99 protein-coding genes (2 of these 99 cut by a window edge) are annotated in these 115343 nt (G+C 63.6%); 48 read left to right on the forward strand and 51 right to left on the reverse strand.

All coding sequences use genetic code 11. The annotated features are described in order from the left end of the window. The 3 genes in view from NYR54_RS05575 to NYR54_RS05585 are tightly spaced (at most 9 nt apart) and all read left to right on the forward strand, a layout consistent with a single transcriptional unit that may run on beyond the window. Nucleotides 1-497: the 3' end of a PrkA family serine protein kinase gene (locus NYR54_RS05575; RefSeq protein WP_261514614.1), read on the forward strand. 1453 nt of this gene lie to the left of the window's left edge; only the last 497 of its 1950 coding nucleotides appear in the window; the start codon falls outside the window, past its left edge; the stop codon is at nt 495-497. 9 nt (nt 498-506) lie between these two features. Then, nucleotides 507-1820 carry a YeaH/YhbH family protein gene (locus NYR54_RS05580; protein WP_261514615.1) on the forward strand — a complete coding sequence of 438 codons (1314 nt, stop codon included), beginning with the start codon at nt 507-509 and terminating at the stop codon, nt 1818-1820. A gap of 4 nt (nt 1821-1824) precedes the next feature. Beyond that, nucleotides 1825-3351, forward strand: a complete 1527-nt coding sequence (locus tag NYR54_RS05585) for a SpoVR family protein (RefSeq protein ID WP_261514616.1) — start codon at nt 1825-1827, stop codon at nt 3349-3351. Nucleotides 3352-3387: 36 nt separating this feature from the next. Here NYR54_RS05585 and NYR54_RS05590 read toward each other — a convergent pair whose 3' ends face one another. Then, complete coding sequence (locus NYR54_RS05590; RefSeq protein ID WP_261514617.1) at nt 3388-4362, reverse strand: aldo/keto reductase; 975 nt, start codon at nt 4360-4362, stop codon at nt 3388-3390. Nucleotides 4363-4613: 251 nt separating this feature from the next. On the opposite strand from NYR54_RS05590, the gene rhaM reads away from it, so the two are divergent. Next, nucleotides 4614-4931, forward strand: a complete 318-nt coding sequence (gene rhaM, locus NYR54_RS05595) for an L-rhamnose mutarotase (protein WP_261514618.1) — start codon at nt 4614-4616, stop codon at nt 4929-4931. A 36-nt stretch (nt 4932-4967) separates the two neighbouring features. Next, nucleotides 4968-5714, forward strand: coding sequence for an SDR family NAD(P)-dependent oxidoreductase (locus NYR54_RS05600; RefSeq protein WP_261514619.1), 747 nt, complete (start codon nt 4968-4970; stop codon nt 5712-5714). A 21-nt stretch (nt 5715-5735) separates the two neighbouring features. Here NYR54_RS05600 and NYR54_RS05605 read toward each other — a convergent pair whose 3' ends face one another. The 3 genes from NYR54_RS05605 to NYR54_RS05615 form a co-directional block, all read right to left on the reverse strand. Next, entirely contained in the window at nt 5736-6533 is a 798-nt protein-coding gene (locus NYR54_RS05605; protein WP_261514620.1) for an ABC transporter ATP-binding protein, read from the reverse strand. Next, entirely contained in the window at nt 6530-7414 is an 885-nt protein-coding gene (locus tag NYR54_RS05610; RefSeq protein WP_261514621.1) for an ABC transporter permease, read from the reverse strand. Before NYR54_RS05610 ends, NYR54_RS05605 begins: the two co-directional genes overlap by 4 nt. 241 nt (nt 7415-7655) lie before the next feature. Beyond that, nucleotides 7656-8609, reverse strand: a complete 954-nt coding sequence (locus NYR54_RS05615) for an ABC transporter substrate-binding protein (protein WP_261514622.1) — start codon at nt 8607-8609, stop codon at nt 7656-7658. 269 nt (nt 8610-8878) lie between these two features. Between NYR54_RS05615 and NYR54_RS05620 the strand changes: the two genes are divergently transcribed. Beyond that, a complete protein-coding gene (locus tag NYR54_RS05620) occupies nt 8879-9520 on the forward strand; it encodes a LysE family translocator (RefSeq protein WP_261514623.1) in 642 nt (213 codons plus the stop codon). A gap of 14 nt (nt 9521-9534) precedes the next feature. Here NYR54_RS05620 and NYR54_RS05625 read toward each other — a convergent pair whose 3' ends face one another. From NYR54_RS05625 to NYR54_RS05635, 3 genes are all read right to left on the reverse strand, one after another. Further along, a complete protein-coding gene (locus tag NYR54_RS05625; RefSeq protein ID WP_261514624.1) occupies nt 9535-10509 on the reverse strand; it encodes a WD40 repeat domain-containing protein in 975 nt (324 codons plus the stop codon). 3 nt (nt 10510-10512) lie between these two features. Then, nucleotides 10513-11580, reverse strand: a complete 1068-nt coding sequence (locus NYR54_RS05630) for a CobW family GTP-binding protein (protein WP_261514625.1) — start codon at nt 11578-11580, stop codon at nt 10513-10515. A gap of 85 nt (nt 11581-11665) precedes the next feature. Next, nucleotides 11666-12406 (reverse strand): creatininase family protein, encoded by a 741-nt coding sequence (locus NYR54_RS05635; protein ID WP_261514626.1) that lies wholly within the window; start codon nt 12404-12406, stop codon nt 11666-11668. Between the two features lie 206 nt (nt 12407-12612). Here NYR54_RS05635 and NYR54_RS05640 point away from each other — a divergent pair, with 206 nt between their 5' ends. After that, entirely contained in the window at nt 12613-13086 is a 474-nt protein-coding gene (locus NYR54_RS05640; RefSeq protein WP_261514719.1) for a MarR family winged helix-turn-helix transcriptional regulator, read from the forward strand. A 119-nt stretch (nt 13087-13205) separates the two neighbouring features. Continuing rightward, nucleotides 13206-14225, forward strand: coding sequence for a LacI family DNA-binding transcriptional regulator (locus tag NYR54_RS05645; protein WP_261514720.1), 1020 nt, complete (start codon nt 13206-13208; stop codon nt 14223-14225). A 31-nt stretch (nt 14226-14256) separates the two neighbouring features. On the opposite strand, the gene NYR54_RS05650 is transcribed toward NYR54_RS05645, so the two are convergent. After that, the gene (locus NYR54_RS05650) at nt 14257-15165 is read right to left on the reverse strand and encodes a LysR family transcriptional regulator (RefSeq protein WP_261514627.1); all 909 of its coding nucleotides are present in this window, start codon (nt 15163-15165) and stop codon (nt 14257-14259) included. Nucleotides 15166-15805: 640 nt separating this feature from the next. Next, nucleotides 15806-16234, reverse strand: a complete 429-nt coding sequence (locus tag NYR54_RS05655) for a MerR family transcriptional regulator (protein WP_261514628.1) — start codon at nt 16232-16234, stop codon at nt 15806-15808. Between the two features lie 70 nt (nt 16235-16304). Here NYR54_RS05655 and NYR54_RS05660 point away from each other — a divergent pair, with 70 nt between their 5' ends. Next, nucleotides 16305-18551: a heavy metal translocating P-type ATPase gene (locus tag NYR54_RS05660; RefSeq protein ID WP_261514629.1), complete on the forward strand. Its 2247-nt coding sequence runs from the start codon at nt 16305-16307 to the stop codon at nt 18549-18551. Here NYR54_RS05660 and NYR54_RS05665 read toward each other — a convergent pair. The 5 genes from NYR54_RS05665 to rlmN all read right to left on the reverse strand — a co-directional run bounded on the left by NYR54_RS05665 (nt 18522) and on the right by rlmN (nt 24166). After that, complete coding sequence (locus NYR54_RS05665; RefSeq protein WP_261514630.1) at nt 18522-19448, reverse strand: metal ABC transporter permease; 927 nt, start codon at nt 19446-19448, stop codon at nt 18522-18524. The two genes, NYR54_RS05660 and NYR54_RS05665, sit on opposite strands and share 30 nt — an antisense overlap. 9 nt (nt 19449-19457) lie before the next feature. Beyond that, the gene (locus NYR54_RS05670; protein WP_261514631.1) at nt 19458-20669 is read right to left on the reverse strand and encodes a metal ABC transporter permease; all 1212 of its coding nucleotides are present in this window, start codon (nt 20667-20669) and stop codon (nt 19458-19460) included. Between the two features lie 116 nt (nt 20670-20785). Next, a complete protein-coding gene (locus tag NYR54_RS05675; protein ID WP_261514632.1) occupies nt 20786-21592 on the reverse strand; it encodes a metal ABC transporter ATP-binding protein in 807 nt (268 codons plus the stop codon). Between the two features lie 12 nt (nt 21593-21604). Next, entirely contained in the window at nt 21605-22582 is a 978-nt protein-coding gene (locus NYR54_RS05680; RefSeq protein ID WP_261514633.1) for a metal ABC transporter solute-binding protein, Zn/Mn family, read from the reverse strand. Between the two features lie 357 nt (nt 22583-22939). Next, the gene (rlmN, locus tag NYR54_RS05685) at nt 22940-24166 is read right to left on the reverse strand and encodes a dual-specificity RNA methyltransferase RlmN (protein WP_261514721.1); all 1227 of its coding nucleotides are present in this window, start codon (nt 24164-24166) and stop codon (nt 22940-22942) included. Nucleotides 24167-24487: 321 nt separating this feature from the next. Between rlmN and araD the strand changes: the two genes are divergently transcribed. Further along, nucleotides 24488-26221: an L-arabinonate dehydratase gene (gene araD / locus NYR54_RS05690; RefSeq protein WP_261514634.1), complete on the forward strand. Its 1734-nt coding sequence runs from the start codon at nt 24488-24490 to the stop codon at nt 26219-26221. Nucleotides 26222-26364: 143 nt separating this feature from the next. On the opposite strand, the gene NYR54_RS05695 is transcribed toward araD, so the two are convergent. From NYR54_RS05695 to NYR54_RS05710, 4 genes are all read right to left on the reverse strand, one after another. Continuing rightward, nucleotides 26365-27453: an ABC transporter ATP-binding protein gene (locus tag NYR54_RS05695; RefSeq protein ID WP_261514635.1), complete on the reverse strand. Its 1089-nt coding sequence runs from the start codon at nt 27451-27453 to the stop codon at nt 26365-26367. Between the two features lie 101 nt (nt 27454-27554). Further along, a complete protein-coding gene (locus NYR54_RS05700) occupies nt 27555-28691 on the reverse strand; it encodes a carbohydrate ABC transporter permease (protein WP_261514636.1) in 1137 nt (378 codons plus the stop codon). Further along, nucleotides 28688-29695, reverse strand: coding sequence for a carbohydrate ABC transporter permease (locus NYR54_RS05705; RefSeq protein WP_261514722.1), 1008 nt, complete (start codon nt 29693-29695; stop codon nt 28688-28690). The genes NYR54_RS05700 and NYR54_RS05705 overlap by 4 nt, the downstream gene beginning before the upstream one ends. A gap of 270 nt (nt 29696-29965) precedes the next feature. Next, nucleotides 29966-31345, reverse strand: coding sequence for an ABC transporter substrate-binding protein (locus NYR54_RS05710; RefSeq protein WP_261514637.1), 1380 nt, complete (start codon nt 31343-31345; stop codon nt 29966-29968). Nucleotides 31346-32370: 1025 nt separating this feature from the next. Between NYR54_RS05710 and NYR54_RS05715 the strand changes: the two genes are divergently transcribed. Continuing rightward, entirely contained in the window at nt 32371-32985 is a 615-nt protein-coding gene (locus NYR54_RS05715; RefSeq protein ID WP_261514638.1) for a UdgX family uracil-DNA binding protein, read from the forward strand. Between the two features lie 216 nt (nt 32986-33201). Further along, nucleotides 33202-34008, forward strand: coding sequence for a hypothetical protein (locus tag NYR54_RS05720; RefSeq protein WP_261514639.1), 807 nt, complete (start codon nt 33202-33204; stop codon nt 34006-34008). A gap of 138 nt (nt 34009-34146) precedes the next feature. Here NYR54_RS05720 and NYR54_RS05725 read toward each other — a convergent pair whose 3' ends face one another. From NYR54_RS05725 to NYR54_RS05735, 3 genes are read right to left on the reverse strand one after another with little or no spacing between them, the layout of a single operon-like run. Next, nucleotides 34147-35415: a glycerate kinase type-2 family protein gene (locus tag NYR54_RS05725; protein WP_261514640.1), complete on the reverse strand. Its 1269-nt coding sequence runs from the start codon at nt 35413-35415 to the stop codon at nt 34147-34149. Nucleotides 35416-35451: 36 nt separating this feature from the next. Then, the gene (gene guaD, locus NYR54_RS05730) at nt 35452-36768 is read right to left on the reverse strand and encodes a guanine deaminase (protein ID WP_261514641.1); all 1317 of its coding nucleotides are present in this window, start codon (nt 36766-36768) and stop codon (nt 35452-35454) included. Between the two features lie 21 nt (nt 36769-36789). Beyond that, nucleotides 36790-38004, reverse strand: a complete 1215-nt coding sequence (locus tag NYR54_RS05735; RefSeq protein ID WP_261514642.1) for a urate hydroxylase PuuD — start codon at nt 38002-38004, stop codon at nt 36790-36792. 182 nt (nt 38005-38186) lie between these two features. On the opposite strand from NYR54_RS05735, the gene NYR54_RS05740 reads away from it, so the two are divergent. Beyond that, on the forward strand, nt 38187-39113 hold the full coding sequence (locus NYR54_RS05740; RefSeq protein ID WP_261514643.1) for a LysR family transcriptional regulator: 927 nt from the start codon (nt 38187-38189) through the stop codon (nt 39111-39113). Further along, on the forward strand, nt 39110-39292 hold the full coding sequence (locus tag NYR54_RS05745; protein WP_261514644.1) for a BrnA antitoxin family protein: 183 nt from the start codon (nt 39110-39112) through the stop codon (nt 39290-39292). Before NYR54_RS05740 ends, NYR54_RS05745 begins: the two co-directional genes overlap by 4 nt. 132 nt (nt 39293-39424) lie before the next feature. Here NYR54_RS05745 and xdhC read toward each other — a convergent pair whose 3' ends face one another. Genes xdhC through uraH form a run of 4 tightly spaced genes read right to left on the reverse strand, consistent with a single transcriptional unit; the run spans nt 39425 to nt 44443 of the window. Continuing rightward, entirely contained in the window at nt 39425-40252 is an 828-nt protein-coding gene (gene xdhC, locus NYR54_RS05750; RefSeq protein ID WP_423738571.1) for a xanthine dehydrogenase accessory protein XdhC, read from the reverse strand. Nucleotides 40253-40257: 5 nt separating this feature from the next. Further along, on the reverse strand, nt 40258-42603 hold the full coding sequence (gene xdhB, locus NYR54_RS05755; protein ID WP_261514724.1) for a xanthine dehydrogenase molybdopterin binding subunit: 2346 nt from the start codon (nt 42601-42603) through the stop codon (nt 40258-40260). Continuing rightward, the gene (gene xdhA, locus NYR54_RS05760) at nt 42603-44078 is read right to left on the reverse strand and encodes a xanthine dehydrogenase small subunit (RefSeq protein ID WP_261514645.1); all 1476 of its coding nucleotides are present in this window, start codon (nt 44076-44078) and stop codon (nt 42603-42605) included. The genes xdhB and xdhA overlap by 1 nt, the downstream gene beginning before the upstream one ends. Next, nucleotides 44078-44443, reverse strand: coding sequence for a hydroxyisourate hydrolase (gene uraH, locus NYR54_RS05765; RefSeq protein ID WP_261514646.1), 366 nt, complete (start codon nt 44441-44443; stop codon nt 44078-44080). Before uraH ends, xdhA begins: the two co-directional genes overlap by 1 nt. A 151-nt stretch (nt 44444-44594) precedes the next feature. Here uraH and puuE point away from each other — a divergent pair, with 151 nt between their 5' ends. The 4 genes from puuE to NYR54_RS05785 are packed head-to-tail and all read left to right on the forward strand — an operon-like array spanning nt 44595 to nt 47984. Continuing rightward, entirely contained in the window at nt 44595-46058 is a 1464-nt protein-coding gene (gene puuE, locus NYR54_RS05770; protein ID WP_423738572.1) for an allantoinase PuuE, read from the forward strand. Further along, on the forward strand, nt 46055-46897 hold the full coding sequence (locus NYR54_RS05775; RefSeq protein WP_261514648.1) for a bifunctional allantoicase/(S)-ureidoglycine aminohydrolase: 843 nt from the start codon (nt 46055-46057) through the stop codon (nt 46895-46897). Before puuE ends, NYR54_RS05775 begins: the two co-directional genes overlap by 4 nt. Continuing rightward, nucleotides 46894-47385, forward strand: coding sequence for an ureidoglycolate lyase (locus NYR54_RS05780; RefSeq protein WP_261514649.1), 492 nt, complete (start codon nt 46894-46896; stop codon nt 47383-47385). The genes NYR54_RS05775 and NYR54_RS05780 overlap by 4 nt, the downstream gene beginning before the upstream one ends. A 2-nt stretch (nt 47386-47387) precedes the next feature. Beyond that, nucleotides 47388-47984, forward strand: coding sequence for a nucleoside deaminase (locus tag NYR54_RS05785; RefSeq protein ID WP_261514650.1), 597 nt, complete (start codon nt 47388-47390; stop codon nt 47982-47984). Between the two features lie 3 nt (nt 47985-47987). On the opposite strand, the gene NYR54_RS19410 is transcribed toward NYR54_RS05785, so the two are convergent. The 5 genes from NYR54_RS19410 to NYR54_RS05810 all read right to left on the reverse strand — a co-directional run bounded on the left by NYR54_RS19410 (nt 47988) and on the right by NYR54_RS05810 (nt 51430). Further along, a complete protein-coding gene (locus NYR54_RS19410; protein ID WP_479877960.1) occupies nt 47988-48158 on the reverse strand; it encodes a type II toxin-antitoxin system YafQ family toxin in 171 nt (56 codons plus the stop codon). Between the two features lie 102 nt (nt 48159-48260). After that, nucleotides 48261-48518 carry a type II toxin-antitoxin system RelB/DinJ family antitoxin gene (locus NYR54_RS05795; protein WP_261514651.1) on the reverse strand — a complete coding sequence of 86 codons (258 nt, stop codon included), beginning with the start codon at nt 48516-48518 and terminating at the stop codon, nt 48261-48263. A 62-nt stretch (nt 48519-48580) separates the two neighbouring features. Then, the gene (pcaF, locus tag NYR54_RS05800) at nt 48581-49786 is read right to left on the reverse strand and encodes a 3-oxoadipyl-CoA thiolase (RefSeq protein ID WP_261514652.1); all 1206 of its coding nucleotides are present in this window, start codon (nt 49784-49786) and stop codon (nt 48581-48583) included. A 19-nt stretch (nt 49787-49805) separates the two neighbouring features. Beyond that, complete coding sequence (locus NYR54_RS05805; protein WP_261514653.1) at nt 49806-50576, reverse strand: CoA-transferase subunit beta; 771 nt, start codon at nt 50574-50576, stop codon at nt 49806-49808. Further along, on the reverse strand, nt 50573-51430 hold the full coding sequence (locus tag NYR54_RS05810; RefSeq protein ID WP_261514654.1) for a CoA transferase subunit A: 858 nt from the start codon (nt 51428-51430) through the stop codon (nt 50573-50575). The genes NYR54_RS05805 and NYR54_RS05810 overlap by 4 nt, the downstream gene beginning before the upstream one ends. Before the next feature lie 78 nt (nt 51431-51508). Between NYR54_RS05810 and NYR54_RS05815 the strand changes: the two genes are divergently transcribed. Next, on the forward strand, nt 51509-52285 hold the full coding sequence (locus NYR54_RS05815; RefSeq protein ID WP_261514655.1) for an IclR family transcriptional regulator domain-containing protein: 777 nt from the start codon (nt 51509-51511) through the stop codon (nt 52283-52285). A gap of 14 nt (nt 52286-52299) precedes the next feature. On the opposite strand, the gene NYR54_RS05820 is transcribed toward NYR54_RS05815, so the two are convergent. The 3 genes from NYR54_RS05820 to xylB all read right to left on the reverse strand — a co-directional run bounded on the left by NYR54_RS05820 (nt 52300) and on the right by xylB (nt 55478). After that, on the reverse strand, nt 52300-52536 hold the full coding sequence (locus NYR54_RS05820) for a hypothetical protein (RefSeq protein ID WP_261514656.1): 237 nt from the start codon (nt 52534-52536) through the stop codon (nt 52300-52302). 180 nt (nt 52537-52716) lie between these two features. Continuing rightward, entirely contained in the window at nt 52717-54027 is a 1311-nt protein-coding gene (gene xylA / locus NYR54_RS05825) for a xylose isomerase (RefSeq protein WP_261514657.1), read from the reverse strand. Next, a complete protein-coding gene (xylB, locus tag NYR54_RS05830; RefSeq protein ID WP_261514658.1) occupies nt 54024-55478 on the reverse strand; it encodes a xylulokinase in 1455 nt (484 codons plus the stop codon). The genes xylA and xylB overlap by 4 nt, the downstream gene beginning before the upstream one ends. Before the next feature lie 208 nt (nt 55479-55686). On the opposite strand from xylB, the gene NYR54_RS05835 reads away from it, so the two are divergent. Together NYR54_RS05835 and NYR54_RS05840 are read left to right on the forward strand one after the other, a co-directional pair. After that, nucleotides 55687-56670 (forward strand): 2-hydroxyacid dehydrogenase, encoded by a 984-nt coding sequence (locus NYR54_RS05835; RefSeq protein WP_261514659.1) that lies wholly within the window; start codon nt 55687-55689, stop codon nt 56668-56670. Nucleotides 56671-56824: 154 nt separating this feature from the next. Beyond that, nucleotides 56825-57166, forward strand: coding sequence for a hypothetical protein (locus tag NYR54_RS05840; protein ID WP_261514660.1), 342 nt, complete (start codon nt 56825-56827; stop codon nt 57164-57166). Between the two features lie 17 nt (nt 57167-57183). On the opposite strand, the gene NYR54_RS05845 is transcribed toward NYR54_RS05840, so the two are convergent. Continuing rightward, entirely contained in the window at nt 57184-57951 is a 768-nt protein-coding gene (locus NYR54_RS05845; protein WP_261514661.1) for a gamma-glutamyl-gamma-aminobutyrate hydrolase family protein, read from the reverse strand. Between the two features lie 225 nt (nt 57952-58176). Between NYR54_RS05845 and NYR54_RS05850 the strand changes: the two genes are divergently transcribed. Beyond that, complete coding sequence (locus NYR54_RS05850; RefSeq protein ID WP_261514662.1) at nt 58177-59271, forward strand: TRAP transporter substrate-binding protein; 1095 nt, start codon at nt 58177-58179, stop codon at nt 59269-59271. 78 nt (nt 59272-59349) lie between these two features. On the opposite strand, the gene NYR54_RS05855 is transcribed toward NYR54_RS05850, so the two are convergent. Continuing rightward, complete coding sequence (locus NYR54_RS05855; protein WP_261514725.1) at nt 59350-60741, reverse strand: TRAP transporter large permease; 1392 nt, start codon at nt 60739-60741, stop codon at nt 59350-59352. After that, nucleotides 60741-61313 carry a TRAP transporter small permease subunit gene (locus NYR54_RS05860; protein WP_261514663.1) on the reverse strand — a complete coding sequence of 191 codons (573 nt, stop codon included), beginning with the start codon at nt 61311-61313 and terminating at the stop codon, nt 60741-60743. The genes NYR54_RS05855 and NYR54_RS05860 overlap by 1 nt, the downstream gene beginning before the upstream one ends. Nucleotides 61314-61752: 439 nt before the next feature. Between NYR54_RS05860 and NYR54_RS05865 the strand changes: the two genes are divergently transcribed. The 8 genes from NYR54_RS05865 to NYR54_RS05900 all read left to right on the forward strand — a co-directional run bounded on the left by NYR54_RS05865 (nt 61753) and on the right by NYR54_RS05900 (nt 72488). Continuing rightward, complete coding sequence (locus NYR54_RS05865; RefSeq protein WP_261514664.1) at nt 61753-65280, forward strand: indolepyruvate ferredoxin oxidoreductase family protein; 3528 nt, start codon at nt 61753-61755, stop codon at nt 65278-65280. Between the two features lie 89 nt (nt 65281-65369). Then, nucleotides 65370-67682 carry a putative bifunctional diguanylate cyclase/phosphodiesterase gene (locus tag NYR54_RS05870; RefSeq protein WP_261514665.1) on the forward strand — a complete coding sequence of 771 codons (2313 nt, stop codon included), beginning with the start codon at nt 65370-65372 and terminating at the stop codon, nt 67680-67682. Between the two features lie 208 nt (nt 67683-67890). Further along, nucleotides 67891-68607, forward strand: a complete 717-nt coding sequence (locus NYR54_RS05875) for an N-acyl amino acid synthase FeeM domain-containing protein (RefSeq protein ID WP_261514666.1) — start codon at nt 67891-67893, stop codon at nt 68605-68607. Nucleotides 68608-68681: 74 nt separating this feature from the next. Then, nucleotides 68682-68825 carry a DUF3096 domain-containing protein gene (locus NYR54_RS05880; RefSeq protein WP_279327414.1) on the forward strand — a complete coding sequence of 48 codons (144 nt, stop codon included), beginning with the start codon at nt 68682-68684 and terminating at the stop codon, nt 68823-68825. 220 nt (nt 68826-69045) lie between these two features. Next, nucleotides 69046-69273, forward strand: coding sequence for an aa3-type cytochrome c oxidase subunit IV (locus NYR54_RS05885; RefSeq protein WP_261514667.1), 228 nt, complete (start codon nt 69046-69048; stop codon nt 69271-69273). A gap of 62 nt (nt 69274-69335) precedes the next feature. Then, nucleotides 69336-70664, forward strand: a complete 1329-nt coding sequence (locus NYR54_RS05890; RefSeq protein WP_261514668.1) for a Re/Si-specific NAD(P)(+) transhydrogenase subunit alpha — start codon at nt 69336-69338, stop codon at nt 70662-70664. Next, nucleotides 70664-71089: a proton-translocating transhydrogenase family protein gene (locus NYR54_RS05895; protein ID WP_261514669.1), complete on the forward strand. Its 426-nt coding sequence runs from the start codon at nt 70664-70666 to the stop codon at nt 71087-71089. The genes NYR54_RS05890 and NYR54_RS05895 overlap by 1 nt, the downstream gene beginning before the upstream one ends. A gap of 1 nt (nt 71090) precedes the next feature. After that, entirely contained in the window at nt 71091-72488 is a 1398-nt protein-coding gene (locus NYR54_RS05900; RefSeq protein WP_261514670.1) for an NAD(P)(+) transhydrogenase (Re/Si-specific) subunit beta, read from the forward strand. Nucleotides 72489-72576: 88 nt separating this feature from the next. Here NYR54_RS05900 and NYR54_RS05905 read toward each other — a convergent pair whose 3' ends face one another. From NYR54_RS05905 to rpsU, 4 genes are all read right to left on the reverse strand, one after another. Continuing rightward, nucleotides 72577-73839, reverse strand: coding sequence for a hypothetical protein (locus NYR54_RS05905; protein WP_261514671.1), 1263 nt, complete (start codon nt 73837-73839; stop codon nt 72577-72579). 29 nt (nt 73840-73868) lie between these two features. Further along, nucleotides 73869-74777 (reverse strand): hypothetical protein, encoded by a 909-nt coding sequence (locus NYR54_RS05910; RefSeq protein WP_261514672.1) that lies wholly within the window; start codon nt 74775-74777, stop codon nt 73869-73871. 238 nt (nt 74778-75015) lie between these two features. Beyond that, nucleotides 75016-75888, reverse strand: coding sequence for a tetratricopeptide repeat protein (locus NYR54_RS05915; RefSeq protein WP_261514673.1), 873 nt, complete (start codon nt 75886-75888; stop codon nt 75016-75018). Between the two features lie 134 nt (nt 75889-76022). After that, nucleotides 76023-76253, reverse strand: a complete 231-nt coding sequence (rpsU, locus tag NYR54_RS05920) for a 30S ribosomal protein S21 (protein WP_261514674.1) — start codon at nt 76251-76253, stop codon at nt 76023-76025. Nucleotides 76254-76595: 342 nt separating this feature from the next. On the opposite strand from rpsU, the gene NYR54_RS05925 reads away from it, so the two are divergent. From NYR54_RS05925 to NYR54_RS05945, 5 genes are all read left to right on the forward strand, one after another. Next, the gene (locus NYR54_RS05925; RefSeq protein WP_261514675.1) at nt 76596-77849 is read left to right on the forward strand and encodes a sarcosine oxidase subunit beta; all 1254 of its coding nucleotides are present in this window, start codon (nt 76596-76598) and stop codon (nt 77847-77849) included. A gap of 9 nt (nt 77850-77858) precedes the next feature. Further along, entirely contained in the window at nt 77859-78191 is a 333-nt protein-coding gene (locus NYR54_RS05930; RefSeq protein WP_261514676.1) for a sarcosine oxidase subunit delta, read from the forward strand. Next, nucleotides 78188-81172 (forward strand): sarcosine oxidase subunit alpha, encoded by a 2985-nt coding sequence (locus NYR54_RS05935; protein WP_261514677.1) that lies wholly within the window; start codon nt 78188-78190, stop codon nt 81170-81172. The genes NYR54_RS05930 and NYR54_RS05935 overlap by 4 nt, the downstream gene beginning before the upstream one ends. Then, a complete protein-coding gene (locus NYR54_RS05940; protein ID WP_261514678.1) occupies nt 81165-81707 on the forward strand; it encodes a sarcosine oxidase subunit gamma in 543 nt (180 codons plus the stop codon). The genes NYR54_RS05935 and NYR54_RS05940 overlap by 8 nt, the downstream gene beginning before the upstream one ends. Nucleotides 81708-81770: 63 nt before the next feature. After that, on the forward strand, nt 81771-82088 hold the full coding sequence (locus NYR54_RS05945) for a hypothetical protein (RefSeq protein ID WP_261514679.1): 318 nt from the start codon (nt 81771-81773) through the stop codon (nt 82086-82088). A gap of 44 nt (nt 82089-82132) precedes the next feature. Here the strand turns inward: NYR54_RS05945 and NYR54_RS05950 are convergent, their stop codons facing one another. From NYR54_RS05950 to NYR54_RS05960, 3 genes are all read right to left on the reverse strand, one after another. After that, nucleotides 82133-82621, reverse strand: coding sequence for a MaoC family dehydratase (locus NYR54_RS05950; RefSeq protein ID WP_261514680.1), 489 nt, complete (start codon nt 82619-82621; stop codon nt 82133-82135). A 131-nt stretch (nt 82622-82752) separates the two neighbouring features. Next, the gene (locus tag NYR54_RS05955) at nt 82753-85878 is read right to left on the reverse strand and encodes an efflux RND transporter permease subunit (RefSeq protein WP_261514727.1); all 3126 of its coding nucleotides are present in this window, start codon (nt 85876-85878) and stop codon (nt 82753-82755) included. Nucleotide 85879: 1 nt separating this feature from the next. Next, nucleotides 85880-87028 (reverse strand): efflux RND transporter periplasmic adaptor subunit, encoded by a 1149-nt coding sequence (locus NYR54_RS05960; RefSeq protein WP_261514681.1) that lies wholly within the window; start codon nt 87026-87028, stop codon nt 85880-85882. A 305-nt stretch (nt 87029-87333) separates the two neighbouring features. On the opposite strand from NYR54_RS05960, the gene NYR54_RS05965 reads away from it, so the two are divergent. The 6 genes from NYR54_RS05965 (at nt 87334) to NYR54_RS05990 (ending at nt 93305) form a co-directional block, all read left to right on the forward strand. Next, nucleotides 87334-87921 (forward strand): cytochrome c oxidase assembly protein, encoded by a 588-nt coding sequence (locus NYR54_RS05965; protein WP_261514682.1) that lies wholly within the window; start codon nt 87334-87336, stop codon nt 87919-87921. 2 nt (nt 87922-87923) lie between these two features. Further along, nucleotides 87924-89057 carry a c-type cytochrome gene (locus tag NYR54_RS05970; RefSeq protein ID WP_261514728.1) on the forward strand — a complete coding sequence of 378 codons (1134 nt, stop codon included), beginning with the start codon at nt 87924-87926 and terminating at the stop codon, nt 89055-89057. 74 nt (nt 89058-89131) lie between these two features. Then, a complete protein-coding gene (locus tag NYR54_RS05975; protein WP_261514683.1) occupies nt 89132-90121 on the forward strand; it encodes a cytochrome c oxidase subunit II in 990 nt (329 codons plus the stop codon). A 3-nt stretch (nt 90122-90124) separates the two neighbouring features. After that, nucleotides 90125-92659 (forward strand): cytochrome c oxidase subunit I, encoded by a 2535-nt coding sequence (ctaD, locus tag NYR54_RS05980; RefSeq protein WP_261514684.1) that lies wholly within the window; start codon nt 90125-90127, stop codon nt 92657-92659. 12 nt (nt 92660-92671) lie between these two features. Further along, nucleotides 92672-93055 (forward strand): hypothetical protein, encoded by a 384-nt coding sequence (locus NYR54_RS05985; RefSeq protein ID WP_261514685.1) that lies wholly within the window; start codon nt 92672-92674, stop codon nt 93053-93055. A 70-nt stretch (nt 93056-93125) separates the two neighbouring features. After that, nucleotides 93126-93305: a hypothetical protein gene (locus NYR54_RS05990; protein WP_261514686.1), complete on the forward strand. Its 180-nt coding sequence runs from the start codon at nt 93126-93128 to the stop codon at nt 93303-93305. A gap of 12 nt (nt 93306-93317) precedes the next feature. Here NYR54_RS05990 and galU read toward each other — a convergent pair whose 3' ends face one another. Then, nucleotides 93318-94199, reverse strand: a complete 882-nt coding sequence (gene galU, locus NYR54_RS05995; protein WP_261514687.1) for a UTP--glucose-1-phosphate uridylyltransferase GalU — start codon at nt 94197-94199, stop codon at nt 93318-93320. Nucleotides 94200-94458: 259 nt separating this feature from the next. Between galU and NYR54_RS06000 the strand changes: the two genes are divergently transcribed. Beyond that, nucleotides 94459-95682, forward strand: a complete 1224-nt coding sequence (locus NYR54_RS06000) for a lytic murein transglycosylase (protein WP_261514688.1) — start codon at nt 94459-94461, stop codon at nt 95680-95682. 105 nt (nt 95683-95787) lie between these two features. Next, nucleotides 95788-96957 (forward strand): SGNH/GDSL hydrolase family protein, encoded by a 1170-nt coding sequence (locus NYR54_RS06005; RefSeq protein ID WP_261514689.1) that lies wholly within the window; start codon nt 95788-95790, stop codon nt 96955-96957. A gap of 130 nt (nt 96958-97087) precedes the next feature. On the opposite strand, the gene NYR54_RS06010 is transcribed toward NYR54_RS06005, so the two are convergent. From NYR54_RS06010 to gltB, 4 genes are read right to left on the reverse strand one after another with little or no spacing between them, the layout of a single operon-like run. After that, entirely contained in the window at nt 97088-98542 is a 1455-nt protein-coding gene (locus NYR54_RS06010; RefSeq protein ID WP_261514690.1) for a glutamate synthase subunit beta, read from the reverse strand. A gap of 24 nt (nt 98543-98566) precedes the next feature. Next, the gene (locus tag NYR54_RS06015) at nt 98567-98968 is read right to left on the reverse strand and encodes a PIN domain-containing protein (RefSeq protein WP_261514691.1); all 402 of its coding nucleotides are present in this window, start codon (nt 98966-98968) and stop codon (nt 98567-98569) included. Next, nucleotides 98965-99234 (reverse strand): antitoxin, encoded by a 270-nt coding sequence (locus NYR54_RS06020; RefSeq protein WP_261514692.1) that lies wholly within the window; start codon nt 99232-99234, stop codon nt 98965-98967. The genes NYR54_RS06015 and NYR54_RS06020 overlap by 4 nt, the downstream gene beginning before the upstream one ends. A 57-nt stretch (nt 99235-99291) precedes the next feature. Then, nucleotides 99292-104019, reverse strand: coding sequence for a glutamate synthase large subunit (gene gltB, locus NYR54_RS06025; RefSeq protein WP_261514693.1), 4728 nt, complete (start codon nt 104017-104019; stop codon nt 99292-99294). Between the two features lie 482 nt (nt 104020-104501). On the opposite strand from gltB, the gene NYR54_RS06030 reads away from it, so the two are divergent. Next, nucleotides 104502-105548: a threonine aldolase family protein gene (locus NYR54_RS06030; RefSeq protein ID WP_261514694.1), complete on the forward strand. Its 1047-nt coding sequence runs from the start codon at nt 104502-104504 to the stop codon at nt 105546-105548. A 241-nt stretch (nt 105549-105789) separates the two neighbouring features. Here NYR54_RS06030 and NYR54_RS06035 read toward each other — a convergent pair whose 3' ends face one another. Next, nucleotides 105790-106785 (reverse strand): KpsF/GutQ family sugar-phosphate isomerase, encoded by a 996-nt coding sequence (locus NYR54_RS06035; protein WP_261514695.1) that lies wholly within the window; start codon nt 106783-106785, stop codon nt 105790-105792. A gap of 144 nt (nt 106786-106929) precedes the next feature. Here NYR54_RS06035 and NYR54_RS06040 point away from each other — a divergent pair, with 144 nt between their 5' ends. Both NYR54_RS06040 and NYR54_RS06045 read left to right on the forward strand, forming a co-directional pair. Then, the gene (locus NYR54_RS06040) at nt 106930-108543 is read left to right on the forward strand and encodes an outer membrane beta-barrel protein (protein WP_261514696.1); all 1614 of its coding nucleotides are present in this window, start codon (nt 106930-106932) and stop codon (nt 108541-108543) included. Between the two features lie 244 nt (nt 108544-108787). Beyond that, the gene (locus tag NYR54_RS06045) at nt 108788-109081 is read left to right on the forward strand and encodes a hypothetical protein (RefSeq protein WP_261514697.1); all 294 of its coding nucleotides are present in this window, start codon (nt 108788-108790) and stop codon (nt 109079-109081) included. A 48-nt stretch (nt 109082-109129) separates the two neighbouring features. Here NYR54_RS06045 and mepK read toward each other — a convergent pair whose 3' ends face one another. Then, nucleotides 109130-110938 (reverse strand): peptidoglycan L,D-endopeptidase MepK, encoded by a 1809-nt coding sequence (gene mepK, locus NYR54_RS06050; protein ID WP_479877961.1) that lies wholly within the window; start codon nt 110936-110938, stop codon nt 109130-109132. A 286-nt stretch (nt 110939-111224) separates the two neighbouring features. Further along, nucleotides 111225-112736 carry a sigma-54-dependent transcriptional regulator gene (locus NYR54_RS06055; protein ID WP_261514699.1) on the reverse strand — a complete coding sequence of 504 codons (1512 nt, stop codon included), beginning with the start codon at nt 112734-112736 and terminating at the stop codon, nt 111225-111227. A 177-nt stretch (nt 112737-112913) separates the two neighbouring features. Here NYR54_RS06055 and NYR54_RS06060 point away from each other — a divergent pair, with 177 nt between their 5' ends. Both NYR54_RS06060 and NYR54_RS06065 read left to right on the forward strand, forming a co-directional pair. Further along, nucleotides 112914-114752, forward strand: coding sequence for a M3 family oligoendopeptidase (locus tag NYR54_RS06060; RefSeq protein ID WP_261514729.1), 1839 nt, complete (start codon nt 112914-112916; stop codon nt 114750-114752). 11 nt (nt 114753-114763) lie between these two features. Further along, nucleotides 114764-115343, forward strand: the beginning of a protein-coding gene (locus tag NYR54_RS06065; protein ID WP_261514700.1) for an aminodeoxychorismate synthase component I. The gene runs 647 nt beyond the window's last position; only the first 580 of its 1227 coding nucleotides appear in the window; the start codon lies at nt 114764-114766; its stop codon lies beyond the right edge, outside the window.

The following is a 115343-nucleotide window of genomic DNA, read 5'->3' on the forward strand; positions in this document are numbered from 1 at the left end:
CCGAGTTCATCGGCAACGAGATCCAAAAGGCTTATCTGGAGTCTTATAGCGAGTACGGGCAGAACCTGTTCGACCGTTACATCGCCTATGCCGACGCCTGGCTGGAGGATCAGGACTTCAAGGATCCCGACACGGGCCAGATCCTCAACCGGGAAATCCTCGACAGCGAGCTGTCGCAGATCGAGAAGCCGGCCGGCATCGCCAATCCGAAAGATTTCCGCAACGAGGTGGTGAAGTTCACGCTGCGCGCGCGGGCCAAGAATCACGGCCGGAACCCGTCCTGGACCAGCTACGAGAAAATGCGCGAGGTGATCGAGAAGCGCATGTTCGGCCAGATCGAGGATCTGCTGCCGGTCATCAGCTTCGGCACCAAGAAGGATACCCAGACGGAAAAGCAGCATCAGGAGTTCGTGAGCCGCATGGTCGAGCGCGGCTACACCGAGCGCCAGGTGCGGCGGCTGGTCGACTGGTATATGCGGGTGAACAAGGCGGGCTGACGACAGCGGATGCCATATTTCATAGATCGCCGCCTCAACCCGAAGGACAAGAGCCTCGGCAACCGGCGGCGTTTCCTCAAGCGGGCGCGCGAGGAGCTGAAGCGGGCCATCAAGGAGCAGATCAAGACCGGCAAGATCGCCGATGTCGACTCCACGCACAGTGTCCCCATGCCGGCCCGCGACACCAGCGAGCCGAACTTCCGCCCCGCACCCGAGACCGGCGAGCGCCACTACGTCCTTCCGGGCAACAAGGAGTTCACACCGGGCGACCGGCTGCCGAAGCCTGGAGGGGGAGGCGGTGGCGCTGGCGAGAAGGGTGCCGGCATCGGCGAGGCCGAGGACGATTTCCGCTTCGTGCTCTCGCGCGAGGAGGTGCTGGACCTCTTTTTCGAGGATCTCGAGCTTCCCGAGATGGTGAAGCTTTCGCTCAAGGAAGTGGTCGCCTACAAGCCGCGCCGGTCAGGCTTCGCCACCACCGGTGCACCCACCAACATCAATGTGGCGCGCACCATGCGCAACAGCTACGGCCGGCGCATTGCGCTGCGGCGGCCGAAGCAGAAGCAAATCGACGCGCTCGCCGCGGAGATTGCGCGTCTTGAGGCCCAGCCGAACAGGCCGGGGACGGCTGAGCGCCTGAAGGCGCTGCATGAGGAACTGGAGCGGCTGGAGCGCCGCCGCAGGCGCATTCCCTATGTCGATCCGGTCGACATCCGCTACAACCGCTTTGAGGCGCAGCCCCTGCCCAACGCCAACGCGGTGATGTTCTGCCTTATGGACGTGTCCAGCTCCATGGGCGAGCGGGAGAAGGATCTCGCCAAGCGCTTTTTCGTGCTCCTGCACCTTTTCCTGAAGCGCCGCTATGACCGGATCGAGATCGTTTTCATCCGGCACACGCACGAGGCGCGCGAGGTGGACGAGGAGACGTTCTTCTACTCCACGCAAAGCGGCGGAACCGTGGTCTCAACGGCGCTCGAGGAAATGCAGCGCATCATCCGCGAACGCTACCCCTCGCGCGAGTGGAACATCTATGCCGCGCAGGCCTCCGACGGCGACAACATTGCCGGGGATTCGGAGCGCTGCGCTGCGCTGCTCAACGGAGAACTGATGCAGCTTTGCCAGTATTACGCCTATGTCGAGATCATCGACGAGCGCGAGACGGAGATTTTCGGCACCACCGACAACGGCACCTCGCTGTGGCGCGCCTATCGCACCGTCGCCGACAAATGGCCGAACTTCCAGATGACCCGCATCGCCAGGCCATCGGAAATCTATCCGGTCTTCCGCAAGCTTTTCGCTCGGCAGCAGAATGTGCAGAGGCGCTGACGGGATGAGCACTACATCGACACTGCTTTTCTCGGGCTCGGACTGGAATTTCAAGACACTCGCGCGGGTCTATGACGCGATCGAGGAGATCGCGCTCGGAGAGCTCAAGCTCGACGTCTATCCCAACCAGCTTGAGATCATCTCGTCGGAGCAGATGCTCGACGCCTATTCCTCCGTCGGTATGCCGCTGATGTACCAGCACTGGTCCTTCGGCAAGCGGTTCGTCTATGAGGAGCATCTTTACCGAAAGGGCCGGCGCGGGCTTGCCTATGAGCTCGTCATCAACTCCAACCCCTGCATCACATATCTGATGGAAGAGAACACCATGGCCATGCAGGCCCTGGTGACGGCGCACGCGGCCTTCGGCCACAACCACTTTTTCAAGAACAACTATCTGTTCCGGCAGTGGACGGATGCGAGCGCCATTCTGAGCTATCTGGAGTTCGCCAAGAAGTACATTGCCCGCTGCGAGGAGCGCCACGGAATGGCCGCGGTGGAAGCCATCCTCGACTCGGCGCACGCATTGATGGACCAGGGCGTTTTCCGCTACCGGCGGCCGCCGCGGCTTTCATCGGAACGGGAGCGCGAGCGCATCCGCGAGCGGCTGGAATATGAGGAGCAGACCTATAACGACCTGTGGCGAACCCTTCCGGTCGCACCCGGCCGCGATGCCAAAAAGGCGGAGGAGGAGGTCTCCGAGCGCAAGCGGTCCCTAAAACTGCCTGAAGAGAATCTGCTCTATTTCCTGGAGAAGAACAGTCTGATCCTGGAGCCCTGGCAGAGGGAGCTGATCAGGATCGTGCGCGTGATCGCCCAGTATTTTTATCCGCAGCGCCAGACCAAGGTAATGAACGAGGGATGCGCCACCTTCGTCCATTACTTCATCATGAACCGGCTCTATGACCAGGACAGGATCACGGAAGGGGCGATGCTGGAAATCCTGCACAGCCATTCCAACGTGATCTTCCAGCCGGATTTCGACGACCCGCGTTTCCCCGGCATCAACCCTTACGCGCTGGGCCTTGCCATTATGCAGGACATTCAGCGCATCTCCACCGATCCTACGGCCGAGGATCGCGACTGGTTTCCGCAGATTGCCGGCAAGGGCGACTGGCTGGAGGTGCTGCTCGACTCCTGGGCCAACCATCGGGACGAGTCCTTCATCCTGCAGTATTTGAGCCCGGCCCTGATCCGCAAGATGCGGCTTTTCGTGCTCCGCGACAGGGCCGACGACCCCTATTGCGAAGTCGCCTCGATCCACAACGAGCGCGGCTATGAAGCCGTGCGTGCGGCGCTCGCCCGCAGTTATGACGTCGCCGCCAACCTGCCTGACATCCAGGTCGTGGACGTGGATCTGCTGGGCGACCGCCGACTCCGCCTCCAGCATCGCGTGAAGAACGGCATCCTCTTGGAGAAGGAGACGCGGGACGAAACGCTGCGTCACGTACGCCGTCTCTGGGGTTATGACGTAAGCCTCGTCGGCATCGATTCCGAGACCGGCGAGATGCTCTACGAGTGCTCGTCGGGGTAGGCACGAGGAGGCCGCTGCCGGTATCCGGGATGACAGTTATCCGTGTCCCAGCACCGGATGAGGCCGATAAGGTTCGGCCAGCCGTTTCAACTCGTTCTCGTCAAGAACGAGATCGACGGCCGCAGCCGCGGTTTCCAGATGCTCGATGCGGCTGGCGCCGATGATGGGCGCCGTCACGCCGGGCTGCGCCAGCAGCCATGCAAGCGCGACCTGTGCGTTTGGAACACCCCGCTCGCTGGCCACTTCCGTCACCCGGTCGATCACCGCGCCATCCTCCTCGCTGTAGAGCGCGTGGCCGATGGTGTCGGTTTGCGCCCGCAGCGTGGCATTGCGGTCCTGGCGCGGACGTGCAAGCTGCCCGCGTGCCAGCGGGCTCCAGGGGATGATCCCGATGCCTTCCTCCCGGCACAGCGGTATCATCTCGCGCTCCTCTTCGCGATAGAGCAGGTTGTAGTGGTTCTGCATGGTCACGAAGCGGCTCAGACCCAGGCGGTCCGAGGTCGCGAGCATCTTTGCGAACTGATAGGCGAACATGGAGGAAGCGCCGATATACAGCGCCTTTCCCGCCTTTACGACATCGTCCAGCGCTTCCAGCGTTTCCTCGATGGGCGTGTTCGGGTCGAAGCGGTGGATCTGGTAGAGGTCCACATAATCCACGCCGAGCCGCCTCAGCGAATCGTCGATGGCGTGCATGATGTGCTTGCGCGACAGACCCCGCTGATTGGGGCTGTCGCCCATCGCACCGTGCACTTTCGTGGCGATGACGATCTGGTCGCGCGAGGGGCCGTACTTCTTCAGAAGGCGGCCCGTGATCTCCTCGCTCACGCCGAGCGAATAGATGTCGGCGGTGTCGAAGAAGTTGATGCCGAGGTCCAGCGCGCGCTTGATGATCGGTCCGGCCTCTTCTTCCTCCAGCACCCATTCGCGCCACGATTTGGAGCCGTAGGTCATCATGCCGAGACAGAGGCGCGAGACCGTGGTGCCCGTGGAGCCAAGTCTGGTGAACTGCATAGGATGCTCCTTTGATTGATGTGAGGGAAATTGCCGTCGCTCGGGTGGCGACGACCGCAGCGTGACAGCGTCGGCTTCCTGTGGCAAGCCTTTCAAGGGTTGCAACACTGCGGAGCCTCGGCATTCCGTCACCCGCTTCTGGCTGTGCGGCAATGAAGGGTAAAACCGGGTGCTTGCCTGTCTTGTGCCGGTCAATTTATGGATCGTCTGAGGTGATCGATGCCGTCTGACGAACCGGAGGAGGAATGGGGATGCCCGAGAAAGTAGCCTTTCGCATGAAGCTCAAGCCTGGCCAGGCTGCGGAATACAAGCGGCGGCATGACGAGATCTGGCCCGAGCTTGCAGAGTTTCTGAAGGGCGCTGGCGTGTCCGACTATTCCATTTGGCTTGACGAGGAGACGAACCACCTCTTCGCCGTGCTTACGCGTGCGGACGACCACACGATGGACCGCCTGCCGCAAGAGCCGCTCATGCGACGATGGTGGGACTACATGGCCGACATCATGGAGACGGAGCCGGACAACAAGCCGGTGCAGCTTCCGCTCAGGAAGATGTTTTATCTGCAGTAGACGGCATCTGAACGCGCAAGGCGCAAAGGGGGAACAATGAACAGAATCGATCTTGAAGGGCAGATCGCCGTCGTCACCGGCGGGGCGCAAGGCATCGGCTTTGCCATAGCTAAACGCTTCATTGCCTCCGGCGCGCGCGTGAGTCTGTGGGACCGGGACGGCCCGCTTCTGGAAGAAGCGAAGCGGATGCTGGGCGAGGCCGCCACGAGCATCACGGTCGATATCACTGAGCCGGAAGCGGTGGTGAGAGCGGCTACAGAGACGGAGGAGGCGCTGGGCCCCATCTCGATCCTCGTCAATTCGGCCGGCATCGCCGGTCCCGCGGCACCGCTCGACACCTACGACATCGAGGCGTGGCGCCGTGTGATCGACATCAACGTCAACGGGACCTTCTACGTCAACCGCGCTGTGGTGCCGGGCATGAAGGCGCGCAACTACGGACGCATCGTCAATATCGCCTCCATTGCAGGCAAGGAGGGCAATCCGAACGCCGCAGCCTATTCGGCCTCCAAGGCGGCGGTCATCGGGCTGACCAAGTCGCTCGGCAAGGAACTTGCCTCCTACGACATCGCCGTCAACTGTATCACCCCGGCCACGGCCGAAACGCGCATCCTCGAACAGCTTACGGAAGAGTTCATCGAATATATGCGCTCGAAGATCCCGCGCGGCCGGTTCCTGGAAGTGGATGAATGCGCGGCCATGGTGGCGTGGCTTGTCTCGAAGGAGAACAGCTTCACCACAGCTGCCGTTTTCGACCTTTCAGGAGGCAGGGCGACCTATTGACGGATGGGGCAAGCGTCAGGTTCAGCCGATCCTGAGCGCGTCGTCGTCCAGTTCCTCGCCGCCGCGAACCCGCCGGAACATGTCGACCAGCCCGTCCACTGTCATGCTCCGCCTCTTCTCGCCGGAAATGTCGAGCACGATCCGCCCTTCATGCAGCATGATCGTCCGTGTGCCGAGATCCAGGGCCTGACGCATGGAATGGGTAACCATCAGCGTGGTCAGGCGGTGGGCCGTCACCAGACGCTGGGTGAGTTCGGCGACGAATTCCGCCATTCCCGGATCGAGCGCGGCGGTGTGCTCATCGAGCAGAAGCACCTCCGCGCCCGCAAGGGTCGCCATGACCAGGGCAAGCGCCTGACGCTGGCCGCCCGAAAGCAGGCCCATGCGGTCGCCCATCCGGCCCTCGAGGCCAAGTCCAAGCTCGGCTACGCGCTCGCGCAGGAGCTTGCGCCGCTCGGCGCGCAGCGCAAGCCCGAACCCGCGGCGGGAGCCGCGCATCGCGGCAAGCGCCAGATTCTCCTCGATCGACAGGTCGGCGCAGGAGCCGGCCAGCGGGTCCTGGAAGACGCGCGCGACGCGTGCCGCCCGCTTCGCTGGGGCTTCGCGGGTCACATCGCGCTCTCCGATGCGGATGTGTCCCTTCTGCGGAATGACATCGCCCGCGATCGCGGCAAGCAGGGTCGATTTGCCCGCACCGTTGGAGCCGATCACGGTGGCGAACTCACCTTCACCCAGCGTGAGGCCGACGCCTCTGACGGCCCGCCGCTCGAGCGGCGAGCCCGGATTGAAGGTAACGTGAAGATCCTCGACGATGATCATTGCGCCACCACCTTGCGGGAACGCAGTCTCGGCAGGATAAGCGCCAGCGCGACGAGGACGGCAGTGACGAGATTGAGGTCGGACGCCCGCAGGAACAGGAAGTCGGCTGACAGCGCAAGTTGCACCGCCACGCGGTAGATCACGGAGCCGATGACGCACGCCAGAAGCGCGATGAAAAGCGCGCGGGTGCGAAACAGCGTTTCGCCGACGATGACTGCGGCGAGCCCCACCACGATGGTGCCGACGCCGGATGTTACATCGGCAAAACCCGCGACCTGTGCGAACAGGGCGCCGCCGATGCCCGTCAGCGCGTTGGAAATCGCCATTCCGGCGTAGATCTGCCGGCCGACATCTACACCGTTGGCGCGCGCCATACGCTGGTTGGCGCCCGCCGCCCGCATGGCAAGCCCGAAGTCGCTGGCCAGAAACCGCGCGAGCACCAGAACCGTGACGAGGACGAGCACGCTCAGCACGAGCGGCCGTACGACGTGGTCGGGCAGGCCGAGATCGTAGAATGGCGTGATCACCGTCTCACGATTGAAGACGGCCATGTTGGGCCGGCCCATGACGCGCAGATTGACGGAGAACAGCGCAATCATCGTGAGAATGGAGGCCAGCAGATTGAGGATGCCGAACCGCACGTTCAGAAAGGCGGTGACGATCCCGCACGCCGCGCCGCCGAAGGCCGCTAGCAGACAGGCCAGCCACGGGTCCCACCCGGCGGTGATGGTGACGGCGGCAATGGCCGCCCCAAGGGGGAAGGAGCCGTCGACCGTTAGGTCGGGAAAATCGAGCACGCGGAAGGCAAGATAGACCCCTACCGCCACAAAGCCGTAGATGAGGCCCAATTCCACGGCGCCCCAGAATGCGATGGCAGACAAACGAACGACCTCACCAAGATACTGTTGGTAGCGTGTCCGGTGGCGTGAATTGGCAGTCCGTGCAAGCAAAAAATGCGAAAAAGGGCGGCGGCGGGTCCCCCTTCCGGGAGGATTGTGCCTTTACGGCCCTAGCCGGAGGATCAGGGAGCTCGGAGCCGCGCCTCTTTGCCGGATGAAGGGAAGCGGCGCAGGGGGTTAGGCCGCCCTGCGCCCTTTCATTGCCAAATCGGTATCCAGCAGGCTACTCGATCACCTTTGAGGCCCGCTCGATCATCGCCTGAGGCAGGGTGACGCCCATGGCCTCCGCCGCCTTCCTGTTGACCACGAGATCGGTGCCGGTGGCGAAGGTGACGGGAATCTCGCCCGGATTTTCGCCCTTCAGCACCCGCAGCACCACTTCGGCCGTCTGCTTGCCGACCTCGTAGTAGTTGAAGCCGACGGATGCTAGCGCGCCGCGCTCCACCGAATCCGTATCGCCGGAGATGAGCGGCAGATCATTCTCCTCTGCCACCGCCACGAGCGATTCCAGCGCCGAAACGATGGTATTGTCAGTCGGCACATAGATGGCCTGCGCCTTGCCCACCAGGCTGCGCGCCGCCGCCTGCACGTCGGCCGACTTGTTGGCGGCCGCTTCGACCACCGAAAGGCCCTCCTTCTCCGCCGCCTCGCGGAAGTATTCGAGCAGCACCACGGAGTTCGCCTCGCCGGGGTTGTAGATAAAGCCGACGGCCTCCGCCTCCGGCGCAACTTCCTTCACCAGCGCCACGTGCTCGGCGATCGGCGACAGGTCGGACACGCCGGTGACATTGCCGCCGGGCGCTTCGTTGGAGGCGACGAGGCCCGCCGCCACCGGGTCGGTGACGGCTGAGAACACGATCGGAATGTCGCGCGTCGCGGCGGCTGCGGCCTGCGCGGAAGGCGTGGAGATCGGCACGATCACGTCCGGACTGTTCCCCACGAACTCGCGCGCGATCTGCGCGGCGGTGGCGGGATTGCCCTGGGCCGATTCATAGGTGAATTCGAGATTGTCCCCGGCCTTGTAGCCCGCTTCCTCGAGCCCGTCGCGTACGCCGTCGCGTACCGCGTCGAGCGCGGGATGCTCGACGATGGCCGTAACCGAGACCTTGGCGGTCTGGGCGGTTGCTGCCGTCATCAGGGCAAGGCTCGCCGCCGCCGTAAGAAGAATCCTGCGCATATGCTGCTCCCTAGGTCGAAATGTTGCCTGATCCCATTGGCGCCGGATACCCCATCCGGCATCCTCCCGGAACCGGACCCGCCGGCCGTGCTGAGGACGTAAGCTCACTCCTTTAAGGGATCAGCCCATGGTTCGTCCAGATGCTGGACCTCGGACGGGGAAGTGGTGAGCAGTAAGATGCGGAAAAACGATTGGCCCAACGTCAAGATCCAATTCCAAAGCGGCAGGCATGGCGTTAGGTTGCGCTCCGCTCCAACAGGAAGCCATCCATGCACTTCGTCCCTGACTTTTCCACGATCCTTCAGTTTGCTATTGCGACCTTCATCATTGCAATCACGCCGGGGCCGGACATGACGCTGTTCGTCGGGCGCGCTCTCTCGCAGGGCAAGGCGGCGGGCTTTGCCTGCATGTCCGGAGCCATGACCGGCATCCTCATCCATACGACGCTTGTTTCGCTAGGGCTCTCCGCACTCCTCATCGCCTCGCCCATGGCTTTCCTGGCTCTGAAAATTTTCGGGGCGGGCTATCTCGTATGGCTTGCCTTCCAGGCGATCCGGCACGGATCCGCCTTCAATCCGGAAGCCCGGGCGGGCAGGAAGGCGTCGTTCGCAAAGAACTGGGCGACGGGCCTCGGCATCAATCTGCTCAACCCGAAGATCATTCTTTTCTTCATGACGTTCCTGCCGCAGTTTATTTCCGCAAGCGACCCTTACGCGCCGCAGAAGCTTTTCTTCCTGGGAGTGTTGTTCATCCCCCTGGCGCTGCCCGTGACCATTCCGATGGTGCTGGCGGCGGACAGTTTCTCCAAGCTTCTGAGGAAAAGCCCGAAAGTGACGCGGACGGTGGATTACCTGTTCGCCGGCGTGTTTTCGGCCTTCGCGATAAAGATACTAACCACACAGGCGCGGTAGCAGCGCTCGCGCGCCTACGCCGAGATATCGACTATACCGCAGTCGCCAGTCTCCGTTCCGAAGGCGAGGCGTCGGCCTTCCCGGTCCCAGGTCATGGCGCTGATGGCGCCTTTGCCGGCGCGGCGCAGAAGCACTTCCTTCTGGTCCGCGAAGCGGGCGGCGAGGATCATGCCGTCGGAATAGCCGATCGCGACAATGTCCTCGTTCGGATGACAGGCGACCTGCGTGACCATGGCATCACCGCGGGTGCCAAGCTCGAGCGGCGCCTTTCCCATAGGGCCATCCTTACCCTGGAAGGGCCACACGATGGCGGCCGGCGCGCCTGAGGTCGCCAGCCAGCGGCCTTTCGCGCTCCACGAAAGGCTCTTCACCTTGGCCGGATACCCTGCCATGCGCATGTGCCGGCCGTCCGAAAGCTTCCAGCCATGCAGCGCGTTCTCCTGCATGGTGGTGACGAGGAAATTGCCGTCAGGGGAAAAGGTGATGCCAGTGTGAGCGCCTGCCCATTCGAGCTCGGTGGGCTTGCTGTCGGTCGCGGGGAAGTGCAGCGTCGCGCCATTGTAGCGGGCAACCCCCAGGCGAACGCCCTTGGGCGCGAAGGCCAGGCCCTCCACGCTGCGCGGATGCTCCAGTTCGCGCATCCTTCCGTCGGAAAAGCGCACATAGGCCACTTTCCCGCTCGCAAAGGCCACGATGTCCTGCGGGCCCGTGGCCACGCTGGTTATCCATTTGCGCCCGACTTCCGCCAGAAGCTCGACGCTTCCCTCCGGCGAGAGCGACATCACCTTGCCGTCCTCGCCGCCGGTGATGAGACACTTGCCGTCCCGCGTCGGAGCGGCTGTCAGGAGGCCGTCATGCGCCTCTGTCCATGCGTGGCCGCCCGCAAGCCGGTGAACGACGCCGTCCGCGAGAGCAAAAACGGGAACGTCGCCGAGAAAACAGGCGGAGACGCAATGTCCGGTAAGGTCGAGTGGTGCGACTGTGGGCATGCGTCAGGCCTGGCACGCCTCGAATGTCTGCTTCAGCCGCTCCGCATCCAGCTCCCGCCCGATGAAGACCAGGCGGCTCTCGCGCCTTTCGCCTTCCTTCCACGGCCGCTGATGGTCGCCCTCGATGATCATGTGGACGCCCTGCACGACATAGCGCTCCGGATCATCCTTGAAGGCGATGATGCCCTTGAGCCGCAGGATGTTGGGCCCGTCGATCTGCGTCGTTTTCTGTATCCAGGGGAAGAACTTCTTCGGGTCCATTTCCCCTCCTCGCAGCGAAACCGAAGTCACGCCCACATCGTGGATCGCGGCGAGTCCTTCATGATGGTCGTGGTGATGGTGATCATGATCATGATCGTGATGGTGATGGTTATGGTCATGGTCGCAATCCGGGCCGCAGACATGGTCCGGATGGTCGTGGTCCAGGAAGTGCGGGTCGTTTTCGAGCGCGCGCTTCAGGTCGAAGGCGCCGCGGTCCAGCACCTCCGAAAGGGCCACGCCGGCGCGTTCGGTCTTGTGGATGCGGGCATAAGGATTGATGGCGCGCACGGCCGTCTCGACCTGTGCAAGCTCCTCAGGCGTGACGAGATCCGTCTTGTTGAGAACGATCACGTCCGCGAAGGCGATCTGATCCGCAGCCTCCTTCGAATCCTTGAGCCTGAGCGGCAGGTGCTTGGCATCCACCAGCGCCACAACCGCGTCGAGCCTGGTCTTGGCGCGTACGTCATCGTCCATGAAGAAGGTTTGCGCCACCGGCGCGGGGTCAGCTAGTCCCGTGGTTTCCACGATGATTGCGTCGAACCGTCCGGGCCGCCGCGTCAGGCCCTCGACCACGCGCACCAGATCGCCGCGCACCGTGCAGCACACGCAGCCATTGTTCATTTCATAGATTTCTTCATCGGACTCCACGATCAGATCGTTGTCGATCCCGATCTCGCCGAACTCGTTTACGATGACGGCATAGCGCTTTCCGTGGTCTTCCGAGAGGATGCGGTTGAGCAATGTGGTCTTGCCGGAGCCGAGATAGCCGGTCAGCACGGTCACCGGAATTTGCGCAGACTGTTCGGACATGAATTTCCCTCGCGGGCGATGAATTGGATTTTGCCGTCCATATAAGACCCCGCGGCGCCGTTTGCACGTGCCGCATTTGCAAAACCTATCTCAATAGCGCCAAGTCGAAACGGTGGACATCGTCAAGGAGCTCCATGAGGCCAGCCACCGCGTGATCGAGTATCTTTCGGCCGGCCTCTGCGCTTGCCGCGGCTGCATTGCCCACCGCGCCTTCCGGCGAAAGATCGCGCATCATCCAGCCGAAGGCGTGCGGGCCGTAGGCCTTTAGATGCTTGAAGTCGCGCCTGAAATCTGCCTGCCTCGAAGGAAAATGGCGGGCCGTCTCCATTTTCACCAGCTCCGGCCGCAGCGCCAGCATGACGGAAGTCTCGACAAAGCCGCCGTGAATTCCGAGCGCCAGCTCCTCGTCGGGAACGAGACCCTGCGGCACGCCGAAGCGGGTCCAGCTCGTTGCGACGGCAAGCATGTTACAGCGTGCTCTCAGTTCGGTGGCCACGATCGTCATCAGCGGGGAGTTGCCGCCGTGTGCGTTCAGCATGACGAGCTTACGGATGCCTTCGCTGCTCAGGCGTTCCCCAATTCCGATCCAGCGTCTGGCCGCCTCCTCGAAGTCGAGCGAGGCGGTGCGTGGGTCGTCGGAATGCTCGATCGAGTAGCCCGTTTTTTCCACCGGCAGCACCTCGAGAGGCATCCGGCCCGAAAGGCCGGCCGCTGCCCCGGCCGCAACCGCCTCGGCAATGATCCAGTCCGTTTCCGCCGGCAGATGCGGTCCGTGCTGCTCGGTTGCTCCGAGCGGCAAAAGGGCAATCCTTTCCCCGGAGATCACCGCGCCTCTCCTTCCGTCACACGACCGATAAGCTTCCCTGGCATGAGCGGCGAGGAAATCGCCGGTGCCGGAAAAGGCTAGCGCGCGGTATGCGGCGCGGCAAGCTGTCTGGCTCCGTTGTCAAGACTGTTTGCCGGACTATCTTTTTATGTACCGACATCGCTCGCCGGCTCCATGCCGGCCGCAGAGCGCAGAACGGAATGACAATGGCCAGGACCTCGAAAGGCACGATTATCGGCCGACTGCAGACGGCGGCGCGCCTTTCGCGTACCGCGCTTGCCGAGCGGCTTCTGGACCAGGGGCTTTATGCCGGGCAGGACAAGATCATGCTGGCCCTCGACAAGGAGAACGGCCTGACGCCGGGGCAGCTTGCCGAGCGGCTTGGCGTGCGCCCGCCGACGATCACCAAGACCATCAACCGGCTGGCCGCCCAGGGCTTTCTGGAAAAACGCGCTTCCCGAACCGATGCACGCCGCGCTCATGTCTATCTGACCGAGAGCGGTGCGGAAGTCATACGCGCCATAGAGCGCTCCGTTCGCAAGACCGAGAAGCAGGCGCTGAAAAGCCTGGACAAGGAGCAGCAGAAGACGCTGGCGAACCTGCTCGCCCATATCGAGGCGAACCTCTCGCGCAAGAACCCGCCTCCCTTGGGGGAGGAAGAGCAGGAGGAGGACGCTTAGGCTCCTCTAACAGGCGGGCTTGCGATACCTGAGCTAAAATGCTTTGACCTTGACCGTTCCGATGGCTTAAGCCTTCTTTAAACAGTTTAAACGGCAGGTTCCTGAGCGGGAGGAGCAAGCTGGCTCAGAAAATTAAGCTTTCGACGATCGCCGAAGCTTTGGGGGTCTCGACGGCGACTGTGTCGCTGGCCTTGCGCGACAGTCCGCTTGTGGCTGACGCGACACGCCAGCGCATCAAGGAGCACGCGCGCGCCATCGGCTATATCTACAACCGCCGCGCGGCGAGTCTCAGGACATCCCGTTCGGGTATCATCGGCGTCGTCGTGCATGACATCATGAATCCGTTCTTCGCGGAGATCCTGCGCGCCATCGAAAGCGAGCTGGACCGCTGGCGCCAGACATTTCTGCTGTCGAACCACTACGACCAGCTTGAGAAGCAGCGCACCTTCATTGACACGCTGCTGCAGCTGGGGGCCGACGGCGTCATCATGTCGCCGGCCATAGGCACGCCTCCCGAGGACATCCTCATGGCGGAGGAAAACGGCCTGCCCACCGTTCTCATTGCCCGTACGGTGGAGGGGCCGCCGGTGCCGGTCTTCCGCGGTGACGACGCCTACGGGATCGGACTTGCCACCAACCATCTGATCGCGCTCGGCCACACGCGCATCGCCATGATCGGCGGAACCGACCAGACGTCCACGGGTCGCGACCGCTATCAGGGCTATGTGGCCGCCATGCAGAAGGCCGGACTGGAAGTGAAGCCTGAATGGCGTTTCCCCGGGCCCCGCACCAAGCAGGCGGGCTTCGAGGTGGCGGGCGCTTTCCTGGCGCTCAAGGACAAGCCCACCGCCGCGGTGTGCTGGAACGATCTTGTGGCCATCGGGCTGATGAACGGCATAGCCCGGGCTGGGCTTACGCCAGGAGTGGACATTTCCGTGACGGGCTACGACGATCTGGAAGAGGCCGCCATCGCTACGCCCGCGCTCACCACGGTGTGGAACGGCCAGCGTGAAGTCGGCCGCCGGGCCGCCCGCGTTCTGCTTGACCGTCTCAATGGCGCGGAGGTTCATCCGACGCAGGAGCTGATCAGGCCCGAACTACATGTGAGGCAATCGACCGGCAAGCCAAGGGAGCGGTGAGGCCTGCCGGCCGGGAAGGACGGATCGGCGCCTATTGCTGTACCGCCATGCTTGGCCGGGCGGTCTCCCGCGAGAGAGGCGCGCGCGTCAGCTCGCTCTTCAGGAGCTCGAAAATATCGAGCGCAGCGCGCAGATTGAACCGCCGTTCGTCGAAGAACATGCCGTAACGCGCATCGATATGGCCGGGCAGGATTTGCGCGCAGCTCTCAAACTCTTCCGCCAGGCTGCGCTGGAGATAGATCGGCAGCGGCGTAAGCGCGAGGCCGCTGGACACGAGGCGGATGGCCGTCATGATGTCGTCCACCTCTCCGACCACATCGTATACCACCTCCTGCCGGCGCAGCCATTCGCGCGACACGGCGCCAAGGGGTGAGTGGGGCGAGGCGAGCACCACCGGAAGACCCGGACCTTCATTTTTCATGAAATCCAGAAGGTGCTTTTCTCCCACCCATTTCAGCGTGAATTCGGTGGTAAGGTCCGGCGCGATTTCGGAAGGATAGAGCGCTCTGAAGACCGCATCGAGCTCGCCCTGCTCGTACATCTCCTCAAGTCGGCGCCAATCGGCGATCCGCCAGGTGAAATTCTCCTTGTGCCTGCCGAGCGCGGCTGCGCGGTCCACGAGCAGCGGTGCGCAATAGGTGCACACGCCCACCTTCAGCTTGGTGAGGTTCTTTTCGTAGCGTACGGTCTTCAACTGCCGCTCAAGGTCCAGCATCTGGCGGATTAGCCGCGAAATCTCTTCCTTGACGATGATCTTGTTGCCGACCTTCTTGATGAGCGATGTACCGATCGCCCGTTCGAGCCGGCCCAGATGCATGCTGATGGCAGGCTGGCTGATGCCCAGTTTCAGGGCGGCGCCCGTCAGGCTCTTGGTCTCGATCACCGCCTCGGCGGCCCTCAGCGTCGCGAACGACAATCCTTCCTGCTTATGCACGTTCATTCCCCGCACCTCTCGCCCATTCTTCCGCTTTGCCCATCTGCTTGTTCACGCATTTCACGCTCATTCCTCCGAGCAGTTGCTGTTCGAAATGCAGCTTTCCGGGACGCGCGATCCTCGAAAGCCGCCGCCTGTCTCAACGTCTGACAATCCGCCCCGCCACGCGGGGCAGCTGCCCGCTTGGTCGTGCAACCCGTGCGCAAGGTTCCGGCGTCAGCCGGCCTGCCGCTGGCGATTGCAGGACCTGCGGGAAACACACTCGACTGGGCAGTGCCCCAACTCAGGATTGAAGATGTAAACGCACCTGCCCCTCCTTACTCCAACCATCTGGGGAAGGTATCTAACGCAATAGTTGTGTATCTACAATCACTGCGCGCAGGTGCTCTGAATCTTGCGGCCGGCAAAACCGCATAATTTGTATAACCGGCTGAAAAAATTCCGTTATTATCTGTGGAAATCTACAACCACAGCGCAAGCGCGGTCTTCGCTGGTTGTGGCCGGGTGGCGGATTCGATAAGCGGTCTGGTACAACTTCTGCGTTTATATCGACTCAGAAAGGCAGAGATGATTCGCCTGCGCCTTTTGGATCTCCTGGAGATTTCGGCGTTGCCGCACAAACAGGACTCAAGGAATGTACGCCCGCTCAATGCACGTCGCTTCTGCACTTGCTATGGTCAGCGAGTATCTGGATGACGCGGCATTCGCAGACTTTACCATGGCCGCACTCGTCCACCATGCGCTGAAGCTCCTCGCTCAAAGCCTGGAGCCGCGCGATCCGTTCCTTGATCTCGGCCACATGTCGCTGCGCGATGCTGTCGGCTTCATGGCAGGAGCTCTGTGGTTCTTCGCTCAGTTGCAGAAGCTCGCGTATATCCCCGATCTCAAAGCCCAGTTCGCGGGCATGCCGGATGAAGGCGAGACGGCTCAGATCCTTCTCATCGAATTGGCGGCGATTCCCCTCGCTGCGCGGCGGCGCTGGCAGCAGGCCAATTTGCTCGTAAAAGCGGATGGTCGGCACTTTCACGCCTGTTTGCCGGGCGGCTTCGCCGATGGATATGCCGCGGTGCGTCATTTTCGCGCTTGCTCCTCTAGTCGCTAGAGAAAGTAGGAGTGCCGGAAGAAGCGATCAAGGGACGACATTCATGAGACCCGTCAGCGAGAGCCGCTATCTGGTGGAGGGAATGGACTGCGCGAGCTGTGCGGAAAAGATCCGCACCGCCGTCGGCGGGATATCCGGGGTGGAAAATGTTTCCATCTCGCTCATCAGCGGCACTATGACCGTCGCGCATGGCGACGGGGAGGACATTCAGCCGGCTATCCAGCGGCAGGTTCAGCGGCTGGGCTATCGCGTGAGGCTGCTTGCGGGCCGCGAGGGCGAGAGCGAAACTGATCTCGGAAACGGCCTGGAAAAGCAAGGCCGATCTCCAGCGGATGGTAATGGGCACCATCATGACGATGCGCATCACCATGGCGGCGCGAAGGGCGAAACAGGATGGTGGCGCAGGCCGGGTGTAACCTTCACGCTCCTTTACGGGGCGGCGTTGCTGACGGCTTTCGCGGCGGGTCTTTTCCGCCCCGAGTTCGAGCGCTGGTCCTATCTCATAGCCATGTTCGTAGGCCTTGTGCCCATCGCGCGGCGCGCGTTTGCTGCCGCATTCGCAGGCACGCCCTTTTCCATTGAGATGCTTATGACCATCGCCGCCATCGGCGCGGCCATCATCGGTGCGGTGGAGGAGGCGGCGGTCGTCATCCTGCTCTTTCTGGTGGGTGAGCTGTTGGAGGGGCTTGCGGCCGAGCGCTCGCGCGCGAGCATCCGCGGGCTCTCGCGGCTTGTACCTTCAACCGCGCTCATTGAGCGCGAGGGTGGTGAGGCAGAGGAAATCCCCGCCGCGCGGCTTGCGCAAGGGGACGTCATCGTGGTGCGGCCCGGCGACCGCATTGCGGCCGACGGCGAGGTTGTGTCCGGCGCAAGCTCGGTCGACGAGGCGCCGGTTACGGGCGAAAGCGTGCCGAAGCTGAAGGAAGCTGGCGATTATGTCTTTGCGGGAACGGTGAACGGCGAGGGACTGCTCAAGGTGTCGGTGACTGCCTCCGCCGAGGACAATACGATTGCCCGTGTCATCCGGCTGGTGGAGGAGGCGCAGGAGAGGAAGGCGCCTACCGAGCGCTTCATCAACCGGTTCTCGCGCTACTACACCCCGCTCGTCATCCTCATTGCCGCGCTCGTGGCGGTGGTGCCACCATTTCTTTTGGGAGCGCCATGGATGGAGTGGATCTACAAGGGGCTTGCCATCCTTCTCATCGGCTGCCCCTGTGCGCTGGTGATTTCCACACCTGCGGCCATCGCGGCGGCGCTCTCCGCGGGGGCGCGGCGGGGGCTGCTCATGAAAGGCGGCGCCGTTCTTGAGGAGGCGGGCAGGCTTCAGACCATCGCCTTCGACAAGACCGGCACGCTGACGGAGGGCAAGCCGCGAGTCACCGCGGTGCTCGCCTTCGAGGGAAGCGAGCGGGAGGTGCTGCGCCTCGCCGCCGCCCTGGAGCAAAGCTCCAGCCACCCGATCGCGCTAGCCATCCTGGCCCGGGCAGGCGAGGAGGGACTCGCCCTCCCGCCGGTCACGGAGGCTTCCGCCATCGGCGGGCAGGGCGTCACGGCGGTCATTGAGGGCAGGCTTCTCTTCCTCGGTTCCATCCGCGCCGCCGCCAGGAGAGGGAAGGTCTCGCCGGAGCAGGCAAAGACCCTGGCCGCGCTGGAGGCCGAGGGAAACACGGTCTCGGTGCTGCTTGCGAACGGCATTGCTATCGGCGCCATTACGCTGAGGGACGAGCCGCGGGCGGACGCACGGTCCGGCCTTGCTCAACTCAAGGAAAAGGGCATCCGCACCCTCATGCTTACGGGCGACAACGCCCGTACGGCCGAGCTTGTGGGACGTGATCTCGGCATCGAGGTGCGCGCGGAGCTTCTGCCGCAGGACAAGAGCAGCATCGTCAGCGCGCTGAGGAAGGATGGCCTGAAGGTCGGCAAGGTCGGTGACGGCATTAATGATGCTCCGGCGCTGGCCGCGGCTGATGTGGGCATCGCCATGGGCGGGGGAACGGACGTGGCTCTGGAGACGGCCGATGCCGCCATCCTGCACGGGCGGGTGAGCGACGTGGCGGCGATGATCGAGCTTTCCCGCAAGACCATGGCGAACATCCGGCAGAACATTGCCATAGCCATCGGGCTGAAGCTCGCTTTCCTTGTCACCACGATCCTGGGCATCACGGGCCTTTGGCCGGCGATCCTGGCGGATACGGGAGCCACCGTCCTGGTGACGGCGAACGCTCTGCGCCTGCTGGCATGGAAGCCCCGCAGGCCGTCCTCAGCTGCCGGTGGGGGCGCCAATCCGTGAACGGTGCGGACCGAAGAGGGCGGCAAGCGCCAGGATGAGACCGGAAACGGTGGCGATCATGCCCGCGGCGCTGACGGCATGTTCGCCTCCCAGCCAGAGCGGTCCGTAGCCAGCAAGAACGTAGCCTAGAACCGCGGAAAGAGTGGCGAAGACGATGCTCCAGAAAACCTGCCGCTCGAGCCGGTTGGTCATGAGCCGCGCGGCAGCCGGCGGACAGATGAACATGGCAATGACGATGATGGAGCCGACCGCGTCGAAGGCCGCCACGGCTGCCACCGCTGAGACAATGACAAGGCCAAGGCTGACGGCCACCGTGGGGATGCCAACGGCACGCGCGAAGGCTTCATCAAAGGTAGAGAGTTTCAGCGGCCGCCAGAAGATGAGAGTGAGCAGCGCGATGACAAACGCCGCGCCCGCCATGCGGAAGAGCTCGGGCGGAAGCTCCCTAAGGGCGGCGGAGTCCACGAGAGAGCTCCAGTCCTCCGCCGCGAACCAGATGAGGCTCTCCAGATTGCCGTAAAGGGCGTGTTCCACGTCGAGGTGGACGCTGCTCGTGTCACTCTGTTCCAGCAGGAGGACGCCTGCCGCAAAGAGCGAGGTAAAGACCACACCCATAGCCGCTCCCGGCTCGATCCGCCCGAGGCGCTTGATCGCCTCGATGAGCACGACGGCGACAACGGCCGCGCCAGCCGCGCCGAGCAGCATCGGCCAGGTGGAAACCGAGCCGGTGATCAGGAAAGCGGCGACGATGCCCGGCAGCACCACATGGCTGATGGCATCCCCGATCAGGGCCTGGCGCCGCAGGACAAGGAAGTTGCCCGGCAGCGCGCAGGCGATCGCGGCCAGGATTCCGATGAGCATGGGTGTCAGGCTGAGCTGGACGAATTCCGAACCCATGAACTCCCCCTATGAATCCCGTGAAGCTTCGCCAAGACGCTCGTCGATTTGCGCAATAGCGTCGCGCGTCAGCAGTTCCTCGATGGGCCTGGAGCCGTCATATCCGCCGGCCTGCACGTCATCCGTGTAAAGCTGCCGGGCGAGCGCCCAGCGCTTCTCGTTTCGCGCGGCGGTGGCGGCGAGGTCTCGTCCTTTCTCGGTTGCTGTTCCGTCTCGGCCAATGAGGCCTTCGCGCCGAAGGAGTTTCAGCGTTGCGGGGTTGCGGACGGCGTCATTGCGCGCGATGGCGAGCAGCCCCTGATGGCGGTGCAGGCTTTTTCGATACCGCTGGCGCAGGCGTGCGCCGGCCAATAGCCCCCGTCGCGGCGCGGCCAGAAGCGACAGGACGAACAGGCTGAAGGCAATCAGCACGATGATCGGGCCGGTGGGCAAGTTCGGTGCGGATGCGGACAGCGCCGCACCGAGATAGCCAGAAAGCCCGCCGAAAAGCCCGGCGATGAGCACGACATGCTCGGTCCTTTCGCTCCACAGACGCGCGGTGACAGGCGGAATGATCAGCATGGCGACGATGAGGATCAGGCCCACGAGCTTCAGGCCTATCACTGTCACGCCCATGACCAGCCCCATCATGGCGAGGTCCATGCGGCGGATGTCGATGCCTGCCGTGGCCGCGAATTCGGGGTCGAAGGCGGTGATGGTCATGGGCCGCCGGAACAGAAAGGTGAAGGCGACCGCGAGCGCGCCGCCCGCGGCGATCAACAGGGCGTCCTGAAAGAGCATTCCCGCCGTCGAGCCCAGGAGAAAGCCCTCGAGCCCGGCCTGATAGCCGCGCGACATGTTCTGGATCACCGTGAGCAGCACGATGCCGAAGCCGAAGAAAACGGAAAGCACCGCCCCGATGGCTGCATCCTCGGCCAGGCGCGTGCGCGCCACCAGCCATTGCACGGCAAGAAGGCCCGCTCCCGCCGACAGCGCGGAGCCGAGAAGAAGCCCGGGAAGGCTGCGTCCCTCGCCACCGAGCATGACCATGACGATATAGGCAAGCCCCACGCCCGGCAGCGTGGCATGCGCGATGGCATCGCTCACCAGCGCCCGCTTGCGCAGGAAAAGAAACGCCCCGCTGCTGCCCGCGGCGACGCCGAGCAGCCCCGCGCCCAGCGCCACGAGCGCGGCGTTGTAGCCTGCCTGAAGGAGGAGGGCGTCAAGAAAGGCTTCAAGCATGGATCACTCTGCCGGCATGCGGACGGTGAGCGTCGCGAATTTGCAATGCAATCCTGAAGCATCATCGTCCGCCGGACGGGAAGTGGGCAAAGGGCTGCCCCATTGTGTACCGCCCATCATGCCGCTGGGAGCTTCAGCTGGTCGATGTGCGCCGTCGCCAGCCGGCCGCCATAGGTCTTCTGCAGGTTTTCTGGCGTAAACGCCGTGGCGACAGGTCCTTCGGCGACCTTGCGGACGTTGATGAGCAGCACATGGTCGAAATAGTCGGCCACGGTCGCCAGGTCATGGTGGACACAGATCACCGTACGGCCTTCCGCATTCAGGTCCTTGAGCACCGTGATGATGGCTCTTTCCGTCGCCGCATCGACACCGGCGAAGGGCTCGTCGAGCAGGTAGAGCTCCGCGTCCTGCGCCAGTGCGCGCGCCAGGAACACGCGCTGCTGCTGCCCGCCGGAAAGCTGGCCGATCTGCCGCGCGGCAAAATCCGCCATGCCCACGCGCTCCAGGCAGGCCAGGGCGCGCTCCCGGTGCCTGGCGCGCACGGGCCGCAGGAGGCCCAGCTCGCGATAGAGCCCCATCAGCACCACGTCGATCACTCGCGTCGGGAAATCCCAGTCGACGGAGGCGCGCTGCGGCACATAGGCAATACGGTGAAGGCTTTTCTCGACGGGTTCTCCGTAGACGGTCACCGCGCCGGAAAGGCGAGGGACCATGCCAAGCGCGGCCTTGAGCAGCGTCGACTTGCCCGCGCCATTGGGGCCGATGATGGCCGTCATCGAGCCCGCCGGCACGGTGGCGTCAATGGAAAGCACGGCGGGCTTTTCCCCGTAGGAAACGGTGAGTTCACTTATCGCAAAGGGGCTCCTTGCGGGATCGGTCAGGGACGGTCTCTCACGGCTGGCGAGGCAGAGTGTTGTGCCCATCATCGTGTCCTGTCAGCTTGCAGCCGAGAGGCGGCCAAGCATTCCGCGCTCCGGCGCCTCGCCCCCAAGTGCCCGGGTGATGGTGGTGACGTTGTGGTCGATCATGCCGATATAAGTGCCTTCATAGGACCCATGCGGTCCCATGGCGTCGGAAAAGAGCTGGCCGCCGACCTTCACCGTGTGGCCGCGCGCCGCCGCGCCCTCGATCAGGGCGCGCACGTTCCGGTCCGAAACGGAGGATTCGACGAAGACGGCGCCGATCCTGCGCTCGACCAGCGTGTCAACCAGCCCGGCAACGTGCGCCAGGCCTGCCTCGCTTTCCGTCGAGATGCCCTGGATCCCGAGCACCTCGAAATCATAGGCGCGCCCGAAATAGTTGAAGGCATCGTGCGCCGTCACCAGAACCCGGCGCTCCTCGGGAATCGTCGCCAGTACCTTCCGGGAATAGGCGGACAGCGCCTCTATATCAGCGAGGTGCTTTTCCGCATTGGCGCGAAACTCCGCCTCGCCCTCGGGCCTGGCCTCGATCAGCGCGTCGCGAACCGCCACAACCACCTTGGCCCACAGGTCCGGGTCCATCCAGACATGCGGGTCATACCGGTTCTTGTACGCATCATGGGCCAGCAGGAGTTCGGCAGGGAGCGCCTCGGCAACGGCAACCACGCGGCGGCGCGCCGAAAGCGAATGAAGAAAATCCTCCATCTGCGCTTCCAGATAGAGCCCGTGCCAGAGAACCAGATCGGCCCTGGTCATGGCCAGGATGTCGGTGCGGGTCTGCCTGTAGGCGTGCGGGTCCACTCCGGGTCCCATGAGGCCGCGAACGGTGACCAGATTGCCGCCCACCTGCCGGGCGGCATCGGCAATCATGCCCGTTGTGGAGACGACCGAAAGCGGCTCCTCTGCCCTCGCTAGGGAAGCGAGCGGCAATCCTGCCGCAAGGCCAGCGAGGCCTGCCGCGGCGAGCAGTGAGCGGCGCGTAAACTCTGCCATGTCCTACCTTTCAGGCCGGCAAGTCGAATTGCAAGTGCAAACCATTTGCAAGTCTGCAAACAAATTCAGCAATCCATTGTTCCAATTAATGCAAATGAGAATGATTTGCAAGTAGCCGTACGGATGCTGCGGCCTGGAATGGTAAGGGTGCTGCGGCAGCCCACGCGTCATCCCGCACCTCCCCACCGTCATCCCGGCCGAGCGAAGCGAGACCGGGGTCCCAGGAAGGCGGTCGAAATGGCGCTACTGGGTCTCGGATAGCCGCTCCGCGGTTTCTGGGATGGAGGAGAGGAGTGCGTCTTCCGGAAGGAGGAAGCGAGAAGAAGGGGCGAGAACGAATGGGCCGGGGAGAAAGCCTTACTCCCCGTGCCCCGCGATCATCATGGCTTCGAGCTTCAGCCGCTCGGACTTTCTCATGCGCTCCGAGGCGGACTTCAGCTGCCCGCAGGCGGCGAGAATGTCGCGCCCGCGTGGCGTGCGGATGGGCGAGGCGTAGCCGGCGCGATTGATCACCTCGGCGAAGCGCTCGATCTGCTCCCAGTCGGAGCATTCGTATGCGCTGCCCGGCCACGGGTTGAAGGGGATCAGGTTGATCTTCGCCGGAATGCCGCGCAGAAGCCGCACCAGCTCCCGCGCGTCGTCCAGCGAGTCGTTGACACCCTTCAGCATCACATATTCGAAAGTGATGCGCCGCGCGTTCGACAGGCCGGGATAGGAGCGGCAGGCCTTGAGCAGCTCGCTGAGCTTGTACTTCTTGTTGATTGGCACCAGCTCGTCGCGCAGCTCGTCGCGCACCGCATGCAGCGAGATGGCAAGCATGACGCCGATTTCCTCGCCCGTGCGGTAGATTTCAGGCACTACGCCAGACGTTGAAAGCGTGATGCGACGCTTGGACAGCGACAGGCCCTCGCCATCGGAGGCGATGAGCAGGGCCTTCTTCACATTCTCGAAATTGTAGAGCGGCTCGCCCATGCCCATCATGACGATGTTCGTCACCTTGCGGCCTTCCGCGGGCACGATGGCGCCGTCCGGGGTTGCCGCGTCCGGGAAATCGCCCAGCCGATCGCGTGCGATGAGAAGCTGGTCGAGAATCTCGCCCGCCGTCAGGTTGCGTACCATGCGCTGCGTGCCGGTGTGGCAGAAGGAGCAGGTGAGGGTGCAGCCGACCTGTGAGGAAAGGCAGAGCGTGCCCCGGCCTTCCTCCGGAATGTAGACCGTTTCCACTTCTACCGGGCGCCCTGCGCCGCGCGGCGGGAAGCGCAGCAGCCACTTGCGCGTGCCGTCCTCGGAAACCAGCTCCTCCACGATCTCCGGCCGCGCAATGGTGAAGTGCTCGTCGAGCGCGGCCCGCAGACCCTTGGAGATGTTGAACATCTGCGAAAAGTCGGTGGCTCCGCGCACATAGAGCCAGTGCCAGAGTTGGCGCAGCCGCATCCGCACCTGACGTTCGGGTACGCCGATGCCGGCGAGCGCTTCGGCAAGCTCCTCGCGGGTGAGGCCAATGAGCGGTTTCTTTTCGGGCTCGCTGGCAGGTTTCAGCTGCGCGCGGGCCTCGGGAGTGGAGATGTTGATCGTAAGCGCCATGGTTCCGAGCATATAGGTGGCCTTCGGGTGGCGGCCAATCCGGGGCGCTCATAACACAGGGCGGCTGTCAGGTCATCCGCAAGCTGAGCTTGGGGGTGAGGGCGGGCGCGTTTGCCGCGGAGGAAACGGCTCCGCGCAATTCCAGGAAAAGTGGATCTCGGTTTTCCGTCCGGAATTGCACAAGAAACGGATTCTTTCAGCGGCTCCGTGAAACACAGAAGGGATCCCGCAAGCCGCAGGGTCTTTCCTGAACGGGCCTGCTGCTTCATTCTGCAGGTCTGGCGGCCAATGAGCCCGCCCTGCAAAAGGATCCTGAAGGCAATGTCTCGCAAGAAACCGGATGAACTGAGAAGCGCCCGCTGGTTCGCACCTGACGATCTGCGATCCTTCGGCCACCGCAGCCGCATGCTCCAGATGGGATATGACTACGCGGACTGGGAGGGAAAGCCGGTCATCGCGATCATCAACACATGGTCGGACCTCAATCAGTGTCATGTGCACTTCAAGCAGAGGGTGGAGGACGTGAAGCGCGGCGTGTTGCAGGCGGGCGGTTTGCCGGTCGAACTTCCCGCGCTGTCGCTCAGCGAAAGCGCGGTGAAGCCCACGACCATGCTTTACCGCAACATGCTGGCGATGGAGACCGAGGAGCAGATACGCTGCCATCCCGTTGACGGCGTGGTGTTGATGGGCGGCTGCGACAAGACCACGCCGGGCCTCATCATGGGGGCGGTCTCCGCCGGCCTGCCGGCGATCTTCATGCCGGCCGGGCCCATGCTGCGCGGCAACTGGCGCGGCAAGACGCTGGGGTCCGGGTCGGATGGCTGGAAGCACTGGGACGAGCGGCGCGCCGGAATCGTCACCGAAGCGCAATGGCGGGAGATGGAGAAGGGCATCGCTCGCTCCTATGGCCATTGCATGACCATGGGTACGGCTTCGACCATGACGGCGATCGCCGAGGCGTTGGGACTTACGCTGCCGGGAGCCTCGTCCATTCCCGCCGCCGATGCGAACCATCACCGGATGGCGGCCGAATGCGGCCGCCGCATTGTGGAAATGGTCTGGGAGGATCTGGTGCCGAGCCGCATCCTCACCGCAGAGGCCTTCGACAACGCGAACACGGTGGCAATGGCGCTCGGATGCTCCACCAACGCCATCATCCATATGATCGCGATGGCGCGCCGGGCGGGCATCTCCCTCGGCCTTGACGATCTTGATCGCAAGAGCCGGGTCATCCCCGTCATCGCGAATGTGCGCCCGGTCGGCGACACCTATCTGATGGAGGACTTTTTCTATGCCGGCGGTTTGCCCGCACTTATGAAGGAGCTTGGCGATAGGTTGAACCTGGATTGCCTAACGGTAAACGGTCGCCCGCTGGGAGAGAACATCGCTGGAGCGGAGAATTTCAACAGGGATGTCATCCGCCCGCTGACCGATCCGGTCTACCACGAGGGTTCGCTGGCGGTGCTGAGGGGTAATCTCGCGCCCGACGGCGCGGTGATCAAGCCGGCTGCCTGCGACCCGCGCTTCCACGAGCACGAAGGCCCGGCTTATGTGTTCGACAGCTATCCTGCCCTGAAGGAGAAACTTGACGACGAATCATGGGACATTCCGCCCGACGCCGTGCTCGTGCTGCGCAATGCCGGCCCGCAGGGCGGACCGGGCATGCCGGAATGGGGCATGATCCCGATGCCGAAGGCCCTTTTGAAGAAGGGACACCGGGACATGGTCCGCCTTTCGGATGCGCGCATGTCGGGCACCTCCTACGGCGCCTGCATATTGCACGTCGCGCCCGAAGCCTTCGTCGGCGGGCCGCTCGCTCTCCTGAGGAACGGCGACCGGGTGCGGCTCAGCGTTTCCAAAAGACGCCTCGATATGCTGATCGATGACGACGAGCTGGCAAGGCGCCGGGCCGCATGGACACCGCCAGCGCCGCGCTACGAGCGCGGCTATGGCTGGATGTACTCCCGCCACATCCTGCAGGCCGACAAGGGCTGCGACTTCGACTTTCTCGAAACGGGCTTCGGCGCGCCGGTGGACGAGCCCGTTATCTATTAACTCGCGGGACGGCTGGGCGCGCTCGTCCAGCCGCTATGCTTTGTCCGCGGTGTCTGTAGACGCCTTTCCACCGGCTCGGCGCGAAGCCGATCCATCCGGGCTTCGCGCCATAGACCTGATAAGCGCCGGGACCTAGACCGCGCTTACAGGTAAAGCAGCGAACGGCCTTGCTCGTTGAACAGGTGCATCTTGCCGGGTTCGGCCGAAAGCGAGATGATCTCCCCGCGGTTGAAGCGCTGCACGCCGGGCAGCTTCACGATGATGGGTTCCGGCGCGTTCTCCACGTCGAGATAGACATTGGTAACCTCGCCGAGCGACTCCACGATGTTGACGCGCCCATCGATCAGGCCGTTGCCGTTGGTGGCGATGGTGAGATCCTCCGGCCGCACGCCGAAATGCACCTCCGCCCCGGCTAGGTCGGCCGGGGAGGGGATCGGTAGGTCGGCCTTGCGGCTGCCTAGCACGATCGTGGTCTTCTCCCCCGTCTTGTCGATCCTGGCGCGCTGCACGTTCATGGCCGGCGAGCCGATGAACTGCGCCACGAACAGGTTGGCGGGCCGTTCGTAAAGCTCGATCGGCGTGCCGACCTGCTCGATGCGGCCGGCCGATAGTACCACAATGCGGTTGGCCAGTGTCATCGCCTCCACCTGGTCATGGGTGACATAGACCATGGTGGATTGCGGCATGGACTCCTTCAGCTTGGCGATCTCGATGCGGGTGGCCACGCGCAGTGCCGCGTCGAGGTTCGACAGCGGCTCGTCGAACAGGAACACCTTGGGATCGCGCACGATGGCCCGGCCGATCGCCACGCGCTGGCGCTGGCCGCCAGACAGAGCCTTGGGCAGCCGGTCGAGATAGGGCGTAAGCCGCAGAATTTCCGCCGCCTCGCGCACGCGCTTGTCGATCTCCGCTTTGGGCCGCTTGGCGATGCGCATGCCGAAGGCCATGTTGTCGTACACGCTCATATGCGGATAAAGCGCGTAGGACTGGAATACCATGGCGATGCCGCGCTGCGAGGGCGGAATATCGTTTACAAGCTGATCTCCGATATACATCTCGCCGCTGGTGATCGTCTCAAGCCCCGCGATCATGCGCAACAGGGTGGACTTGCCGCAGCCCGAGGGGCCGACGAAGACCACGAACTCTCCCGAATGGATCTCCAGGTCGATGCCGTGGATGACCTCGGTCGCCCCGTAGCTTTTCCTGATATCCTTCATCAGAACGCCAGCCATCAGTTCTCTCCCTGATCGCGTAGAGTTTCGCCGGTGCAGGGCCGCATATGGCATTCGCCGTCGCCCGTCCGGATAATCCCTTTTCTCGCAAGCATGCGGGATCAGCCTCCCTTGACAGAGCCGGCGAGCAGCCCCCGCACGAGATAGCGCTGCAGGGCGAAGAAGACGATGATCGGCACCACGATCGCAACGAAGGCTGAGGTGGACAGGATTTCCCAGTTTCCGCCGCGGGAGCCGAGCAGCTCGCGCAGCCGGCCGGTCAGCACCAGCTGTTCCTCGTTGTTGCCGAGGAAGACAGTGGCCACCAGCAGATCGTTCCACACCCACAGGAACTGGAAGATGGCGAAGGAGGCGAGTGCCGGGAACGACAGCGGCAGGATGATCTTGCGGAAGATGTCGAAATCCGTCGCTCCGTCCACCCTCGCGCTTTCGATGATCTCGCGCGGCAGGCCGGCAATGTAGTTGCGCAGGAGATAGATGGCGAGCGGCAGGCCGAAGCCCGTATGCGCAAGCCAGATGCCGATGAAGGACTTGCCGATGCCCACGCCGTTATAAAGCCGCAGAAGCGGGATGAGCGCCATTTGCAGCGGTACCACTAGAAGACCCACCACGGTCGCCAGCAGAAGCGCACGCCCCGGAAAGCGCATCCAGGAAAGCGCATAGGCGGCATAGGCCGCGATCAGGATGGGGATGACGGTGGCCGGAATCGTGACCGTCAGCGTATTGATGAAGCTCTGGCCTATGCCTTCGGAAAACAGCACCGTGTTGTAGTTGGCCAGGGTGAATTTCGGCGGCTCGAGCGTGGTGACGAACAGGCGCTCGCCGCGCCGGCCCTCGGGCTGTTCCGGATAGGTGATGACATAATCGCCATTTTTCTGGACGGTGATGGTCTGTCCGTCGCGCGTCTCTGCCGTCGTGCCCGGCTCGAATTCCTTGGGCCGCTGGATTGACGTGCCGAAGGCGCTGACCGTGCCGCTGCCTCCTTCGAACACGTTGCCGGTGATGACCCATTGTCCGTCCTGCTCCACCGCCTCTTCCGGAGGGGCGGCGCGGGCGACGATGTTCTGCTCCGTCGGGAAAAAGGACGTCCACCAGCCGCTGACGACGATCTGGTCCTTGTCGCGGAAGGAGGAAACCAGGATGCCGAGCGTCGGAGTGGTCCAGACGGCGACGAGAAACAGCACCGACAGATGAACCGCCCATGTTAGCGCCGGGCGCGCGCCGACCCCCGTGCTCATCGCACATCCTTCCGCACTTCACGGATGTTCCAGATCATGATCGGCACCACCATGATCATGATGACCAGCGCGATGGTCGAGGCGCGGCCGAAATCGAGGCCGCGGAACATCCAGTCGAACATGTAGTTGGCGAGCACCTGCGTGCCCCACTGGCCGTTGGTCATGGCCAGAACGATGTCGAAGACCTTGAGCACAAGGATGGTGATCGTGGTCCAGACCACCGCGATCGTACCCCAGATCTGCGGCACCTTGATCTTGTAGAAGATCTGAAAGGGCGATGCCCCGTCGATCACCGCCGCCTCTATGGTCTCTTCCGGGATGCCCCGGAGCGCGGCCGACAGGATCACCATGGCAAAGCCCGTCTGGATCCAGATCAGCACGACCATGAGGAAGAAATTGTTCCAGAAGGGCACCGTCAGCCACGCCTGCGGCGCACCGCCGAAAGCGGTGACGATGGCGTTGAGAAGCCCGATCTGCTCTGCCCCTTCCGGGCGATAGTCATAGATGAACTTCCAGATGACGCTTGCGCCCACGAAGGAGATGGCCATGGGCATGAAGATCAGGCTCTTGGCGATATTGCCCCAGGCGATGCGGTCGGTAAGCGCCGCCGCGATGAGGCCGAAGAAGGTGGCCGCCGCCGGCACGACGATCAGCCACAGGATGTTGTTGCGCATGCTTTCGCGAAACGCCGGGTCCTGCGCCAGCCACCGATAGTTGTAGGTGCCCACCCATTCCTGGCCGGTCGGCCCGTGGAAGCTCAGCACCACCGAGTTGAAGACCGGGTAGACCAGATAGAGCCCGAGCACGATGATGGCGGGGCCGAGGAAAAGCCACGGCCGGATGGCGTTTGCCTTGGTGAGGTTCGCCGCGATGTTTGCGCCCCTGGCGGGATAGAATGTGTCGAGGAGCTTGTTCGCACTCCAGAAATAGCCGAAGCAGGCCGCCACGCCCAGAAACATGACGATGACGGCGCCAAGAAGCTTCGAATCGGGCAGGATCGCCATGATGAGGGCATAGGCCAGAACAGCCAGTACGATGCTGGCCGCCAGTCCCGCAGCCATGACCACAAGTGTTACCGCGATGGTGGACAGGGCCGAAACCAGCCCGGAACCAATGGCGGAGGGCGCCGCCGTCGCTTGTGTTACTGCCACGTTCTCCTCCCACCGGCTGAATCCCCGCCGGGTCCGCTGTCCCGGCCGGGCAAGCATTCGCTGGAAGGTCCGCCCCCGCCAGAGGCCGCCCGGCAGCGGCGGCCCCTGGCCGGAACAGGCCTGCTATTGTTGTTCCCCGTTATTGCTAGACTTGATGGCGTCCCACTCCCGCTGGATGGCATCGGCCGCCTCCTGCGCGGATGCGCCGCCGACATAATTGACCATGCCCGTCCAGAACGCGCCCGCGCCGATGCGGCCGGGCATCAGGTCGGAACCGTCGAAACGGAAGGTGGTGGCGTTCGTGAGGATTTCGCCCTGCTTCTTGGCCGCGTCATTCGCGTAGGCTTCCGGATTTGCCTCCTTGAAGGCGGTGAGGAATCCCGACTGCGCCATCCAGATTTCATGGGCGATGGGCGTCTTCAGGAATTCGATGAAGGCGCGTGCGGCCTCCGAATCGGAGGTGATGGCGACCACGTTTCCGGAGCCGAGAACCGGGCTGCCGAGATCGCGGTCCGCATAGGCGGGCAGATAGAAGAAGTCCACATCCACCCCCACTTCGGTTCCCTCGGGGAAGAAGCTCGGGATGAAGGAGGCCTGGCGGTGCAGATAGCAGCGCGGCGGTACCGAGAAAAGCCCGGCCGGGCTGTCGCGGAAGTCCGTCGAGACCACCCCTTCCGTGCCGCCGGCCACGAAGTCGTTGTTCTTGGCGAACCAGCCGAACTCCTCGATTGCTGCGATAACGCGCTCGTCGTTAAACGGAATCTCGTTCGTAACCCACTGGTCGTAAACCTCCGGGGGCTGGCTGCGCAGCATCATGTCTTCCACCCAGTCCGTGGCGGGCCAGCCGGTGGCGCCGCCGGAGCCGAGGCCAATGCACCAGGGCGTGCCGCCATCGGCGACGATCTGCTCAGTCAGCGCCTTCAGGTCCTCCATGGTTTCAGGCACTTCGTACCCGGCATCCTCGAAGTTCTCGGGCACATACCAGACCAGGGATTTCACGTCCGCCTTATACGGGAAGGCATAATAAGCTTCCGTGCCGTCCTTGCCCGCATAGGTGCCGAGCTCGACCCAGGATTCACCCGCGGCATAGTTCTCGCGCACCCAGTCCGCCGTCTCCTGACCAAGCGGCGTGAGATATCCCTGGGCGGCCAGATTTGCGGCAAGGCCGGGCTGCGGGAAAATGGCGATGTTCGGCGGGCTGCCGGCCTGCGAGTCGATGACGATCTGCTGCTCGAAGGAATCGGAGCCGGAGAAGGAAACGGTCGCACCCGTGGCCTCGGCGAAATAAGCGATCACCGACTTGAATATTTCCTGCTCCTGGCCAAGCCAGTCGCCGAAGATGGAAAGGTTCTGGCCCGAGAGGTCATATTGGGCGGCAAAGTCCTCGTAGCTCTGCCAGCTGAAGCGGCTGTCCTCGCCCGGCGCGAATTTCAGGTCCTGCGCAAGGGCGGTGCCGCCGGAAAGCACCAGCGCGGACACGCCGGCCAGCATCCACTTTTTCATCGTTTCCTCCACAATGGACTTTTACAACGGACTTTGATCCCAGTGGTCCCCGGCCTGTTCCGCAACCTCCTGCAATTCAGAAGGTAACCCAGGCGCTTGGGGATTTCCAGCATTGAACCTTGGGCAGGTCGAGTCAACACGGACGGTTGCGCGGAGCCCGTTCTGTGAATCCAGGTTGAAAGCGCAAAGCACGCCCGAGAGCCTGGCCGCACTGCGGCAAGAGGCATTCCGCAGCGTTACGGCTGGTGGTGGAAAAATGGTGGAAAAGGAGTGGTATGGCGTATTGACACCGTAATTTTCATAAGCGGCTGGTCGCTAGATGGGAGACGAATCACACGGGAGCTGACCTGTGTTTACAGGTGATTCGGTTTGCGCCGTACACGAGAATGTGGGCATGGAAAAATAACAATTTAATATTGCATTAATCCGCAATCGGTGACATAAAAGAGGGGGTTACGGTTGTTTGCTGCTGGAACCGTAACCCCCCATCTGGGATGTGGTTGCTCAAAATTTTTGGTGCTGAAACAGTTCCCAGATCAATTATATGCCTGGTGCAAGCCGGTGCCAAGCGACACCGGCTTGCTAAAACCACCTGTCAGCCGCCTCAACAGCCCGATCTGCTGAACGGGAAAAATGCTTCCCTTGCCAGAGGGCTTCTTCGGCTGACCTCACTGAAAACATTAGGTTATCAATTCGATATACACTGTCATTTAGCATAAACGAAACTGCTCTCCTAGTGCATTTTTTCGCGCCGAACCGCAAGCCGTCTGCCTGCAAACATATACTCACATGTTTGTGAGAGAGGACGCTTGTCCGGCAAGGCCGGCTTGGCGCAGCCCAAGGGAGAGCCAACGGGATTTTACGCGCGCCTGGATCTTGTGGCATTCACGATTCCGCCAGGAGTAATCTGCAGCGGACTTCATCCGAATCGTAGCGCGCAGATCCGGCATATGGCCGCCTCAGCCGATTTGCCGGAACTTTCCAGACCGATACCGGCTTCATCGCTGGCAGCCCCGGGACTGACGATGAGCGCATGGAAGCAGAACAGGCAGAGGACCCTCGAAGCTCTGCGCCAGGAAGCGGAGGGCTGCACGCGCTGCGACCTCTATAAAAACGCCACTCAGACCGTGTTCGGCGAGGGCAGGAGCGGGGCGCGGGTGGTCTTCGTCGGCGAGCAGCCGGGAGACCGGGAGGACATCGAGGGGCGGCCTTTCGTCGGGCCAGCCGGGCGATTGTTCGACGCCGTCCTGGAAGATGTTGGCATCGACCGGAAGAAGACCTACGTCACCAATGCGGTCAAGCACTTCAAGTTCGAGCCCCGCGGCAAGCGGCGCATCCATTCCAAGCCCAATGCCGGCGAGATCCGCGCCTGCCGCTGGTGGCTCGATCAGGAGCTGGCGCTGATCAGGCCGGACGTGGCCGTGGCGCTCGGCGCTACCGCGGCGAGGGCACTCACGGGAAAACCGGTGTCCGTGATGAAGCTGCGCGGTACGGTAGTTTCAAGCACGGAGGGTTTGCCCGTGTTCATCACGGTGCATCCTTCCTCCCTCCTGCGCGTTCCCGACGAGGCGGACCGGCGCCGCGCACGCGAGCTCTTCGCCGAAGACATGCGCAAGGTGAAGGCGATGATGAAGGGATGAGGGGCCTCCACCCTCCGCCTTTGGGGAAGGGTCGGGGCGGTGCGCGCCGGGGTGGGATCATGAATATCGGCCCGGATCTTCACCGCCATCCCGCTCACTCCGTTCGCGACCTCCCCACGAGGCAGGGCATCGCCTGCGCCACAGTTCGTATATCCCTCCCATTTATCCCCGCTTCCTTCCCCCATGCGACAATGCTTGCCTGACAGGAGGGCAGTCATGGACGGCAGTGCGGCGATCGAGCAGAACCGGATGGCGCTGAAGCGCATCGTCGCCGCGCTCATCGCCATGGCGGGGCTCGACGCCGATCGCGAAGCTTGGGGCGAAAGAAAAACCCGTTTCACGCTCCCGCGCCATCTGTGGCTCGCCGTTCTCCGACTGCTGCGCCCCGCGGAAGCCGCCGCGCGGCGGCTGATCATCGCCGCCGCGCGCGGGCTCACCATCACCCTGCCGCCTCCGCGCAAGCCTGCGCCGAGGCCGGTGCCGCCGGACCAGTTCTTGCGCCGTTTCGGCATCGCCGTCACCATGCCGGCGGTCGGGGTCGCCGCCGCGGCACGGCATTCAGCCGCGCCCGCCCGTCCGCGATCCTATTGCCTGCCGCTCCTCGACGCGCTGCGAACCCCAGAGCCTTACGGAGGACGGCGCCGCACCGTGCCTGCGCATGCCGCGCCGCGCATCATGCTCCCGGGCATCATTGCGCCGCACCGCCTGCCGGCGCCAGCTTCGCCCGACGATCCCGTCAGCGCGGTACGCCTCGCCCAGCGCCTCACGGCACTGGCCGCCGCCCTCGACGACCTGCCCGGACAGGCCCGGCGCTTCGCCCGCTGGAAGGCGCGCCGCGATGCGCGGCTCACCCGCCGCATCTCGCCGCTCAAGCCCGGCCGCCCGCCGGGCGGCAGGCTTGCCCGCATCGACGCCTCCGCCACAAGAGCAAAACGCTCCCACAAAATCCGCGAGGTGGACGAGATTCTCGCCCACGCGCATGCGCTGGCGCTCTACGCGCTCGACAACCCCGACACGTCATGACGTGGGCGCGGAACAGTCCGAACGTATCTTTTCCGAAGCGCCGAGTGCGTGTGCCTCCGCCCTTGCACGCGTCTACGGAGCAAAAAGCGCAGCAACAGCCATACGCGATTGCCCTGCTTACAAGGGGACGGTGGGCGCCTACCGCACCAGCATCGCACGCAGGTCGTTGACATTCGTCCCGGTCGGGCCGGGGGAAAAGAGGTCGCCGAGCGCATGGAACGCGCCCCAGGCGTCGTGCCGGGCAAGAAGCGCCTTGGGGTCGAGCCCCGTCCGGCGCAGGCGCAGCGCGGTGGTGTGGTCGGCAAACGCGCCGGCATTGTCCTCGGAGCCGTCGATGCCGTCCGTGTCGGCGGCGAAGGCGAAGATGCCTTCGACATCCTCGATGGCCAGCGCCAGCGACAGCAGAAACTCCGTGTTGCGGCCGCCGCGCCCGCCCTTCTCGCGGATGGTGACGGTGGTTTCGCCGCCCGAAAGCATCAGTACGGGCTTGCGGAACGGCCGGTCGCGCAGCGCCACCTCGCGGGCGATCGCCGCATGCACCCGGCCCACTTCGCGCGCCTCGCCCTCTATGGCGTCGGAGAGGATGACGGTTTTGATGCCCTGCCTTTCCGCCTCCGCTGCCGCGGCTTCGAGCGAGCGGGCGGCCGAGGCGATGACGTGCACCTCGTTGCGGGCGAAGCGCGGGTCGTCGGGACGCGGCGCATCGGCCAAGGGCGAGTCGAGATGGCTGAGCGCCGCCTCCGGCAGGGCGAGGGAATAGGCCTCCACCACGGCGCGGGCGTCCTCCCGTGTGGAGGCGTCGGGGACCGTCGGGCCGGAGGAGACAAGCGCCGGGTTGTCTCCGGGGATGTCGGAGACGATGAGCGAGACGACGCGGGCCGGATGTGCCGCGGCGGCGAGCCTGCCGCCCTTGATCGCCGAAAGGTGCTTGCGCACCGTGTTCATGGCCGAGATCGGCGCGCCGGAGGCGAGCAGCGCCTCGTTGACGGCGATCTCGTCCTCAAGGCTCATGCCGGCGGGCGGGGCGGGCAGCAGCGCCGAGCCGCCGCCGCAGACGAGCGCCACCACCAGATCGTCCTCGGTGAGCCCTTCGACCAGCTTCAGGAGGCGGCGGGCCGCTTCGAGCCCCGCCGCATCCGGCACCGGGTGGGCGGCCTCGACCACCTCGATGCGGCGCGTTTCGGCGCCATAGCCGTAGCGGGTGACGACGAGCCCTTCGAGCGGACCGTCCCATGCCTCCTCGAAGGCCCGTGCCATCTGTGCGGCACCCTTGCCGGCGCCGACGACGATGGTGCGGCCCTTCGGCCGGGCGGGGAGGAAGTTGCGGATCACCTGTCTCGGATCGGCAGCAGCCACGGCGGCGCGGAAGAGGCTTTCGAAGAAGGGTTTGGGGTCAAGTGTGGTCATCCAATCGTTTCCTCGTGCCGCCGCAGTGTGTGCGGGCTAATCCGCTGCCTGCAATCCGCTTTTCACCGGCTTCCCCGCCACATATGTCTCCACCACCGCGCGGTCGTCGCCGAGTGTCTGCAGGACGAAGAGCTCTTCGGCAAGTGTTTCCGCCCGCTCCATGCGCAGCCGCATGGCGGGCGTGGCGCGCGCGTCGAGCACGACGAGGTCGGCGTCGGTGCCAGGTTCCAGCGTGCCGATGCGGCCATCGAGCGACAGCGCCTCGGCATTGCCGCGCGTGATCTGCCAGAAGGAGGCAAGCGGGTTCAGCTTCTCGCCATGGGAGGCGATGACCTTGTAGCCCTCGTCCATGGTCCTGAGCATGGAATAGTTCGTGCCGCCGCCGACATCGGTCGCGGTGGCGACGCGCAAGGGCCGAGCGCGCCGGCGGTAGCGGAAATAGTCGAACATGCCGGAGCCCAGGAACAGGTTCGACGTGGGGCAGAAGACCGCCACGGAGCCCGAGTCGGAGAGAGCGTCCGCCTCGCGCTCCGAGAGATGGATGCAGTGGCCCAAGAGGCTTTTCGGCCCCAACAGGCCGTATTTCTCGTAGATCGCCGTGTAATCCTCGCAGTCAGGATAGAGTTCGCAGGAGAGCGCGATTTCGGCGCGGTTCTCGGACAGATGCGTCTGGATATGGAGATCGGGATGTTCGGCGGCGAGCGCCCGCGCCATCTCCATCTGCTCAGGGCTCGAGGTGATGGCGAAGCGCGGCGTGATCGCGTAATGCAGCCGGTCCTTGCCATGCCATTTGGCGATCAGAGCTTTGCTGTCGTCATAGCCCGACTGCGGTGTATCGGTGAGGGCGGGCGGCGCGTTGCGGTCCATCATCACCTTGCCGGCAATGATGCACATGCCGCGGCGGTGGGCCTCGGCGAACAGGGCCTCGGCCGACTGCGGATGCACCGTGCAGTAGACGGCCGACGTGGTGTTGCCGTGGCGCACCATCTCATCCAGGAAGCAGGAGGCGATGCGCGCGGCGTGGGCGGCGTCGGCAAATTCCGACTCGGCTGGGAAGGTGTAGTTGTTGAGCCAGTCGAGCAACTCCGCCCCGTAGCTCGCGATCACCTGCATCTGCGGGAAATGCGCGTGGGCGTCGACGAAGCCCGGCAGGAGGAGGTGCGGGCGGTGATCGACGACCTCCGCATCCGGGGCGAGCGGCACGACGTCTCCATGAGAGCCCGCGGCGCGGATGACGCCGTCTTCCACGAGAACCGCCCCGTCTTCCTCATAGGCGTAGGAGCCGTGGTCGTCGGCGGAAAGCGGCTCTCTCAGGAAGGTGAGAAGCCGCGCGCGGATCAGGGTCTTGGTCATCGCACTCCTTTCGGGCGGGCTTCAGCGCGCCTCCTCGAACCACGCGGTGATAAGGCGCCGCTCCTCCTCCGTCATGCCCGAGACATTGCCTGGCGGCATGGCGTGGCTGCGGCCCGCCTGAAGATAGATCTCGCGGGCATGCGCGGCGATGTCCGCATCCGTATCGAGCCTGACGTTCTTCGGCGCGGCGTGGATGCCCTCGAAGCCGGGCTCGGCCGCATGGCACATGGAGCAGCGACCCATCACCGCATCGCGCACGGCAGGAAAATGCGCGGAGGCGACGAAGCGCTCCTCGGCGGCGGAAAGCCGGCGCTCGCCGGTGAGCACCGCCGGCGCCGTCGAAAGCCACATGATGATGACGAAGAGGATGGCAGACGCCGCCCACGTCCAGTGCGGGTTGCCCTTTCGCGCGTGGCGCGTGTTGAAATAGTGCCGGATGAGCACGCCGATGATGAAGATGAGCGCGGCGATGATCCAGTTGAACCGGGTGCCGAAGGCAAGCGGATAGTGGTTCGAGAGCATCAGGAAGATGACGGGCAGGGTGAGGTAGTTGTTGTGCAGCGAGCGCTGCTTGGCCTGCGCGCCGAGCTTCGGGTCCGGCTTCCGCCCGGCCTTGAGGTCGGCCACGACGATCTTCTGGTTGGGGATGATGATCAGGAAGACGTTGGCCGTCATGATGGTGGCGGTGAAGGCGCCGAGATGCAGGAAGGCGGCGCGGCCGGTAAACAGCTGGGTGTAGCCCCAGCCCATTGCCACCAGGATGACGTAGAGCACCAGCATCAGGCCGGTGTCGCTTTTGCCCAGCGGCGACTTGCAGAGCGCATCGTAGAGGAGCCAGCCGAGGCCGATCGAGGCGAGCGAGATGAGGATGCCGACGGGGGCGGAGACGTCGAGCACGTTGCGGTCGATAAGGTAGAGGTCGGCCCCGGCATAGTAGACGATGGCAAGCAGCGCGAAGCCCGAGAGCCAGGTGGAGTAGGACTCCCACTTGAACCAGGTGAGGTGCTCGGGCAGGGAGGCCGGGGCGACCAGATATTTCTGGATGTGGTAGAAACCGCCGCCATGCACCTGCCATTCCTCGCCGTGGACGCCTTCGGGCAGGCCGGGGCGCTTCACGAGGCCCAGGTCCAGCGCGATGAAATAGAAGGACGAGCCGATCCAGGCGATCGCCGTCACCACATGCAGCCAGCGCACGGCGAAGGAAAGCCAGTCCCACATTACGGCGAAATCGTTCATGCCAGTTCCCCGCTTCGGCTTGACGCCTGTCGTATCTCGGGTCGTATCCGGATCGACCCTTTGCCGACGTCATTCTCTCAGGTCATGGTAATACGGCTTCCGTTCTGAAGGAAAAGGGAAGGCGGGCGCGATGACTTTCAAATTTTTCTGGAAAATGGCGCGTCGCCTGCTTTGATAGGCGCATGGCCTATTTAGACAACATCGCTGTTTTCGTGCGCGTGGTGGAACTGGGCAGCCTTTCGGCTGCGGGGCGGGACATGCGCATCTCGCCGGCGGTCGCCTCCAACCGCATCAAGGAGCTGGAGAAGCATCTGGGTGTCAGGCTGCTCAACCGCACGACGCGGCAACTGACGCCAACCGAGCATGGCCGCGTCTTCTATGACGGGGCGAAGAAGGTTCTGGAGGCGGTGGAGGAGGCGGAAGGCGCGGTGGCGGCCCTTTCCGGCAGGCCGCGCGGTACCATCCGCGTGACTGCGCCGCTCGGGCTCGGCAAGAGGCTGATCGCCAGCGGCATCCCCGAGTTCCACGAGCGCTATCCGGAGATTTCGGTACGGCTCCGGCTTTCCGACCACGACGTGGACATCATGCGCGAGGGCATCGACGTTGCCTTCAAGCTGGGGCTCTTGGAAAGCTCCAGCCTGCGCATGCGCGGCATCATGGACTGCGAGCGCGTGCTTGCCGCCGCCCCCGCCTATCTCGCCCGGCGCGGCGAACCGGAGCGGCCGGAACAGCTCGTGGAAGACAGGCACGACTGCCTGATGCTGCGCTTTCCCGGAACGCGCGAATATTTCTGGACGCTGCAGACCGCCGAGGGGCCGAAGAAATTTGAGGTGCGCGGACCTTTCGATACGGATGATGGGGACGTGATCACCGGCTGGGCGCTCGAAGGGCACGGTATCATCAACAAGCCGCGCTTCGAGATCGAGCCTTTCCTGCGCGACGGGAGGTTGAAAATCATCCTGCCCGATACGCCGCCGGTGCCGGTGAAGCTCGCGGCCATCTACCCACACAGAAAGCTGCAGGACCCCAAGGTGCGCCTGCTCGTCGATTTCATGGCCGAGCGCTGCCAGCGCATGATCGGGGAAATCCTTAAGGGGAGGGTGATATGAAGAAAAAGAAGATTCCTCGTTTCAAAACGGATGAGGAAGTGGAAGCGTTCATCGAGAACGCTGATCTGAGCGAGTATGACCTTAGCGAGTTCAAGCCTTTCCGGTTCGATTTCGCTAAGGAGAAAGATGAAGACGAGAAGCCCGAGTCCCGCCCTCGTCCTTCGACAAGTTCAGGATAAGGGCTCTCGTCGGCGCTTCACGATGAGGCTTCCGTCAACGCCTCATGATGAATACTGATGCTTGGACAGGTTCGCTCGCCTTCACCCTCATCCTGAGCTTATCGAAGGGCGGGTGAAGGACAGATTTGCCTATTACTGCTGTAGCACCGCCCGCATCACCTCAGCCGCTGTCAGTGCGGCAATGACGGCGGGGCGCTTGTCGCGGAGATCGGCGCCGCCGATGGGGGTGACGAGCCGGGCGAGGCGGGCTTCCTCGCCGCCATTCTTCAGATACCAGTTCTTGAAGGTGGCCTTCTTGGTCTTGGAGCCGATCATGCCGACATAGGCGGCGTCGTTGCGCGCCAGGGCTTCGCCGGTGATCAGGAAATCGAGCGCGTGGTCGTGGGTGAGCACCACGAAGGCCGAGCCCGGCGGTGCGGAGCGTACCGCCTCCTCCGGGACCGCCGTAAGCCGGGTCTCGACCGCGTCCGGCATGCCCTCAAGCGCTTCGGCACGCGTCTCCACCACGACCGTGCGCACCGGAAGGAGCGCAAGTGCGGCGGCGAGCGCATGACCGACATGCCCGCCGCCGAAAAGATAGACATGCGGGCGCGCCGCATCCTCGGCCTCGGCGCGCCGCAACAGATCGGCACGCTCCCTCTCCCCCGCTATGCGGATATCGAGCGCCACACGCCCGCCGCAGCACTGGCCGATCTCCGGGCCCAGAGGGATATCGAGAGCGCCGGTTGCGATGTTCTCCGCAATCAACTCCCGCGCCTTGGCGATCGCCAGGAATTCGAGCTGTCCGCCGCCGATCGTGCCGAAGGTTTTTTCGGGCGAAACGACCATCCACGCACCGGCCTCGCGCGGCGTGGAACCCTTGGCTTCGGCGACGGTGACGAGAGCGGCAGCCGGGGCGGCGTCGAAGAAGGCAGCAAGGCGTTTGGCGAGCATCCCCGAAAGATAGTCGCGTGAGGCCATCCGATCTACTTCGCCGCTTCCGCCTTCAGCCGTTCCACGGCAAAAAGCACACGCTCGGGCGTGGCGGGGGCGTCGAGGCGCGGGCAGATCTTGTGATTGGCTACGCTCGCCACGGCGTCCGACAGCGCGTGCAGCACGGAGATCGCCAGCATGAAGGGCGGCTCGCCTACCGCCTTGGAGCGGTGGACGGTGGGCTCGGCATTTTCCGCCCAGTCGGCGAGCTTCACATTGAAGATCTTCGGCCGGTCGGAGGCGAGGGGGATCTTGTAGGTCGAGGGGGCATGGGTTCTGAGCATGCCCTTCTCGTCCCATACAAGCTCCTCGGTAGTAAGCCACCCCATGCCCTGGACGAAGCCGCCTTCGATCTGCCCAAGGTCGATGGCCGGGTTCAGCGAGCGGCCGGTCTCGTGCAGGATATCGACGCGCTCGACCATGTATTCGCCGGTCAGCGTATCGATCGAGACTTCCGTGCAGGCCGCCCCGTAGGCGAAGTAATAGAAGGGGTGGCCGCGCCCCTTCTCGCGGTCCCAGTGGATCTTCGGCGTCTTGTAGAAACCGGCCGCTGAAAGCTGGACGCGATCCATATAGGCTTGCTTCACGAGCTCGGCGAAGGGGATCTCCTGGTTGCCCACGCGCACCCGGTTCGGCAGGAAGACCACCTGCTCCTTCGGCACTTCGTAATGGCGGGCGGCAAAGTCGATCAGCCGGTTCTTGATCTGCCGGACGGCGTTTTGCGCCGCCATGCCGTTGAGGTCCGAGCCGGAGGAGGCGGCAGTGGCCGACGTGTTGGGCACCTTGCCGGTCGTGGTGGCGGTGATCTTCACGCGGTCGATGTCGATCTGGAACTCCTCGGCCACCACCTGGGCGACCTTTACATAGAGCCCCTGGCCCATTTCGGTGCCGCCGTGGTTCAGGTGCACCGAGCCGTCGGTATAGACATGCACCAGCGCACCCGCCTGGTTGAAATGGGTGGCGGTGAAGGAGATGCCGAACTTGACCGGCGTCAGCGCGATGCCGCGCTTGACGATATCGCTCGTGGCGTTGAATTCCGCGATGGCGCGGCGGCGGCCGGCATAGTCCGCGGTCTCCTCCAGCTCCGCGACGATGCGGTGGACGATATTGTCCTCCACCTTCTGGTGGTAGGGCGTGACATTGCGGTCAGTCTCCCCGTAAAAATTCCGCTTGCGGATTTCGAGCGGGTCCTTGCCAAGGGCGAAGGCCACTTCTTCGATGATGCGCTCGGCCCCCACCATGCCTTGCGGTCCGCCGAAGCCGCGGAAAGCGGTGTTCGACACGGTGTTGGTGTAGAGCGGCGCGGAGACGGCGCGCACGGCGGGGTAGAAATAGGCGTTGTCGCAGTGGAACAGCGCGCGGTCCGTCACCGCGCCCGACAGATCGGCCGAAAAGCCGCAGCGCGCGGCATATCTCAGGTCCACGCCGAGAATGGTTCCATCGTCGTCGAAGCCCACCTCGTAATCGATCAGAAAATCGTGCCGCTTGCCGGTGGCGATCATGTCGTCGTCGCGGTCAGGGCGGAGCTTTACGGGCCGGCCGGTGCGCTTTGCCGCGAGGGCCGCGACGGCAGCGAACAGGTTCGCCTGCGTTTCCTTGCCGCCGAAGCCGCCACCCATGCGGCGCACCTCGATGGTGACGGCATGGGAGGGGATGCCGAGCACATGCGCCACCATGTGCTGCACCTCGCTCGGGTGCTGTGTGGAGGAATGGACGGTGACATCCATGTCCTCGCCCGGTACGGCGAGCGCAATCTGGCCTTCGAGGTAGAAATGGTCCTGCCCGCCGACCCGCATCCTCCCCTTGATGCGGCGCGGCGCGGCGCTCAGTGCCTTTTCCACCTCGCCGCGCTCGAGCTTCAGCGGCTTGGTGACGAGCCGGGGGCTTGCCGGGTCCGCGTCGGCTGCATCGATCAGCGCCGGCTGCTCCTCATATTCGATCTTCGCCAGGCGGCAGGCGCGCCGCGCGGCCTCGCGTGTTTCCGCGATAACAGCAAAGAGCGGCTGGCCGAAGAACTGCACCTCGTTTTCGGGAAAGACGGGTTCGTCGTTAAGGCCGGTCGGGCTGATATCGTTGTGGCCGGGTATGTCCTTCGCCGTCAGCACGGCGACGACGCCGGGTGCCGCCTCGACCTCCGAAAGGTCCATTTTGCGGATGGTGCCGTGGGCGATGGTCGAAAGCCCCAGATAGGCATGCAGCGTGCCCGCCGGCTCGGGCATGTCGTCGATATAGATTGCCTCGCCGGTGACATGCTTATGGGCCGAGTCGTGGCGAAGGGAGTGCGCAACGCCACCCGCAATCGCCGGCTTCTTGAGATCGAGAGCCTCGTGCCTGGTCATCATGCGGCCTCATAACGCGTTAAATGCAGCGGACCGCCAGCCTCGGTCGTCTCCAGGAAGAAGCGCTTCAGAAGGTTCTTCGCCGCAAGCATGCGGTACTCGGCAGAGGCGCGCATGTCGGTGATCGGCGCGAAGTCCCGCTCATATGCGGGAAGGGCCTGTTCGACCGTTTCCATGGTCCACGGCTTGCCGGTGAGTGCGGTCTCCACGGCGAGCGCGCGTTTCGGCGTTGCGGCCATGCCGCCATAGGCGATGCGCGCCGAGGCAACCGTGCCATCCGCCGCAGTCTTCAGCGCGAAGGCGCCAAGCACCGTGGTGATGTCCTCATCGCGCCGCTTGGAAACCTTCCAGACGGCAAAGCGCGTGTCCGCGCCGGGCAGCGGCACGTGAACGGCTTCCACGAACTCGCCCGGCTGCCGGTCCTGCTTGCCATAGGCGATGAAGAAATCTTCGAGCGGGATGGTGCGCCGGCTGTTGCCCTTGCGCAGGGTAAGCGTCGCGCCCAGTGCGATCAGCGGCGGGGGTGTGTCGCCGATGGGCGAACCATTGGCGATATTGCCGCCGATCGTGCCCATGTTGCGGACTTGCTCGCCGCCGATGCGGTCGATCAGCCCCCCGAACGCCGGAATGCGTGAGGCAAGCAGCGCGTAGGCGTCCGAATAGCTGACGCCTGCGCCGATGGTGAGTGTACCGTCCTTCTCGGAGATGGAGCGCAGTTCCTCCAGCCCGCCGATGAAGACGACGGGGGCGATCTCGCGCATGAATTTCGTCACCCAGAGCCCGACATCCGTACTGCCGGCAACGATGGTGGCCTTGGGCTCGGCTTCGAGCACCGCTGCCAGATCGTCGACGGATGCCGGGATGACGAGGCGCTGACGGCCTTCGCCGATCTCCACGCGGCCGCCGTCCTTCATCGCCTTTAAAGCGGATATCACCGCTTCGCGTTCGACGGCGAGCGGATCGGCGGCGGCATCGCCATAGGAGGAGATGGCGCGGGCGGCGCGCACGATCGGCTCATAGCCGGTGCAGCGGCACAGATTTCCCTGCAGCGCCTTCTCGATCGCCCGGTCGGAAGGGGCGGGATCGCGCATCCACAGCGCATAGAGCGCCATGACGAAGCCGGGCGTGCAGAAGCCGCATTGCGAGCCATGGAAATCCACCAGCGCCTGCTGCACCGGATGCAAGCTGCCGTCCGGCCGTTTCAGGTGTTCGACGGTGACAACATGGCAGCCGTCGAGCGAGGCGAGGAAGCGGATGCAGGCATTGACGCTCTCATAGACGAGGTTGCCGCCGGAAAGCCGGCCGACGAGCACGGTGCAGGCGCCGCAGTCGCCTTCTGCGCACCCTTCCTTCGTGCCGGTCAGACGGCGCTCGAGACGCAGATAGTCGAGCAGCGTGCGGTCCGGCCGCACGTCGGAGAGGGCGACCCTGGTGCCGTTCAGGAGGAAGCGGATTTCGCTGCGGACGGCGGGCATCAGCTTCCCCGGTAGGTCGAATAGCCGTAAGGCGAGACGAGCAGCGGTACGTGGTAGTGCGCGCGCTCGGCCATGCCGAAGCGGATGGGCACCACATCGAGGAAGGCGGGGGAGGGCAGAGCCGTGCCTTTCGCGCGCAGATAGGCACCCACCTCAAAGACGAGTTCGTATTCGCCTGGCGCGAAGGCATCGCCTTCCAGCAGCGGCGCGTCGCAGCGGCCGTCCGCATTGGTGCGCACGGTTTTGATGTGCGTCCGGTTTTCGCCCTCCAGCCGGTAGAGCGCAATTTCCATCCCGTCGGCGGGCTTGCCTGCCGCCGTGTCCAGAACATGGGTGGTCAGCCGGCCCTCGCCCTGGTTGCCCATGCGATCTCCCCTTTCTGTTCTTCTTGAAACGATTGTGCGGCAAATCCGATGCGCACATAAGGGGGGTGCACTGGAAAGGCTGCATAAAGACTTTCAAATTTTTCGTGAGAATGCTCGCTCATTGCTTCGATTATCCTCGAAAAAAGGCGAAATGTGGCTGCAGGAGAGACGTGAAACAGTGACGCGCTATGTCCGCAACATGCGTGGCTATGGCTCCAACCCGCCAGACCCGAAATGGCCGGGCGGCGCCTATGTCGCGGTGCAGTTCGTCGTGAACTACGAAGAAGGCGGCGAGAACTGCATTCTTCATGGAGACGAGGCTTCTGAGGCGTTCCTGTCCGAGGTCGTCGGGGCTGCGCCTTGGCCCGGCATGCGGCACTGGAACATGGAGTCGATCTACGAGTACGGCGCGCGCGCCGGCTTCTGGCGGCTCCACCGCATGTTTACCGAAGCCGGTGTGCCCGTCACCGTCTATGGTGTCGCCAGCGCGCTTGCCCGCTCGCCCGAGCAGGTGGCGGCCATGAAGGAAGCGGGCTGGGAGATCGCAAGCCACGGCCTGCGCTGGATCGACTACCGCGCCCATTCGGCAGAGGACGAGCGGCGCGATCTGCAGGAGGCGGTGAGGCTCCATACGGAAGTGGTGGGCGAGGCGCCGAAAGGCCTTTATCTCGGGCGCACGTCGGCCAACAGCGTGAAGCTTGCCATCGAGCATGGCGGGTTCGAGTGGATTTCCGATACCTATGACGACGACCTGCCCTACTGGATCGACCATGACGGGCACGGGAATGCGACGCGGCCGCAGCTCGTCATCCCCTATACGCTCGACGCCAACGACATGCGTTTTGCGACGGCTCAGGGTTTCAATTCGGGCGACCAGTTCTTTGCTTATCTGAGGGATGCGTTCGACACGCTTTATGAAGAGGGCAGGGCCGGCCGGCCAGCGATGATGAGCGTCGGGCTGCACTGCCGTCTCATCGGCAGGCCGGGGCGGGCAGCTTCGCTCAAGCGCTTCATTGACTATGTGAAGGGGCATGACAGGGTATGGCTGCCGCGCCGCATCGACATTGCCCGGCACTGGATGGAGCATCATCCTTATGAGGCGCCGACGCTGCGGCCGAGCCGGATGGAAAAGGCCGAGTTTGTGGAGCGCTTTGGCTCGATCTTCGAGCATTCGCCATGGATCGCCGAACGGGCTTACGCGCTGGAGCTCGGGCCCGCGCACGATAGTGCAGCGGGCTTGCACAACGCCCTGGCGCGCGTCTTCCGCTCGGCAAGCGAGGAGGAGCGGCTGGGTGTGCTCAAGGCACACCCGGACCTTGCCGGCAAGCTCGCCGCGGCCCGGCGTCTGACGCCGGAGTCGGCGAAGGAACAGGCGTCCGCAGGACTCGATGCGCTGACGGATGAGGAGCGCGCGCGCTTTACCGATCTCAATCAGCGCTACACGGCGAAATTCGGCTTTCCCTTCATCATCGCCGTCAAGGACAATACGAAGGAAAGCATTCTGCAGGCGTTCGAAAAGCGCATCGAGAACAGCCGTGAGGAGGAGTTCGCCACCGCCTGCGCGCAGGTGGAGCGCATCGCCTACCTGAGGCTCAAGGACATTCTGCCGTCATGACCGGAACCTATTACGCTCCCACGGGTGGGCACCCGCCGCAGACGGACCTTTTGACGGGTCGTGCGGTCTTCACCGAGGCTTACGCGGTGATCCCCAAGGGCGTGATGCGCGACATCGTGACGAGTGTGCTGCCCTTCTGGGAAAAGACCCGCGCCTGGGTCATCGCGCGCCCGCTTTCGGGCTTTGCCGAGACTTTCTCGCAATACATCATGGAGGTGCAGCCCGGCGGCGGCAGCGAGAAGCCGGAGCCCAACAACCAAGCCGAAGCGGTGCTCTTCGTGGTCGAGGGGGAGCTGACGGTGGAGCTGGACGGCCAAAGCCATCGGATGGAGCCGGGCGGCTACGCTTTCCTGCCACCGGCAAGCCGCTGGACGGCGCGCAATGAGGGTTCCGCGCCCGTGCGCTTCCACTGGATCCGCAAGGCCTATGAGGAGGTGGAGGGCATTCCGCTGCCGGAAGCCTTCTTCATCAATGAGAAGGACGTCGCGCCCACGCCCATGCCGGGCACGGAGGGACGGTGGGCGACCACGCGCTTCGTCGACCCGGATGATGTCCGCCATGACATGCATGTGACGATCGTCACCTTCGAGCCCGGCGCGGTCATTCCTTTCGCGGAAACGCATGTGATGGAGCACGGGCTCTATGTGCTGGAAGGCAAGGCGGTCTATCGCCTCAACCGGGACTGGGTGGAGGTCGAGGCGGGCGATTTCATGTGGTTGCGCGCCTTCTGCCCACAGGCCTGCTATGCGGGCGGCCCGGGAAAGTTCCGCTACCTGCTCTATAAGGATGTCAACCGGCATGCGGCGTTGAAGCCGCTGTGGCGGGCAACCGGCCGATGAAAATCAATGCGGCCCCACTGACACGCGAAGCCTTCGCGCCTTTCGGCGACGTGATCGACACGGAAGGCGCGCAAAGCTTCCTGATCAACAACGGCATGACGCGCCGCTTTCACGATCTGGCGAAGGTGGAGGCGAAGGGGGAGGGCGCGCGGGTGCTCATCAGCATCTTCCGCGGCCAGCCCTATGAATTTCCGCTTGCCCTGAGAATGGTGGAGCGGCATCCGCTCGGCAGCCAGGCTTTCGTGCCGCTTTCGCCGCAACCGTTTCTGGTCATCGTCTGTCCGGACGAGGCGGGCCGGCCGGGCACGCCGCTTGCCTTCCTCACCAGGCCGGGGCAGGGGGTGAACTACGCGCCTGGAACATGGCACGGCGTGCTGACGCCGATCAGGCGGGAGCAGGAGTTTCTTGTGGTCGACCGGGGCGGCGAGGGCAACAATCTGGAAGAGTTCTTCTTTTCCGATCCCTACCAGATCCATCTGCCGGAGTAGCCATGAAACCTGACGAAAGCCTCGTGAGCCGGCTGCTGGACGTGATCGAGCATGACATCGTGCCGAAGACGCGGGCAGGCGTGGCGGCCGGAAACAAGATTTTCGGGGCAGCGATCCTAAAGAAAAGCGACCTCTCCCTGGTGCTGGCGGAGACCAACAACGAGCTGGAAAACCCGCTCTGGCATGGGGAGATGCATGCCTTGAAGCGGTTTTACGAAATGCCGAAGGAGGAACGGCCAGACACGAAGGACTGTCTCTTCCTTTCCACGCATGAGCCTTGCTCGCTGTGCCTTTCGGCCATCACATGGACCGGCTTCGACAATTTCTTCTATCTCTTCAGTCATGAGGATTCGCGCGACGCCTTCGCCATTCCGCATGACCTCAAAATCCTGAAAGAGGTCTTCCGGCTGGAGCCGGGCGGCTATGCGGCGGAAAACGCCTTCTGGAAAAGCTATTCGATCCCCGCTCTGGTGCGGGATTTTCCCGAGCCGGCAAGAGAAAGGGACACGGAAAGGATAGCGCAGCTTTCCGCGATTTATGCTGGGCTTTCGCAAACCTACCAGAAGAGCAAGGCGGAGAACGACATCCCGCTGAATTGAGAGCTATTCGTTGAACAGGTCCGAATGTGTGCCCGTGCGCGCCAGATGGAGTTCATCTCGCGAAATTCTGTAGATCAGCAGCCAGTCCGGCTCGATATGTGCATCGCGATAGCCGCCCCAGTTTCCCTTCAGGGGGTGGTCCCGGTAAGCTGGGGGGCAGAGGCCTCTGTTCAATCAGGATTTTCGGCAACGCTTGCAGCTTGGTAAGGTCCTTACCGCGTTTCTGAGCTGTTTTGACGTCGCGTTTGAACTGGCTCGACCGGACGAACCAGCACGTCAGATGCCCAGATCCTTGAACAGTTCCTCGGCAGAGTCGAACTTCTTGCCCTTGCCGGCGTCCAGTTCCTTCATCGCTTTGATCGTCGTCGCATTCGGCACCTTCACAGGGAAAGGCACCGCCTTGTCGCGCGCGACGCGGACAAGGGCCATGCGGATATAGTCGGAAATGGTTAGCCCCATTTCCGCAAGCGCAGAGGCCGCTTCTTCCTTGGTCTCTGCGTCTATGCGCGCACGAACGACAGTATCCGTAGCCATGGCTTTGCTCCTTCGTGGCCGAATGTGGTTACAATCGGCCACGCGTACAAGAGCCAGCCGCCCTAGACCCGCTCCATCGCCAGTGCGATGCCCTGGCCGACACCGATGCACATGGTGGAGAGGGCCAGCTTCGCGCCGCGTTCCCTGAGCTCCAGAGCAGCGGTACCCGAGATGCGCGCCCCCGACATGCCGAGCGGATGGCCAAGCGCGATGGCGCCGCCGTTCGGATTCACGTGCTCCGCGTCCTCGGGGATACCGAGGTCGCGGAGCACGGCGATGCCTTGGGAGGCAAAGGCTTCATTGAGCTCGATGATATCGAAGTCCGATGGTTTCAGGCCAAGGCGAGCGCAGAGCTTCTTCGTCGCGGGCGCCGGCCCCATGCCCATGATGCGCGGCGGCACGCCGGCGGTCGCTCCGCCCAGAATGCGGGCTATGGGGGTCAAGCCGTATTTCGTTGCCGCTGCTTCGGAAGCGACGATCAGGGCAGCCGCGCCGTCATTGACGCCCGAGGCGTTGCCGGCCGTCACCGTGCCGCCCTCGCGGAAGGGGGTAGGCAGCTTGGCAAGCTTCTCCACCGTGGTGCCGGGGCGAGGATGTTCGTCCTTGTCGACGATGACCGGATCGCCCTTGCGCTGCGGGATGGTGACGGGCACGATCTCCTTCGCCAGCCGCCCGTTCTCCTGCGCGGCCACAGCCTTTTCCTGGCTGCGAACCGCAAAAGCGTCCTGATCGGCGCGGCTGATGGAAAAATCCTCCGCCACGTTCTCTCCCGTCTCGGGCATGGAATCGACGCCGTATTGCGCCTTCATCAGCGGGTTGATGAAGCGCCAGCCGATGGTGGTGTCGTAGATCTCCGCATTGCGGGAGAAGGCCGTCTCCGCCTTGGGCAAAACGAAGGGGGCGCGGCTCATGGACTCCACGCCGCCCGCGATCATGAGCTCGGCCTCGCCGGCCCTGATGGCGCGGGCGGCGGTGGCGACCGCATCCATGCCCGATCCGCAGAGGCGGTTGATCGTCGTGCCCGTCACTTCGACGGGAAGGCCAGCAAGCAGCAGCGCCATGCGGGCGACGTTGCGGTTGTCCTCGCCCGCCTGGTTGGCGCAGCCATAGATCACGTCGTCCACCGCGGCCCAGTCGACGCCGCGGTGACGCTCGATCAGCGCCTTGAGCGGAATGGCTGCCAGGTCGTCGGCGCGCACGGGGGAAAGCGCGCCGCCGAAGCGGCCGATCGGCGTGCGCACATAGTCGCAGATGAAGGCTTCGGCCATCGCGTCGTTTCCTTCCAGGTCACTTGCCCTTGTGGGCAGCCTCGGTACGCGCCTTCAGATCGCGCAGCGTCTTCAGCTCGAGCTCGGTCGGAGGCGGAGTCTCTTCCACCTTCTCGGCGAACTTCACTTCCCAGCCGCAGGTTTCCTGCACCATCTCGCGGGTGACACCCGGATGCATGGAAACCACCGTGAACTCCTTCGTCACCGGGTCCGGCTTCCAGACGGCGAGATCGGTGATGAGAAGCGTCGGCCCTTTGGTGGTAATGCCCAAGCGCTGGCGGTGGTCGCCGCCCTCGCCATGGCCGAAGGAGGTATAGAAATCGATCTTCTCCACCAGCCCGCGCTTTGACTGGGCCATGGTGATATACACCTCACCGCAGGAGGAGGCGATCTCCGGCGCGCCGCCGCCGCCCGGCAGGCGCACCTTCGGCTTGTGATAGTCGCCGATGACGGTGGTGTTGATATTGCCGAATTTGTCGAGCTGCGCGGCGCCGAGGAAGCCGATGGTGATGCGTCCGCCTTGCAGCCAATAGCGAAACATCTCCGGCACCGAAACGGTGGTGAGCGCGGTGTCGCACAGCTCGCCATCGCCGATCGAAAGCGGCAGCACGTCGGGCGCGGTGCCGATCGTGCCGGATTCATAGATCAGCGTGATGTCCGGCGCATGGGTGAGGCGGGCGACATTGCAGGCCGCCGAGGGCGCGCCGATGCCGACGAAGCAAACATCCTCATTCGTCAGCGCGCGCGAGGCGGCAATGGTCATCATCTCGTTGGCGGTAAAATCGCTCATTTCGCCACCCTCAGCTTCTCGACCCGTGCGGCGAAATCCTCAGGTTTCGCCTTGATGACGTTTTCCTCCATCCATGCGGTGAACCGCTCGCGGTCAGCGGAGACCTCGTCCCATTCCAGATAGGAGGCATTGTCGCGTGCGTAGTAGCCGTGCGTGTAGGACGGATGGGAACCGCCGGGGACGACGGCGATCGCCGTGATCGTCCAATGCGGCAGGATGCAGAGATTGGGATGGAGGCCGGTGAAGTTGTCCACCACCTCCTCCACGGTCACCACCGCGCGTCTTGCGGCCAGCACCGCCTCCTTCTGGATACCGATGATGCCTTCGACGAGCACGTTGCCCTTCTTGTCGGCCTTCTGGGCATGGATGAAGGTGACGTCGGGACGCACGGAGGGGACGGCCGCCAGCTTCTCGCCGGTGAAGGGGCAGGTGATGCTCTTGATGTTGGGATTGACCTCGGCCAGCCCGGCGCCGCGATAGCCGCGGAAGACGGCAAAAGGCAGGCCTGCGGCGCCCGCCTCATAGGCGTTCGCCATGGCGGCGTGGGAATGCTCCTCGATCTCGACGCTGCGCGGCCAGCCGTTCTCCACTGCGTCGCGCACGCGCCGCAGGAGGCCCACGCCCGGATTGCCGACATAAGAGAAGACGAGCTTCTTCGCCATGCCCATGCCGACCATCTGGTCGTAGATGAGGTCGGGCGTCATGCGAATGAGTGTCAAATCCTTGAAGCCCTGCCGGATCGCCTCATGGGCGGCCGCTGTGGGGATAAGGTGAGTGAACCCTTCAAACGCGGCGGTATCGCCATCCTTCAGGTTTTCGCGAACCGCCTGATCGAGCGGCATGAAGCGAGCCATGCAGCGCCTCCAAATGTTCGTATTGCGAACAGAAGTTTTACATGCGATACAAGTTAAATGACGGAAAACGGCGAGTCAATGGAAGGAACGACGCAGGAAGGCCGCGATCTCGTGGGATCGCTGGCCAAGGGATTGCGTGTCATCGAGGCTCTGGCTGCCGCGCCCCGGGGCCTGCGGCTGACGGAAGTGGCCGAAGCGTCGGGGCTCACGCGCGCCGGGGCGCGCAGGCTGCTCCTAACGCTTGTTGCCGAAGGCTATGCACGACAGGAAGGGCGGCAGTTTCTGCTGACGGCGAGGCTGCTTTCGCTTGCCCGCTCCTGGCTCGGCGGTTCTACATTGTGGACTTTCGCGGAGCCCATCATGCACGAGGTTTCGCAGCGGCTCGGGGAATCCTGTTCGGCGGCCGTGCTTGAAGGGGATGATATCGTCTATGTGGCGCGCGTGGCCGGCAGGCGCATCATGTCCGTTTCGCTTACGGTCGGCGCGCGTCTGCCAGCCTACTGCACATCCATGGGCAGGGTGCTTCTGTCAGATCTGGACGATGCCGAACTCGCCCGTTTTCTGGAGAAGGCGGCGATCCGCGCCAACACACCCAAGACGGTGACGGACCGGCATGCTCTTGCGCGTCTGGTGGCTGAGGTCCGGCGGGCAGGCTACGCCATCGTCGACGAGGAACTGGAGCTGGGTCTCCGGTCGATCGCCGTACCGGTGCGCGGGCGCACCGGGCGCATCGTGGCGGCAATCAACGTTTCCACCCAGTCGGCGCGATTTTCTTGCGCAGAAATGCGCGAGGTTATCCTGCCGCTTCTTCGTGCGGCAGCGGGGAAGATCGAGGACTTTCTGGCCGTACACTAGAATGCGGAACGCCATCACGCGGCACTCCTGGAGTCCTTTTTGTCCGCCTCTGTCTCCTGACCGCCTTCGAGTATGTCGCGCATCTTGCGGGCGAGGCGCTCCTGAAGGCGGGCATGCAGAACCTTCTCCCAAACTTCGTCGTTGGCCGCGGCCTGAGGGGGCATCGACAAAAGGCTGTCGATGACGGATTCGGGATCGTCACGTGAAAGAAGCGCTTCGATTTCCTCTTCCACCTTCTTGTCAGCAGTCATCCTGAGCCTCCGAGTCACAGGCATGATTCCTGCCCCGGAATCCTGACTGGATGAAGGCATCAGGATGAAGATTTGACGACGGTGTTATAGAAAAATATGCCGTCCCTGCGCCTTGCGGCGGGACGGCAGTCCGCCCGCGCCTTGAAGGGCACGGGCAAGCTGAAGATGCCGCTTAAGTCTCTAGACGTAGCGATTGACGATGTTTTCCAGCTTTTCCTGCCGGCCGGAGACGGGCTGCGGGTTCAGATTTTCGCGCATCACGCGCTCGGCGATCTCTTCCAGCGTACGCTCGCCCTTGAGCATCGCTTGCGCTTCGGGCTCGTTCCAGCGGGCGTAACGTTCCTCCAGCGGCGCGGAAAGCGCTTTGTCCTCGATCATCGCGGCCGCCGCCTTGAGCCCGCGCGCGCAGACGTCCATCGCACCCACATGGGCGGCTATCAGGTCTTCCGGGTCGAGCGACTGGCGGCGCAGCTTGGCGTCGAAATTGGTGCCGCCCGTGGTAAATCCGCCGGCCTGCAGGATGTAATAGTAGGCAAGCGCCACTTCGGGAACGTTGTTCGGGAACTGGTCGGTGTCCCAGCCTGACTGATAGTCGTTGCGGTTCATGTCGATGGAGCCGAGAATCCCGAGACTCGCCGCCATCGCCAGCTCATGCTCGAAAGAGTGGCCGGCAAGCAGGGCGTGGCCCTGCTCGATATTCACCTTCACCTCGTTCTCGAGCCCGTACCGCTTCAGGAAGCCGTAGACCGTGGCGACGTCATAGTCATACTGGTGCTTGGTGGGCTCCTGCGGCTTCGGCTCGACCAGGATCGTGCCCTTGAAGCCGATCTTGTGCTTGTAGTCGACCACCATGGAAAGGAAGCGGCCAAGCTGGTCGAGTTCGCGGCTCAGGTCGGTGTTGAGCAGCGTCTCGTAGCCCTCGCGCCCGCCCCACAGCACATAGTTCTCGCCGCCCAGCCGCTTGGTCACGTCCATGCAGGATTTCACCGTGGCCGCAGCATAGGCGAAGATGTCCGGGTCGGGATTGGTGGCGGCGCCCGCCATATAGCGGCGGTGGGAGAAGAGATTCGCCGTGCCCCAGAGAAGCTTTACGCCGGTTTTCTCCATCTTCCCGGCGAAATAGTCGGCGATCTCGTCGAGCCGCGCCACGCTTTCGGCGAAGGTCGCACCCTCCGGCCGCACATCGGCGTCGTGGAAGGTGAAGAAGGGAACGCCCAGAATCTCGAACATCTCGAAGGCGACATCGGCCTTGAGCTTCGCATGCTCCATCGTGTCGCCGAACCAGGGGCGCTCGAAGGTCTGGCCGCCGAAGGGGTCGCCTCCCGGCCAGACGAAATTATGCCAGTAGCAGACGGCGAAACGCAGATGGTCCTCCAGGCGCTTGCCGAGAACCTTCTCGTCCGGATTGTAATGGCGGAAGGCCAGCGGATTGCCGCTCTCCGGCCCCTCGTAGCGAACAGGCGACAGGTCGCCGAAAAATCCAGTGCTCATGCGGTAGCTCCTCGTATAGCCGGGTAGAGAGCGCGGTAGCGCCGGTATTCTTCCTCGAAGGCAGGGCGAAGCGCGGCATCGGGCTCGATGACGGCCGCAATGGCTGGCGGCGTGCAGACGGCGAGGGGGTCCGCGCCTTCCGCCGCGATCAAACCGAGACGCGCCGCGCCAAAGGCCGCGCCGAAATCGCCCTCCGCCGGCACTTCGACCGTCACGCCGAGCGCCGTCGCGATGGCCTTCAGCCAGTAGGTGGAGCGCGACCCGCCGCCGATGGCCGTGACGCTGGAAAGCTCCGTACCTGCCTGCCTCAGAGCTTCCAGGCTGTCGCGGAAGGCGAAGGCGACACCTTCGACCACCGCCTGTGTGAGCGCGGCGCGGTCCGTACGGTGCGCAAGGCCGGTGAAGCTGCCGCGGATGATCGCGTCGTTGTGGGGTGTGCGTTCGCCCGAAAGATAGGGCAGGAAGGTGACGCCGGAGGGCGTCTTGAGCTCCTCGCCCAGTTCGCGCGTCAGATCGCTCGGCGTGGCGCCGGTGATACCCGCAAGCCAGTTGAGGGAGTCTGTCGCCGAAAGGATCACCCCCATCTGATGCCAGGTGTTCGGCAAGGCGTGGCAGAAGGTGTGGACGGCGCTTTCAGGATTGGGAAGATAGGTTGCGTTCGAGGCGAAGAGCACCCCGGACGTGCCGAGCGACACGAAAGCGGCACCCGGCTTTACGGTGCCCGCGCCGCAGGCCGAGGCTGCGTTGTCTCCCGCGCCGCCCGCCACGACGACGTTCGAGCCCATGCCCCAGCGGCCGGCAAGTTCGGCCCGCAAGGTGCCCGCTCTTTCGGTGCCTTCGACAAGGCGCGGCATATGCCCTTCGGTCAGCGCCGTCGCTTCCAGCAGGTCCGCCGACCAGCGCCGTTCTTTCACGTCTAGCCATGCGGTGCCGGCTGCGTCCGACATTTCGGAAATATGCTCGCCGGTAAGCCACAGGCGCAGATAGTCCTTGGGCAGCAGCACCTTCGCGGTTCTGGAGAAGGTCTCGGGCTCGTTCCGCTGCACCCAAACGAGTTTCGGCGCGGTGAAGCCGGGAAAGACGATGTTGCCCGTAATCTCACGGAAGCGCGGATCGGCGTCGAGCTCCGCCGCTTCCCGGTGGCTGCGCGTATCGTTCCACAGGATGCAGGGCCTGAGTGGTTTGTCGTCTTCGCCTAGCAGCGTCGCCCCGTGCATCTGGCCGGAAAGTCCAATGCCGCGCACGGCGGCGAGCGCATCTCCATGGGAGCTTTTGAGCGCCGAAATGGCCTCTTCCGTGGCCGCGATCCACTGCGCCGGGTCTTGCTCCGACCACCCGGCATGGGGGCGCGAAACCTCCAGGGCCCCGGTTGCTGAAGCGACGATCCTCTGCGACTCGTCGATCAGCAACGCCTTGACCCCGGACGTGCCGAGATCGAGACCAAGATACATGTCTTTCCTCCCAGGCTGCCGCGGATCTGAGGCCTTCGCGCCGGATCAGCCATTTATTTCGCGTTTCGAATAAATATGCACAACCTGCCGCCCGAGGCAATTATCGGTCGGCAAAAAACTGATTGGCTGATGGTGTTTCCGGCTTTGCTTTCTTCACAAGGGCGCAGGCCGGCTTTACTGTGCAGCCAGCAGCCAGAGGAAGAATTTCATGCCTGAAAGAAGCCTGCTTGCCACCCTCCTTGTGCCGGGCAAGGTCCCGTCCCTTGCGGCGAGCCGCCTGGAAGAGAATTTCCGTCTCATCCGAATTGAGCGCGCCGACCCCGCGCTGGTGACGGAAGAGATGAAACAGTCCGTGCAGGGGATGCTCGGCATAACGGTCATCGACGCCGCCTTCATCGATGTCTTTCCGAACCTCGAGATCATCGCCAATCTGGGTGTAGGCTATGATTCGATTGATGCGGCTCATGCTGGCAAGAAGGGCGTCATGGTGACGAACACGCCCGACGTGCTCACCGAAGAGGTTGCCGATACCACAATCGGCCTGCTCATCAACACGGTGCGCGAACTGCCGAAGGCGGAGAAATGGCTGCGCGAGGGCCGCTGGGTGCGTGAGGGTTCCTATCCTCTCACGAAAGCGACGCTACGCGGGCGCAGCGTGGGCATATTCGGGCTGGGACGGATCGGACGCGCCATAGCCCGCCGCATAGAAGCCTTCGGCCTGCCGGTGAGCTATCACAATCGCCGCAAGATCGAGGACGTCTCTTACAGCTACTATCCCACGCTGGTATCGCTGGCGGAGGCGGTTGACACGCTGATCTCCGTGGCACCCGGCGGCGCGGCCACCCAAAAGGCGGTGGATGCCACCGTGCTGCGGGCGCTCGGCCCCAACGGCGTTTTCATCAACATCGGACGGGGAACCAGCGTGGATGAGGAGGCGCTGATTGCCGCCCTTCGCGACGGCACCATCCTAGCCGCAGGCCTCGATGTCTTCGCGGACGAGCCCAACGTGCCGCAGGCGCTGCTCGACTGCGAAAATGCCTGTCTGCTGCCACATGTGGGCTCGGCTACCGTGCATACGCGTCAGGCGATGGCGGACCTGATGGTCGACAATCTCATTTCCTGGTTCACCAAGCGGCAGGCGCTGACTCCGGTGCCCGAGACGGCCAACGTTAAGGCGAGGACATACTCCTAGCTTAGGTTAGGTGCGCCTTATTCTCGCCAATCAAGCTCGCATTAACGATTTGGAGCGAACATGCGATTCGTCGCAGAGTCCTTGGTGCGTGCCAATGAAACTTATGTTTCCCGCCTTGGCCTCCGTTGGCTTAGTTGGAGCTCTGGCGTTTGTCGTGCCCCAAAATCCCGACGTGGCACCGTCAGCGCCCTCTCTTCAGCAAAGCAAGGAGGCACTGGTAAGCTACAAGCTTAGCGTTTCAGGCCAGGAAGGAAGCTGCACCGTCGTAAAGCGCGGCGCGACTGAGGCGGGGCGCGCGGAACTGGAGCTTGACGAGAACTGCGTTCTCATGCTGCCGCGGCTCGCGCACGCGCGCTACTGGAAGCAGGAGCCCACCGGTGATGTCATTTTCGCCGCGGCGGATGGCCGTCCTGTCGTGGAGTTCTTCGCTGCTGACGGTGTGGCCTATGAATCCCTGCGTCCGGTCTCGCCGCTGGTAGCGCTCACGGTGCAGTAAGCCGCTTCAGTCGCCCTCTACGCGGCTGCGGCCTTCATGCGCGCGGCGGCGTGGGCACGCACCGCTTCCCCGAACGCCTCGAAAATCCGCTGCGACGGCTCGTCGCTTTTGGCCCAATATTCCGGATGCCACTGCACGCCCACGGCGAAGGCGCGGGCGTTGGCAACGGACACGGCCTCGATCACCCCGTCCGGGGCCACGGCCTCGACTCTGAGATTCGGCGCGAGCCGGTCAATGCCCTGCCGGTGGACCGAATTGACCTGGATTTCATCGGCCTTGAACAGACCGGCGAGGCAGCCGCCGGTCCGGATGGTGACCTTCTGGCGGATGGCGAAACGCTCATCCTGATCCGCGCTTTCCGGCGCTCTGTGGTCCAGCGTCCCGGGGCGCTCCTGGATTTCGGCTGCCAGCGTGCCGCCGAGCGCCACGTTTAGCTCCTGGATGCCGCGGCAGATGGCGAGCAGTGGGACGCCGCGCTCGATGGCCCGGCGGATGAGCGGCAGGGTGGTGGAGTCGCGCTGCCTGTCATAGGGGCCGTTCTTCTCATCGTCCGCCCCGCCATAGAGCGTCGGGTCGACATTGGATTTCGCGCCCGTCAGCATCACTCCGTCGACGGCGGCAAGCAGCGAATCGAGATCGATGCGCTCTCCGAAGGAGGGCACCAGCACGGGCAGGACGCCGGCCGCCGAGACGGCCGCTTCCAGATACTGATCGGGAGCGGCATGCCAGCGGTAGTTCTCGAATTCCTTCACGTCCGTCGAGACGGCGACAAGCGGCTGCGCCATGGATGCCCTCTTCATGTTGCCTGCCATCATATCTACTGTTTCCGGTAGCCCTTTTCCAACCACCCTTACACCTTTCGGAAAGTCTACCTGTCCGCGTTCAAAAACTGGACTTGGCGATGCGTGCGTGTATTGATACCCGCCGGCATCGGGGGAGGATGGCGCGCCAGCCAGCCACGCTCCGATTTCCGTACTCCTAATGTTGAAACCATATCCGGGAGGTAATGTATGGATCGCCGTTCATTTATTAAAAAAGCGGGCGCAGCGGGGCTGGGGGCCGGCGCGGCCGCTCTTGCCACACCGGCCATTTCGCAGGGGAACCAGACCTGGCGCATGGTCACCACCTGGCCGAAGAACTTCCCCGGCCTGGGCGTCGGTGCGCAGCGACTGGCTGACCGCATCACTGCGGCTTCGGGCGGGCGCCTGACGATTCAGGTCTATGCCGCCGGCGAACTCGTGCCGCCTTTGCAGGCGCTTGATGCGGTGATCGACGGCTCTGCGGAAATGAGCCATGGCGCCGCCTACTACTGGCAGAACAAGAGTGCCGGCCTTTCCTTCTTCACCGGCGTGCCCTACGGCATGACGTCGCGCGAGCTTACGGCGTGGGTCCGTTATCTCGGCGGGCAGGAGATCTGGGACGAGATCTACGATCAGTTTGGCGTTCAGGGCTTCCTTTCCGGCGACACCGGCACGCAGGCCGGCGGCTGGTTCCGCAACGAGCTGACGGGCCTGGATTCGATCCAGGGAGTACGCTTCCGTACGCCGGGCATGGGCGGTCAGGTCTGGGAGAAGCTCGGTGCGTCGGTGACCAATCTCGCCGCGGGCGAAATCTTCCAGGCGCTGCAGTCGGGCACGCTTGACGCGGCGGAGTTCGTTGGCCCCTATAACGACCTTGCCCTGGGCTTCTACCAGGTCTGCAAGAACTACTATTTCCCGAGCTTCGTCGAGCCCGGCCTTGCGACCGAGCTGGTGGTCGACAAGGCGAAGTATCAGGCGTTGCCGTCCGACCTGCAGGCGATCATCCGCGATTGCTGCCAGGCCGAATATGATGCGGTGGCCGCCGACTTCGCGGCGAACGATCCGCGCGCTTTGAAAACTCTCGTGGAAGAGCATGGCGTTCAGGTGCGGCGTTTCCCCGAGGAAATTCTCGAGGCGGGCGCCAAAGCTTCTAAGGAACTTCTGCAGACGCTGCTCGAATCGAGCGATCCGCTGACGAAGAAGACCGCAGAAAGCTTCGTGTCGGCTCTCAACATCGTGCGGCAGAAGACGGAAGGCACCGACGTTCCGTTCCTTCAGGCACGGGAGAAGTACTTCCACCTCTGATCAGAGCGGTATCGGCAAAAAGAAAGGCCCGGGCGGCGGTCGTCGCCCGGGCCTTTCGTTTGATGGCTTTCTCTACCGTCAGCCGTAGATTGCTCTCGGCAGCCAGGTTGCGAGCCCCGGCATCATGAACATGAGCGCGAGCGCCACCACCTGCAGTGCGACGAACGGGATAACGCCGCGATAGATCATGCCCGTGGTAACATTGTTGGGCGCTACGCCGCGCAGATAGAACAGCGAGAAGCCGAAGGGCGGCGTAAGAAAGCTCGTCTGCAGGTTCACACCCACCAGGACGCCGAGCCACACCGGATCCACGTCAAGCGCAAGCAGGATCGGCGCGGTGATCGGGATCACGATGAAGATGATCTCGAAGGTATCCAGGATGAAGCCCAGCACGAACATGATGAGCATGACCACGGCGACCGCCATGAGCGGGCCGCCCGGCAGAGCGGCAAGAAACTCGTGCACCAGTGCGTCGCCGCCCATCAGACGGAACACGATGGAGAACACCGAAGCGCCGAAGAGAATGATGAACACCATGCAGGTGATGCTGGCGGTGGAAATGACGCTCTCACGCAACACCTGGAAGGAGAGGCGCATGCGCACGGCCGCCAGGATCATGGCGCCTACCGCGCCCACCGAAGCCGCTTCCGTCGGCGTCGCGATGCCGCCCAGGATCGAACCCAGCACGGCGACGATGAGCAGCAGCGGCGGGATCAGTGCCACCGTGACCTCTTTGGCAAGATCTTTCCTGTCTTCTTCGGCGACGGGCGTGGCCGGGCAGGAGTCAGGCTGGAAAACCGCCTTTGTGATCACCCAGACGAGATAAAGCCCCACGAGAAGAAGACCCGGCAGCAGCGCGCCGGCAAAAAGGTCGCCGACGGAGACGGGCACCGGTGCGAAATTGCCTTTGGCCATCTGCACCTGGGCGTTGATGCCCGAGAGCATGTCGCCCATGAAGATCAACACAGTCGAGGGCGGGATGATCTGCCCCAGCGTGCCGGAAGCGCAGATGACGCCCGATGCCAGCCGGGGATCGTAATTCGCGCGCAGCATCGCGGGCAGGGAGATCAGCCCCATCGTGACCACTGTCGCGCCCACCACGCCGGTCGAAGCCGCCAGAAGAGCACCCACCACGATAACGGACATGCCAAGGCCGCCGCGCAGGTTGCCGAACAGCTTACCCATCGTCAGAAGAAGCTGCTCAGCGATCTTCGAGCGCTCCAGTATCACGCCCATGAAAATGAACAGGGGCACGGCAACGAGCACCTCGTTCGTCATGTAGCCGATATAGCGGTTGATGACGCTACCGAGATTGGAGGGATCGAAGACGCCGAACCACATGCCGACGAGGCCGAACATGAGCGAAACGCCTGCCAGCGTGAAAGCCACCGGGAACCCCAGCATGAGGAAGGCGATGATGCCGAAGAACATGAGCCCCGAAAGGAGCTCGCCGATCAGAACGGGGTCCATCACACTGCGGTCTCCTGGGCCTGTTCTTCGTCACGCCGATAGCGCAGGTGCTCCGGCAGCAGCTCTTCCTGCCCGGCAAGCACGAGCACTGAGCGAAGCGCCATGGCTATTCCCTGAAGCGCAACCAGGAGAGCAAAGGCGGGGATGAAGGTCTTCAGGATGAAGAGCCCCGGCATGCCGCCGATATTGGCCGAGGCCTCGTAGATGCGCCAGGAGCGCGCCACGAAGGGCCAGCCATAGGCCAGCACGACCCAGCAGAAAGGCAAGAGAAAGATGACGACGCCGATAAGGTCCACCAGCGCCTTTCGCTTCAGACCCGCCGGCCGGTAGAAGATGTCCACCCGCACATGGTCGTTGCGCAGCAGCGCAAATCCGGCCACCGCCGTGAACATGGCCCCATTCAGCCACACATAGAGGTCCCGCATCCAGATGATGCTGGTGTCAAAGGCATAACGCTGGACCACGATAGTGAAGCAAACCAGAACGATACCCAGCGACAGCCAGGAAAAGATGTTCCCCACCCAAGTGTTGAGTCCGCTGATTGCGCGGACGACTAAAGCGATTGCACGCACTGATCCGAGTCTCCCCTGAGGGCCGACGAGCCTCCCTCTAAACGACGTGAAGGGCTCCGTCCCGTCTCGTCGTTCCCCTTTCGTTCGCGAATGGTTGTTCTAATCTGTCCTGCCCGGCGCAGGCCGTTCATTGGAACGCCCCGCCCCTTCAGGCGCGCGGGTTCTAGCAGCTTTGAACGGCAGGCAAAAGCAGCAAGATGTCTAAATGCGACACTTTTTGCGGGCGCAAAACGCAGATGCGTGCACCACAATCATTCGTTCGAAGCCTTGTCCGGCAAAGAAAATGTCCGAAGAAAGGGCGCGAGGGTTGCACTATTGCTCTTTGCATGACGTGCCGCGATTTCGTTTGACGTCGCCCTGTGGCAAGAGAAAACTATCTCCTAATGGATGAGGCGGGCAGGCCTTGAGGCTCCGCTTTCAGGCGCCGCCGGCGCCCGCCATGCACATTGGCCGTGCGGGCCTAGCGCCATGCGCGGTGGAGGAGGAGAATGCCATGACCCTCCATGAGGTGTCACTTGGCGACAAATACGACCTCTCGAAGCGGCGCATCTTCGTTTCGGGTGCCCAGGCCATCGTGCGCATGCTGCTCATGCAGCGCGAGCGCGACCGGCGCGCCGGCCTGAACACGGGCGGCTTTGTTTCCGGCTATCGCGGCTCCCCCCTTGGCGGGCTCGATCTCCAGATGTGGAAGGCGAGCGAGGAACTTGCAGCCGCTGGTATTCTCTTCCAGCCGGGACTCAACGAGGAACTGGCGGCCACGGCATGCTGGGGTTCGCAGCAGGCGGAACTCACCGGCGAGGGCAGGCACGATGGCGTGTTCGCGCTGTGGTACGGCAAAGGGCCGGGCGTGGACCGCAGCGGGGACGCCATCCGCCACGCTAATCTTGCGGGGTCCTCGAAATATGGCGGCGTGCTTGCCCTGATGGGCGACGATCATGCCGCGGAGTCTTCCACCATCGCCCATCAGAGCGAGTTCGCCTTTGTCGACGCCATGGTGCCGATTCTCAATCCGGCGGGCGTGCAGGAACTGATCGACTACGGGCTCTACGGCTATGCGCTCTCACGGTTTGCCGGTACCTGGGCGGCGATCAAATGCGTGAAGGACAATATCGAATCCAGCGCGGCCGTGGATGCCGCGCTCGATAGGATCGAAATCGTCCTGCCCGAGTTCGACATGCCGCCCGGCGGGCTCAACATCCGCAACGAGCTGGATCAGCTTGGCCAGGAAGAGCGGCTGCATGAGTACAAGCGCGCTGCAGCGGCCGCATTCGTGAGCGCCAACCGCCTGAACCGCATCGTCTTTTCCGGCGGTCACAATCCAAAGTTCGGCATCGTGACGATCGGCGCGAGCTATCTCGATGTACGCCAGGCGCTCGACGACCTCGGCATCGATGAACGACGCGCCGCCGATCTGGGCATCAGGCTCTTCAAGGTCGCCTGCCCGTGGCCGTTCGACTTCGAGCATATGGCCGATTTCGTCCACGGCCTCGAACTGGTCATGGTGGTGGAGGAGAAGCGCTCGCTGCTTGAAGTGCAGCTTCGCGAACACCTTTACGGCAGGCCCGATCACCCGGTCATCATCGGCAAGAAGGATGAAAAGGGCGAGCGGCTGTTTCCGATAAAGGGCGTCCTCGATCCCAACGAGATTGCCATCGCAATCGGCGAGCGCATCCTCAGGGTGATCGGGCCGTCGGACGAGATTGCCGCCCGCGTGGCGCAGCTGCGCCAGTTTCAGGCCATGCGCGCGCGGACGACGAATGTCGCAGTGCGCATGCCCTATTTCTGCTCCGGCTGCCCGCACAACACTTCCACCCGCGTGCCGGAAGGCTCGATCGCCGGTGCAGGCATCGGATGCCATTTCATGGCCCTCTGGATGGACCGGGACACGATGGGCTTTACGGCCATGGGCGGAGAGGGCGCCCAATGGATCGGCCAGGCGCCGTTCTCGAAACGGCGACACTTCTTCCAGAATTTGGGCGACGGCACCTATCAGCATTCCGGCGTGCTGGCGCTTCGCTTCGCTGTCGCTGCGGGCGTCAACATCACCTACAAGATTCTTTTCAACGACGCCGTGGCCATGACGGGTGGCCAGCCTGTGGAAGGCAGCCTCACCGTCGATCGCATCGCCCAGCAGGTGCGGGCGGAGGGCGTGCAGCGCATCGCTATCGTTACGGATGAACCCGAAAAATATCGGGGCAGAATGCGCTTTCCCGAGGGCACCACGGTGCACCACCGGCGCGAGCTGGACGCGGTGCAAAGAGAGCTGCGCGAGATCAAGGGCGTTTCCGTTCTCATCTACGACCAGACCTGCGCGGCCGAGAAGCGGCGGCGGCGCAAGCGCGGCACCTATCCCGATCCGGACCGGCGCGTGATCATCAACGAACTGGTATGCGAGGGCTGCGGAGACTGCGGGGTCAAGTCCAACTGCGTGTCGGTGCAGCCCGTGGTGACCGAGTTCGGACGCAAGCGCCGCATCGACCAAACAACCTGCAACAAGGATTTTTCCTGCGTGGAGGGCTTCTGCCCCTCCTTCGTCACGGTGCACGGCGCCAGGCCGAAGAAGTCCGGCTGGGTCGCCGCGGGTGTCGATCCGCTCGCCGGTCTCCCGGCCCCGCAGCTCTTCCCGCTGGAGCACGGCTGGTCAGCCGTGGTGAACGGTATCGGCGGCACGGGCGTGGTCACCATCGGCGCGATCATCGGCATGGCTGCGCATCTGGAAGGGAAGGGCGCCGGCATCATCGACATGGCCGGGCTGGCGCAAAAGGGCGGAGCCGTCTTTTCGCATCTCAGAATCGCCCGCGCGCCGGGCGACATCAGCTCCATTCGGGTTGCCGCGGGCAAGGCCGATCTGGTGTTGGGCGGCGACCTCCTGGTCTCGGGTTCGGCCAAGGTGCTGGCCACCGTACGCGAAGGGCACACCTTGTTTGTCGCCAATACCGCCGAGATCATGCCCGGCGATTTCGCCCGTTCCGCGGACTTCTCGCTGCCCGTCGAGCGACTGAAGCAGGCTGTACGCAAGGCGGCCGGCAGGGATCGGGCCCACTTTTTCAATGCCATGCGCACCACGCAGGCCCTTTTCGGCAATTCCATCGGCGCCAACATGTTCATGCTCGGTATGGCCTGTCAGCTTGGCGGCCTACCCGTCTCGGCCGAGGCGATCGAAAAGGCCATCGAATTGAACGGACGGGCGGTCTCCATGAACATTGCCGCCTTCCGCTGGGGGCGGCGCGCGGCGCATGCGCCCGATGAGGTTCGGGAACTGGCCTCCCGCGCCACGCCCGAAAGGCGGCCTGAGCCTGCACGCAGCCTTGACGAGATTATCGCGCGCCGGGTTGCGTTCCTCACCGCCTATCAGGATGCGGCCTATGCGGAGCGCTACCGCAGCCGCATCGCTAGGCTGCGCGCCGCTGAGGAAAGGGCCGTGCCGGGCTCCACCGCCGTCACGGAAGCTGCCGCGCGCGGGCTGTTCAAGCTCATGGCGGTCAAGGACGAATATGAGGTGGCGCGCCTCTATACGGACGGCTCGTTCAAGGAACAGCTCGCAGCCGAATTCGACAGCTATGAGCGACTCGAGTTCCATCTGGCACCGCCCGTCTTAGCGCGGCGCGATGCCGACGGCCACCTGCGGAAAATGCGGTTCGGGCCGTGGATGATGCCGGTCTTTTCCGTGCTTGCCCGTCTCAAGGGCCTGCGCGGCACGGTCCTCGATCCCTTCGGCTACTCGGCCGAGAGGCGCATGGAACGCGGGCTTCTCAAGCAGTATGAGCAGGATCTAGACCTGATCGAATCCTTGCTTGCGCCGGGAAAGATCGAGGCTGGTGCCGCTCTTGCAGCTCTGCCCATGATGGTCCGCGGCTTCGGCCACATCAAGCAGGCGAACGCGGCCAAGGCAGCCGAGGAACGTGCCCGCCTTGTCGCCCGGCTGAAGGAGGAAGCGCCGAAACCCTTCCTCCAGGCGGCGCAGTAGCCGGCTGCCGTGACTAGCGCGCTCTTTTTGCTCATAATCCTTCGTTAAGCCGGCTGTGCGATGGTCTTGCCGCCGAGCGGGAAATTTATATGGGCATTCGCAAGATCACGGACATTCCCGAGGACGTCTATGTCCAGTTCGTCAGGTCGCTGTTTGCGAACAGCGGCACGCTGATTGTCGGTGCTCTCTGCCACGTAGCTGTTGCGCTTGTGGCGTATATACGAACGGAACGGCCTCTCTTCGCGCTCTTTTCCGTCCTGTTTCTCGCCGTCGGCGTCTGGCGCTATTTCGACATGCAGCGGTGCCGGGAAAGGCTAGAAAAGCTTGATCTCGAAACCGCTCGCGAACTGGAGACCAGCTACGTCGTCAAGGGCGGCATCCAGGGTCTGCTGCTCGGCACTTTCGGTTTCGTCGCGATCTATCTCTACCCTGATCTGTTCGTCGAACTGGGCGCGCTCTCGGTCAATCTGGCATCTCTGGTCACGGTCGTAGGGCGCAACTACGGCTCGCCGCGCATGGTCGTGGTTTTCGTAACCACCATGCTGGTGCCCGTCGGCACGGGTCTCCTGCTGCACGCCGAACTGGCGCACGTCGTGCTGGGTCTGCTGATCTTTCCGTTCGGCCTTATCATCATCAGCAATGCCGCGGGTTTGCGTGGAATTCTGGCGAGCGTCGTCCTGGAGCGCCGGAAGGTGAGCCAGCTTGCCCAGCGGTTCGACCGGGCGCTCAACACCATGTCTCACGGGCTGATCATGTTCAGTCCCGAAGGGCGCGCGGTCGTCGCCAATGCCCAGGCGGCGGAGTTTCTGGGTTTCCGCTCTTCCGAGCAGCTTCTCGGCCGCTCTCTGAAAGCGCTTCTCTTGCGCGGCGTTGCGGGCAAGCTTCTGCGCGGGAAGGATTACGTCCACGCCGAAACGCAGTTGACGAAAGCGTTGAAACAGGGGCGTGGCCGCAAGGTGCTCCTGCCGCTCACCGATGGGCGCTACTTTGAGTTTTCCGCTCGCGAGGGGCGGGAGGAGCTCGGCGTCATCACGTTCGAAGAGGTGACCCAGCGCGTCGAGGCGGAGGCGCGCATCCGCCACATGGCGCGCTATGACAGCCTTACCGACCTGCCCAACCGCGCCTATTTCCATGAGATGGTCACGAATCTCATGGCCTCCGGCGATCCCGATCGGTTGTGTGGCCTCGCGGTGCTGGACCTCGACGATTTCAAGAGCGTCAATGACACGCTCGGCCACCCGGTGGGAGACGGGCTGATCTATGCGGTGGCGGAGCGGCTGTCGGGCTGTGCCACGGACAATGTGAAGATCAGCCGCTTCGGCGGCGACGAGTTCATGATCTTCATCAACCGCGTGGAGGACGAGAACGATTTTGCCCTCCAGTTCCAGACGATCTTCGATCGGCTGCAGGGGGAAGTCGAAGTCGCCGGACACAGCCTCAGAATTCAGGCCAGTGCAGGCGCGGTTGTGGTGCCAGTGCGCTCCTACGATATGGACGCGATCACGGTTAAGGCCGACCTTGCGCTGTATAACGCCAAGGAGCAGGGCAAGAACCGCTGGCGGCTGTTCAAGGAGGAGATGGACGAGGCCTTCCGCAGCAAGCAGGTCATGAAGGCCGACCTGCGCAGCGCCATCCAGGCGCGTGCGCTGCGCGTCGTCTATCAGCCGATCATCGATATGCGCACCATGCGCATCTCGGATTGCGAGGCGCTTTGCCGGTGGGACCACCCGGAACTGGGGCCGATCTCACCCGCCGTATTCATTCCGCTTGCAGAGGAGATCGGCCTCGTCTCGGAGATCAGCGCGCTTGTGCTTGAGGCGGCGTGCCAGGAGTGCGCCCGCTGGCCCGAGGATCTCGGCGTATCGGTCAACCTTTCGGCCAAGGACTTCCACAGCGGGGCCGTGGTGGACAAGGTGCGCAACGCGCTGACCAAGGCCGGTCTGGCTGCGCACCGGTTGGAAGTCGAGGTTACCGAGACGACCCTTCTGGATGACCGGGCGTTAAACCGCCACTATATCAACGAGCTGAAGGCGCTTGGCGTCCGCATCGCGCTCGACGACTTCGGCACGGGCTATTCCAGCCTGAGCTATCTGCACACCTTGCCGCTCGATCGCGTCAAGATCGACGGAAGCTTCCTGCAGGATATCATCGGCAACAGCCGGTCGCACCAGCTTCTGAAGAGTGTGGTAGAGCTTTCGCGAAATCTCGGCCTCGCCGTTACCGTAGAGGGCGTGGAGACGTTCGAACAGCTCAAGATTCTTGCCGAATCGGTCAAACCGGATCGCGTGCAGGGTTTCCTCTTCGGCTCGGCGCTGTCGTCCTCCGGCATCGAGACCATGTCGAACATGGTCTGGTCGCCCGACGGCAAGTTCCGGAAGCACGACCTCACCGTCCAGCACTGAAACCCGCCTGTTGACTAGTGGCGGGCTCTACTCTGAGTATGCGGAACATTAACCTTAACACAACGTAAACGGCTAGCGTTGGATTTTCATCTTTTTGAAATCAAACATGTCGTTTACTGTAAGTGGACAAGTGCTGTGGGGACGGCCTTTCATGTCTATTGGGGAATTTGCATCAGACGATGTCCGGTGGCCTGCGCGCGACCGCGACATGGAATCACCATTCAACAGGTCGGTGTTTTCTGTTCTTGAACGGATCGAATACCGCGTCTGCGAGCGCGGGGAGGACCTGGAGGCAATCTACCGCCTTCGCTACGATTCCTACCTCGCCGCAGGCATGGTGCGTGAAGACGCGGCGCGAATGGTGGAGGATCGCTACGACGAGCTTCCGAACTCCTACCGGTTCGGCGTCTACTACGACGGCGTTCTGGTGAGCACGCTGCGCCTGCACTATGTGGATAGCGCATTTCCGGTATCTCCGAGCAGCGAAGTATTCGGGGATATTCTGGAGCCGCGCATCGCTCGGGGCGAAACTTTCGTCGATCCAAGCCGGTTTGCCGCCGCGGCGGAATGGTCGAAGACGCTGCGCGTGCTTCCTTACGTCACGCTGAGGCTCGCGATGCTTGCCTGCAAGCATTTCTATCCCACCTATTGCCTCACGGCGATCAAGGAAGAGCATTCGGCGTTCTACCGGCGGGTCTTCAGGTCCGTACCCGCCGCTGGTGTTCGCAGCTATCCCGGATTGACGGTGCCGGTGCATCTGCTCCAGTCGAGCATCGAGGCCAATCTGGAAGGAATCATTCAGCGTTTTCCCTTCTTCCGCTCGACGGCGTTTGAACGCCGCATGCTCTTCGAGCGGCCGAAGAAAGGCGAGCTCGCGCCGCTGACAATTCTGCCGACGGCGCGCTATTTCAAGCAGGCGGCCTGATTGATCGCCTCACCCAGCACCGCGGCAGGGTGAGGCGCGGAAATGCTCGCGGCAGGCCGGGAAAGGGAATCGACATGGTTGACATTGCCCTCGCTCCGCTGGTGGCGCTGATTGCCGGCATTCTGATCCTCGTCATGCCGCGCCTGCTCAACTACATCGTCGCCTTCTATCTCATCATCGTCGGCTTGATCGGCCTGTTTCCGGGGCTTCTCGGCTGAACCCGAATCTTTGAAGGCCGCAGGGCGGCGGAGGAGCTGTTGCGCTTCATCGCCTGGCGAAGACCTCATTTTCGGCGGCGATCGGCCGTTCGCCGGCTGATATTAGCGCTAGGCCCCGCAACCGCCTGGGCATAGCGCCGCCATGCGGCCATGCGCCCATTGCCCTTCACCGGTGTTTTCGCTATTCCCCTTTGCCAGTTTTCTTCCAAGGGGTCATGCGATGGCAGAGAAACAGCCGGATGCTCCGGCCGAGACGGGTGCGATAATGGACTACGAAGAGCACGAGCGCACCTATAAACTCTTCCTGACGATTGCCAAATACGCCTGTCTGGTGGCGGCGGCTTTGCTGATCGCGATGGCGTTCGGCTTCTTTACATCAGCCGGGTTGATTTCCAGCACCATCCTTTTCCTCCTCATCTGCGCCTTGGGTTACTGGATCCTGGGTTAGGCGCCGGGCCCGCGTCCCGCGGGCCTTGAGCGAGGGGGAGGGCCAAAGACGAGGGTTTGAACGTGGGACAGAGCGTATTTGTGCCGAAGGAAGGTGCTGGCGAACCGCGGGTGGCGGCCTCGCCTGACACCGTGAAGCGCCTGACGGCGCTCGGCTTCGATGTGGTGATCGAACAAGGCGCAGGGCTCGGCTCGCGTATCCCGGACGAGGATTTCGCTGCCGCTGGCGCCCGAATCGGTAAGGCGGCGGACGCGGCAAAAGCCGATATCGTGCTGAAGCTGCGCCGGCCGACCGCCTCGGAGATCGCGGGCTACCGGCGCGGTGCCGTGGTCTTCGCCATTATGGATCCTTACGGTCACGAGGCTGCGCTGGAGGCGATGGCCAAGGCGGGGATCGTCGCCTTCGCCATGGAGCTCATGCCGCGCATCACGCGCGCGCAGTCCATGGACGTTCTGTCCTCCCAGGCAAACCTTGCGGGCTACCGGGCCGTTATCGACGCGGCGGCCGAATATGACAGGGCGCTGCCCATGATGATGACGGCGGCTGGCACGGTGCCCGCGGCCAAGGTGTTCGTCATGGGTGCCGGCGTTGCCGGGCTGCAGGCGATCGCCACGGCGCGCAGGCTGGGTGCTGTGGTCACCGCCACCGACGTGCGGGCGGCGGCGGGCGAGCAGGTGGCCTCCCTCGGCGCCAAGTTCATCATGACGGATGCCCTGAAGGACGCCTCGGGCGAGGGCGGCTATGCGCGGGAGCTGACGGAAGAGGAAAAGCGCGCGCAGGCCGAACTCGTGGCCGATCACATCGCTAAGCAGGACATCGTGATCACCACCGCGCTCATTCCCGGACGGCCGGCGCCGCGGCTGGTGACGGCGGAGATGGTGAAGTCCATGCGCCCCGGTTCCGTGATCGTCGATCTCGCGGTGGAGCGCGGCGGCAATGTCGAGGGCGCGGTCGCGGGTGAGATCGTCACGACCAGCAATGGCGTGAAGATCATCGGCCATGTGAACGTGCCGGGCAGGGTCGCCGCGTCCGCGTCGGCCCTTTACGCGCGCAACCTCTTCGCCTTCCTCGAAACCATGGTCGATAAGGAGAAGAAAGAGCTCTCCATCGACTTCGAGGATGAGCTCGTCAAAGCCACTTTGCTGACACGCGACGGCAAGGTGGTCCATCCCAATTTTGCCCGCGCAGCAGCAAGCGCAGAGGCCCTGGCGACCGATTCCGACATCGTCAAGGCCGCCAAGGGCACGGAGCCCGGTCTGGAGGTGCCGCCTGGCAAGGCGCCGGCCCGCAGAGGCACGCGCAGGAAGTCTGCCGGGGAAGATACCGGCGCGGCGCCGAAGCGCACGCGAAAAAGCACGGCCGGAAAGAAAACGTCCGGGGGAGAGGGCTGATGGAACCCAGCATGATGGAACAGGCGCTCGAACAGCTCGAGCGTGCGACGGCAGGAGTTCGCGCCGCCTTTGAAAACATGGAGGCCGAGGCCGCGGCCGATGCAGCGAGCGCGCTGGCACACGGCGCGACGGGCGGGGCGATCGACCCCTTCATCTTCCGGTTCGCCATCTTCGTGCTGGCGATCTTCGTGGGCTACTACGTGGTCTGGTCTGTCACGCCGGCGCTGCACACGCCGCTGATGGCGGTCACCAACGCGATCTCCTCCGTCATTGTCGTCGGCGCGCTGCTGGCGGTGGGCATTTCGGCGTCCGGACTTGCCACCGGCTTCGGCTTCGTGGCACTCGTGCTCGCCTCGGTCAACATATTCGGCGGCTTCCTCGTCACCCAGCGCATGCTCGCGATGTACAAGAAGAAGGACAAGTGACGTGAGCGCCGATCTTGCTGCCTCCCTGTACCTGATTTCAGGCATTCTTTTCATCCTGGCGCTGCGAGGCCTTTCGCATCCCACCACCAGCCGGCGCGGCAACATCTTCGGCATGGTTGGCATGGCCATCGCCGTCGTCACCACGCTGCTGCTCGCCCGCCCGGGCTTTGGCAGCCTTGCGCTCATCGTGGCCGGTCTTGCCGTGGGTGGCGGCGTGGGGGCCTACATCGCGCGCCAGATTCAGATGACCAAGATGCCGCAGCTCGTCGCGGCGTTTCACAGCCTTGTCGGTCTGGCCGCCGTTATGGTTGCGGCCGCCGCGCTTTATGCGCCGGAAAGCTTCGGCATTGGCACGGTCGGCGCCATTCACGCGCAAGCGCTCGTGGAGATGTCGATCGGCGTGGCTATCGGTGCGATCACCTTCACCGGCTCGGTCATCGCGTTCCTGAAACTTGACGGGCGCATGTCCGGCAAGCCGATCCTGCTGCCCATGCGCCATCCCGTGAATGCCGTTATCGGCATAGCGCTTCTGGTCCTCATCGTGATGCTCGTGACGGGCCAGAGCCCGACCGTCTTCTGGCTCATCGTGGTCCTGTCGCTGCTGCTCGGCATCCTCATCATCATTCCCATCGGCGGCGCGGACATGCCGGTCGTGGTGTCCATGCTCAATTCCTATTCGGGCTGGGCGGCCGCAGGCATCGGCTTCACGCTGGGCAATCTTGCGCTCATCATCACCGGCGCTCTGGTCGGCTCCTCGGGCGCGATCCTGTCCTATATCATGTGCAAGGGCATGAACCGCTCGTTCATTTCCGTCATTCTCGGCGGGTTTGGCGGCGAGACGGCAGCGGCAGCGGCGGACAACATCGACCGTACGGTCAAGCAGGGTTCCGCCGAGGACGCGGCCTATCTGATGGCCAATGCGCAGAAGGTCATCATCGTGCCGGGATACGGCATGGCGGTGGCGCAGGCCCAGCATGCGCTGCGCGAGATGGCCGACAAGCTGAAGGAGAAGGGCGTGGAGGTGAAGTACGCCATCCACCCCGTCGCCGGCCGCATGCCCGGGCACATGAACGTGCTCCTTGCGGAAGCCAATGTGCCTTATGACGAAGTGTTCGAGCTGGAGGACATCAACTCCGAGTTTGCGCAGGCGGACGTGGCCTACGTGATCGGCGCCAACGACGTGACGAACCCGGCAGCACGCGACGATCCCTCCTCACCCATCTTCGGCATGCCCATCCTGGAAGTGGACAAGGCCCGAACCTGCCTCTTCGTCAAGCGCTCGCTGGGTTCAGGCTATGCCGGTATCGACAATACGCTGTTCTACAAGGACGGCACGATGATGCTCCTTGGCGACGCCAAGAAGATGACGGAGGACATCGTCAAGGCCCTGGATGCGTGAACACAAGAATAGCAATCAGCCCTTTCGAAGTTTCACGATATGAAAGAGGCTGGCGCAGAGGGGGAGATGTTTATCTCCCCCTTTTTGCTTATGCCTGTTTCGCTGCGTCTGGCGTCTGATGTCTTGCAAGGTAGGTCTTCAGCGGAGCGAGCATTGGGCGGTGGCGCGAAGGAGTTTTCATATAGCGCCCTGCGGAGATGAATGTTTCGCTTACCTCACCTGGGTCGGCTATCTTCCTGTACCAGCTTGGCTCCACAAGAATCTTGCTTTTCGTGATCACAGCCTCAGGCCGGACTGGGAACAGGGTGCCAAATTCGCTTGTTGCTCGAGGGATCGATTTGAAGTCCTTGTACTTAATAAGCGTTCTTTGCGTAGCTTCACGATATTTCGCTTTCCACGCATCCTCCGTCGCTATGATCGGCCGTGTGAAATCGAACTCGCTGAATTGTTCGGCTGTTAAATCAACAACGTAATCCATGCCGTCTTTACTGGCGACAACCACGAAATGATTCTTCGGCATGTCATTGTACGCGTTGCTCCATAGATACATGCCTCGAATTTTCGTGTCATAACCCGCCTCACTAAGTCTGGATGTCAATGACTCAAGAACAGCTTCACAGCCTTCCTTGGGAGAAAGACGATATTTGTCCAATTCCTTGATGCCCTCGACTAGTTGGTTGATTTTGGCGATTTCTTCCTCTCCCTTTGCTTTCTTTAGCGCAGTTGTGGCCAAATCAACCATCGAAGATGATCCGCTGTTAGATACAAATGCAGATGAACTATCACTGTATAAATTATTTCCCGCGTTGGAGGTAATATCGTCAAAACTCTTATTTGAAGATGAGAGCCTTTTTATGCTCTTCCCTCGAATTTCGGCAAACTTGGCCATCCGGCCACTTTTCTTGATCGCCTTGCCTTCGACGGCAGCTTTTGAACCAGTCCTCAATATGGCAGATGTTGCGCTCTTCGAGGCGGCCGCATTCGTTAGAGCTTTTGTGCCTCTCGCTGCTGCGTACCCTAGAAGATCAGCATATAGATCTATGACCGCTTCAAGGGCCGCCTCTTTGTAATTGCCCTGCTGGGCCGCGATAATTGCATCGTAAAATGGAACGACGAGGCCGTCTAAGAACCTTATCTTCTCTTGCAGGCTGGTTGCCTGATATGCGTAAGGTTTGAACCTACGGAGAGTATCCTCGAAAATCTCGGCATTGCTCCGTACGACCGCATCATGAACAGTAACATTCGTGAGCTTAGGAGCAATGAAACGAGGATCATGATGAGTATAATCGGAGGATCCGACACGCTTCTCGATCGAATCGATATCAAAGAATAGGTTAAGGTGGGATGTCATCCACCTTTGGCGCTCTTCGTGTTTGTTGCCTAGGACGATGATGCTATCGCAATGCTTTGGAGATACTGCGAAGTATTGAGGCCCGTGCTTCTTATGCACACGAGTATGTAACCCCTGTTGCTGTTGCGGAAGCTGAACATGGGTGACCCCATATACCGGGCGCGTGTATGCTTTATGTGGACCCGGATAACATCGGCTTTGTCGTTTTCTTCAATCCCGTGTTTCGAAAGTTTCTGCAGGCATTCATAAGAAAATCGACCGCTGGCTTCGGAGAAATATTCATAAAAAGCTTCATCAAATGATTTATCTAGAGGTGGAAGTTTGTCTAATGCATTGGGATGTATCCGAGTAATGAAGGGAAAGGTGAAAGTTTTGTATTCCATGTAAAGGTCGATCAGGGGCTTATCGCCTGATGGTGCAACTCCCCCGACGAACGCTGGTTGAAGGTCTGTGAAAGTGTAGTTCTTTTCAGGGTCAAGTCCTTCATTTCTGAGTATCTCTCTGCCAATCTCCTTGCGCGTCGGCATCGCCAGAATCGTATCTGCTAGATATGGAGGTTCGGCACATTTTCCGCGGCGAGTTTCCACGAGGTTGGGCCCGGGTTCATCCTGAAGATCAGACGTCAATTCCACCCCTGTCTCGTTTTTGGGGGCGTGAGGCAATTTCCCCTCGGGCATATTGCTGCTTCGAGCGCTTATCTCTTCACGGGCATGTGCTGCGTGCTGCAGGGCGAGCAGCGTGATGAAAAACAATGCCCATCGCGCGGAATTTTCAGAAGATGAAGCTTTCGGCATGGCTTTTGTATGCCGTTGAGCACGAGGCCTTCCAGCTTTGAAGGCGTTGCTTTTCTCAACCAGACGGCGATGCTTGTCGAGTTCGGCTGGAATCGTATTGCTGGCTACCGCCGGCCGATGCAGGCTGGCATGCGGTATTTTCATGATCTATCACCAGAAGAGGATGGAAGTGCCACGCGCAATGTGGGACGAGGGGCTTGAATTCTTCGATGGCTGCTGGAAGCCATTTTCTGATTTTAGGCTGGAATAGGCCGAAGAGCTCTTCGGCTTTTCTGATAATAGGAACGGGCGCGGCGACCGGTTGCCCCTTGGATGGGGCAATGCAGCAATCAGTGCTGCGAACAGGCGCGGTTAGTCTTTAGGTTGTCGAACCGTGGACTGCTCAGCTTCGCGATGCGACTGTTGACGCATTCCGCGTACGCGCCAGACCCTCGCGTGCTGGTATGTAGTCGGGGTCCAGGCTTGCCGCGCGCGCGTAGGACCGCGCAGCCTTGTCCGGTTCACCGCGGCGTTCGTAGACCAGAGCCTGGTTGGCCCAGCTTTCGGCAAGGTTCTCGTCGAGCCGGATCGCCGTGTTGAAATCGGCGAAGGCGTTCTCGTCGTCGCCCAGGGCGAGATAGGAAATGCCCCTGCCGTTGTAACCGTATGGCTGGGAGGGCGCGAGCGAAATGGCCTTGGTGAAGTCCTCGATGGCGAACTGGTGTTGGCCGCTCGCCTGGTAGAGCAGGCCGCGCCGGTGATAGGCACGCGGGTCCGTCGTGTCGAGCTGGATGGCACGCTCGAAATCCCGGAACGCTTCCTGCGTCCGCCCGGCCAGGCGGTAGAGCTCGCCACGGCCGATGTAAGCCACGTCATATCTCGGATTGAGCGTGATCGCCTGATTGTAGTCCGCAAGCGCGCTTTGCTGGTTGCCCATGTAGCGGTGGATCAGCGCCCGGTTGGCGTATGCGCGGTATGAAGTCGGATCGAGCGCGATCGCCCGATTAAAGTCCTCCAGCGCCTCGCGGTAGCGGCCGGCGCGGCCATAGGCGGAGCCTCGGATATTGTAGGCTTCCGGGTCGTTGGGGGAGCGTTCGATAACGGCCGTCAGCGAGGCGATGTTTTCTTCAGAACCTTGCGCCGTGTCGATGTGCGTGAGATCCGTCAGCGAATTGGGGGAACTGGCGCAGGCTGCCAGCAGTGTCATCGCCCCGAGGGCCACTCCGGTCCATGCCCGCCGGCGGATGTCGTTTTCAGCGCAAATCACCTTTGCCATAAACTGCCCGTCGCTCCCGTTTTCAGATCCGGCTCCAGGCCAGACTCCGTAACCGCAACAAAAAAGGTGGCGGCGATTCTTCCATCGCGCCACCTTGGCGATACAAACGGCAGAAAGGGACGAAAAATGGGCGCTCAGCGCGCCGCCGTCCTTCCACCGCCCAAGAGCCCCTCGCGCTGCGCGCGCTTGCGCGCCAGCTTGCGAGCGCGGCGAACCGCCTCGGCCTTTTCGCGCGCGCGCCTTTCGGAAGGCTTCTCATAATGCCCGCGCATCTTCATCTCGCGGAAAATACCTTCGCGCTGCATCTTCTTCTTGAGCGCGCGAAGCGCCTGGTCGATATTGTTGTCGCGGACGAGTACCTGCACCTAGGTTTCCTGTCGAAAGCGTTGATCGGCACGGCCGTTTCAGGCTTGATGCGCCCAACGGCCAAACTCCCGCGGGGAAACTTCCGCCGCAGGTAGCGCGCGCTGATAGCAGAAACTGGCGCTTTTGTCGAGATGCTTAGAAGACGTAGGTTTCCATCTTAAGGCTTAAAGCCGCACGCGTGTTGCCCGCAATCCACGCCGCCCGCCGGCATGGGGTGGTAGCCGCTTGGCGCAAAGCGGCAAGTGCCGTCGCAATCAGCGCAAGGCGTTCGACCCACTTTCGATAGTGATGAACTTGGTCTACTGCCGGGTGGCCGGGTCGAGCAGGGGTAGCGGAAACTGATGAAAAAATATTCCGTCTTCGCCATCGCGCGTGAGGCGCTGCGCGGGCACCGGGGCTGGCCGGAACAGTGGGGCTCCCCCGAGCCGAAGAAGGCGTATGACGTCATCATCATCGGCGCGGGCGGACATGGCCTTGCCACGGCCTACTATCTCGCCAAGGAACATGGCATCGCCAATGTCGCCGTGCTGGAAAAGGGCTGGCTCGGCGGCGGCAACACGGGGCGCAACACCACCATCATCCGCTCCAACTATCTCTATGACGAGAGCGCCGCCATCTACGACCACGCGGTGAAGCTGTGGGAGGGGCTTTCCCAGGAGCTGAACTACAACGTCATGTACTCGGCGCGCGGTGTGATGATGCTCGCTCACAATGTGCATGACGTGCAGGTCTTCAAACGGCACATCCACGCCAACCGGCTGAACGGCGTCGACAACGAGTGGCTTACGCCGGAAGAGGCGAAAGCCTACTGCCCGCCGCTCAATATCTCGAAGGACGCGCGCTATCCCGTTATGGGTGCGGCCCTTCAGCGCCGTGGCGGCACGGCGCGCCACGACGCGGTCGCCTGGGGCTACGCTCGGGCCGCCTCGGCGCGCGGCGTCGACATCATCCAGAATTGCGAGGTGACCGCCATCCGGCGCGGGCGCGACGGCGCGGTGACGGGCGTGGAGACGACGCGCGGGCCAATCGCGGCGAAGAAGATCGGCGTCGTGGCCGCGGGCCATTCCTCCGTTCTCATGCAGATGGCGGGCGTACAGGTGCCGCTCGAATCCTTCCCGCTGCAGGCACTGGTGTCGGAACCGGTGAAGCCGGTTTTCCCGTGCGTCGTGATGTCGAACACGGTGCACGCCTATATTTCCCAGTCTGACAAGGGCGAACTGGTCATCGGGGCGGGCACGGACCAGTATACGTCCTATTCGCAGATGGGCAGCCTGCACATCATCCAGCACACGCTCGATGCTATCTGCGAGATGTTTCCCATCTTCACGCGCATGAAGATGTTGCGCTCCTGGGGCGGCATCGTCGATGTCACGCCCGACCGCTCGCCGATCCTGGCCAAGACGCCGGTGAAAGGGCTCTACGTCAACTGCGGCTGGGGCACGGGCGGCTTCAAGGCAACGCCGGGTTCCGGTCACGTCTTCGCTCATACCATCGCGCGCGACGAGCCGCACCCGATCAACGCGCCCTTCACGCTGGAGCGCTTCCGTACCGGCCGGCTCATCGACGAGGCGGCGGCTGCTGCCGTGGCGCACTGAGGTTTCCGCATGCTTCTGATCTACTGTCCCTATTGTGAGGAAGAGCGGCCGGAGCTGGAGTTCCGCCACGCCGGCGAGGCGCATATCGCGCGGCCGGCAAACATCGCGGAGATTTCCGACGAGGAATTCGAGCGCTATTTCTTCATCCGCTCAAATCCCAAAGGCATCACCTTCGAGCGCTGGCGGCACATCCATGGCTGCGCGCGCTTCTTCAATGCCGCGCGCGATACCGTTTCCGACCGGTTCCTCGTCACCTACAAGGCCGGCGAGCCGAAGCCGGATTTGGGGACGGAGGCGCATCGCCCCTTGCAGGCTGCGCGCGACAAGCGGAGGGGCGCATGAGCCAGTCTTTCCGCATCGCGGGCGCCGGGCGGCTCTCCGCGGCCGAAACGCTCTCTTTCACCTTCGACGGCAAGGCCTATGCGGGGCTTGCAGGCGATACGCTGGCTTCCGCGCTGCTGGCCAACGGTGTCCACCTTGTCGGGCGGTCCTTCAAGTATCACCGCCCGCGCGGTATCCTTTCCGCTGGCGCTGAGGAGCCCAACGCGCTGGTCGGCATCCATCGAGACGAAGCGCGCAAGACGCCGAATGTCCGCGCGACGGTGCAGGAACTCTATGAAGGGCTTACGGCGGTCTCGCAGAACCGCTGGCCTTCGCTTTCCTTCGACCTCGGTGCCATCAACAGTCTCGCTGCGCCGCTCTTTTCCGCCGGCTTCTACTACAAGACCTTCATGTGGCCCCGCGCGGCGTGGGAAAAGCTTTACGAACCGGCGATCCGCCGCGCGGCGGGGCTCGGCACGGCGCCAGACAAGCCGGACCCGGACCGCTATTCCAACCGCTTCGCCCATTGCGACGTGCTCGTGATCGGCGGCGGCGCTGCGGGTCTCTCCGCCGCGCTGGCTGCCTCCGAGTCCGGCGCCAGCGTCATCCTGGCTGACGAGCAGGCGGAGATGGGCGGCGCGCTGCGCTTCGAGGCGGGCGCGGTGATCGACGGCAAGCCCGGCTGGGAGTGGGCGCAGGAAACGGTGGCGAGACTTGCCGCGCGCGGGAATGTCCGTCTGCTCACCCGCACGACCGGCTTCGGCTATTATGCCCAGAACATGCTTGGCCTGGTGCAGAGGCTCACGGATCATCTCGCTTCGCCCGATCCGGACGCACCGCGCGAAAGGCTGTGGCAAGTGCGGGCGAAGCGCGTGGTGCTCGCCACCGGCGCCATAGAGCGGCACATGGTCTTCCCTGACAATGACCGGCCGGGCATCATGCTCGCTTCCGCCGCGCGCACCTATCTCAACCATTACGGCGTTGCCGTCGGCCGCAGGGTCGCCGTCTACACCGCGGAAGACTCCGCCTATGCGGCGGCATTGGACCTCGCGCGGAAAGGCGTCACAGTCGCAGCCCTGATCGACCTGCGCGCCTCGCCTGAAGGCCCGCACGTGGAGGCTGTTCGTGCCGCAGGCATAGAGGTTCTGGCGGGCCACGCCGTCACCGGCACCGAGGGGCGCTTGCGCGTAAGGCGCGTCTGTGTGTCGGCCCCAGACCGGGGTGTTCACCGTGAGATCGAGGTTGACGCGCTCCTGACCTCTTCCGGCTGGACGCCCGCCGTCCACCTCTTCTCCCAGTCACGCGGCAAGCTGGCTTTCGATGAGGAAACTCAGCGTTTCCTTCCCGGCCAGTATGTGCAGGATGCGGTGGCCGTCGGCGCCTGCAACGGCACGATGGATCTGGCCACCACGGTCGAGGAAGGCCTGCGCGCGGGCGAAGCAGCGGCCAGGGAAGCGCACGGCGGACGGACAAGGAAGCTGAAGCTCGACGCACGCTCAGCCGAACGCTGGTCCGCCGGCATGGCGGGTGCGGCTCCGGGTGCGGGGGCCGGCATGGCTTTTGTAGACTTCCAGAACGACGTGACGGCAAAGGATATCCGTCAGGCCGTGCGTGAGGGCATGCGCTCCATCGAGCACGTCAAGCGCTTCACCACCACGGGCATGGCGACCGATCAGGGCAAGACCTCGAACCTTCATGGTCTGGCCATCGCCGCGGAAATGCTGGACAAGCCCATTCCAGAAGTTGGCCTCACCACCTTCCGCCCGCCGTACACCCCGGTCACCTTCGGCGCGCTCGTGGGGCATGCGCGTGGCAAGCTGTTCGAGCCGACGCGGCGCACGCCCATCCATGCGTGGGCGGAAGCCCATGGCGCGGTATTCGAGGATGTGGGGCAGTGGAAGCGAGCCTGGTATTTCCCGCAAGCGGGCGAAGACATGCACGCCGCCGTCGCCCGCGAGTGCCGGACTGTGCGGCAGGCGGCGGGCATTTTCGACGCCTCCACGCTTGGCAAAATCGAGGTGGTGGGGCCTGACGCCGCCCGCTTCATGGAACTGATGTACACCAATCCATGGGAGAAGCTGGCGGTCGGGCGCTGCCGCTACGGCATCATGCTGCGCGAGGACGGCTTCATCTACGATGACGGCGTGGTCGGCCGGCTGGCGGAGGACCGTTTCCATGTGACGACCACGACGGGCGGCGCGCCGCGCGTGCTGAACCACATGGAGGACTATCTCCAGACCGAATTCCCCCATCTCAAGGTGTGGCTTACCTCCACCACGGAACAATGGGCGGTGATCGCCGTGCAGGGCCCGAAGAGCCGCGACATCATCGCGCCGCTTGTCGAAGGCATCGACATTTCCGACGCCGCCATGCCGCACATGTCCGTGCGGGAGGGCAGGGTGTGCGGTGTGCCGGCACGGCTCTTCCGCGTCTCCTTCACCGGCGAGCGCGGCTTCGAGATCAATGTGCCCGCCGATTACGGCCAGGCCGTCTGGGAGGCGGTCTGGGCGGAAGGGCAGAAGCATGGCGCCTGCGCCTACGGCACGGAGACCATGCATGTGCTGCGTGCGGAGAAGGGCTTCATCATCGTCGGCCAGGACACGGACGGCACCGTGACGCCCGATGACGCCGGCCTGGCCTGGGCGATCGGCCGGAACAAGAAGGATTTTGTCGGCATACGCGGGCTGAGGCGCCCCGATCTTGTGGCTCCCGGGCGGCGGCAGCTTGTCGGCCTGAAAACGGTCGATCCCAAGACGGTGCTGGAGGAGGGAGCGCAGATCGTCGCCGACCCGAACCAGAAGGTGCCGATGAAGATGATCGGCTTCGTCACCTCCTCCTACTGGTCGGAAAATTGCGGCCGGTCCATTGCGCTGGCGCTGGTGGAAAACGGGCGCAGCCGCATCGGCGAACATCTGTTCGTGCCGATGCCGAACCGGGTGATTGAGGTGGAGGTCACCTCCACCGTCTTCTTTGACGAAAAGGGAGAGCGCGTCCATGGCTGAGGCCGCCCGCCGCATCCCGCCGCTTGAAGGCCGCTCTTTTGAGGGTCAGGGCATCGCGCTTCTACCCGCCCCGCCGGCAAGCCGCCTTTCGCTCCGCGCGCCCGAAAGTTCGCGCCCGGCCTTGTCGAAGGCGCTAGGCCTCGATCTTCCAGCAAAGCCGAAGTCAACTGCTGCGAACGGCGCGCGGGCGGCGCTCTGGCTCGGGCCGGATGAATGGCTGGTGACCGACGAGACAGGCGCGGATCTTCCGTCGGTTTGCGCCACGGTCACAGCGCTTCATTCCGCAGTCGATATCTCCCACCGCAATGTGGGCATTCTCGTTTCCGGCGCGCGCGCGGAGGACGTGCTCAATGCGGGCTGCCCGCAGGATCTGTCGCTCGCCCGTTTCCCCGTGGGCGCCGCCTCGCGCACGGTGCTCGGCAAGGTGGAAATCGTGCTGTGGCGCACCGGTGCGGAGGCCTTCCGGGTCGAATGCTGGCGCTCGTTCTCCGACTACGTTTTCAGTCTTTTGGAGGCGGCGGCTCGGGAAAACTGACGGCTGCTTGCGCGGCGGGAACCTGCGGTGCCGGAGGGCGTTTTCAGACAAAGGGAGATGACCATGCCGCCCGGCAGCCGCAAGATCCGCACGACAAAAACATCGGAACAGAAACTGCCACCCGCCGAGCTCGAGGAGAAATTGGTGGAAGGCCTGAAGGATACCTTCCCCGCCAGCGATCCGGTGTCGGTGACCCGGGCCACGCGCACCGGCGCGCCGGGAGAGCTTGCGAGCGTCACGCCCACAGCGGATCACGGGCACGAGCGGGACGGCGAGCTGGAAGAGGCATTGAAGGACACCTTTCCGGCCAGTGACCCCATCTCGCTCCTGTCGCGGACGCGGGCAGGGTCGCCCGCCCGGCGAGGGCCGCAAAAGCGCTGACCTTGTTCACCTCGCCATGAACCGGCCCATGCTCCGGACCGGCTTCATTCCGAGTCCTGTCGGGGCTTGTCAGGCATCGCCAAGGTGAGCCAGCGCGCCGTGAGCGCCGGCTTGACGGCATTTTCGATCTCCACCGTCACGTCGTAATGCATTTCCACGATGCCGGAAGGGCGCACCTTCATGTCCGCCAGCACGAAGCGGGCGCGGATGCGCGCGCCCGACTTCACGACATTCAGAAAACGGATGCGGTCGAAACCGAAATTGACTCCCACGCTTCTGCCTTCCAGCGCGGGCACCGCATCGAAGATCATGGTCGAAAGCAGCGACAGGGAGAGAAAACCGTGTGCGATCGTGCCGCCATAGGGCGTTTCGCGCGCGGCCCTCTCCGGATCGGTGTGAATGAACTGGTGGTCATCCGTGGCGGCGGCAAACTGGTCGATCATCTCCTGCGAGACGGTTCGCCAGCTCGAAACGCCAACCTCCTTGCCGACGAGCGCCTGGGCGTCCTCTACTGCAATCGTACGCTTGTGCAAAGATCGTGCTCCGTGCGTGCTGTCCGGTACCGGACCGTACCTGCCCGCACAGATACAGGCTCATATCGCGGATGTCATGAGGGATTACGAAGCCTGCCTCGCTCCACGTACGGGTTGCCGGGCGTCATCGGCTATTGCAACTTTCCTGCCGTGGCCGCCGCATGCTCGAGCTCCCGCTCCAGCCGCGCTTCCTCTTCGACCTTGGGCGTGATGAATCGGCCAAGAAGCAGATAGGCGACCGGGGTGAGATAGAGCGTGGAGAGGGCGGAAAGGCCTAGTCCTCCGACGATCACCCACCCGAGCGCGACGCGGGCTTCCGCGCCCGCGCCGGTTGCGAGAACGAGCGGCAGGCCGCCCACCACGGTGCAGATCATGGTCATGGCCACCGGACGCAGGCGAATGAGCGCGGCCTGCTCGACGGCCTCGCGAACACCGAGCCCCCGGTCGCGCAGCTGGTTTGCGAATTCCACCACGAGAATGCCGTTCTTCGCCATGATGCCTACGAGCAGCACCAGCCCGATCTGGCTGTAGACGTTCAGGCTGGTGCCGGTCAGCAGCAGCGCGAAGACCGCGCAGGCAAGCCCCAGCGGAACGGTGGCCATGATGATTAGCGCGCTCACGAAACTCTCGAACTGCGCGGCCAGCACCAGAAGGATGATCACCAGGGCGAAGCCGAAGGTGGTTAGCATGCTGCCTTCGGTCTCGCCCAGGGTGGCGGCTTCGGCGAGCGGGATGATCCGGCTGCCGGACGGCAGATGGGGCTCGGCGATCTCGCGCACCCGTTCCAGGGCCTCGCCCAAGGGGAAATCAGGCGCAAGGCCCGTGGTGATCTCCACCACGCGGAGCTGCTGTTCCCGGTCGAGCGAAGGCGGCACGGCCATTTCGCGCAGAGTGGTTATCGTGGAAAGCGGGACGAAACGCCCGTCTCCTGTCCTGATGAAGATGTTTTCCAGATCCGTCGGGTCATTGACGGGATTGGTGGTGGAAAGAAGCTTCACGTCGAAGCTGTCGTCGTCGATGAAGACCGACCCGATCTTGCGGCCGTCAAGCAGGGCCTGCAGGGCTTCTCCCAGACCGGTGATGCTGATGCCGAGGTCGGCCGCGCGCTGGCGGTCGATCTCGACCTTGAGCTGTGGTTGCGTTGCGTCGTCCGAAAGGCGCGGCTGCTGAAAGCGCGGGTCCTCCTCCAGATCGGCGACAATGGCCATGGCAGCCTCGGTCAGCCGCTCGTAGCTGCTGCCGCCCACGGCGAATCTCAGTCCGCTGCCGGAGCCCCGGATGCCTAGGCTGTTAGGCTGGTAGGCGAAAGCGCGCACGCCGGGCACCTGGGCTGCCAGCGCATTGACCTCGTCGAGAATCTCCTGCTGCGTGCGCTCCCGCTCTTCCCAAGGTGCCAGCGTCAGTACCAGGAAGCCGGAATTGCCGCCGCCCATCCCTGTGATGGAGAAGGTGCTGTACACCTCGCCGGACTCGCGCAGCGGCTCGATCATCGATTCTATCTGCCGCATCTTGCCCGCTACATAGTCGACGCTGACGCCCTGCGGAGCGGTCACGCGCATGAAGGCGGCCGAACGGTCCTCCGGCGGCGTCAACTCGGATTTGATCGTGCCAAACAGGCCGTAGGCGGCGGCCGCGAACAGCGCCGAGACAACCAGGACCAGGACCGGCGCATTGAGGCAGAAGTGCAGGCTTCGCCTGTAAAGATTGGCCAGAACCGCCCCGAGGCGCGCAACCGGCCCGCTGGTGTGCTCCTCCCGCATCTCGCCGGAAGACAGCGTGCGTGAGGCCAGCATCGGGCACAGCGACAGCGCCACGATGGACGACAGGAAAACGGAAAACGCCAGCACGAAACCGAACTCGCGGAACAGGCCTCCCGCCTGGCCGGGAAGGAAGGAGAGCGGTACGAAGACGGCGATCAGGGTTGCCGTGGTGGCGATCACGGCGAAGAAGACCTCCCTGGTGCCCAGCACTGCCGCCGCGCGCGGCCCCATCCCCTGATTGCGCCGGCGCACAATGTTTTCCAACACCACGATGGCGTCATCGACCACGAGGCCGGTGGCGAGCACGAGCGCAAGCAGCGTGAGAATGTTGATGGAGAAGCCCACCAGATAGATCGCCGCAACGGTGCCGATCAACGCCACCGGGATGGCAACGCCGGGGATGATGGTGGCGCGCAGGTCCCGCAGGAAGATGTAGATGACAAGCAGCACGACGGTGACCGAAAGGATGAGCGCGATTTCCACCTCGTGGATGGCGCCGCGGATGAAAATCGCCTCGTCGCTGGTCACCTGAATGGACATGCCCTCGGGCAGGGCAGGCTGAAGCTCCTCGACAACCTTTTGCACGCCGGCTGATATGTCCAGCGTGTTGGACTGTGCCTGCCGCACGATCCCAAGCCCGATGCCCGTCCGGCCGTTGGTGCGGAGCCTGCTTTCCCCTTCGTCGGGGCCGAGAATGACGGTAGCAACGTCGCCCAGCCGCACGTTCTCTGCTATCTGGATGCTCTCGAAATCCTCCGGCGTGGTGATGGAGGAGGAGGCGCGCACGATGAGATCCTGCGTGCTGTTCGTGAGCGAGCCTGCGGGGCTGTCGAAGGCGATGGAGGAAAGCGCGGTGCCGATGTCCCCTACCGTGAGGCCGTAGCTTGCCAGCCGCGCCTGGTCGATATCGATGCGGAAGATCTTCTCGCGGCCGCCATAGACCTGCACGTCCGCTACGCCCGGTACGGCGGCGAACCTGTCAACAATCTCATCCTCGACATAGACTGACATGTCCTCGATGGACATGGTGTCGGAGGTGACGGCAAGCCGGATGATCGCCTGCGCGTCCTCGTCGGCCTTGACGATGACGGGTGCGTCAGCATCTTCGGGAAGCTGGTTTTGAACGCGGCCGACGGCGTCGCGAACGTCGGAGGCCGCGCTGTCGAGATTGACGCTTTCGCGGAACTCGATCGTCACGCGGCTTCGGCCGAAAGAGGATGAGGATGAGATCGCCGCCACGCCCGCGATGCGGGCCACGGCGCCCTCGATGACCGCCGTGATCTCGCGGTCCACCGTTTCCGCCGCCGCTCCGTCGAAATTGGTTCGGACGGAGATGACAGGCCGGTCGACATCGGGCAGTTCGCGCACCTCGACGCCGAAAAAGGCGGCAAGGCCGGCGACAGCGATCAGCGTGTTGACGACGAAGGCGAAGACGGGCCGGCGGATGAACAGCGCCGTCAGCCCTGCCGCCGAGCCGCTGATCCCTTTCTCGTTCATCTCAGCCATCGGCGGCCTGCCCTGATGCAACGTTACCGGCCACCGGAATCGGCAGGCCCTCGCGTACCGCATGCACGCCTTCGACCACCACATGGTCGCCGTCGAGGAAGGCGCCGTCGACCAGTACGCTGTCAGCATTGCGCTGGATCACGCGCACCGGCGTTCTCACCGCCGCGCCTTCGCGCACTACCCAGACGTATGCGCCTTCCGTACTCCACTGCACCGACAGCGGATTGACAGCCGGGAAGCTTTCGCCCGGAAACTGCATGGAGACCCGGAACGCCATGCCGGCGCGCAGCGTATCGGCAGGATTGGCGATCTTGCCCTGCACGTGCAGGGTGCGGCTGTTGGGGTCAACTTGGTTGTCTATGACGGCGACGGTACCCTCATAGGTCTCGTCCGGGCGAGCGATGGAGGAGGCCGTTAGCGGCATGCCGACCTTGATGAGCCGCGCGAAGCGCTCGGGAACCCAGAAGTCCACGAGTATCTCCGAACGGTCGTCAATGGTGGCAATATCGGTCGAGGAAGTGACATAGTCGCCCGGCGAAACCGGCAGAATGCCGACCGTACCGCTGATCGGGGCGATGATGTCGCGGCGCTCCAGCGCCAGCCGCGCCTCGCGCAGTTCAAGCTCGGCGTTGCGCACCGCAAGCTCGGCCTCAGTAAGCTGCACGGCAGTCACCGTGTTGGAGGACCGCAGCGCCCTGATGCGCTCAAGCCGCGCGCGGGCATCGTCAAGCGCCAGCTCCGCGCGATCGACGGCGATGCGCTCCGCTTCGGAATCCATGCGCGCGATCACGTCGCCGGCCTCGACCTCCGCTCCCGGCTCCACCAGGATTTCCATAAGACGTCCGGAGGTGTAGGGGCGCAGCGCCACGGTGTAGCGCGACTTGCCCGTGCCGACGGCCGTCAGCCGGTCGTTGATCGTGGCGTTCGTGACTGGAGCAGTGATCACCGGGCTTTCCACACGTGCGGCCATACGGCCGGCGCGGCCTTCACGTTCGCCGGGGGCGGTTGCCGCCGCAGCCGGGGCCTGAATGAGGCCCCAGTCCGCTGCCATTTGCCGGGCGCCTGGAAAATAGTGGAACCATAGCGCGCCTGCCGCCAGCAGAATGATGAGAGACCACAGGGCCTGCTTCCACCAGGACATTCGTTTCTCCGGAGCGAAAATCGTCGACGGGAACGCCGTACACGCCAAACCGCGTGCCCGTTATCGTCCCTTTTACGGCAATATGGGGTTCGATTTCATCAGCAGTATTATTAATTCGCGGTAAGGGTATGACATAGAAGCCGCCAATGGAAAAATTACGCGCTCTGGCTGGACAGTCACGCGCCAAAGTCCAGGGAAGGCAGCGTGTTTGAAGCGCGCGGAAAACCCGGCACGCGCGTGATCTCAGGTCAAACTGCAAAGCCGGCTTTCGGAACAAGCGTACCGTCTTCCACGTTCCCTCCGCCATGGAGGATCCCGCCAGTTTTCTGACCCGGCATATGGCGGCGCATATCGTGGTCATGAATATCGCCGCGCCTTTTCTCGTCATCCTGTTTCGGCGGGTCGCGGTCATTGCGCCGAATCCGGCTTCTGCGCGTTGGATCGGCCCGGCAACCGCGGTTCAGATCGCGCTCCTCTGGGGCTGGCATCTGCCTGCGCCTCTGGCCTTCGCTTATACCGTTCTCGGCGCGCTCATGCTGATGCATGTTTCCCTGTTCGGCGCTGCGCTCTGGTTCTGGTGGACTGTTCTGGAAGAGGCGGAAAGTGCCCGCTGGCGGGCTCTTGGCGCGCTTCTGATAACGGGCAAGGTATTCTGCCTTTTGGGCGTGCTGCTTACCTTCGCGCCGCGCGCGCTGTTCGTACGGGCGGCTGAATTGTGCCTGGGCGCAGGCACGGCCGCAGGGTCGCTGTTGCAGGACCAGCAGCTGGCGGGGCTTCTCATGCTGGTCGCGTGCCCGCTTACCTATGTGCTGGCGGGTGTGGTGATCGCCGCCCGCTGGCTTGGTGATATCGAGCGCCGCGGGCCGTCTCTCCTTCCGGATCCCAGCGTTTGACGATGCTCGGGATCAAGCTTCCCCATTGGCGGGCGATCCTTTGGGGTGCTCTTGTGGCGATCCTAGGAGTGGTGCTTCTCGGCACGGTCTTCGTCTTTTCCGGCCTTTACAATGTCGCCGCTTCCGCTCGGCACTTCGATATCAGCAACGCGCTGATCCGCCTGACCCTTCGACGTTCCGTTGAAATGCGCAGCCTTTCCGTCACGCCCCCGGGCGATCTCTCCGACACCCGGCTGGCCCGGCTCGGCGCTCGGCACTTTGCGCTCGGCTGCGCGCCGTGCCATGCTTCTCCCGTCTCTGCGCAGAGCCCAGTGGCGGCCGGGATGTATCCGGCGCCGCCCCTCCTGACGGAAGCGGTAGAGACCTGGCGGACGGAGGAGCTTTTCTGGATCGTCAGACACGGGCTGAAGTTCACCGGCATGCCCTCCTGGCCGGCGGAGGAGCGCGGCGACGAAGTATGGGCGCTGGTGGCGTTCCTGGAGCGCTTGCCCGGCATGAGCGAAAGGGACTACGCCGCCCTGGCGGGCACGGAGCTGGCGCCCGGTGCCGCGGATTTCACCTTCGCTCCCACGGCAGATACAGACCGGCTCGTTGCTGCTTGCGAGAACTGCCACGGCAATGCCGAAAGCGCGCCTGTCCATCCGCTGGCGCCGCCGCTTGACGGGCAGAAGCAGCCTTACCTCGAGCGCTCGCTGAGGGAATATGCAGCCAACCGACGCCAGAGCGGCATCATGGAGGCTGCGGCGGGGGAATTGGCGCCCGAAGCGATCGGCGAGCTGGCCCGGGTTTTTGCTGAAAGGGAAGCGCCCGTGACGGTAAAGCCAGGCGAGCGGGACACGGGGTCGATGGAGCGCGGTGCCGCGATCGCGCTTGACGGTGTGCGCGGTGACGACATTCCGGCCTGCCGCTCCTGCCATTCGGTCAGCACATCCGGCCAGTTTCCCCGTCTCGGCGGGCTTCCGGCGGAATACATCATGACGCAGCTCGAGCTCTTCCGTGCGGGCGTGCGGGCGGATTCGGTCTATGCCGCGATCATGGCCCCGATCGCCGCCCGGCTGAGTGACGAGCAGATCAGGGATGTCGCAGCCTATTTCGCTGCCGCTCCGGAGAGGGGAGAGGAGGCGGCCGCAAGATGAGGCCAGGCACCATGCAAAGCGTTGCAATGCGCCCGTGGCGACTTGTGGGAGGCGGTCTTCCGGCCGCATGTTGCTTGAGATGGAGCTGCGCTGCGCTTTTTTCCTCTCTCCTTGCCGCTGGCTGCTCCGGCCCCCAATCGGCGCTCTCGCCAAGCGGTGTCGAAGCGCTGCACATCGATCCCCTCTTCTGGACAGCCACCTGGACCGGCGTCCTGGTGACATTGATGATCGTGGTGCTGGTGGCGGTTGCGCTTTACGGCCCGCCGCCCTGGCGCGCGTGGCTCGGTCGCGACTGGATCGTCATCGGAGGCGGCATCGTCCTTCCCATCCTCGTTCTCACTGGACTGTTCGTCTACGCCCTCCTTGTCATGCAGGCGGGCGCCCTGCGCAGTGCGCAGGCGGGCGAAGACACGATTACTGTGACAGTGACAGGCAAACGCTGGTGGTGGGAGGTGACCTACGCCACGCCGCAAGGCGAGCCTATCGTCAGCGCCAATGAGATCAGGTTGCCCGTGGGTCGCCCCGTGCGCCTGCTTCTTGAATCTGACAATGTGATCCACAGCTTCTGGGCGCCGCAGATCGCCGGCAAGCTGGATATGATCCCCGGGCGGACCAATGAAGTGGTCCTGGAGGCGACCGAGCCGGGCGTCAGCCGTGGGCAATGCGCGGAATATTGTGGCGGCCCCCATGCCCTGATGTCCTTCTTCGTCATCGCGATGCCCGAGGAGGATTATGCCGCGTGGCTCGCGCGTGAAGCGGAGCCGGGCGCGGAACCGGATACGCCGCAAGCGGCGCACGGGCAGGAGGTGTTTTTCGAGAATGGGTGCGGCGCGTGCCACCGCATAGGCGGAACCCCGGCGCAAGGCGTGATCGGCCCGGACCTGACGCATGTGGGCAGCCGGCACTCGCTGGCCGCCGCCACGCTGCCCAACGATGCGGAAGCCTTCGCGCGCTGGATCACCGACAACCAGCACATCAAGCCGGACAATCTGATGCCGCCCTTCCGCCAGCTTTCCGCGCCGGACCTTGCAGCACTTGCCGCCTATCTGGACGGGCTGGAGTGAGCCATGGAAAGGGATCTCCCCAACACGGCCCCGAGGCCCGACGGCGAGCTGGAGACGCTGAAGCGCGCCTGGGCGGTGCCGCGCGGCTTCCGCCTGGTCACCGCGGTCAACAATCAGGTGATCGGCATTCTCTATATCGGTGCCGCTCTCCTGTTCTTCATCCTTGCGGGCATCCTGGCGCTCATCATGCGCACGCAGCTCGCCGTGCCGGAGAACGATCTCGTCAGCCAGGATTTCTACAATCAGATCTTCACCATGCACGGCACCACGATGATGTTCCTCTTCGCCGTGCCTGTGGTGGAGGCGCTGGGCGTGATGCTCCTGCCGCAGATGCTGGCAGCGAGAGACCTGCCGTTCCCGCGGCTCTCCGCCTTTGCCATCTGGGCCTATATCATCGGCGGGCTGGTCTTCTTTTCCACCGTCTTCTACGACCTGGCGCCCAAGGGCGGCTGGTTCATGTACCCGCCGCTGACGCTGAAGGAGTATTCGCCGGGCGACAATGCCGATTTCTGGCTGCTCGGTATCGGCTTTATCGAGATTTCGGCGATCGCCGGCGCGATCGAGATCGTGGTGGGGACGCTGAGGACGCGCCCGCCGGGCATGTCGCTCGTCAGGATGCCGATCTTCGCCTGGGCGATGCTGATCTTCGCCGCCATGATCATGATCGCCTTTCCGGCGGTCATCCTCGGCACGATGCTTCTCGAAATCGAGCGGTCCTTCGGCTGGCCCTTCTTCACCGCCGAAAAGGGCGGCGATCCGCTTCTATGGCAGCATCTTTTCTGGTTCTTCGGTCATCCGGAGGTCTACATCATCTTCCTTCCGGCGGCGGGACTCGTCTCTATGATGGTGCCCACGATGGCGCGCCACCCGCTGGTGGGCTACCGGCTGATCGTGGTGGCGCTGATCGCCACCGGCTTCTTCTCCTTCGGCCTGTGGGTGCACCACATGTTCACCACGGGCATTCCCTCGCTCAGCCTCGGCTTCTTTTCAGCCGCCAGCATGGCGGTAGCCGTGCCTTCCGGAATCCAGGTCTTCTCCTGGATCGCCACGATGGCCGCCGGCAGGCCGCGCTTCCGTATCACCACGCCGTCCCTCTTCATCCTCGGCTTTCTCTTCATCTTCACCGTCGGCGGGGTGACGGGCGTGATGGTGGCGCTGGTGCCGGTCGATTTCCAGGTGCACGACACCTATTTCGTCGTTGCCCATTTTCACTACGTGCTGATCGGCGGGATGGTATTCCCGCTCTTCGCCACGTTCTATTACTGGACCCCGATGGTGAGCCGGAACATGCTGTCCGAAACCCTCGGGCGCTGGGTGTTCTGGCTGATGTTCGTGGGCTTCAACGTGTCTTTCTTTCCCATGCACATCACCGGCCTGCTCGGCATGCCGCGCAGGGTTTGGACCTATCCCGAAGGTCTCGGCTGGGAGACGCTCAACATGATCTCCACCGTGGGCGCCTATGTCCTGGCTGCCGGCGTGGCGCTTTTCGTCTTCGACCTGTTCCGCCGCTTCCGGCCCACCTTTGCCGACAGTGTCGACAACCCTTGGGGCGCAGGTACGCTGGAATGGCTGCCCACGGATACCTACTCCACGCGAAGCATCCCGTATGTGAAAAGCCGGGAGCCGCTGTGGGACCAGCCGGAGCTTGCACGCGAGGTGGAGGAGGGGAGGCACTTCCTCCCCGGCGCGCCAACCGGCGGGCGCGAGACCATCGTCACGAGCCCGATCGATGCGCGGCCGCAATACGTCATCCGCATGCCCGGTCCGGGCTGGATGCCGCTTCTGGCCGCGGTCGGCATGGCCGGCTTCTTCCTGCTCTTGACAGTCAAGCTGGTGGTCCCCGCCGTTCTATCCGGCATCGTCATGATCGTGGCCTGCTTCATCTGGGCCTGGAAGCTCGATCATGGCCCGGAGATTCCTTCCGTCGAGATCGGCGCGGGCGTCCGGCTGCCGACCTATATGGCCGGGCCGCTCTCGCATGCGTGGTGGGCGATGGTGGTGCTGATCATCGTCGCGTCTTCGCTCTACATCGCCTACGTCTTTTCCTATCTCTATCTTTGGGTGGTCTCGCCGGAAGTGTGGCCCGCGGCAGCGGGCGTGCCTGGACTGCCGGAGGAAGCCTGGCCTGTGAGCGCCGGGGTGCTTGTGGTGGCGGGCTCGGCACTGGTGAGCGCCGCGGGGCGGCTGCTTCCACGGCCGGGCAGGGGAGCGCGGGCCTTTGCCCTCCTCCTCGGCCTTGGCGCGATCAGCTTCCTTGCCGCGCTCATTTGCGAGGGTTTAAGCCACTGGCAAACCGGCCTGCGCCCGACAGACAGCGCCTATGGCGCCATGGTCTATATGGCGAGCTTTCTCAACCTTCAGGTCATCGCAGCCTGCACGATCCTCGCCCTTTATGCCATCGCGCGCTATTTCGCGGGCAAGCTCGACACTGAGCGGCGGGTGAACTTCGACAACGCCGCGCTGCTTTACTACTACGCTGCCATGCAGATGCTGCTGGGGCTTGTGCTGCTCCACGGCTTTCCGCCACTGGCAAGCTGAGGGAGCGAGGCCATGGGCAGCCTTGAGGACCTGCGCAATCCCGGAGAAAGGCCCGGCACCTTCGCCATGCTCATCTATCTGATGCTCGGGCCGATGCTCTGGGGTCTGCATCTGACGCTGATCTATGGCGCCAACACGCTGATATGTGCTCTTGGCGGTGGTGCTGCTGCCTCAAGGGCCACTGTCATTACAGCTACCGTTCTGATCGCGGTTCCGCTCTCTCTAGTGCTCCTCATACAGCGCCGAGCCGGTCGCCTGTTCGGCATCGCGGACGGCAGAGCCGGGCAACGGACCTACGACGCCATCTCCCGTCTCACGGGCCTGCTTTCGCTCGCCGGAATTCTGTGGGCGGGAACGGCTGCCGCCATTCTCAGTGCCTGCGTGCAGGGCCGCTGATCTGACGCGGAACCAAGTGCCGCCCCCGGGGATTGGGACGGGGCGGCAACTGGCGCTGCACGAGGTAACCATGCCGGATCGGGAAAGAAAGATCGACCGCCTGTCGCGCGAGCAGACCGAGGCCTTCCTTCGGCGGTCGTCCATAACCTACCTGGAATGCTGCGTCAGCCTCATGCTGACGCATATGAGCCAGGAGGAAGTGGCAGCCATCCTCGATCAGGAAGCGAGGATGGTGCGCGACCTTGGCTAAGGGCTGCTTCTTCTAACTTTCCCTACCGCCGAAGAGCTTCGTGAACTGCCGCTCGAGAAGCGGCCGCAGTTCCTCGCGCTCGAAGGCCATCGCGATATTCGCCTCGATGAACCCTTCCGGCGAGCCGCAGTCGAATGTCCTGCCCCGGAAGATGTGCGCATAGAAGGGCTGCTGGGAAAGGAGCCTCAGCATGGCGTCCGTGATCTGGATCTCGCCGCCCGCGCCCTTTTCCTGATTTTCCAGGAGTTGGAATATCTCCGGCTGCAGGATGTAGCGTCCGCTGATGAAGAAGTTTGACGGAGCATCCTCGGGCTTCGGCTTTTCCACCATGGATGTGATTTCGAAGCCGTCCCGGACGTCACCGCCGCGCCCCACGATGCCGTATTTGTGCGTCTGGGACGGGTCGCATTCCTCGACGGAAACGACGTTGCCGCCCGTTTCCTCATAGAACTCCACCATCTGCTTCAGGCAGCCCGGTTCCGAACGCATGATCATGTCGGGAAGCAGCAGCGCGAAGGGCTCGTCGCCAACCAGTTCGCGCGCGCACCATACGGCGTGCCCCAGTCCAAGCGGCTCCTGCTGGCGCGTGTAGCTGAGCTCGCCCGCCTTCGGCTGCATGGACTTGAGGCGTTCCAGAACGTCCGTCTTGCCGCGCCTGGAGAGCGTTTCGTAGAGCTCGAAGGCCACGTCAAAATGGTCTTCGATGGCGGTCTTGTTGCGGCCGGTGACAAAGATGAAATGTTCGATGCCGGCTTCCTGCGCTTCTTCCACCACATACTGGATCACGGGCCGATCGACGATGGTGAGCATTTCCTTGGGCAGCGCCTTGGTGGCCGGCAGGAACCGGGTGCCGAGACCGGCGACGGGGAAGACGGCTTTGCGGATTCTCTTCATGCGGAAAGCTCCTCGCGCTTGACGTTCGGAACGCCTCGGACAATGCTTATCGGGAACGTGAGCCTGCCTAGGAATTAAGGAAAGGCGGTGCAAACTTCAAAGCCTTAATTCCCGGCTGTCGCTTCAGTTCCTGCATCAGGACGTAAGACACGGGAGGAGCCTCCCTGCGTCCCAGGCAGCGGATCGGCGAACAATGGTAAACTCTTTCCTAACCACAACCGATCACAATCCCGTCCGATTTGTCGGATGGAGGTTTGCAATGTTCAAGAGTGCAACCCCATGGGGGTGTGTTGCCACCAGAATGCTTGCGGCGATCGCGTTGGTGCTTCTCGGGGCGCAGGCGTCACTAGCGGATGCCGGATTTCAGCGTTGGATAGCGGAGTTCCGTGCGGTGGCGATCCAGAACGGCATCTCCGGCCGGACCTATGACCGGGCTTTTCAGGGTGTCACCGCGCCCGATCCGGAAGTGCTGGAAAAGGCGCACCATCAGCCCGAGTTCAGGGCCGAGCCCTGGGAGTATTTCGACAATCGGATCAATGAAGGAACGGTCTCCAAGGGCCGCATGCTTGCAAGGCAATGGGCGCCCTGGCTTGACCGAATCGAACAACACTTCGGCGTAAGCCGCTACATTCTTCTGGCGATCTGGTCGATCGAATCGAACTATGGCGAGGCCCTGAAGAATCCGCGTGTGATGCGCAGCCTGCCGCGCTCGCTGGCCACGCTTGCCTATGCCGATCCAAAACGGGCCAAATTCGCCCGCACACAGCTTATCGCCGCGCTGAAGATCCTCGAACGCGGGGATATCGATGTAGGCCATCTCACCAGCTCCTGGGCTGGCGCGATGGGGCACACACAGTTCATCCCCACCAGCTATCAGGCCTATGCGGTCGACATGGACGGCGACGGCCGCCGCGACATCTGGAACTCCGTGCCCGACGCGCTGGCGACGGCGGCCAACCTTCTGCGGAAGAACGGCTGGCAGCCGGGCGAGACCTGGGGCTATGAGGTGGTGCTTCCCCCGGGCCGCAAATTCCCGGCCGGCACCATGCCGCTTTCCCGCTGGGCTTCCATCGGCGTGGTGCGCGCCAATGGGAAGGCTTTCCCGCGTCCCTCACAGGCGGCGGAGCTGAAGGTTCCCGATGGGCGGGAAGGGCCAGCCTTCCTGATGATCAAGAACTTTTTCGTGCTGAAGCGCTACAACAACGCCGACACTTATGCGCTGGCCGTTGGCCTGCTTGCCGATCAGATCGCCGGCTATGGCGGGCTCGTGCGCGATTGGAACCGGCCTTTCGAGCGGCTCACCCACACCGAGACGGCGGAACTGCAGCAGCGTCTCGGCGCTTTGGGCTACTATGACGGGCCGATTGACGGAAAGATCGGTTCCGGATCGCGCAAGGCGATCATGGAGTTTCAGGCCCGGATGGGAATGACCCAGAACGGTTATCCCAGCAAGGCGGTGCTGATGAAGCTCAGAGGCCACTAAACCCCTTGCTGTGTTTCAGAGGCACGGAAAGGCACTAAATTATGTCTTGCGCAGTTCCGGACGGAAATCGGCGTCCGGAATTGCGCCAGCTAGGGAGAAATCAGGATGGCGGCGGCTAAGGGCGAGCGGGAGGCGCGACGGCGGTCCCGCGCGCGCGCCGTTTGCATCCTTCTCGTAGCTCTTTCCGCCGTTTTCGCATGGCGCGCCGGGCAGGCCGAAGCTCAGGAGCTCATTCGCCGGCAGACCTTTTTCGAGCGTCTGTTCGGCGGGCCGCCCCCGCGCGAGGCCTTGCCGCCCCCTCCGGGTGGAGCCGTTTCGCCAAGGCAGCAGCCATCCATGCGCGCTCCCGCCCAGCGCGGCGTGCCGAGGAGGGCGCCCGCCGTGGCCGCGCCTGCGCCCGAGCCGGCCGCACCCGTCATTGAGAAGCTCGACAACGCTGTGAGGGTGCTGGTGGTCGGCGATTTCCTGGCGGCGGGCCTCGCAGAGGGATTGAACGAGGCCTATGCGGAATCGCCAGGCGTCACCATCGTTGACCGCACCAACGGCTCATCTGGTTTCGTCCGCGACGACTTTTACGATTGGAACGCGGAGATCGGGCCCATCCTCGAGGGAGTCGAGCCGGCGGTCGCGATTGTAATGATCGGCTCCAACGACAGGCAATCGCTGCTCGTCGATGGGCGGTCGGAGCGGCCCCGGACGGAGGCCTGGCAGCGCGAATATGTGAGGCGCGTCACGGCCTTCGCCGAGACGATCCAGGACGCTGGAATTCCCATCATCTGGGTGGGCCTGCCGCCCTTCCGTTCGCAATCCATGTCGTCGGACATGCTGGCCTTCAACGATATGTACAAGCAGGCGGCGGAGGAGGTCGACGGCACCTTCGTGGACATCTGGGACGGCTTTGCCGACGAGAACGGCGCCTTCACCTTCACGGGGCCGGATGTGAACGGCCAGCCCGTCCGCCTGCGCGGCAGCGACGGGATCAATCTCACCCGCCCGGCCAAGCGCAAGGTGGCCTTTTATGTCGAGCAGCCGTTGAACAAGCTCTTGGGCTCTGCCGCTTCTCCCGGCATCGGCCGCGAGGAGCTTGCGAACCTGCCGCCCCCGGGCTTGCTCGCCGGCAAGCCAGGCGATCTTTCGCGCACGGCTCCGATCTCGCTCGCCGCACCTCAGCTTGACGGCGGCGACGCGCTCATGGGCGCAACGCCCTTATCTCCTGTTGACCGCTCGGTGCCGTCAGCCCAGCGGGGCCGCGCCGACGACTTCCGCCTGCCGTAAGTACGCTTTGTCCGTCCAACGGGCCGCTGGAGCCGCCTTCCGCTTTTCCTGTGGGTGAAGGCACGCGTTATGACGGGCTGATGCCGGGCCTGCGGACCTGCCCCCCGCATGCCCGTGCAGAACTTCCAAGCTACCGCGGCAGAACGCTGCATCCCATCAGAAATTCGTCGATGGCGCGGGCGGCCTGCCGGCCTTCGCGGATCGCCCACACCACCAGCGACTGACCGCGGCGCACATCTCCGGCCGCAAAGAGCTTATCCACGCTTGTGCGGTAATCCCGGTCATTGGCCAGAACGTTGGTGGAATTGCGCCGGTCGACGGTGGTGGCAAGCTTGTCGCCAAGTTCGCTCAGAACCCCCGTTTCCAGCGGCCCGGAAAAGCCGATGGCGATGAACGCAAGGTCCGCCTTGATGACGAATTCCGTGCCGGCGATCGGCTTGCGTTTCTCATCCACCTGGCAGCATTTCACGCCGGTAAGCTGGCCGTCCTCGCCGATGAATTCGAGGGTTGCCACCTGGAACGCGCGCTCCGCACCCTCCGCCTGGGAGCTGGACACGCGCATCTTGGTCGCCCAATAGGGCCAAACGGTAAGCTTGTCCTCTTTTTCAGGCGGTCTCGGGCGGATGTCGAGCTGGGTCACGCGCACCGCGCCCTGGCGGAAGGCCGTGCCGATGCAGTCTGACGCCGTATCGCCACCGCCCACCACGACCACATGCTTGCCGCTGGCAAGTATGGGCTCGGACGCCCAGGCAACCGACTGGGTGTTCTCACCGCCGATGCGCCGGTTCTGCTGCACGAGATAGGGCATGGCATCATAGACGCCATTGAGCTCGACACCCGGAATGCCCGCTGCCCGCGGCTTCTCCGAGCCGCCGCAATAAAGCACCGCGTCATATTCGGCTAGCAACTCGGCGACCGGCTTGTCGACACCGACATTGACGCCGCAGAAGAAGGTCACACCTTCACCCTGCATCTGCTCGATGCGGCGGTCGATGAAGCGCTTCTCGATCTTGAAATCGGGGATGCCGTAGCGCATCAGCCCGCCGGGGCGGCTCTCGCGCTCATAGACATGCACCTCATGGCCCGCGCGCCCAAGCTGCTGGGCGGCCGCCATGCCAGCGGGACCCGAACCGATGATGGCGACGCGCTTGCCGGTTCTCTTCTCCGCTGGCTGCGGGCGCAGATAGCCGAGCTCATAGGCCTTGTCGGCAATCGCCTGCTCGATGGTCTTGATCGTCACCGGCACGTCTTCAAGGTTCAGCGTGCAGGCCTCCTCGCATGGCGCGGGGCAGATGCGGCCCGTCCATTCGGGGAAATTGTTGGTGGAATGGAGGTTGCGGATCGCCTCCTCCCAGTTGCCCTGATAGACGAGGTCGTTCCAGTCCGGAATCTGGTTATGCACCGGGCAGCCCGTCGGCCCATGGCAATAGGGGATGCCGCAGTCCATGCATCGGGCGGCCTGTTTCGAGACCTCCTGGTCCGACATCGGTATCGTGAATTCGCGGAAATGCCGGATGCGATCCGACGCCGGCTGGTACTTGTTCTCCTGCCGGTCGATCTCCAGAAAGCCTGTCACCTTGCCCATGCTTGTTCCTTGTTCCTGACGGCCCTAAGCCCGAACCCAGTTTTCCAATTTGAGACCCGGTACGCCGGTAAACCCCTTGTCATCACTCACGAGCGTTGCATCCAGAGCGAGTGCATGCGCCGCAATCCATAAATCGTTCGGGCCCATGGATTTGCGCTGCCGTTCGGCCCAGGCCCGAAGGTCGCCGTAAAGATCGTCCGCCGGGTCCTCCAGGGGCCAGGCGGGAATGGCCTGAAGGAGAATATCCAGACGTTCCCGGCCACGAACATTCCCGTTTTTCTTCAAGTCATACAGAATCTCACCTTTGACGACGATGCCTGTTCCGATCTCATCGCTGCTGTGGGACCGGAGAGCTTCATCGACAGAGCCACCCGGATTCCGGATTGCCGCGGAGATCACGTTGCTGTCGAGGAGGAACCGGCTCATAGTTTGACATCATCGAGCGGAAGCATGTCGGCGTCTCCGGGGTCGCCGGGAAAGTCCTCCATAGGGCCCTGCTCCTTGAGCCAGTCCAGCGCCTCGATGAGGGACATCTTGCGCGCCTTGGGCCTCAGATGCAGGGAGCCGTTCTCGTCTCGCGAGACGAGAACCTTGTCGGTTTGAAACTCGAACTCCTTCGGAATGCGTATTGCCTGGCTCCGCCCGTTGCGGAACACACTGACTTCCTTCTCTTCCCGCTGGTGGATACCCATGCGCGCCTCCATATGGCATATGCCGTGACATCTGCCATATGATTTCTCCTTTCAAACCTACTCCGCCGCGACACCCATGCGCATGCGCTCCATCTCCTCCAGCGCCCGGCGGTATTCGACCGGCATGACCTTGCGGAATTTCGGCCGGTAGTCCGCCCAATTATCAAGGATCTGGCGCGCCCGCTCGGAGCCCGTATAGCGGTAATGGTTGGAGATGAGGTGGGCGAGGCGCTCCTCATCGTGCCGTGTCATGTCCCCGGAGACGTCCACCCGACCCATATGGGCGAGGTCGCCGCCGTGATGGTGCAGCTTTTCGAGGATGTCGTCCTCCTCCGGGACCGGCTCGAGCTCCACCATGGCCATGTTGCAGCGCTCGGCGAAGTCGCCCGCCTCATCGAGCACATAGGCCACGCCACCCGACATGCCGGCGGCGAAGTTGCGCCCGGTCTGGCCGAGCACGACAACGAGGCCGCCCGTCATGTATTCGCAGCCATGGTCCCCCACGCCTTCCACAACCGCCACTGCGCCGGAGTTACGCACGGCGAAGCGCTCGCCCGCCACGCCGCGGAAGTAGCACTCGCCTTCGATGGCGCCGTAAAGGACCGTGTTGCCGACGATGATCGAGTTTTCCGGCACAATCTTCGCCTTGCCCGACGGCTTGATGACGATGCGTCCGCCCGAGAGCCCCTTGCCGACATAGTCGTTGGCGTCTCCCTCCAGCTCGAAGGTGATGCCGCGCGCGAGGAAGGCGCCGAAGGACTGGCCGGCCGTACCGGTGAACTTCACCGAGATGGTGTCGTCCTTCAGCCCCTTGTGGCCGTAGCGCTTCGCCACCTCGCCGGAGAGCATCGCGCCCGTCGTGCGGTCTGTGTTGCAGATGTCGAAGGCGAGCGACACCCGCTCCTTCTTCTCCAGTGCCGGCTGTGCGGCGGCAATGAGCTTGCGGTCGAGCACGTCGTCGATCGGATGCTTCTGCCGCTCGGTCCAGCGAATAGCCTCGCGCGGCGCCTCCGGCTTGTAGAACACGCGCGAGAAGTCGAGCCCCTTCGCCTTCCAGTGCTCGATCAGCGTCTTCTTCTCGAGAAGATCGGATTGGCCGATGATCTCATCGAGCTTGCGGAAGCCCATCTCCGCCAGAATCTGCCGCACCTCTTCCGCAACATAGAAGAAGTAGTTGATGACGTGCTCGGGCGCGCCCTTGAAACGCTTTCTGAGCACCGGATCCTGGGTGGCGACGCCCACCGGGCAGGTGTTGAGATGACACTTGCGCATCATCACGCAGCCCGCCGCGATCAGCGGCGCGGTGGAGAAGCCGAACTCGTCCGCTCCGAGCAGCGCGCCCACGATGACGTCGCGGCCCGTGCGAAGCCCACCATCCACCTGCAGCGCCACGCGGCTTCTGAGCCCGTTCAGCACCAGCGTCTGGTGCGTTTCGGCAAGGCCCATTTCCCACGGGCTGCCGGCATGCTTGATGGAGGTGAGCGGCGAAGCGCCGGTGCCGCCGTCATAGCCGGCGATCGTGATGTGGTCGGCGCGCGCCTTGGCGACACCCGCCGCCACCGTGCCGACGCCGACCTCGGAGACGAGTTTCACCGACACGTCGCCCGCCGGGTTGACGTTCTTCAGGTCGAAGATGAGCTGCGCCAGGTCCTCGATCGAGTAGATGTCGTGGTGCGGCGGCGGCGAGATGAGGCCGACGCCGGGCGTCGAGTGACGCACCTTGGCGATGGTGGCGTCCACCTTGTGGCCGGGAAGCTGCCCGCCCTCGCCGGGCTTGGCGCCCTGCGCCACCTTGATCTGCATCATGTCCGAATTGACGAGATACTCGGCGGTCACGCCGAAACGCCCGCTCGCCACCTGCTTGATGGCCGAACGCTCCGGGTTGGGCGAGCCGTCGGGAAGCGGCATGTAGCGATCCGGCTCCTCGCCGCCTTCGCCGGTGTTGGACTTGCCGCCGATGGCGTTCATGGCGCGGGCAAGGGTCGTGTGCGCCTCGCGGCTGATGGAGCCGAAGGACATGGCGCCCGTCGAGAAACGCTTGACGATCTCCGACGCTGGCTCGACCTCGTCGAGCGGTACGGGTTCGCGCCCGGTCTCCTTCGCCGTCTTGATCTGGAAAAGGCTGCGGATCGTCTTGGCCTTGGCGCTTTCGCCGTTGATGAGATCGGAGAACTGCTGATAGGTCTCCCAGGACCCCTTGCGCACCGCGTGCTGGAGCGTGGCCACTGCATCCGGCGTCCAGGCATGATCCTCGCCGCGCATGCGGTAGTTGTATTCGCCGCCGACCTCCAGCGAGGTCCTCAGCACCGGATCGTCCCCGAAGGCCGCCTGATGGCGCGCCACCGTCTCCCGGGCAATCTCCTCGAGCCCCACGCCCTCGATGGTCGTCGCCGTGCCGGTAAAGTAGCGCTCCACAAAGTCCGAGCGCAGGCCGACGGCATCGAAGATCTGCGCGCCGCAATAGGACTGATAGGTGGAGATGCCCATCTTGGACATCACCTTGAGAATGCCCTTGCCGATGGACTTGATGTAGCGCTTGACCACCTCCTCGGCGTCCACCTCGGGGGGGAACTCGCCCCTGGCATGCATGTCGAGGAGGGTGTCGAAGGCGAGATACGGGTTGATGGCCTCGGCACCATAGCCGGCAAGGCAGCAGAAGTGGTGCACCTCGCGCGGCTCGCCCGATTCCACCACCAGGCCGACCGCCGTGCGCAGCCCCTTGCGAATCAGGTGATGATGCACGGCCGCCGTGGCGAGCAGTATGGGAATGGCGATGCGGTCCGGTCCGATCTGTCGGTCGGACAGGATGATGATGTTGTAGCCGCCTGCGACCGCCGCCTCCGCCCGCTCGCACAGGCGGTCAAGCGCGCCCGCCATTCCGGCCGCCCCTTCGAGCGCGGAATAGGTGACGTCCAGCGTCTTGGTGTCGAAGCGGTCTTCCGTGTGGCCGATCGAGCGGATCTTCTCGAGGTCGCCATTGGTCAGGATCGGCTGGCGCACTTCGAGCCGCTTGCGGCGCGAATTGCCCACAAGGTCGAAGATGTTGGGCCGCGGGCCGATAAAGGAGACGAGGCTCATCACCAGCTCCTCGCGGATCGGGTCGATCGGCGGGTTGGTGACCTGCGCGAAGTTCTGCTTGAAATAGGTGTAAAGCAGCTTCGGCTTGTCGGACATGGCGGAGATCGGCGTGTCCGTGCCCATGGAGCCGATGCCCTCCTGGCCGGTCGTGGCCATGGGCGGCAGCAGCATCTTTATGTCTTCCTGCGTGTAGCCGAAGGCCTGCTGCCGGTCGAGCATGGAGACGTCCTGCCGCAGGGCGCGCGGCGCTACCGGCTTCAGCTCTTCCAGGATCAGCTGGGTGTTGTCGAGCCACTGCCGGAAGGGATGCTTGGTGGCAAGCTGTTCCTTGATTTCGTCGTCCGAGACAATGCGGCCCTCTTCCAGATCGATGAGCAGCATGCGGCCCGGCTGCAGCCGCCACTTGGTGACGATCTTTTCCTCGGGCACCGCAAGCGCACCGGCCTCCGAGGCCATGATCACCCGGTCGTCGTCAGTCACGATGTAGCGCGCGGGCCTGAGGCCGTTGCGGTCGAGCGTGGCACCGATCTGGCGACCGTCGGTGAAAGCGACTGCTGCAGGGCCGTCCCACGGCTCCATCAGCGCGGCGTGATACTCGTAGAAGGCCCGCCGCTCCGGGCTCATGAGCTTGTTGCCGGCCCAGGCTTCGGGGATGAGCATCATCATCGCATGGGCAAGCGAATAGCCGCCCTGATAGAGGAACTCGAGCGCGTTGTCGAAGCAGGCGGTGTCCGATTGCCCCTCGTAGGAGATCGGCCAGAGCTTGGAGATGTCGTTGCCGAACAGCTCCGAATCCACCGAAGCCTGGCGCGCCGCCATCCAGTTCACATTGCCGCGCAGCGTGTTGATCTCGCCGTTGTGCGCGACCATGCGGTAAGGGTGCGCCAGCTTCCAGGAGGGGAAGGTGTTGGTCGAAAAGCGCTGATGGACGAGCGCCAGCGCGGATTCTAAGCGCGGGTCCTTCAGATCCTTGTAGTAGGCGCCGAGCTGGTAGGCCAGGAACATGCCCTTGTAGACAAGGGTGCGCGCCGACAGGCAGACGATGTAGAAGCCGTTGTCGCGGCCGCCCGTCTCTTCATAGATGCGGCCGGAGACCACCTTGCGCAGGATATAGAGCCGGCGCTCGAAATCCTCCTCGTCCTTGATCCCGGGACCGCGCGCGATGAAGACCTGCCGATGCACCGGCTCGGAAGCCACGATGTCCGGCGCCTTGGAAAGACATGAATTGTCCACCGGCACATCGCGGAAGCCGAGAAGCACCTGGCCCTCGGAGCGCGCCACATCCGCGATGATCTCTTCGATATGCGCGCGCAGGGCAGGGTCCTGCGGCATGAAGAGATGGCCGATTCCATAATGGCCGGGTTGCGGAAGCTCGATACCCTGCTTCGCCATCTCCTCGCGAAAGAAGCGGTCCGGTATCTGCACCAGCATGCCGGCGCCATCCCCCACCAGGGGGTCTGCGCCTACCGCGCCGCGATGGGTGAGGTTTTCGAGCATCCTCAGCCCGTCCTCGATGATGGAATGGGACTTGGCGCCCTTCATGTGCGCGATGAAGCCGACGCCGCACGCATCATGCTCATTGCGCGGGTCGTACAGGCCCTGCGGCGGCGGCAGGCCGGCGGCTCCGCCGGCGCGTTTGACGGCCTCAGTCCGGGCCCGCAGAGCGGGCGCCTGCCGGGTCGGTACCGAGGGCGTCAGGTCCGTCATCGTCGCGTCCTTTGCATTCTGCCCCTAGCGGGGCGTCGGTTTTTCTATGTCTGGGCGGCCGTTTCGGCAGCGCATCCTTAAGGATCGCTCTGCATGTCTTGCGAAGGAGCGGAAGGCGTACTCTTCCGCCGCTTACGGCACGCTTCTTTCACTTGGACGGCACAAGCAGGCCCATGCCTGTGGCGCCGCCATATCCGCGTATTTCTCGGCTCAAACCCAGCGCAATCTGCTGCGTGAGTTGGCCTCCAACGACGCGGATAAATAAGACAGCAATCCTGTCCTATTTCCTCCCATGCCAGAAAATGGCGTGGCGTACAAGACGGAAATGTAAAAAATCCATGCTGCTGACGCAACAAAGTTACGGAAATGCCGCTTTTCCAGCACGTTGCCGCCATCTCGAGCAGGCCTTCCACTTTACTTAAGCCTTGAAACCCGGCTGGCAACACGCGAGTGTGCGCGCCGCAAATCAGGGACAGATGCCGATGAATTTTGCTTCCGATAACTGGGCAGGCGCCCATCCAGCCATCTGCGAAGCTCTTTCCGCTCACGCGCACGGGTTCCATGAGGCCTATGGTCAGGGTGAACTCGACCGGAAGGTCGAGCGACTCTTCTGCGAGATTTTTGAGCGCGATGTGGCCATTTTCTTTGTGGCGACAGGCACGGCCGCCAATTCCCTGTCCATGACCCTTCTCAACCGGCCGGGTGGTGTGGTCTTCGCCCATCAGCAGGCCCACATGCGGGAGGATGAAGGCGGGGCGCCGGAATATCTGACCGGCGGAGCGCGCGTCCATGGCGTGAGCGGCCCGCTTGGTCGTATCGATCCCGCGGCGCTTGAGGCCGCCATTCGCCTTTATCCGGCCGAGTTCATCCACGCCGGCCAGCCAATGGCCGTCTCCATCACCCAGTCGAACGAGATCGGCGGGGTCTATTCCCTGGAGGAGATCGAGGCAATTGCAGGCATATGCCGCGCCCATGATCTGCCGCTGCACATGGACGGCGCGCGTTTTGCCAATGCGCTGGTCTCGCTCGGCACCACGCCCGCCGAGATGACATGGAAGCGGGGCGTGGATATCGTCTCCTTCGGTGCCACCAAGAACGGCTGTTGGTGCGCGGAAGCAATTGTAGTGATGGACCCGGCACGCGCCCGCGACATGCCGTTCCTGCGCAAGCGCGCGGCGCACCTCTTCTCGAAGTCGCGATTCATCGCCGCGCAGTTCGAGGCTTATTTCCGCGACGATCTGTGGCTCAGGAATGCTCGGCACGCCAATGCCATGGCCGCCAGCCTTGCCGCGCACATCAGCAAAGCCGCGACGGCCCGCCTTGCTTGGCAGCCGCAGGCCAATGAGGTCTTTGCCATCCTGAGGGAGGAAACCGCCGCAGCCCTGCGCGAGCGCGGGGCGTTCTTCTATCCCTGGAATGCGCCCGCCGGGCTCCAGCTTGCCCGGGGTGAGGGGCTTTACCGCTTCGTCACCTCCTTCGCCACGACGGTGGAGGAAGTGGAGGTTTTTGGCGCGATGCTTGACCGGTAGCGGGGCTTCGGGCGGACGGAGCGGTGTGCGCCGGCGGCCGCTGCCGTTCTCGTCCACTCCCTTGAATTGGGAGCCTGAGCGGCTGGTGCCGGCCACCCTTCCTGTCCCCCACGACGTGCGGGAGAGGTGGCTCATGTGGAGCGCGCGGGCCAGACCAGAGAGGGGATTTTAAGGTGGCGTTGCCAGCGGCTTGTCAGAACCCCCGCAACCACAAAGGAGCTCAGCGCTGGATCAAGCGCGTCTAGGCAACGCCGATCCTAAGAAGATCATGGAAGTGGACGATGCCGACTGGGCGATCGTCCTCGGTCACGACCAGCGCGCTGATTGCATGCTGGTTGAGCAGCGCCATGGCCTGGCTCGCCAGCATGTCCGGGCGCACGGTCTTTGGCGCGCGCGTCATGATGTCGTCCACCACGAGCTCGGCCAGATTGCGGTGAAGGTTGCGAGCCAGATCGCCGTCGGTGATGATGCCGGCAAGTCGGCCGTCCCCGTCCACCACGCACACGCAGCCGACCCGCTTCTTCGAGAGCGTCATGACTGCGTCGGGCATTTTCGTGCCTGGCGGCACGATCGGGATGTCATCGCCCCGGCGCATGATGTCGCCGATATGGGTGAGATTGGCGCCGAGCTGGCCGCCCGGATGGAAGGTGCGGAAATGATCCGCCGTAAAGCCGCGCGCTTCCAGAAGCGCCACGGCCAGCGCATCGCCGATGACGAGCTGCAGGAGGGTGGAGGTGGTGGGCGCCAGCCCATGCGGGCAGGCCTCGGTGACTTTGGGCAGCATGAGCACGACGCTTGCCTCGCGCGCGAGCGCCGAGCTCAGCCCGGAGGTGATTGCTATGATGGGAATGGAAAAGCGCCGCGCATAGGCCACAATGCCCTTCAGCTCCGGGCTTTCACCGGACCAGGACAGCGCCACGATGGCATCGTCGCGTGTGATCATGCCCAGATCGCCGTGATTAGCCTCGGCCGGATGCACGAAATAAGCGGGCGTGCCGGTGGAGGCGAGCGTGGCGGCGATTTTAGAGCCGATGTGGCCGCTCTTGCCCACGCCGGTCACGATGACACGGCCGGGAATGCCGGCGATCGTTTCAACAGCCTGGGCGAACGGTTCGGCGAGCCCGTTGTCCAGCACCTCGGCAAGCGCTGCAAGCGCGGCTTGTTCCGCCTCAAGCGTGCGGGTGGCGGAGGCGATCGCCTTGCTCCGGTCGAGCCGCTTGGTGGTCTTGGTCAGCATGAGGATGCGCTTACCTCTTTCGCTCCGGCATGTCCATCGGTTGGCTTCCATCGCGCGCCGGTGGTGAGCTTCACCTTGTGTTAACCGAAGGCTTTTACCTTTTGATTACCATACGCGGCCCGGACCGCGGGGATTGGGGTGGCAATGGCGCGCGATCGCTTGGGCAAAGGGTACGCGGTCTATCTGGCCTGCGCGGCAGGCCTGGTGGCGGCCGTCCTGCCGGCCGCCAGCCAAGAGATGGACTTGCGCGGAGCGGTACGTGAATCCGACGTGAACGCGCTTCTGCTTGGACCCGACGAATTTTCCGATGAGGAGGCCGGCTCAACGGGCATTCCCGCCGAGCCCTACCAGCCGGCAAGCTTGGGCGCGGACGTTTTTCTGGATAGCGAAGAACTTTTCGGGCGCTCTGACGCCCTGCCGGGCCGAGCCCGCCGTTCCGCAGGCGCGGGGGTACCGGAGCGCCAGGACGAAAGTCCGGCGGCGACGGCGGCAGTACCGGCTCTGGATGGGGTGAACACGGCAACGGTCCGCGCCGTCTCCGTCGACGCGGCGGAGCGGGAGGCGCTGCCGCTGCGGCTCAACCAGCGCGCCACGACTATAGAGGGCGGGGCACGCCAGTCGGAGGAAGACCCATACGCTCCGCTCGGACTCCGCGTCGGCACTTTTGTGGTGGTGACGGAGCTCGAACAGGGGTTGACCTCGACCACCAACGCGGACAAGAGCCCGGGGGGAGACAATGCCGTCCTCTCCGAGACCTCTCTACGTCTCCGCGCGGAATCCGACTGGCCGCGCCACCGCGCCACGGCTGAAGCCTACGGCACATTCCGCAAATCGGTTTCGGGTGAGGAGGTGAAGGAGCTAGAAGGTGGGGCGGAGACGCGTCTCGAACTCGACCTTCTCGATGATCTCACCGCCCGCGCTTTGCTCGCCTACAAGGCGGTGCGCGAGGGCGCGTCCTCGCCGGTAGCCATTCCCGGCGTGGAAGAGCAGCCCCTCCGCCATACCCTGCACGGCTCGCTCGGGCTCGAGCGGTCGCTCGGACGTTTGCGTCTTGGCCTGACCAGTGAGGTCCAGCGCGATCAGTACGGGGATGCGGAGCTCGTGGGCGGGGGGACGCTCTCCCAGTCCGATCGCGATTCCACGCTCGTGTTGGCCCGCCTTCGGGGCGGTTATGAGATTTCGCCTGCACTCACGCCTTTTGTGGAGGTGGAGGCCGGCAGGCGCATCTATGACAATGAGCGCGACAGCGCCGGCTATGAGCGCTCCGCCACGCGGCTGGGCGCCCGCGCTGGCGTCGCCCTTGATCTTTCGGAGAAGCTGAGGGGGGAACTGTCCGCTGGCTGGCTCAGCCAGGATTTCGAGGATTCGCGCCTGGCCACGATTTCCGGGCCTGCACTTGCGGCAAGCCTGACCTGGTCGCCGCGCCGCGGTACGGTTGTCGGCCTCGATGCCTCGACCGAGATAGAGGGCTCGACCGATCCGGGGCTGAGCGGTTCGCTCCTTTATTCAGGGACGCTGCGGATCGAGCGGGAGCTGCGTTCCAATCTCACCGGCGAAGCGGCTCTTGGGGCTTCCTATCGCGATTACGAGGCTGGTGGGCATGACGTCATCCTCACGGGCGAGGCGATTCTGACCTGGTGGCTCAACCGCTATGCGGGCCTCACCGGCCGGCTGCGCCATGAACGCCAGACGAGCAGCCTTCCCGGTCGCGATTACGACGCGACGAGCCTCTTCATGGGGCTGAAGCTCCAGCGTTAGCGGCGATCATCACGGCTGGGCGATGTGGCGGGCATTCGTGGTGTGCAGTGTCCGCTCGACCACATCGAGCTCGGTGATGGCCAGGATCGGCTCCTTTCGTCTTCCGTTCGGAATACCCTGACCAACAGAAGGCCGAGCGTGAGTCTTCTCTGAAACGACCGCCGGAGCGGGAACCCGCAGGGTATGCGCGTGTTCGGCTCCTGCGCAGGATTGGCAGCCCGCCTATCCGGCAGGAGAAAAGAAAATGCCAACGGACAGAAAAGACAGCCGCCAGACGCCGGGAGACGTCTCCGAGGAAGCGCCGCGCCGCCGCGAACAGGATTGGGATGCGGTCAAGGGAGTGGAGTTCACGCCAGAGGACGCTGAAGGTGACAACGTGCCCGCTGACACATCCGGCCGGGTCAACACGGACGAGCACTATGGTGAGGGTGAGGACAACCCGTATTTAGAAAGCGACGAGGCCCTTCCCAATGACGAGGAGGAGGAAGTCCTGCGCCGCAACAATGCGCGCGAGGGTGGACGCTTTGACGAGGTGTGAGCCGGCAGCCGGTTGAAGGGCAGGGGCTAACTGCCCCCGCCCCATTCATTATTCGCCGTCAAACCTGGCCAGCGAGAGGAACGTGACCGCCTGGCCCGTGAAACGGCGCGCGTCAGGCACCGGAATCATATGACTGAAGCCTGCGGTGTAGGCCACGCGCGGCGCCTGAGTCAGTTCCGGGCTGAAGCGTGAGGCGGAGGCGACCAGCCTCGGCCGGGTATTCAGGAACGAATGAGCATTGAGCACGCGGTCGGTCGGCGTTCCGCCGAACCGTGCGACAGCCGGTGTCCGCTCTGCGGCGTCGTCCGGACGCGGCCGCGGTCCTTTTGAAGCCACGCGGGCGCCGTCCGATTTGCGCTCGCCGGAGGCGTGGGCGCTTTCGCGGAGGGAAGCGAGTTGCGTCGATGCCGCTTCAGCATTTTCCTCCGATTCCGCACCCGTGGCGGAGGAGAGGGCCGCGACAGCTTTGGCCTTGGCTGCGGCGCTGTCACCGTTTGCCGGGCGCCCGCTATTGCCCAGCGAGGCGAGCGTCGGCGCGGCCGCAAGAAGATCGGAGGCCGAAATTTCAGGCCGCTCGTCGGACGTTGGCGCGCTGGCGACAACCACAGGAGTCGGCTTGTTTGCTTCCGCCGCGAGAAGTTCCGCGATGGCGTCGGCTGGCGCAGGCCGGTCGGGGCGGCGGGTCGGCGTCACATAGGCGACGGGCATAGGCAGATCGCTGTTCGCTTCCGTCATTGCTTCCGCCACATCCACCGTCGACTCAGGCTGATGCTTGGGGCGCGGCGTGGGCAGAGGCACATTCAGGGCTGCGAGCACGCTCTGTTCGAGTGCTGTCTCATTGGCATTGGGTTCAGGCTGCACACCCGCCTGAGCCGCCACTACCGCACCAACGTCCGCGTCGGGGCGCGGCGCTTCACGCGGTACGGGAAGCGAGCGCGCGGGCAGTTCGGCGATGATGGTGGCGGGGCTGGCTGGTTCCTCCAGCGGGGCGGCCGGCTGCTGCGGCGTGACCGGCTGCTGAGGCGCGACGGCCTGCTGCGGCTGGGGCTGCGCGGGCTGAGGCTGCTGTCGCCGTGCGGGTGCCGAGCGCTGGGCGACGGCAATTGCCGCTTCGGCGTTGTCCTCCTCCTCGTCGGCGCCGCCGCCGAAGAGCATGGCGAGCAGACCGCGCCGGTTGTTCCTGCTTGTCGTGTCGTCGGCGACCTGGACTGCCCCGCCACTGCTCTGGCGCGCCTTGTAGGCAGCGAGCGCCTGCTGGTAGCCGGGCAGCGGCTTGCCGTCCGAAGGTATGTGCAGCGTCTCGCCGTCCGGGAAGAGGGCCAGAAGCTCCTGGCGGCTCATGCGCGGCCAGTGCCGCACGCCGCCCACATCCAGATGAACGAAGGGAGAGCCGGAACGCGGATAATAGCCCACACCGCCGACCTGCATCTTGAGGCCGATGGCGCGAAGCTTGGAAAGCTTTACGTCGGGCAGGAAGAAGTCGACCGCCTTGCCCAGCATGTGCTGGCTGTTCTTGGCCACGCCGCTGGAACGGCTCCGAAGCATGGCATTGGTCTGCGGAGACCGGTAGGCGGAAACTACGTGGATGTATTCGCGCGAGCCGGACTGGCGGTAGACCTCCCAAAGAAGGTCAAGCAGGCGCGGGTCCATCTCGGCGGGCTCGTTGCGGCGCCAGTCGCGCAGTATGTGGTTGATCTGCTGCAGGCCACTCTTGAGATAGCGTCCGTTGCGCTTGTAGGCGATTTCGGCGCGTTCCCCGGTATGCAGGAAATAGAGCTTCAGCGTGCGCGTCTCCGCACTCGCAACCGGTGCTGCCATGAGCAGGATATTCACCGTAAGAAGAAGCCCGGCTATCAATTTGCCCGGACTGACCCTCGTCCGGCACCATTCATGCGGTTGAACGTCGTCGCTTGTCAAAACGCGGCCTGTCGACTGGAACTGTCCCCACTTGGCCCCGGATGTCTCCCGAAGCATCCGGAGTATTCACCATAATGGTTAATTGACGCTTATTGAAGCAGGAATGCGCTGAGACGATGGCAAGATCACAAGCACGGCGAGAATCGTGCAACGTGGTGAACAGTTTATCTACAAACCTTCTTATCCGGACGCCTTCACGCCGTCGGCGGGAGGGCTGAATATCTGTCTAAGGCTCGTTCTCTTCGGAAGGGTCGCCGGCCTGCTCCAGGCCCATTTCCTTCAGCTTGCGGTACAGGGTCGAGCGGCCGATGCCCAGCCGCCGCGCGACCTCGCTCATGCGGCCGCCGTAATGTTCGATGGCGCGCCGAATCATCTCCTGTTCGACCGAGGCGAGCGAGCGCAGATGCCCGTCCTCTCCGATCAGCCGGATGAGGCCGGGATGGAGAGGCTGCCGCGCGGGCGGCTCGGACCGTTCCGCGGAAGCGGCCGTCTGCACATGAGGCCGGGGGGTTTTCGACTCGCCTTCGGCAAGCTCGCTTTCGTCTATGCCCTCCACCTGGGCACGGATCTGCGGAAACTCGGCAGCCGTCAAAACGTCTCCCTCGCACAGCACAACCGCGCGGAAGACGGCGTTTTCAAGCTGGCGGATGTTGCCCGGCCAGTCATAGGCCGACAGCATGTCGAGTGCATGGGCCGAGATGCCCGAGATTACGCCGCTCGGCGCTGAGGAGGAAAAACGGGCGATGAAATGCTGCACCAGAAGCGGAATGTCTTCCTTGCGGTCGCGCAGCGGCGGCACCGTGATGGGAAAGACATTGAGCCGGTAGTAAAGATCCTCGCGGAAATGCCCTTCGCGCACGCGGGCAAGAAGGTCGCGGTTCGTGGCCGAGATCAGGCGGATGTCCACCTTGACGGTGTTGCGCCCGCCCACCGGATCCACCTCGCCTTCCTGCACCGCGCGCAGAAGCTTCACCTGCACGTCGGCCGGAAGCTCTCCGATCTCGTCCAGGAAGAGCGTACCCGTATCCGCTTCCACGAATTTGCCGGCGTGCTTCTCCGTGGCGCCGGTGAAGGCCCCGCGCTCGTGGCCAAACAGGATGCTTTCAACAAGATTGTCCGGAATGGCGCCGCAATTCACCGTGACGAACGGCTTGCTGCGCCGTGCGCTTTCGCCCTTGATGGCGCGCGCGATCAGTTCCTTGCCGACGCCGGACTCACCCTCGATGAGGATCGGTATGTCGGAGGCGGCCGCCTTGCGGGCTAGCCGGAGCGTGCGCTCCATGGCCGGGCTGCGGGTGATGATCTCGCGGAAGGAGAAGCCTCGGGACATGCGGCCGCGCTTGTGCCTTTCGGCGCCTTCGAGCTCTCCGACCTTCAGTGCATTGCGAATGGCAGTCCCCAGCCGCTGAGGCGATACGGGCTTGACGACGAAGTCGAAGGCTCCCGCCCGCATGGCCGCCACTGCAGTCTCGACCCCGCCCTTGGCCGTTTGCACGATCACGGGTGCATCGATGCCTTTCTTGCGCAGCCGCTGCATGACCTCGATGCCATCCATGCCCGGCATCACGAGGTCGAGCACGACCGCCCGCAGGCCGGCTGCGCCGCCCTCTTCCAGGGTTTCGAGCGCCATGGCGCCGCCGTCCGCGAGCACCGGAGCATAGCCGAGCCTGCGCACGGCCTCATCGAGAAGGCGGCGCTGCACCGGGTCATCATCGACGATCAGGACGGTATCGGACATGAATGCCACAGCGTCAGAAAATCGCGTCAGGCCATGCGCCTGCGCACTGGAACTCTATGGCACCGGCTTCTAAACAGGCATTCAAGAAACCCGGTGAACGATTTCTTGATTTCACCGCAAACCGGCTCGCAAGTCAGGGAGCACCTTATGGCCCAGGATCAGAACCGCTCCGGCCAGATGCGCCACGCGACGGCGGACGCGGCCAGCCGAGGCGCGCACAAGCCGCTGGACCTTGGCGTTCTGCCCGAGTGGAATCTCGCCGATCTTTACCCGTCGATGGACGCGCCCGAGCTTGCCGCGGATCTCGAAAGAGCAAGCCAGGAGGCGCTGGCCTTCGAAAAGACCTGGAAGGGACGGCTGGCCGAGGAGGCTGGCAAGGGTGCCGAAGGCCGGCTTGGCGAAGCCCTGCAGGCCTATGAGGCGCTGGTGGAGTTGTTCGGCCGCATCGGCTCTTATGCCGGGCTCATCTATGCGGGCGACACCTCAGATCCCAAGCGCGCCAAGTTTTACGGCGACGTGCAGGAGAAGCTCACGGATGCGAGTACGCATCTGCTCTTCTTCACGCTGGAACTGAACAAGATCGACGACCCGCTGATCGACAAGGCCTTGGAGGACGACCCGCTCTTCGGCCGCTACCGGCCCTGGGTGCTCGACGTGCGCAAGGACCGGCCCCATCAGCTTGAGGATCGCATCGAGCAGCTTTTTCACGAAACCTCCGTCACCGGGCGCGGGGCATGGAATCGCCTCTTCGACGAGACGATGACGAGCTTGCGCTTTACTGTTGACGGCGAGGAACTGACGCTCGAGCCAACCTTGAACCTTCTGGAAGACCCGGATGGGGAGAAGCGGCGCAAGGCGGCCGAGGCGCTTGCGGGAACCCTGAAGGCGAATCTGCGCCTCTTCACCCTCATCACGAACACGCTCGCCAAGGACAAGGAGATTGTCGACCGCTGGCGCGGGTTCGAGGACGTGGCGGATGCGCGCCACCTGTCGAACCGGGTCGAGCGCGAGGTGGTGGATGCTTTGGCTGCCTCTGTGCGCGAGGCCTTCCCGCGCATCTCGCACCGCTACTATGCGATGAAGGCCAAGTGGCTGGGCATGGACAAGCTCAATCACTGGGACCGCAATGCGCCGCTTCCCGAAACGCCGAGGACGTTGATTTCGTGGAAGGATGCGAAGGAAACGGTGCTTTCAGCCTATAGCGCGTTCTCGTCCCAAATGGCCGAGATCGCGGAGCGGTTTTTTGCGAAAGGCTGGATCGATGCGCCGGTCCGGCCCGGCAAGTCGCCGGGCGCGTTTGCTCATCCCACGGTGCCGTCCGCGCATCCTTACGTGCTGCTCAACTATATGGGCCGGCCGCGCGACGTGATGACGCTGGCGCATGAACTCGGCCACGGCGTTCATCAGGTGCTGGCTGCGGAGCAGGGCGCGCTGATGTCGGAGACACCGCTGACGCTGGCGGAGACAGCATCCGTCTTCGGCGAAATGCTCACCTTCCGCTCGATGCTCGACCGCACGTCGGACAGGCGAGAACGCAAGGCCATGCTTGCGCAGAAGGCGGAGGACATGATCAACACGGTCGTGCGCCAGATCGCCTTCTATGAGTTCGAGCGCAAGGTTCATACCGAGCGCCGTAAGGGCGAGCTGACCTCCGACCGGATCGGGGAGCTGTGGCTTGAGGTGCAGGCCGAAAGCCTCGGGCCTGCCGTGGCCCTGCGGGAAGGCTACGAGACCTTCTGGACCTATATCCCGCACTTCATCCATTCGCCCTTCTACGTCTATGCCTATGCCTTCGGCGATTGCCTCGTGAACTCGCTCTACGCGGTCTACCGGCAGGCCGAGGAGGGCTTTCAGGAAAAATATTTCGAGATGCTGAAGGCGGGCGGCACGAAACATCATTCGGAGCTTCTTGCGCCCTTTGGGCTTGACGCCTCGGACCCGGCCTTCTGGAGCAAGGGCCTTGCGGTGATCGAAGGGCTGATCGACGAGTTGGAAGCTCTTGACGAGGGGCAATAGCGCGGGAGCACATGCCGCACGATCCGTCTCAAATTGGGTCCGGCGAAGCTGGCGGGACGACGGCCTCCCTGCGCAAAGAGGGGCGGGAGGCCGCGGGCGCTTCCCGTCACGACCTTATTGCGCTCTTCCGCAACGACCTTACGCATGAAACAATCACCTTCTCGGCGCCGCAGGACATTCTCCTTGCAGAGAAGCCCGAAGAGTTCGTTCCTGCGCTGAGGCAGGCGGAAGAGTTCAGGCGCGGCGGAAAGTGGCTGGCGGGCTACGTCTCCTACGAGGCGGGCTATCTGCTCGATGCCTCCCTTGTCCCGCACCTGCCGGAAGATCGCCGCGCGCCTCTTCTTTGCCTTGGTGTTTTCGACGGCCCTTCGGAACTGCCGCCGCAGTCTTCGCCGCAGACGACCGAGCCCCTGCTGTTTGATGCCACGCCCGCCTGGCGCTTGGCCGAGTATGAAGAGCGCTTTGCCCGCCTGCATCACCACATCCGCATGGGCGATTGCTATCAGGGCAATCTCACCTTCCCCGTTTCTGCGCGCTGGCAGGGCGATCCGCTCAGGCTCTTCGAACGGCTGATGGAGCGTCAGCCGGTGC

The sequence above is a fragment of the Chelativorans petroleitrophicus genome, assembly GCF_025398195.1.
Taxonomy (GTDB): Bacteria; Pseudomonadota; Alphaproteobacteria; order Rhizobiales; family Rhizobiaceae; genus Chelativorans; species Chelativorans petroleitrophicus.

Excerpts from the sequence above, each read along its gene's own strand:
- NYR54_RS05715 (WP_261514638.1), top strand. The coding sequence starts at position 32,371 with ATGAGCGCATGGAAGCAGAACAGGCAGAGGACCCTCGAAGCTCTGCGC.
- NYR54_RS06020 (WP_261514692.1), bottom strand. The coding sequence starts at position 99,234 with ATGGGTATCCACCAGCGGGAAGAGAAGGAAGTCAGTGTGTTCCGCAAC.
- NYR54_RS05875 (WP_261514666.1), top strand. The coding sequence starts at position 67,891 with ATGGAATCACCATTCAACAGGTCGGTGTTTTCTGTTCTTGAACGGATC.
- NYR54_RS05725 (WP_261514640.1), bottom strand. The coding sequence starts at position 35,415 with ATGACCACACTTGACCCCAAACCCTTCTTCGAAAGCCTCTTCCGCGCC.
- NYR54_RS05915 (WP_261514673.1), bottom strand. The coding sequence starts at position 75,888 with ATGGCAAAGGTGATTTGCGCTGAAAACGACATCCGCCGGCGGGCATGG.
- NYR54_RS05810 (WP_261514654.1), bottom strand. The coding sequence starts at position 51,430 with ATGGCTCGCTTCATGCCGCTCGATCAGGCGGTTCGCGAAAACCTGAAG.
- NYR54_RS06055 (WP_261514699.1), bottom strand. The coding sequence starts at position 112,736 with ATGTCCGATACCGTCCTGATCGTCGATGATGACCCGGTGCAGCGCCGC.
- rlmN (WP_261514721.1), bottom strand. The coding sequence starts at position 24,166 with ATGGCGCTTACGATCAACATCTCCACTCCCGAGGCCCGCGCGCAGCTG.
- NYR54_RS05640 (WP_261514719.1), top strand. The coding sequence starts at position 12,613 with ATGGCCAGGACCTCGAAAGGCACGATTATCGGCCGACTGCAGACGGCG.
- NYR54_RS05615 (WP_261514622.1), bottom strand. The coding sequence starts at position 8,609 with ATGCGCAGGATTCTTCTTACGGCGGCGGCGAGCCTTGCCCTGATGACG.
- NYR54_RS06015 (WP_261514691.1), bottom strand. The coding sequence starts at position 98,968 with ATGAGCCGGTTCCTCCTCGACAGCAACGTGATCTCCGCGGCAATCCGG.
- NYR54_RS05625 (WP_261514624.1), bottom strand. The coding sequence starts at position 10,509 with ATGCCCACAGTCGCACCACTCGACCTTACCGGACATTGCGTCTCCGCC.
- NYR54_RS05925 (WP_261514675.1), top strand. The coding sequence starts at position 76,596 with ATGAAAAAATATTCCGTCTTCGCCATCGCGCGTGAGGCGCTGCGCGGG.
- NYR54_RS05675 (WP_261514632.1), bottom strand. The coding sequence starts at position 21,592 with ATGGGCACAACACTCTGCCTCGCCAGCCGTGAGAGACCGTCCCTGACC.
- NYR54_RS05680 (WP_261514633.1), bottom strand. The coding sequence starts at position 22,582 with ATGGCAGAGTTTACGCGCCGCTCACTGCTCGCCGCGGCAGGCCTCGCT.
- puuE (WP_423738572.1), top strand. The coding sequence starts at position 44,595 with ATGTGGCTGCAGGAGAGACGTGAAACAGTGACGCGCTATGTCCGCAAC.
- NYR54_RS05630 (WP_261514625.1), bottom strand. The coding sequence starts at position 11,580 with ATGTCCGAACAGTCTGCGCAAATTCCGGTGACCGTGCTGACCGGCTAT.
- NYR54_RS05880 (WP_279327414.1), top strand. The coding sequence starts at position 68,682 with ATGGTTGACATTGCCCTCGCTCCGCTGGTGGCGCTGATTGCCGGCATT.
- NYR54_RS05590 (WP_261514617.1), bottom strand. The coding sequence starts at position 4,362 with ATGCAGTTCACCAGACTTGGCTCCACGGGCACCACGGTCTCGCGCCTC.
- NYR54_RS05850 (WP_261514662.1), top strand. The coding sequence starts at position 58,177 with ATGGATCGCCGTTCATTTATTAAAAAAGCGGGCGCAGCGGGGCTGGGG.
- NYR54_RS06000 (WP_261514688.1), top strand. The coding sequence starts at position 94,459 with ATGTTCAAGAGTGCAACCCCATGGGGGTGTGTTGCCACCAGAATGCTT.
- xdhB (WP_261514724.1), bottom strand. The coding sequence starts at position 42,603 with ATGACCAGGCACGAGGCTCTCGATCTCAAGAAGCCGGCGATTGCGGGT.
- NYR54_RS05795 (WP_261514651.1), bottom strand. The coding sequence starts at position 48,518 with ATGGCTACGGATACTGTCGTTCGTGCGCGCATAGACGCAGAGACCAAG.
- NYR54_RS05910 (WP_261514672.1), bottom strand. The coding sequence starts at position 74,777 with ATGAAAATACCGCATGCCAGCCTGCATCGGCCGGCGGTAGCCAGCAAT.
- NYR54_RS06035 (WP_261514695.1), bottom strand. The coding sequence starts at position 106,785 with ATGCTGACCAAGACCACCAAGCGGCTCGACCGGAGCAAGGCGATCGCC.
- NYR54_RS05710 (WP_261514637.1), bottom strand. The coding sequence starts at position 31,345 with ATGAAAAAGTGGATGCTGGCCGGCGTGTCCGCGCTGGTGCTTTCCGGC.
- NYR54_RS05905 (WP_261514671.1), bottom strand. The coding sequence starts at position 73,839 with ATGACATCCCACCTTAACCTATTCTTTGATATCGATTCGATCGAGAAG.
- NYR54_RS06030 (WP_261514694.1), top strand. The coding sequence starts at position 104,502 with ATGAATTTTGCTTCCGATAACTGGGCAGGCGCCCATCCAGCCATCTGC.
- NYR54_RS05805 (WP_261514653.1), bottom strand. The coding sequence starts at position 50,576 with ATGAGCGATTTTACCGCCAACGAGATGATGACCATTGCCGCCTCGCGC.
- NYR54_RS05745 (WP_261514644.1), top strand. The coding sequence starts at position 39,110 with ATGAAGAAAAAGAAGATTCCTCGTTTCAAAACGGATGAGGAAGTGGAA.
- NYR54_RS05700 (WP_261514636.1), bottom strand. The coding sequence starts at position 28,691 with ATGAGCACGGGGGTCGGCGCGCGCCCGGCGCTAACATGGGCGGTTCAT.
- NYR54_RS05585 (WP_261514616.1), top strand. The coding sequence starts at position 1,825 with ATGAGCACTACATCGACACTGCTTTTCTCGGGCTCGGACTGGAATTTC.
- NYR54_RS05605 (WP_261514620.1), bottom strand. The coding sequence starts at position 6,533 with ATGATCATCGTCGAGGATCTTCACGTTACCTTCAATCCGGGCTCGCCG.
- NYR54_RS05845 (WP_261514661.1), bottom strand. The coding sequence starts at position 57,951 with ATGGCGCAGCCGCTTGTCGCCGTCTCGACGGACGTGAAGGAATTCGAG.
- guaD (WP_261514641.1), bottom strand. The coding sequence starts at position 36,768 with ATGACCAAGACCCTGATCCGCGCGCGGCTTCTCACCTTCCTGAGAGAG.
- galU (WP_261514687.1), bottom strand. The coding sequence starts at position 94,199 with ATGAAGAGAATCCGCAAAGCCGTCTTCCCCGTCGCCGGTCTCGGCACC.
- NYR54_RS05835 (WP_261514659.1), top strand. The coding sequence starts at position 55,687 with ATGCCTGAAAGAAGCCTGCTTGCCACCCTCCTTGTGCCGGGCAAGGTC.
- NYR54_RS05865 (WP_261514664.1), top strand. The coding sequence starts at position 61,753 with ATGCACATTGGCCGTGCGGGCCTAGCGCCATGCGCGGTGGAGGAGGAG.
- NYR54_RS05815 (WP_261514655.1), top strand. The coding sequence starts at position 51,509 with ATGGAAGGAACGACGCAGGAAGGCCGCGATCTCGTGGGATCGCTGGCC.
- NYR54_RS05660 (WP_261514629.1), top strand. The coding sequence starts at position 16,305 with ATGAGACCCGTCAGCGAGAGCCGCTATCTGGTGGAGGGAATGGACTGC.
- NYR54_RS06040 (WP_261514696.1), top strand. The coding sequence starts at position 106,930 with ATGGCGCGCGATCGCTTGGGCAAAGGGTACGCGGTCTATCTGGCCTGC.
- NYR54_RS05670 (WP_261514631.1), bottom strand. The coding sequence starts at position 20,669 with ATGCTTGAAGCCTTTCTTGACGCCCTCCTCCTTCAGGCAGGCTACAAC.
- NYR54_RS05735 (WP_261514642.1), bottom strand. The coding sequence starts at position 38,004 with ATGAACGATTTCGCCGTAATGTGGGACTGGCTTTCCTTCGCCGTGCGC.
- NYR54_RS05930 (WP_261514676.1), top strand. The coding sequence starts at position 77,859 with ATGCTTCTGATCTACTGTCCCTATTGTGAGGAAGAGCGGCCGGAGCTG.
- NYR54_RS05970 (WP_261514728.1), top strand. The coding sequence starts at position 87,924 with ATGCTCGGGATCAAGCTTCCCCATTGGCGGGCGATCCTTTGGGGTGCT.
- NYR54_RS05785 (WP_261514650.1), top strand. The coding sequence starts at position 47,388 with ATGAAACCTGACGAAAGCCTCGTGAGCCGGCTGCTGGACGTGATCGAG.
- xdhC (WP_423738571.1), bottom strand. The coding sequence starts at position 40,252 with ATGGCCTCACGCGACTATCTTTCGGGGATGCTCGCCAAACGCCTTGCT.
- NYR54_RS05720 (WP_261514639.1), top strand. The coding sequence starts at position 33,202 with ATGGACGGCAGTGCGGCGATCGAGCAGAACCGGATGGCGCTGAAGCGC.
- NYR54_RS05955 (WP_261514727.1), bottom strand. The coding sequence starts at position 85,878 with ATGAACGAGAAAGGGATCAGCGGCTCGGCGGCAGGGCTGACGGCGCTG.
- gltB (WP_261514693.1), bottom strand. The coding sequence starts at position 104,019 with ATGACGGACCTGACGCCCTCGGTACCGACCCGGCAGGCGCCCGCTCTG.
- uraH (WP_261514646.1), bottom strand. The coding sequence starts at position 44,443 with ATGGGCAACCAGGGCGAGGGCCGGCTGACCACCCATGTTCTGGACACG.
- NYR54_RS05705 (WP_261514722.1), bottom strand. The coding sequence starts at position 29,695 with ATGGCGATCCTGCCCGATTCGAAGCTTCTTGGCGCCGTCATCGTCATG.
- NYR54_RS05695 (WP_261514635.1), bottom strand. The coding sequence starts at position 27,453 with ATGGCTGGCGTTCTGATGAAGGATATCAGGAAAAGCTACGGGGCGACC.
- NYR54_RS05870 (WP_261514665.1), top strand. The coding sequence starts at position 65,370 with ATGGGCATTCGCAAGATCACGGACATTCCCGAGGACGTCTATGTCCAG.
- NYR54_RS06005 (WP_261514689.1), top strand. The coding sequence starts at position 95,788 with ATGGCGGCGGCTAAGGGCGAGCGGGAGGCGCGACGGCGGTCCCGCGCG.
- NYR54_RS05990 (WP_261514686.1), top strand. The coding sequence starts at position 93,126 with ATGCCGGATCGGGAAAGAAAGATCGACCGCCTGTCGCGCGAGCAGACC.
- NYR54_RS05780 (WP_261514649.1), top strand. The coding sequence starts at position 46,894 with ATGAAAATCAATGCGGCCCCACTGACACGCGAAGCCTTCGCGCCTTTC.
- NYR54_RS05655 (WP_261514628.1), bottom strand. The coding sequence starts at position 16,234 with ATGACGCACCGCGGCATATCCATCGGCGAAGCCGCCCGGCAAACAGGC.
- NYR54_RS05855 (WP_261514725.1), bottom strand. The coding sequence starts at position 60,741 with ATGGACCCCGTTCTGATCGGCGAGCTCCTTTCGGGGCTCATGTTCTTC.
- NYR54_RS05895 (WP_261514669.1), top strand. The coding sequence starts at position 70,664 with ATGGAACCCAGCATGATGGAACAGGCGCTCGAACAGCTCGAGCGTGCG.
- NYR54_RS05775 (WP_261514648.1), top strand. The coding sequence starts at position 46,055 with ATGACCGGAACCTATTACGCTCCCACGGGTGGGCACCCGCCGCAGACG.
- xdhA (WP_261514645.1), bottom strand. The coding sequence starts at position 44,078 with ATGCCCGCCGTCCGCAGCGAAATCCGCTTCCTCCTGAACGGCACCAGG.
- pcaF (WP_261514652.1), bottom strand. The coding sequence starts at position 49,786 with ATGGCCGAAGCCTTCATCTGCGACTATGTGCGCACGCCGATCGGCCGC.
- rhaM (WP_261514618.1), top strand. The coding sequence starts at position 4,614 with ATGCCCGAGAAAGTAGCCTTTCGCATGAAGCTCAAGCCTGGCCAGGCT.
- NYR54_RS05965 (WP_261514682.1), top strand. The coding sequence starts at position 87,334 with ATGGAGGATCCCGCCAGTTTTCTGACCCGGCATATGGCGGCGCATATC.
- NYR54_RS05985 (WP_261514685.1), top strand. The coding sequence starts at position 92,672 with ATGGGCAGCCTTGAGGACCTGCGCAATCCCGGAGAAAGGCCCGGCACC.
- NYR54_RS06060 (WP_261514729.1), top strand. The coding sequence starts at position 112,914 with ATGCGCCACGCGACGGCGGACGCGGCCAGCCGAGGCGCGCACAAGCCG.
- NYR54_RS05580 (WP_261514615.1), top strand. The coding sequence starts at position 507 with ATGCCATATTTCATAGATCGCCGCCTCAACCCGAAGGACAAGAGCCTC.
- NYR54_RS05960 (WP_261514681.1), bottom strand. The coding sequence starts at position 87,028 with ATGTCCTGGTGGAAGCAGGCCCTGTGGTCTCTCATCATTCTGCTGGCG.
- xylB (WP_261514658.1), bottom strand. The coding sequence starts at position 55,478 with ATGTATCTTGGTCTCGATCTCGGCACGTCCGGGGTCAAGGCGTTGCTG.
- NYR54_RS05740 (WP_261514643.1), top strand. The coding sequence starts at position 38,187 with ATGGCCTATTTAGACAACATCGCTGTTTTCGTGCGCGTGGTGGAACTG.
- NYR54_RS05935 (WP_261514677.1), top strand. The coding sequence starts at position 78,188 with ATGAGCCAGTCTTTCCGCATCGCGGGCGCCGGGCGGCTCTCCGCGGCC.
- NYR54_RS06045 (WP_261514697.1), top strand. The coding sequence starts at position 108,788 with ATGCCAACGGACAGAAAAGACAGCCGCCAGACGCCGGGAGACGTCTCC.
- xylA (WP_261514657.1), bottom strand. The coding sequence starts at position 54,027 with ATGAGCACTGGATTTTTCGGCGACCTGTCGCCTGTTCGCTACGAGGGG.
- NYR54_RS05665 (WP_261514630.1), bottom strand. The coding sequence starts at position 19,448 with ATGGGTTCGGAATTCGTCCAGCTCAGCCTGACACCCATGCTCATCGGA.
- NYR54_RS06010 (WP_261514690.1), bottom strand. The coding sequence starts at position 98,542 with ATGGGCAAGGTGACAGGCTTTCTGGAGATCGACCGGCAGGAGAACAAG.
- NYR54_RS05945 (WP_261514679.1), top strand. The coding sequence starts at position 81,771 with ATGCCGCCCGGCAGCCGCAAGATCCGCACGACAAAAACATCGGAACAG.
- NYR54_RS05820 (WP_261514656.1), bottom strand. The coding sequence starts at position 52,536 with ATGACTGCTGACAAGAAGGTGGAAGAGGAAATCGAAGCGCTTCTTTCA.
- NYR54_RS05940 (WP_261514678.1), top strand. The coding sequence starts at position 81,165 with ATGGCTGAGGCCGCCCGCCGCATCCCGCCGCTTGAAGGCCGCTCTTTT.
- NYR54_RS05885 (WP_261514667.1), top strand. The coding sequence starts at position 69,046 with ATGGCAGAGAAACAGCCGGATGCTCCGGCCGAGACGGGTGCGATAATG.
- NYR54_RS05620 (WP_261514623.1), top strand. The coding sequence starts at position 8,879 with ATGCACTTCGTCCCTGACTTTTCCACGATCCTTCAGTTTGCTATTGCG.
- araD (WP_261514634.1), top strand. The coding sequence starts at position 24,488 with ATGTCTCGCAAGAAACCGGATGAACTGAGAAGCGCCCGCTGGTTCGCA.
- ctaD (WP_261514684.1), top strand. The coding sequence starts at position 90,125 with ATGGAAAGGGATCTCCCCAACACGGCCCCGAGGCCCGACGGCGAGCTG.
- NYR54_RS05650 (WP_261514627.1), bottom strand. The coding sequence starts at position 15,165 with ATGAACGTGCATAAGCAGGAAGGATTGTCGTTCGCGACGCTGAGGGCC.
- NYR54_RS05600 (WP_261514619.1), top strand. The coding sequence starts at position 4,968 with ATGAACAGAATCGATCTTGAAGGGCAGATCGCCGTCGTCACCGGCGGG.